Source organism: Geodermatophilus sp. SYSU D00758 (genome assembly GCF_054049955.1).
In genome coordinates this window covers 1-114,153 of record NZ_JBJGYK010000013.1, presented here as the reverse complement: position 1 = coordinate 114,153, position 114,153 = coordinate 1, and the positions used below count along the sequence as shown (strand labels likewise).

The window sequence follows — 114,153 nt, the reverse complement described above, 5'->3', positions numbered from 1 at the left end:
GCAGCACCGCCGGCGGGTAGCCCCACCCCTCCGCCCCGGTGTGCAGCCGCAGGTACCCCCACCCGGCGGTGCGCCACAGCGGCGTCACCGGCTGCTCGGCGCGGTCGGCCCAGCACAGCGCGGCGCCGTGCCGCTCGAGCAGGTCACGGACCTCGTCGGTCCACCAGGTGTCGTGCCGGGGCTCCACGGCCACCCGGAGGCCGGGCGGGAACTGCTGCAGGCAGTCGCGCAGCAGCCCGGCGTCGGCCTTCAGCGTCGGCGGCAGCTGCAGCAGGACGGCGGCCAACCGGTCGCCCAGCCCGGCGGCGCGCTCCACCAGCCGGGCCACCGGCTCGGCCGGGTCGCGCAGCCGGCGCACGTGCGTGAGGAACCGGCTGGCCTTGACCGCCCACCGGTAGTCCGGGGGTGTGCGTGCCCGCCAGCGCTCGAAGGTGGCCCGCTCCGGGAGGCGGTAGAAGGCCGCGTTGCTCTCCACCGTGGCGAAGTGCGCCGCGTGGTGCTCGAGCTCCAGCCGCTGCGGCAGGCCGGGCGGGTAGAAGCGGCCGCGCCAGTCCCGGTACTGCCACCCCGACGTCCCCACCACCACCGCCATGCCGTGCCGCTACCCGCACACCGCGCGGTGCAGCCCCACGAGCCGCGGCAGGTCCGGTCCGGGCGGCGAGTGACCGGCCGCCGGCCGGGGCACCGGGGACGGTGACCGCAGCCCGACCGCCGAGGGAGCGCCGTGACCGCCGTGACCGACCTGCCGCCCACCGTCTTCGTCCTGTTCGGCGCCACCGGGGACCTCTCCCGGCGCATGGTGCTCCCGGCCTTCTTCGACCTCGCCCGCCAGGATCTGCTGCCGGCGGACTGGCGGTTGATCGGCAGCGGCCGGGGCGAGCGGTCGGACGAGGAGTTCACCGACCTCGCCCGGGCCGCCCTGGAGGAGTTCGGGCCGCTGGGGGACGGCGACGGGGACGCCGAGCGCCTCTGGGCGGACTTCGCGGGCCGGCTGCGCTTCGCCGGCGGCGGGTTCTCCGATGACGACCCCGGCAGCCTGGGCGACGTCCTGGAGGGGGTCCGCAGTGACCTCGGCGGGGACGTGCAGCTGGTCCACTACCTCGCCGTCCCCCCCGAGGCCTTCGACGACCTCACCCGCGGCCTGCAGCGGCACGGCCTCGCCGAGGGTGCGCGGGTGGTCTACGAGAAGCCGTACGGGACCTCGGCGGAGACCTTCCGGGAGCTCGACGACCTGGTCCTCTCCGTGCTCGACGAGGAGCAGGTCTTCCGGATCGACCACTTCCTCGGCAAGGAGGGCACCCAGGACCTGCACGTGCTGCGGTTCGCCAACGGCATGTTCGAGCACCTGTGGAGCCGCGAGCACGTCGCGCAGGTGCAGATCGACGTACCCGAGGAACTCGACGTCGCCCAGCGCGCGGCCTTCTACGACGCCACCGGCGCGGCCCTGGACATGCTGGTCACCCATCTGTTCCAGCTGGCCGCCGAGGTGGCGATGGAGCCCCCGGCCAGCTTCGCCCCCGACGACCTGCGCCGGGCGCGCGAGGCCGTGCTGTCCTGCTTCCGGCCGCTCGACACCGGCGAGGTGGTGCTCGGCCAGTTCGACGGCTACACCGGCATCGACGGCGTGGCCGACGACTCGCGGACCGACACCTACGTCGCCGCCCGGCTGTGGGTGGACACCGACCGCTGGCGGGACGTGCCGTTCGTGCTGCGCACCGGCAAGCGCATGGCGGTCAGCGAGCAGCGGGTCAGCCTGCTGATGCGCGTCCCGGAGGGGCCGGTCACCGATCCGCCCGGCCACGGCAACGTGCTGTCGCTGTCGCTGTCCGGCTCCGGGGCGGTGGACCTGGCGCTGGTGGCCAAGGAGCCCGGCCCGGACCTCGCGCTGGCCCGGGCGACCGCGACGCTGCAGCTGGCCGACGTCCCGGGCGGGACGCCGCTGCCGCCCTACGCCTCGCTGCTGCACGACGTCCTGGTGGGCGACCGGTCGCTGTTCACCAGCAGCGACGGGCTCGCGCAGGCCTGGCGGGCGTTCGCCCCGCTGCAGCAGGACCCGCCCGCGGTGCACGGCTACGCCCCCGGCTCCTGGGGGCCGGCCGAGGCCGAGGCGCTGGCCGAGCCCTGCGGGTGGCTGCTCGGCGACGGGCGGCGGTGACGACCGTGGCCGCGCCCGCCCGGTTCAAGGACCTATGCCTCGACGCCCGGGACCACCAGGCGCTGGCCGACTGGTGGTGCGCCGCCCTGGGCTACGCGCGCCGGCACGCCGACCGGCCGGCAGCGGACCCGGTGGCGATCGAGGACCCCACGGGCGCCGGCCCCCCGATCTGGGTCAACCCGGTGCCGGAGCCGAAGTCGGTGAAGAACCGGGTGCACCTCGACGTCGTCGGCGACACCGCCACCCTGCTCGCCGCCGGTGCCACGCTGCTCCGGGCCCGGGACGACGAGGTCGGCTGGGACGTCCTCGCCGACCCGGAGGGCAACGAGTTCTGCTGCTTCGCCCCGGACTGACCCCGGGGACGCCACAGGGGCGGCCCGCGATGCGGACCGCCCCTGCGGTGACGTCCTGGGACCGCCCCGTCCCGGGCCCCGGCCCCGAGCTAGCGAGGGGCGGGGAGGACGGGGTCCTCCATCAGAAGTCCATGCCGCCCATGCCGCCGTCGCCACCGGGCATGGCCGGGGCGGCCTTCTCCGGCTTGTCGGCGATGACGGCCTCGGTGGTGAGGAACAGCGCCGCGATGGAGGCGGCGTTCTGCAGCGCCGAGCGGGTGACCTTGGCCGGGTCGATGATGCCGGCCTCGACCAGGTTCACGTACTCGCCGGACGCGGCGTTGAGGCCGTGGCCGGTGTCGAGCCCGCGGACCTTCTCCGCCACGACGCCGCCCTCGAGGCCGGCGTTGATGGCGATCTGCTTCAGCGGCGCCTCGAGCGCGACGCGCACGATGTTGGCGCCGGTGGCCTCGTCACCCTCGAGCTCGAGCTTCTCGAACGCGACGGTGGTGGCCTGCGCCAGGGCGACGCCGCCGCCGGCGACGATGCCCTCCTCGACGGCGGCCTTGGCGTTGCGCACCGCGTCCTCGATGCGGTGCTTGCGCTCCTTGAGCTCGACCTCGGTCGCGGCGCCGGCCTTGATGACGGCGACGCCACCGGCCAGCTTGGCCAGGCGCTCCTGCAGCTTCTCGCGGTCGTAGTCGGAGTCCGACTTGTCGATCTCGGCGCGGATCTGGTTGACCCGGCCCTGGATCTGGTCGGTGTCCCCGGCGCCCTCGACGATCGTCGTCTCGTCCTTGGTGACGACGACCTTGCGGGCCCGGCCGAGCAGCTCGAGACCGGCGTTCTCCAGCTTGAGGCCGACCTCCTCGCTGATGACCTGGCCACCGGTGAGGATGGCGATGTCGGTCAGCATGGCCTTGCGCCGGTCACCGAAGCCCGGGGCCTTGACGGCGACGGACTTGAAGGTGCCGCGGATCTTGTTCACGACCAGGGTCGCGAGGGCCTCGCCCTCGACGTCCTCGGCGATGATGGCCAGCGGCTTGCCCGACTGCATGACCTTCTCCAGCAGCGGGAGGAGGTCCTTGACCGAGCTGATCTTCGAGTTGACGACGAGCACGTACGGGTCGTCGAGGACGGCCTCCATGCGCTCGGCGTCGGTGACGAAGTAGGGCGAGATGTAGCCCTTGTCGAAGCGCATGCCCTCGGTGAGCTCGAGCTCGAGGCCGAAGGTGTTGCTCTCCTCGACGGTGATGACACCTTCCTTGCCGACCTTGTCCATCGCCTCGGCGATGAGCTCACCGATGGCGGCGTCGGCGGCGGAGATCGACGCGGTGGCGGCGATCTGCTCCTTGGTCTCGACGTCCTTCGCGGTCGAGAGGAGGTACTCGGTGACCGACTCGACGGCCTTCTCGATGCCCTTCTTCAGGGCCATCGGGTTGGCGCCGGCCGCGACGTTGCGCAGACCCTCGCGCACGAGCGCCTGGGCCAGCACGGTGGCGGTGGTGGTGCCGTCACCCGCGACGTCGTCGGTCTTCTTCGCGACCTCCTTGACCAGCTCGGCGCCGATCTTCTCCCAGGGGTCCTCGAGCTCGATCTCCTTGGCGATGCTCACACCGTCGTTGGTGATGGTGGGAGCGCCCCACTTCTTCTCGAGGACGACGTTGCGGCCCTTCGGACCGAGGGTCACCTTGACGGCGTCGGCGAGGGTGTTCATGCCCCGCTCGAGACCGCGGCGGGCCTCTTCCTCGAAGGCGATCATCTTGGCCATGTGGTGATGTCCTCCATGCATGGATCGCTGCACGGCCGGGACCGGCGCCCGCGACGGACGACACCGGCGCCGCGGACGCTCCGTCGGTCCGCACACCAGTGCCTCACCGTTCCGACCTGGTTGGCACTCGGCACTGTCGAGTGCCAATCGAGAGTCTGGCACTCGCACCTGCCGAGTGCAAGAACGGGGGGTGACCGGCGCCTGTTCCCGGCCGGCGTGACCGGGCTCGCACGGTTTCCGTCGGCGGCCTCCCGCCGGTCATGCCCCCGCGGAGGCGGACCAGCGGGTGCGCCGGCTCCGCTCAGCAGGGGGACGGCACCTGGCCGCGTGGGCGACCGACGAGCGGGGCCCGGAGGGTCCCCGAGGAGGGACGCGATCGCGGCGGCTCAACGCACACCGGGACGGCACCTGGCCGCGGGTGGAGGCCGGTAGGCCGACAATGTGCACGGCACCGAGGCCCGGCCCCCCTGGGGGACCGGGCCTCGGTGCGGACCTGGGTGGCTCAGGCGACGCGGACGGCGTCCGCCTGCGGCCCCTTCTCGCCCTGGACGACCTCGAAGGTGACCCGCTGGCCCTCGTCGAGGCTCTTGTAGCCGTCCATCTGGATGGCCGAGTAGTGGACGAAGACGTCCTGACCGCCGTCGACGGCGATGAAGCCGAAGCCCTTCTCGGCGTTGAACCACTTCACGGTGCCCTGTGCCACGTGCGCTCCTGCATTCGTGCGTGCGGACGAACCCCGCTGACCGGGGCCGGGTTACTCGCTCTCCCGCCCGTCGGACACGAACGTGGAACTCGAACCGCGCGAGACGGTACAGCACGGGAGCGCAGGTGAGAGAGACCTCACGCAGGAGTCACGCCGGAGGGTGGGCAGCACCCTTCCGGAACGGCTTCGACTGTACCAATCAGCCGATGAGCCCCGCCGACCGGACCGACCGCAGGGACGGCTCGACGCGGTGGGTGGGCCCGACGACCGGCTGCAGCGGGTCGAGGGTCTTGAGCCCCTCACCGGTGTTGAGGACGACGGTCTCCCGGCTCGGGTCCAGCCGGCCGTCCTCGACCAGCTGCCGCAGCACCGCCACGGTCACCCCGCCGGCGGTCTCGGCGAAGACGCCGGTGGTGCGCGCGAGGTCGCGGATGCCCTGGACGATCTCGGCGTCGCCCACCCGGCCGACCGAGCCGCCGGTGCGGCGGATGGCGTCGAGCGCGTACGGCCCGTCGGCGGGGTTGCCGATGTTGAGCGACTTCGCGATGCCGGTCGGCTTCACCGGCTTGACGACGTCCCACCCGTTGTCGAAGGCCGTCGCGATCGGGTCGCAGCCGGCCGACTGGGCGCCGAACACCCGCCACTCGGTGCCCTCGACGATGCCGGCCGCGGCCAGCTCGCGGAACGCCTTGTCCACCTTGGTCAGCAGTGAACCCGAGGCCATGGGGATGACGACCTGGGCCGGGATCCGCCAGCCGAGCTGCTCGGCGATCTCGTAGCCCATCGTCTTGGAGCCCTCGGCGTAGTAGGGCCGGACGTTCTGGTTGACGAACGCGGTGTCCTCGAACTCGTCGGTCTCGGCGAGCTCGCTGGTCAGCCGGTTGACGTCGTCGTAGGAGCCCTCGACGGCGACCAGCGTCTGCCCGTAGACGGCCGACTGGACGACCTTGCCCGGCTCCAGGTCGGCGGGGATGAAGACGTAGGAGGGCAGCCCGACCCGGGCGGCGTGCGCGGCCACGGAGTTGGCGAGGTTCCCCGTCGAGGCCGCGGCGATCTTGGTGTACCCCAGGCGGCGGGCAGCGGTGGCGGCCAGGGAGACCACGCGGTCCTTGAACGAGTGGGTGGGGTTGGCCGAGTCGTCCTTGACCCACAGCCCGCCGGTGAGGCCGAGCTCGGCGGCCAGCCGGTCCGCGCGCACCAGCGGCGTCATGCCCGGGTCGAGGGAGACGCGGTCGGCGGGGTCCTGCCCGACCGGCAGGAGGGCCGCGTAGCGCCAGATGTTCTGCGGGCCGGCCTCGATCTGCTCCCGCGTGACGGCCTTGAGCAGGTCGGGGTCGTAGTCGACCTCGAGCGGGCCGAAGCACTCGGCGCAGGCGTGCTCGGCGATCAGGCCGAAGGTCGCGCCGCAGTTGCGGCAGACCAGCCCGCGGGCCGGGCACGGGGGGACGGGGCCACCCGCGCTGGAGTCCGCCTGGAGAGCTGCGTCCGTCCTGGTGGAGCTGGGAGCGGTCAGGGTCATGCGACGACTACCTCCTCATCTTCCCCGCGCCGGGCCGTCGAGCCGGGCGGGACGGAATTGGCACCTTCCGCAGTGCGGCGGTTGCCGGGGCTTCGTCGGGCCGTGTCCCTCTGCCCCTCTGGATGAGTGGAACGGTGGGAGTCTACCCGGGCGGCCGGCGCCCCCGCGGATCCGGCCAGGATGGGCGGGTGAGCGCGCGCATCGTCTACACCGACCTCGACGGCACGATGGTCGGCCCGCGGGGGTCGTTCTGGCACACCGCCGGCCGGGACCTGACCGCCGACCCCGCGGCGGCGCTGCTCGACCTGCACCGGGCCGGCGTGGCCCTGGTGCTGGTCAGCGGGCGGACGTTCGAGCAGGTGGTCGAGGCCGGGCGCATCTTCGCGGCGGACGGCGCCATCGCCGAGCTGGGCTCGGTGGTCAGCTGGGACGCCGGGCGCGGGGTGCACCGGATGACCGGGGAGCTGCCCGCCGCGCACGCCGGCCGTACGCCGATGGAGGTGATGGCCGAGCTCGGCGTCGTCGAGGACCTGGTGGCCGCGCACCCCGGCCGGCTGGAGTGGCACGCGCCGTGGCACGCCACGCACACGACCGACGCGCTGCTGCGCGGCCGGGTGGACCCGCTGGCCGTGGACGCCGACCTGGCCGCCCGCGGGCTGGGCTGGCTGACCCTCAAGGACAACGGGGCGATCCCGGCGACGACCCGCATGACGCTGGCGCCGGACCCGGCCCCGCCGCGGGTCTACCACCTCATGCCGCGCGGCATCTCCAAGGGCTCCGCGATCGCGTGGGACCTCGCGCGGCGGGGGCTGGGCCCGGAGGACGCGGTGGCGATCGGCGACAGCGTCAGCGACCTGGAGATGGCACCCGCGGTCGGCCGGCTGTTCATCACCGCGAACGGGGCGGTCGTCGACGGGATGGCCGACCGGATCGCCGCCGTCCCCAACGCGACCGTGACCGGTGCGCCGATGGGCGAGGGCTGGGCCCAGGCCGTCCGCGCCAGCCTGTGAGCGGAGTGCCACGGGCGCGTTTCCCGCGCCGTGGCACTCCGCTCCTGCTACGACGTGACGTCGCGGCGGGCGAAGTGGCGGAACCCCAGCGCGGTGAAGACCGCCGCGTACACCAGCGACTGGACGACCCCGCGGAAGAGGTCGCCGGAGTCGACGGGGGTCTGCAGGAGGTCGGTCCAGGCGAACTCCTCCGCGGTGGGGAACCAGTCACGGATCGACCCCAGCTGCTCCACCTGGTCGAGGATGGCGAACACGAACATCGTGAACACCGCGCCGCCGACCGCCGCCAGCGGTGCGTCGGTGATCGTGGAGAGCCAGAAGGCCAGGGTGCCGACGACGAGCAGGTGGACGGCGAGGTAGCCGACCATCCCGGTCAGCCGGAGCAGCGCCTCGCCCTGGTCGAGGGTGAGCCCGACCGGTGTCCGCAGGTCGCCGAAGCCGAAGGCGATGCCGCCGGCCACCAGCGCCACGGCGACGAGGGTGACCAGCGCCCCCACCGAGAGCACCAGCGCGGCGTACCACTTCTGCCGCAGCAGGCGGGCCCTCGGGACGGGCGTGGCCAGCGCGTACCGCAGCGAGCCCCACTGCGCCTCGACGGCCACCGTGTCGCCGAAGAACAGCGCGTACACCACGACGAGGAAGAACGACGTCGTGGCGAACAGCACGAACAGCGTGAAGTTCAGGCCGCTGGCCGTGGCGACGTCGACCAGGTTGATCCGGCTGTTCTCCGCCGCCTCCTCGCTGCCGCCCAGCTGCAGGGCGCCGATGAGGATCAGCGGCAGGGCCACCATCAGCGCCAGGACGCCGAGGGTGCGCCGGCGCTTGAACTGGCGGCGCAGCTCCACCGACAGCCGCAGCGTGCGCCCGGGCCGGTACCCGGCGACCGCACCGGTCGCCTGGACCGCGCCTCGCTCGGTCGTCGCCATCAGGCCTCCTCCCCCACCAGCGCGAGGAACGCGTCCTCGAGCCGCCGCCGCGGCGTGAACGCCTCGACCTCGACGCCGGCCTCGACCAGGGCGTGCAGCGCCCGCGCCCGGCCGGTGCCGTCCAGCTCGGCGACCACGCCCTCGTCGGTCCGCTCGGCGGACACCCCGGGCAACCCCTCGAGGACCGCGACCGCCCGGTCGGCGTCACCGCCGTCGGCGAGCCCGACGAGCACCGCTCCCCCGGCGCCGACGATCTCCTCCACCGTGCCCTGCGCGATCTTCTGGCCCTTGGCCATGACGACCACGTGGCTGCAGGTCTGCTCGATCTCGCTGAGCAGGTGGCTGGAGACGATCACGGTGCGGCCGGTGGCGGCGTAGGAGCGCAGCACCTCGCGCATGGCGTGGATCTGCGGCGGGTCCAGCCCGTTGGTCGGCTCGTCGAGGACCAGGAGGTCGGGCAGGCCGAGCATCGCCTGGGCGATCGCCACCCGCTGCCGCATCCCCTGGCTGTAGCGGCGGACCGGCCGGTCGATGGCCGCGCCGAGGCCGGCGACCTCGATCGCCTCCTCCATGTGCGCGTCCTCGACCGGGCGGCCGGTCGCGGCCCAGTACAGCCGGAGGTTGTCCCGGCCGGAGAGGTGCGGCTGCAGGCCGGTGCCCTCGACGAAGGACCCGAGCCGGGAGAGCACGGGGGCGCCGGGCCCGGCCGCGTGCCCGAAGATGCTGATCCGCCCCTCGGTCGGCCGGATCAGGCCCATGAGCATGCGCAGCGACGTGGTCTTGCCCGCGCCGTTGGGGCCGAGCAGGCCGAGCACCTGGCCGCGGCGGACCTCGAAGGACAGGTCCCGGACGGCGACGAAGCCGTCCTTGTAGGCCTTGCTGACGCCGGTGAAGCGCAGCGGGACGTCCTCGCCGTCGGGCTCGACGTGCGAGACGACGCGCCGGCGCCGGCGCCCCCAGAGGACGGCGGCCAGCCAGCCGAGGAGGCCGAGCGCGACGAGGACGCCGAGCAGCACCCACCAGCGGGTGAGCCCGGCGGTGGCGCTGGTCTCGCCCGGTACCCGCGGGGCGGCGAGGACGGCGCCGTCCCCCACCGGCGCGATGCCGTAGACGGTGGGCTCGGCGGGGAGGGCGAAGGCCTGGTCGGTGGTCGACACGACGACGCGCATCGTGTGGCCGGGCTCGAACCGGTGCACGATGCCCGGCAGCGTGACCGTCACCGTCGTCGGGGCGGTGGGGTCGGCCGACAGCCCGGTGAGCGCCAGCGGTGCCACCAGGCCGGCGGGGAGGGTGGTCACCCCGTCCGGCCCCACGTCGTAGAGCTTGGCGAACAGCGTGGCCGTGCCCCCGGGCGCGGTCACCGCGAGGTCGACGGTGCTCGCGCCGACGACCTCGACGGCCTCGTCCAGCGGCGCGCTCTCGAAGGCGGCCGACTGGCCGGGGATCTCGATCGTCGTGCCGCCCAGGGCCGAGGTGAGCGCCCCGAGACCGGGGTAGGTGGTCAGCGCGGCCGGTGAGCCGCCGGCGGGGGCGCTGACCGGCTGCCCGCCCCCGGTCAGCGGGACGGCGGTGCGCTCGGCCGGCGCGGTGCCGTCCAGGCCGGGGTAGGCGTCGGCGGTGACGGTGCGGCTGCCGCCGCCCTGGACGGAGAGGCCGCTGGCGACGCCGGTGGGCGCGGGGAACTCGAAGGCCGGGCCGCCGTCACCGGCCCGGGCGGGGTCGTCGGGGTCCCGCAGGTACCGGTCGAACCAGCCGGCGACCCGCTCGCGCAGCCGTTCGGTGGTGCCGGCCGAGGCCGGGGCGTCGTGCCCGCCCTCGTACCAGACGACCGCGACCGGGGCGCCCGTGGCGGCGATGCCGCGGGCGTTGGCGTCGGCCTGGTCGAGGCCGAACAGCGAGTCCTGGGTGCCCTGCACGAGCAGGGTCGGCACGTCGACGCGGTCCAGCACGCCGGCGGGGCTGCTCCGGTCGAGCACGGCGGCGATCTCCGGCGTGAGCGTGCCCGTCGTCGCGGCGTCCTGGTAGGCGGCGCACACCTCGGGGCTGAAGCGGCCGCAGGTCAGCAGCTGCCCCACCGCCGCGGGGTCCAGGGACGCCGGGTCCACGGCCGGAGCCGTCCCGCCGGGGCCGTCGCCGCCGGGGCCGTCGCCACCGGGGCCGTCGCCACCGGGGCCGTCGCCGCCGGGCCCGCCGCCCAGCGCGTCGAGCAGGCCCCCGGTGGGGGCCCCGCCGATGCTGAAGAACAGCCCGGCCCACACCTGCTTGAAGACGCCCGTATCGCCGGTCGCGGGGGCGGCGGCCACCGTGGCGGGCTCGGGATCGCCCACCCGGGAGGGGAAGAAGGCGGTCGTCAGGGAGTTCCAGGTGATCTGCGGCGCGATCGCGTCCACGCGGTCGTCGTAGGCCGCCCCGAGCAGGGCCAGCGCGCCACCGTAGGAGCCGCCGGTGACGCCGACCCGGGGGTCGCCCGGCGCGTCGAGCAGCACGTCGTCGCGCTCGGCGAGGCGGTCGAGCAGCGTGGAGAGGTCGGCGACCTCGTACCGGGGGTCGTTGAGCCCGATCTGCCCGGTGCTGGCGCCGAACCCGCGCGCGGAGTAGGTGAGGACGACGTAGCCGCGGGCGGCCAGCGCGCGGGCGTCCTCGGCGACGGAGGCCTTGCTGCCCCCGAACCCGTGGGCGATGACGACGGCGGGCGCGGGGTCGGCCGGGGTCGCCGACTCGGGGACGAACAGCGTGGTGTCGAGCTCGACGGCGTCCGCCCCGCTGCCGGAGGGGACGCGGGCCTCCTCGGTGGCGATCGCGCCCCCCGACCCGTCCTCCGCCGCGGCCGCGGCCGGGGTGCCGGCGAGCAGGGCGGCGGTGAGGAGAGCGGTGAGCAGGGCCGCGAGCGTCGCGCGCGCGCCGGGGCGCGGGCGGGGACGCGCGGACCCGGGGACGGGACGCACGAAAGCGCCCAACGGGCGAGCCGCGTCCGGTGTTCCGGGGCGGCCGCTCGGGGCCGCCGGCCGTCCGGGGCGGCCGCTCAGGGCCGCCAGTCCCCCGCGGCGACGACGACGATGCCGGGGGCCGCGACGTCGGGCACCTCGAAGAAGCGGGTGGCGACGGTGGTGATCTGCGGGAAGTCCTGGGCCAGCTGCTCGGCGGCCTGCTGCTGGGTCGCGTCCCCGGGCGTGTAGTAGACGGTCGTCGCGGCGACGTCCCCGCCGGTGTAGGCGCCGACGCCCGGGGACTCCCAGCCCTTCGTGCCGAGGGCGGCGGCGATGTCGGCGGCCAGGCCGTTGATGCCGGTGGCGTTGAGCACGGTGACGGGGCTGCGCACGGGGCCGGCCGGGGCCTCCTCCTCCACCGGCGGCAGCGGCGCCACCGACAGCGACGGCAGCGCGCTGGGGACGGCGGGCGCGGATGCCACCGGGGTCGCCGTGGCGGGCGCGGCCTGGCTGCGCGCCGCCTCGCGGGCGTCGGGTGCGGTGAAGGAGTAGACGCCGAGGACGAGCAGGGCGACGACGGCGACCGCCAGCAGGCCGGTGGCGGCCCGCCGGACGCCCGAGGGCCGGCTCTCCGGGTCGGCGGCGCGCAGGGCCGAGGCGCTCACCCCGGCACGGCGGGCGGCCTTGCGGCGCTCGGCGTCCAGGGCCTGCCGCTCGGCGCGCAGCGCGGCGCGGCCGCCCACCACGCCGGTGGTGAAGCCGGTCGTGGGTCCGGTCACCGGTCCGGGGACGGCGGCCGGGCGGCGGCCGTCCCCGTCGTCGTGGTGGTCGTGGGCCCGGTGGTCGTGGTGGCGGTCGTCGCGGGAGTCGTCGTCGCGGGAGTCGTCGTCGCGGGAGTCGTCGTCGCGGCCGCGCGCCGGGGTGCGGTCGGGGATGGCCTCCGTGGCGGGCGCCGCCACCCGGCCGCGGGCCGGGGTGCGGTCGGGGATCGCCTCGGTGGCCGGGGCGACCGGGCGCTCGTCGCCGGAGGGGCTGGTCCAGTCCCGGTAGCCGGGCTGGTCGGGCGCGGGCTGCCCGGGCGTCGCGGCGGGCGCCCAGGCCGGCGCGGTGGCCGACGGCCGCTCCGGCGCGGCGGGGGGCTCGTCGTCCAGCGGGTCCTCGCCGTACCCGGGGGTGGGCACGGCCTGGAACGGCGCCACCGTGGTGCTCGGGCCGACGTGCACGGGCGCCGAGGCGGCCGGTGGTGCCGAGGACGGCGGGACGGGCAGGCGGGGGCGGGTCAGCGGCGCGGGCTCCGGCGTGCGCGCCGGCTCGCCCGCACGGGGGCGCGCGGGCTCGACGGTGCGGGGGCCCTGCGCGGCGGCGCCGGGCCGGGCCGGGACGGGCCGCAGCGGACCGCCCGAGCGGGCGGCGGCGGGCGGCACCGGGCGCGGCGGGGCCGGACGGCGGCGGCCCGGGTCCTCCGCCACCGGCAGCAGCCCCTCGCGGCGGCGGTCGGCGCGGCTGCGGCCGGGGGTGGTGGGCTGGTCGTCGAGGTCGGGCTCCACGGGCCGTCGGGGCAGGTCGGTACGGCGGCGGCCGTGCGGGAGAGGGGCGCTCCCGCGCTCCGATACGTCACTGCCTGACGCCGCGTGCCTGCCCACGGTGACCAAATCTAGCCCGCCGAACCCCCCTTGCCCAGGACCTGGGACGAGCGACGCTGTCCGCGGGCGGCGCGGACCCGGCGCAACCGGCGCACCAGCAGGGGGTCGGCCGCGAGGGCCGCGGGCTGGTCGACCAGGGCGTTGAGCACCTGGTAGTAGCGGGTCGGCGGGACGCCGAACCGGTCCCGGATCGCGGTCTCCTTGGCCCCGGGCCGGCGCCACCACTGCCGCTCGAAGAGGAGCATCTCGTGCTCGCGGCGGGACAGACCCGCGGGCGGCGGTGCGGGCTCGGTGGCGGGTGCCCGGGTGGCGGGCTCGGTGCGGGCGGGCTCGGTGGCGGCGGGCGGCGGGTTCCCCTCGCCCCCCGGCGGGGAGACCGCGGGAGCTGGGTCGAGCGACATCGGAGGTCCTTCCCTGGAGTGCCGTGCAACCCCGACGGTAGCCCCGGGGGACGACGGTCCGGGCGCGACGCTCACACCGGTGCGGGCGCCACCTCGGCGGCCCTCCGGCGGGCCCCGATCCGGGCCTGGCGGAGGCTGTCGGCGGTGAACACCGCGAGGGCCACCCAGACGATGACGAACCCGGCCAGCCGCGCCGGCGGCATGGGCTCGCGGTAGACGAAGACGCCGATCGCCAGCTGCATGAGCGGGGTGATGTACTGCAGCAGGCCGACCGTCGAGAGCGGCACCCGCCGGGTCGCCGCGGCGAAGAGCAGCAGCGGGATCGCCGTCGCCACGCCCGAGCCCATGAGCAGCAGCAGGTGCCCGGTGCCCGCGGTGCCCGCCGTCCCCTCGCCGCGCGCCTGCAGCACGGCCAGCACGACCACGGCCGGGACGACCACCAGGGCGGTCTCGACGAACAGCCCGGGGGCCGCCGTGACCCGCACCAGCTTCTTCATCAGGCCGTACAGGCCGAAGCTGGCGGCCAGCGCGAGCGCGATCCACGGCGGCCGGCCGTAGTCGACCGTGAGCACGGCGACCGCGACGGCGGCGATGCCGACGGCCACCCACTGCAAGGGCCGCAGCCGCTCGGCGAACACGACGACGCCGAGCAGCACGCTGACCAGCGGGTTGATGAAGTAGCCCAGCGAGGTCTCGACGACGTGGCCGGAGTTGACCGCGACCACGAAGACGAGCCAGTTGACGGCGATGAGCAGCGCCGCACCGAGCAGGACCAGCAGCGTGCGCCGGTCGGCGACCGCGGCGCGCACCGCGGCCCACGAGCGGGCGACGGTCAGCAGCAGGGTGACGAAGACCAGCGACCAGACCACCCGGTGGGCCACGATCTCGACCCCGCCCGCGGGCTCCAGCAGCGGGAAGTACAGGGGGAACAGGCCCCACATGCCGTAGGCGGCCAGTCCCGAGAGCACACCCAGCCGCCGCTCGTCCACGCGGGCACGGTACGCCCGGGTGCCGACGGGCCGGGGGCCGGTCTCAGCCGGTCTGGATGTAGTCCACCAACCGGGCGCGCTCCTCCTCGAGCTGGTCCAGCCGCGCCTTGACGACGTCCCCGATGGAGACGATGCCGACCAGGACGCCGTCGTCCACGACCGGCACGTGCCGGACCCGGTGGTCGGTCATCGTCCGCGCCAGCTCCTCGACCCCGGCCCCGGGGACGCACGTGCGCACCTCGGCGGTCATGACCGCCGAGACCGGCTGGTCGAGCACGCCCGTCCCGTGCTGGTGCAGGCCGTGCACGATGTCGCGCTCGGAGACGATGCCCTCGACCGTGCGCCCGTCGGGGGAGACGACGAGCGCGCCGATGCCGTGCTCGGCCAGGCGGTCGAGGGCCTCCCGGACGCTGGCGGAGGCGGCGATCGTGGTGACGGCCGAGCCCTTGCGGCGGAGCAGGGAGCGGATGTGCACGGCGGGTCTCCCCGGACGAGGCGGTGGCGCGCAGTCTGCTCCTCGCCGGTCCTCCGGGGCAATCCCCGTGCGGTGGGCGGGAGCCGTCCGGCGGCCTACCGTCGAGACGTGCCGTTCCGAACCCGTGGCGCCACCGCCGGCCGGACCGCCTCGTCGGCCCCCGACCGGCCCTCGCCGCTGCAGTGGCTGCGCTACGCGCTGGGCGGCGGGCTGCCGTCCCGGCTGTCCCCGTGGGTGCTCTCCGACACCACGCGCCCGGGCTGGGTGGGCCGCCACCTCACCCGCGCGCTGGTGCAGCTGGCGCCCGTGCTGGTCCTGTGCCTGGTCGCCGTCCCCGTGCCGCTGGTCTACCGGTTGTCCGCCGCGGCCGGTGGCGTGCTGATGGGGCTGGTCTTCTCCCTGGCGTTCATGGTGGAGACGACCGAGCACCGCGTGGCCAAGGCCGGCTACCCGGTCGGGACGGCCGCGCGGCTGCGGGAGCGGCGCATCGAGCGCGACCGCCTCGAGCGCTCCTCCCCTTACCGGCGGGACGGCGCGGGCAGCTTCGACTGAGCCGCCCGGCGCCGTCCCTGCGGTGTGCCGGTCAGTTGTCGCCGGCCTGCTCCTGCAGGACCTCGACCTCGTCGGCCGAGATGGCGATGGAGCCCTCCTCCTCCTCGAACCAGCCGTCGGCGTCCTGGAACAGCTCGTCGGCGGCGACCCCGAAGTCCTGCTCGAAGGTGTCGCGCTGGACCTGGACGACCGTGCCGGTCACCCGGACGACGTCGTTCTGCTCGAGCTCCACCGGCTGGTTGGCCGACACCACGGCGACCGGGTCGCCCTGCTCACCGGCGATGCGGAACGCGGAACCGATGTCCGTGGTGGTCACCAGCTCCGACACCTCGGCGCTGACGGTGACCTCCTGGCCGACGTAGCTCTGGCTGTCGCCGAAGAAGGCGTCGGTGTCGTCCTCTGCGCCGGCGCCGACCCCGGCGTCCACCCCCGCGTCGCCCCCGCCCTCCTCGAGCACGCCGACGCGCTCGTCGAGGCCGGCCACCTGGTCCTCGATCTCCTGGAGGTCCTCGGTCGTGACCTGGCCGGCCTCCGGGCCGGCGGAGTCGCTGCAGCCGGTGATCCCGGCCAGGCCCAGCCCGATCGCCACCACCGCCGCGGTGCCGCGGCCGGCCCGCCCACGAAGACCCGGGACCGCCTTGCTGCTGGTGCTCATCTCGTACCTCCTCGCACGGCGGGCCGCACGGCCCGCCTCGGTCTCTGGCACCACGAGCGGTGCCCCTGCCGACGGGCGGAACGCGGAACCGCGCGGTGTGTCACCGAGCTGCAATCGTCTGTCGCAGTCCCGTGACCACCGGCTCGGTGGCTGCTCGGCGCAGCCGCGCTGGTGGAGGAGCCGGATCGCCCCTCGGGGGCGCGGCCGGGGGACCGCAGCCACGCCGCCGAGCCGTCACCCGGGAGTCACGGAACTCCCAGGGAGGCAGGAGGAGAGCCGACGCGGGGACTCGAACCCCGAACCGCCCGATTACAAGTCGGGTGCGCTGCCAGTTGCGCCACGCCGGCGGGACATGGGGACAGGTCCCGGGACAAGGATAGGGACACCGCAGGGGGGAACTCCGCGGCCTCCACGACGCGGCGTCGGCCCCGGGTGACGGGACGGGCCGGCTCGCGGTGTCGCCCTGGTCCGGCGGACCATCAGGCAGCCGGCCGGGTGAACCGCGGGCGCAGCAGCAGCACCGGGACGACCAGCGCCGCGTTCACGGCGAACATGAGGGGCAGTCCGCGGGCCTCGGCGTAGCCGCCGAGCAGGGGGAGCCCGGCGATCGCGCCGAGGGCCAGGGCGCACAGGGCGGCGCTGAAGCCGGTGGCCGGTCGTTCCGGGAACACCTCGCCGGACCAGATCACCAGCAGTGCGGACAGGACCATGAAGCTCGAGCCGAAGAGCACCGCCGAGGCCGCCAGCAGCGTCCAGGACGGCGGGAGGACCAGCAGCGCGGAGGCCAGGCCGAGCGCGACCGAGGCGGCGACCAGCGTCCGCCGCAGCCCGCCGGTGGCCACCAGGTGACCGGTGGCGGTGCCCACGATCCCGCTGCCGCCGACGAGGACCCAGAACACCGGTGCCGCGGCGTCCGGCAGGTCCGGTGCACCCGCGACGCGGTCGACGGCATAGGTCCAGTACACGGTGCTGGTGAGACCGAACCCGGCGCTGCCGAGGAGGAGTGGCGCGCTACCGACGCGCCGCAGCCAGCGCCACCCCGAGGTGCCCGACGTGGTGCGCCCCGGATCGGGTCCACCGGGCAGCAGCAGCGCGTTCCAGACCGCCGAGCCCAGGGAGAGGACGGCGAAGCCGGCCCACGCCAGCCGCCAGGTGGACCCCTCGGCGGTCAGCCAGGCCACCGGGGCGGAGACGAGCACGCCGAACGTCGTCCCCGACGTGATCACCGACAGGGTGCGGTGTCGCCGGTCCCGGGGCACCCGCCTGGCGACGGCGTCGGAGAAGGGCGCCCAGCACCAACCCGGGCTCGTCGCGGCGACGCAGACCCCGACCGCGAGCACCACGGTGTTCGGCGACGCGGCGATCACGGCCGTCCCCAGGGTCGCCGCTGACGTGCCGACCAGGACGAGCAGGCGCGGCCCCGTCCGGCCGACCAGCACCCCGGTGGCCAGCAAGGCCAGCAGGTAGCCGGCATACCCGCCGGCGGCGAGCAGTCCCGCGGCCCCGGTGGACAGGCCGAAGGACTCGCGGAACTGCGGCAGGAAGAGCCCGTACCCGTACCGGGCGAAGGCGAAGGACACCGCGATCGCCGTGAGGCCCGCGACCGCCAGATGACCGGGTGACGCTGCGAACCGCACGTCCGGACTTCGGTTCACCATGTGGGTGGCGGTCCCCTCTGCTGGTCCACGGGCCGACGCGCCGCCCGGCGGACCCGTCCCCCGCCGCTCCGCACTCGAACGGGTGACCGACCGTCTGCCACGAGGTCTGACGACGCCACGACTCCTACCCCCCGGGCACGGGGCTGCCACCTCACCGGGCTGATCACCGGCGGACCGTCCGGCGGCCAGCCACCGCGACGACCGGGTGCCGCCTCCGTCGGGGGCCCGCCACCGCGTCGGCCACGGGCCGGCCCGGTGCGGGCGACGGCGTGCGCGGCCCGCCGGTCTGGCAGGGCTACGCGGCCGCGAGCACGGTCGCCGGTCGGCCTGCACCCGTCCGTCCGACCGCCCGGCCTGCGGTCTCCCGGACGAGGCGGGCGATCGTCGCCGGCCGGTCCGACTGCGGGGCGTGGCCGGCCATCAGGAGGGGGCTGAAGCGGGAGCCGGGGATCAACGGCAGGTAGCGCACGGTCTGGCCCGAGGCGATCCAGTCCGCTGCCCCCTGCACCAGCGTGACCGGGCAGTCGATGCGGTCCATACCGCGGGGGACGTCCAGCAGGAGGGCCCACAGGAGGGTGCGCCAGAAGTCACGGGACGCGGAGAAGCCCTCCCCGGCGCCGATGGCCTCCTCCCGCGAGGTGCTCCACGGCCGGGCCTTCAACGGCGCCAGCAGGGCGGCTCGGCCGAGCGCCGAGCGGGACACGTGCGGGAGGAGGGGGTCGAGGGTGCGCATGACGATGCGCGCCGTCCCCATGCCGATGCCCTGGTAGACCCGCTCCGGCGGCACGTTGAGCCCGGACGGCGCGATCGCGACCACCGACACGGCCCGGCCGCGCCGGGCCAGTTCCAGGGCGATCCGGGCGCCGAGGGAGTTGCCGAGCACGTGCACCCGGCCGACCCCCTCCTCGTCCAGGGTGCGCTCGACCGCGTCGGCGATGGCGGGCACGGTGGGCAGCGTCCCCAGGTGCGGCGACCTCCCGACGCCGGGCAGGTCGACGTTGAGCACGTCGAACCTCGCACGCAGTTCGGGCAGCACGGCGGAGAAGTCGCGCCGGGAACTGCCCATGCCGTGGAGGAGCAGCAGGGGTTCCCCCGATCCGGAGCGGGTGAGGGACAGCGAGGAGGTCACCGACCCGGACTACCCGGGGGCTCGGACCGCAGGCCATGACCTCGGCCACGCCGCTGCCGGCCGGCGCAGCGGGCCCGCCCCTGCCCGGCGGGCCGTTCGGTCAGGCGGGGTCGCCGTCGCGCAGGTGACCGGCCGGGTCGCTGCCCGGTAGCGGCGTGGCCGCCAGCCAGCGGGCGAAGCCGTCGGGGTCGCGGCGCTCCATCTCGTCGAGCGTCTCCTGCCGGCGGGCCACCAGGCGCTGCCGGGTCCCGACGTCCAGGTGCCCGGCCAGCGCAGCCGTCGTGCGCGTCCACTCGCGGCCGAGCTCCTCGGTCGGCAGGCCGGCCACCGGCGGCAGGGGACCGTCGAGGTGGCCGACCGCGGTCGGCCGTGCGGCCTCGAGGTCGGCCCGCCGCTCCCGCGCCAGCCACCAGCCCAGCCCGCCCAGCGCGGCGCCGCCGGCCACGAGCAGGCTGAGCACCGCACCGCCGAGCACCGAGGTGCCCGAGAGCACCAGCAGGGCGACGACGGCCACCGCCGCGCAGCGCCAGGCCGCGTCGGCGACCGCCCGGCGGTCCCCCCGGGCCGACTCGCGGGCCAGGCCGGCCCCCAGGCAGCCGGACACCAGCCCGGCGAGCACCACCGCGACGATCCCGCTGAGGGGCAGCGCCAGGCCGCCCACCACGCCCACCACGGCACCGAGGACGGCGAGGACCGCGAGCAGGGGCCGGACGAGGGGACCGTCGAAGGACACCTGCAGCCTCCAGGGACACGGGCCGGGACCGGGCGCGGGCGTGGCACCCGGTGTCGCACTACCCGGTGCACCCGGACGCACACGCCACGCCGGGGGCTTCCCGGGCCGGTCCGGACGGAGGACCCTGGGGGGGCACGGGGGGGACGACGAGTCCTTGCGGAGGTGTCCCGTGTCGATGACGACCCCACTCCAGCCCACCGCCGCCCCGCGGGGGGACGACGGACCCACGGCTCCGGTCGTGGTGGGCACCGACGGGTCGGAGTGCGCGCTGGAGGCGGTGCGCTGGGCGGCGGTGGAGGCCGCCCGCCGCGGGGCCCCGCTGCGCATCGTGCACGCGGCCTCCACCGCGGCGCACCGCGGCGTGGCGGGTGCGGCCCCTCCCGGCCTGCCCCGCGCCCGCGGGGTCACCGCGCAGGCCTTCACCGTGGCCCGGCACGCGGCCCCGTCGGTGACGGCGTCCACCGAGACGGTGGCCGGGGACCCGGTCAGCGCCCTGGTCCGCGCCGCCGGCGACGCCCAGCTGGTCGTGCTCGGCATCGCCACCACGGGAGCGCCCGACGAGATGGTGCTGGCCCCGGTGGCGCAGCGGGTCACCGCCCGCTCGCCGCGGCCGGTGGTCGTCGTCCCCCGGCAGCGGCACGCCGCGGTCGGCGGGTCCCGGCCGGTGGTCGCCGTCCTCGGGCTCGACCGCCCCCAGGACGACGAGCCGGTGGCCGACTTCGCCGCCGCGGCCGCCGCGCACCTGTCCCGGCCGCTGCTGGTGCTGCACGCCGAGCACGGCAGCCCCGCCTCGTGGACCGCGGACCCGGACGCCTGGACCGCCCGCCACCCCGACCTCGCCGCGACCCACGAGCCGCTGGCCCACCCCACCGGCGGCAGGGTGCTGGCCGCCGCCTGCCCGACGCCGCTCCTGGTGCTCGGCGCCGGCCACGGCGGGCTGCTGCACCGGTCGCAGGACTCCCTGCACCGCTGGCTCCTGCGGCACTGCACCTCCCCCATGGCGCTCGTCCCGCCGCCGGACCGGCGGACCGGGCTGGAGGCGCGGGAGGACGTGTACGCGCTGGGCTGAGGCACCGCGGGGCGCCCCCCGGGGTGCCCCACCGGCCCCTTCCGCGGGCCCGGGAGGATTGGCGCCCGTGGGGTCCTCCGTCGTCGACCCGGGACCGGGCCTCGCCGTCGCGCTCGTCCTGCTGGCGGTGCTCGCCGCCGTCGCGGGCCGCCTCTCCGGCCTGGGGCAGGAGCGACCGGTCCTGGTCGCCTCCGCACGGGCCACGCTGCAGCTGGGCGTGGTGTCCGCGGTCCTGCTCGCGGTGGTCGGGTCGCTGGCGCTCTCGGCCGCCTTCGTGCTGCTCATGGTCACCGTGGCGGCGGTCACGGCCGCGGGCCGGGCGACCGGGCTGGCGCTCCGCTCCCCCGGCGCTCCCCGGCGGGTGGCCGCGGCCGCGGTCGCGATCGGGGTCGGCGCGGCCCCGGTGGTCGCCCTCGTCCTGGCCAGCGGCACCGTGCCGCTGCGGGGCGAGGCCGTGATCCCGGTCGCCGGGATCCTCGTCGGCGGGGCCATGACGGCGACCTCCCTCGCCGGACGGCGGATGCGCGAGGAGCTGACCGACCGGCGCGGTGAGGTCGAGGCGGCCCTCGCCCTCGGCCTGCTGCGTCGGGAGGCCCTGCTGGAGATCGGCCGCCCCGCCGCGGCGACCGCGCTGGTGCCCCCGCTCGACCAGACCCGGACCGTGGGCCTGGTCACCCTGCCCGGCGCCTTCGTCGGGGTCCTGCTCGGCGGGGGCAGCCCGGTGGAGGCCGGCGCGGCGCAGCTCCTGGTGCTGGTGGGCCTGCTGGCGGCGGAGACGGTCGCGGTCTGGGTGGTCACCGAGCTGGTCGGCCGCGGCCGGCTCCTCACCGCGCTGCCCCGCTGAGCGAGGGCGTCCAGCCACCTCACAGGGAGCGGACAGCTGCGGGGCAGACCCAGGGGGGACAGTCGGTTCCGAGGACGGCGGACCGTTCGCCGCCCACGAGGAGGACCTGAGCACCTGTGACCGAGTACGGCACCCACCCCGGCGCCCCCGGCGCGCCGGGCACCCACGGCACCCCCGCCCCGACCGCGACGTCCACCTGGGCGCCGCCCGCGTGGCAGCCCGCACCGGGCCAGGTGCCCCCCGCCTTCCAGCCCCCCGCGCCGCCCCGCGAGCGCCGCGGCGGCCGCCTGCGCATCGGCGTGGCCGGCCTCGTCGCCGGCGCCCTGATCGGCGGTGGCGCCGGGGCGGGCGTGGTGGCGCTGTCCGACGGCGGCACCGGCGGGGGCACGGGCACCGTCGCCGCGCAGAACGTGACGATCACCAACCCCGAGACGGCCACCGCGGTGACCGCGGCGGCCGCGAAGGCCACCCCCAGCGTGGTGACCGTGTACGTCGCCTCCCCCTCCGGCTCGGGCTCCGGGTCGGGTGTGGTCCTGACCGACGACGGCTACGTGCTCACCAACAACCACGTGGTCGAGGCCGGCGGGCAGGGCGCGGTGTCGGTCCGCACCGCGGACGGCACCCTCTACGACGCGACGATCGTGGGCACCGAGCCGACCTACGACCTGGCCGTGCTCAAGCTCGACGGCGCCTCCGACCTGGTGGCCGCCGGATGGGCCGACTCCGACGAGGTCCAGGTCGGCGACCTGGCGGTGGCCATCGGCGCCCCGCTCGGTCTCACCGACACCGTCACCGACGGCATCATCAGCGCGACCGGCCGGGCCGTCGCCACCGGCTCCCCCGAGGGCGACGCCACGGTGATCGACGCCCTGCAGACGGACGCGGCGATCAACCCCGGCAACTCCGGTGGCGCCCTGGTCGACGGCGCCGGTCAGGTCATCGGGATCAACACCGCGATCGCCACCGTGGCCTCGGGGGCTCCCGGCGGCCAGGCGCAGAGCGGCAGCATCGGCGTCGGCTTCGCGATCCCGGGCAACGTCGCGCAGCGGATCGCTGCGGAGATCATCGAGGACGGGTCGGCGGACACCACCTACCTCGGCGTCAGCGCTCGCACCGCGGCCGCCGACGGCAACTCCGAGGTCGGCATCGGCGCCGAGGTGGTCCAGGTGCAGCCGGGGACGCCGGCCGCCGACGCGGGCCTGCAGCCCGGCGACGTCATCACCGCGGTCGGCGACCGGCTGGTCACCACCTCGACCGAGCTGACCGCCGCCGTCCGGAGCGTCAGCCCGGGTGACGACGTCACCCTGACCGTCGACCGCGCCGGCGGGACCGACGAGGTCCAGGTGACCCTGGGGGCCACCTCCGACTGACCGCTCGGGGGACCGGCGGGGTGCCTAGGCTCGGTCGGGTGTCGGTACCCCGCCCCCCCGCCCCCCTCGCCGGGGCGCTCGACGACCCCGGGCGGGCCCGCGACCTCGCCCGCATGAAGCGGCTGGCCACCGGGTTGTTCCTGGTGGCCGCCGCCGTCTTCCTGGGCTGCGTCCTCCTCGGCGAGGAGGCCGGGGCCTGGGTCGGCTACGTGCGCGCGACCGCGGAGGCCTCGATGGTCGGCGCGCTCGCCGACTGGTTCGCGGTGACCGCGCTGTTCCGGCACCCCCTGCGGCTGCCGATCCCGCACACCGCGATCATCCCGCGCAAGAAGGACCAGATCGGCGCCAGCCTCGGCACGTTCGTGCAGACCCAGTTCCTCACCCGCGAGGTCGTCCAGGACACGGTCACCGCCATGGACCTGCCCGGCCGGCTCGGGACCTTCCTCGCCGCCCCGGGGCGGGCCGAGCGGCTGGCCGGGGACGCCGGGGTGGCCCTCACGTCGCTCACCGACCTGCTGCGGGACGACGACGTCCAGGCGGCCGTGGCCGCGCTGGTCGACCGCAAGCTGCACGGGACCCCGGCGGCGCCGATCGTGGCGCGGGCCCTGGAGCTGGTCATCGAGGGGGACCGCCACCAGGAGGTGCTCTCCGCGGGGCTGCGCGGGCTGACCCGCTTCCTCGAGGAGAACCGCGTCGTCTTCCGCGCCCAGCTCGGCGACGCCTCGCCGGCCTGGGTGCCCGACTGGGTCGACGACCGGGTGTTCGACCGCATCTTCACGCTGCTGCTCGGGTTCCTCGACGAGGTCGGGGACGACCCGCGGCACGAGCTGCGCCGCAGCTACGACGTCCGGCTGCGGGCCTACGTGCACGCGCTGCGGACCGACCCCGACACCGCGGCCCGGGTCGAGGAGCTGAAGAAGGACCTCATCGAGCACCCCGCCGTCCGCACCTGGTCGGGGTCGCTGTGGGTCAACGCCAAGGCCGCCCTGCTCTCCGCCGCCGCCGACCCGGACTCCGAGCTGCGCGTCCGGGTGGCCGCGGCCGTCCGGGACCTGGCCGCGCGGCTGCGCGGCGACGAGGTGCTGCGCGAGCTGGTGCAGCGGCAGGGCGTGCGGGCGGCGGGGTACCTGGCCGAGCGGTTCTCCGGCGACCTGGCCCGGCTCGTCGGCAGCACCGTCGAGCGCTGGGACACCGAGGAGACCAGCCGTCGGCTGGAGCTGCAGGTGGGGCGGGACCTGCAGTGGATCCGCGTCAACGGCACCATCGTCGGCGGGCTCGCCGGGCTGGTGATCTACACGCTGGCCCAGCTGCTGGGCTGACGCTCGCCGGCGCCGCCGATCCGGGCGGGCGGGGGCGGGTCGACCGGGCCCGGGACGGCGCTATGGCCGCGGGAAGGTGAAGCCGTGCCCGCGTCCGGGGCGACCCGACAGTCCGGGGCGACCCGACACCGGTACGGCTTCCTCTTCCGCGGCCGGTCCCCGGGTCAGCCCGCCGCGTCCCGGAGGAGTGCGGCCTGGTACAGCGCGATGCCGGCGGCGACGCTGACGTTGAGCGACTCGGTGTCCCGGCCGATCGGGATCCGGACGACCAGGTCGCACCGCTCGCGCACCAGCCGCGACAGCCCGCTGCCCTCGGCGCCGACCACGAGCGCCACCGGGTCGGCGAGGACGTCGGCGTCCTGCAGGTCCACGTCACCGTCGCCGGCCAGCCCGACGGTGGTGAGCCCGGCGTCCTGGTAGGCCGCCAGCGCGCGGGCCAGGTTCACCGCCCGGGCCACCGGCAGGCGGGCGGCGGCGCCGGCGCTGGTGCGCCAGGCGGACGCGGTCATGCCGACCGAGCGCCGCTGCGGCACGACCACGCCGTGCGCGTCGAAGGCCGCGGCCGAGCGGACCACGGCGCCCAGGTTCCGCGGGTCGGTCACCCCGTCCATCGCGACGACGAGGGCCGGGCGACCGGAGTCCCGGGCGACGTCGAGCAGGTCGTCGGGGTGGGCGTACTCGTACGGCGGGACCTGCAGGCCGATGCCCTGGTGCAGGGCTCCGCCGGACATCCGGTCGAACTCGGCCCGGCCCACCTCGAGCAGCGGCAGCCCGCGGTCGTTGGCCAGGTGCAGCGCCTCGGTCACCCGCTCGTCGCTCGCGGTCCGGCTGTCACCGGTCACCACGTACAGCGCGGTCGCCGGGATCTGCGCGCGCAGCGCCTCGACGACCGGGTTGCGCCCGAGCAGCAGCTCCGGGGTCTCCTCGGCGCGCTGGCGGCTGCGGTCCCGCTCGGCTCGGCGCCGCGCGTCGGCCTGGGCCCGCCGCTGGGCGGGGTGCCCCGGTCGCATCTCGGCCGGCGGGGTGGCGCCGCGGCCGGCCAGCGCGCGGCGGCCCTTCCCCCCGGTGCCGGTGGTGGCGCCCTTCTTGCCGGCGCCGCTGCTGCGGCCCCGGCGCTGGCTGTTGCCGGCCATCAGCGGGTCAGCTCCCATCGCGTTCCCTGCGGGGTGTCCTCGACCTGGACGCCGAGCGCCGTGAGCTGGTCCCGGATCGCGTCGGCGGCCGCGTAGTCCTTGCGCGCCCGGGCGGCCTGCCGCTGGTCCAGCGCCAGGGCCACCAGCGCCCCGGTCACCTCGGCCAGCCGGTCACCGGGCCCACCCGCCGACCAGCGGGGGTCGAGCGGGTCCAAGCCCAGCACGTCGAGCATGGCACGCACGGCGCCGAGCGCCCCGGCCACCGCCGCGTCGTCGCCGCCGGCCAGGGCGGTGTTGCCCTCGCGGACCGCCTCGTGCACGGCGGCGACGGCGGCGGGCGTGCCGAGGTCGTCGTCCATGGCCGCGGTGAACGCCTCCGGCAGCGTCCGCTCCCCCGCGTCGGCGCCCACCCGCTCGGCCGCGCGGGTCACGAACGACTCCAGCCGCCGGTAGGCCGCCGCGGCCTCCGCGAGCGCGGCGTCGGTGAACTCGACGGTCGAGCGGTAGTGCGGGGCCAGCAGGTAGTACCGCAGCTCCACCGGCCGCACCCGCTGCACGACCTCGTCGACCAGCGCGGTGTTGCCCAGCGACTTGCTCATCTTCTCGCCGCCGAGGGTGACCCAGCCGTTGTGCAGCCAGTACCGGGCGAACCCGTCACCGGCCGCCTGCGACTGGGCCCGCTCGTTCTCGTGGTGCGGGAAGCGCAGGTCCAGCCCGCCGCCGTGCAGGTCGAACGCGGGCCCGAGGTAGCGCCCGGCCATCGCCGAGCACTCCAGGTGCCAGCCGGGCCGGCCGCGGCCCCACGGCGTCGCCCAGGCCGCGGTCTCCGGCTCGCCGTCCTTGTGCGCCTTCCAGAGCGCGAAGTCGCGGGGGTCGCGCTTGCGCTCGTCGCTGTCGGTGTCGGCCGCGGGGTCCAGGTTGTCGAGCTTCTGCCCGGTCAGCTCGCCGTACCCGGGGAAGGACCGGACGTCGAAGTACACGTCGCCGTCGACGGCGTAGGCGTGCCCGGCCTCGATCAGCCGCTCGATCAGGGCGACCATGTCGGGGACGTGTCCGGTGGCGCGCGGCTCGTACGTGGGCGGCAGCAGGCCGAGGACGTCGTAGGCCCGGGTGACGGCGAGCTCGTTGGTGTACGCCCACGCCCACCACGGCACCCCGGCGTCGGCGGCCTTGGCCAGGATCTTGTCGTCGATGTCGGTGACGTTCCGGACGTAGGTGACCTCGAACCCCCGGGCGGTCAGCCAGCGGCGCAGCACGTCGAACACCAGCGCGGAGCGCACGTGGCCGACGTGCGGGGGGCCCTGCACGGTGAGCCCGCAGACGTACATGGAGGCCTGCCCGGCACGCAGGGGCGTGAAGTCGCGGACCGCACGGGCGGCCGTGTCGTACAGGCGGAGGCTCACTGCGCGGAGTGTACGGAGCGCAGGATCAGCCCGGCGCGGGCTCCGTGGACGGCGGGAGGTCCGCGGTCCGGACCACCAGCGCGGTGGCCAGCGCCGCCCGCCCCTCGCCCCGGCCGGTGAGGCCGAGGCCGTCGGTGGTCGTGGCGGTCAGGCTGACGGGCGCGCCGAGCGCGGCGGACAGCACGGCCTCGGCCTCCGCCCGGCGCGGGCCGATCCTCGGGGTGTTCCCCACGAGCTGCACGGCGGCGTTGCCCACCCGCCAGCCGGCCGCGGCCAGCACCTCGCGCACGTGCTCCAGCACGGCGGCGCCGCGGGCGCCGGCCCAGCGCGGGTCGTCGGTGCCCAGCAGGCCGCCGATGTCGCCGAGGCCCGCGGCGGAGAGGACGGCGTCGGTCAGGGCGTGGGCCACGACGTCGCCGTCGGAGTGACCGGCGCAGCCGTCGACCGCGGGCCACTCGAGCCCGGCCAGCCAGCAGGGCCGGCCGGCCTCGACCGGGTGGACGTCGACACCGGTGCCGACCCGGGGCAGCGGCGCGGTCACCGGGCGACCAGCAGCTCGGCGAGCGCGAGGTCGTGCGCCACGGTCACCTTCGCGGCGCGCTCGTCGCCCTCGACGGTCGCCACCGGCACACCGGCCGCCCGCACCACGGCGGCGTCGTCGGTGAGCTCGGCGTCCTCGGGCAGGGCGGCGTACGCGGCGGCCAGGGGGCGGTGCGCGAAGCCCTGCGGGGTCTGCACCCGCCGCAGCTCAGGGCGCGGCAGCGTGCCGGTGACCAGCCCGGCGGCGTCGACGGCGACCGTCGTGTCGACGACGGGCAGGACCGGCACCACGGCCGGGGCGCCCGCGGCGAGGGCGGCCAGAACGCGGGCGACGACGTCCGGCGGGGTCAGCGGGCGGGCGGCGTCGTGCACCAGGACGGCGTCGGCGCCGGGGGGCACGACGGCCAGGGCGGCGCGCACCGAGGCGGTCCGTGTCGCCCCGCCGGCCACCACCCGGGTGCCGGCGGGCACCGCCGCGGTGACGGCCCCGTGCTCGGCGGCCGGTGCGGTCACCACGACCTCGTCGACGCCGCCGGCCAGCAGCGCCTCGACGGCCCAGCCGACGAGCGGGCGGCCGGCGAGCGGGACGAGGGCCTTCGGTCGGCCGACCCCCAGACGCAGACCACTCCCGGCCGCTGCGACGATGCCGACAGCGTGCACGGGAGTGGTCGGGTGGTGCGGGGTGGCCGGAGCCGGGCTCAGCTGGCGAGGACCTCGTCGAGGAGCACCTCGGCCTTGTCCTCGTTGGTGCCCTCGGCGAGAGCCAGCTCGCTGACCAGGATCTGACGGGCCTTGGAGAGCATGCGCTTCTCCCCGGCCGAGAGGCCGCGGTCCTTGTCGCGACGCCACAGGTCGCGGACGACCTCGGCGACCTTGTTCACGTCGCCGGAGGCGAGCTTCTCGAGGTTGGCCTTGTACCGGCGCGACCAGTTGGTCGGCTCCTCGGTGTGGGGGGCGCGCAGGACCTCGAAGACCCGGTTGAGCCCCTCCTGACCGACGACGTCGCGGACGCCGACGATCTCTGCGTTGTCGGCCGGCACCCGCACGGTCAGATCACCCTGGGCGACCTTGAGCACGAGGTAGGCCTTCTCTTCACCCTTGATGACCCGCTTCTCGATCGCCTCGATGAGCGCGGCACCGTGGTGCGGGTAGACAACGGTCTCGCCGACAGTGAAGCCCATGTGTGTGTGACCCCTTTCGCTCTCTAAAGACTACCACGGAACACTGACGAACGGACCGCCCTCTTTTCGTAAACTCGCAGGTCAGAGGGCCGACGGAGTACCGGGCAGGGGTTGACAGCAGCATGGTCGGTGTGCCTGGACAGGGCTCCCGGACGGGTCCGCCGCTGCGCGCCGTGGTGCTCGCCACGCACGCGGGGCCGACCGTCGCGGTCACCACCGTGGCGGGCCTGCTGGCCCTCGCGGCGGGTGTCCCGGCGGGCCGCGCGGCGCTGGTCACCGTCGCCGTCCTCGCAGGTCAGACGTCGATCGGGTGGAGCAACGACTGGCTCGACGCCGACCGCGACCGGGCGGTCGCCCGGGCCGACAAGCCGGTCGTGCAGGGCGCCGTCGCACCCTCGCTGCTGCGCGCCCTGGCGGCCGGTTCGGCCGCGCTCAGCGCCGTGCTGTCGCTGGCGCTCGGGCCCGTGCCCGGCCTCCTGCTGCTGGTGCTGGTCGCCAGCGGCTGGGCCTACAACGCCGGCCTCAAGGGGACGGCCGCCTCGGCGCTGCCCTACGTCACCGGGTTCGGGGCCCTTCCGGCCGGCGTGGTGGCCGCCGCGCCGGGCACCCCCCTGGCGCCGTGGTGGCTGGTGACCGCGGGGGCGGCGCTGGGCGCCGCGGCCCACCTGGCCAACGTCGCCCCGGACCTCGAGGAGGACCTCGCCACGGGGGTCCGCGGCCTGCCGCACCGGCTCGGGGCGCGGGTCTCCGCGGTCGCCTGCGCGGCGCTGCTCGGCGCGGCGTCCCTGGTCCTCGTGCTGGGTCCCGGGGGGCCGCCCGGCACCCCGGGGTGGGTGGGCCTGGCCCTTGCGGCGCCGGCGGTGGTGGTCGCCGCGCTGGCGGGGACGCCGCGGTTCCGCCGGGCCGCCTTCCCGGCGGTGATGCTGCTGACCGTGCTCGACGTGGTGCTCCTGCTGGCCGGCGGGGCCGCGGTCACCTGACGGGGGCCCGGGGGCACGCCGGGGGACCGCGGCCCGGGCGGCTACTTCTTCCCGTTCCCGTTCCCGCCGCCGTTGCCGCGGCCGCCGTCGCCGGTCGGGGCGGGCGCCGGGACGGCCTCGGCCGGCTCCGCGGTCCCCGCCTCGACGGGCTCGGGCTGCTCGACCGGCTCGTCCGCGGTCGGCGTGCCGGCGTCCCGGGCGGCTGCGCGGTCGGCCGCGCGGTCGGCGTTGCGCTGGTGGGCGGCGTCGCTGACGCGCTCGCCGGTGACCCAGCCGTTGCGCGCGCCCTCGCTGACCCAGCTGCCGAACCCCTGGCCGCCGACCGGCCCGCCGGCCCACTCCTCCTCGGTCAGCGCGGGGCCGGTGACCGGCTCCTCGGTGCGCGGCTCGTCGGTGACCGGCTCGTCGGTGACCGGCTCCTCGACGACCGGCTCCTCGGTGACCGGCTCCTCGACGACCGGCTCCTCGGCGGGCCCCTCCTCGACCGGGTCGTCCGCCGCGGGGCCCTCGGTGACGTCGTCCTCCGGCTCGGCCAGGTCGGCGTTGTCGCCGCTCTGGACGACCGCTGTGGTGTCGTCCTGACCGGGCAGGGCCCCGGCGGTGGCGGCGCCGGTCAGCGCGACGGCGACGGCACCGGCGCCGACGGCGGCCTTCGCGAGGACGCCCGCGGAGGCGATCTTGGTGACGAGTGCGGTGAGGAGCATGCGAGGCCTCTTCCGTGAGGTCCGGGCGGGTCGCCCGGCCGTCCCGGGGGACGGATCCGTGTGGGTGGTGAGGAGACCGGTCGCCAGCAGCTCGGCCAGCGCCGCGTTCGGCCGTCCCGGCTCGGTGGCGCAGCCCCGGACCGCGTCGGCGAACGCGGTCAGGGCGGCGCCCCCGGGCACCGGGCGGCCGGCGAGGGCCGCCTCGAAGGCGGCCTCGGCGGTGCGGTCGTCGGCTGGCACGGTCATCTCGTCCCTGTCATCGCGCGAGGGCCGCGGAGGGGTACGCCCGCGGGGTCACCCGTCGGGGTGGATCGCCGCCGAGCGCGGCCCGGAGGGTGCGCAGGCCCCGCCGCTGCAGCGCCTTGACGGCGCCGGGCGAGCGGCCCAGCACGTCGGCCACCTGCTCGACCGTGAGGTCCGCCAGCACCCGCAGCAGGAGCACGGTGCGCTGGTCGGCCGGCAGCGAGCCGCACAGCCGGTGGACGTCGGCGGCGCCGATGCGGGCCAGCGCGTCGTCCTCGGCGTCCCCGCCGGCCCGCTCGGCCAGGACGGCGTCGTCGTCGGTGACCTGCGGCCGGCACCCCCGCCGGCGCCAGTCGTCGACCAGCCTGCGGTGGGCGATGGTGAAGACCCAGGCACGCAGGGCCGCCTCGTCCCCGGAGAAGCCGTGCAGCCCGGTGAGGACACCGATGAAGGTCTCGCTGGCCAGGTCGTCGGGCTCGGCCGCGCCGTGCAGCCGCAGGTAGCCGGTGACCGCCGGGGAGAGGTCCCGGTAGAGGGTCTCCATCGCCCAGGGGGCGCCCGCCCGGGCCGCCGCGAGGACGTCGTCGAACGGCAGTCCCGTCGCCATCTGCCCTCCCGTGCCGGCCGTCGTCCCCTCCTCCATCGGCAGGGGCGGGTCGGCGCTGGACGGCGGTCACCCGGTAGGAGGACCACCGTTCCCCCCACGCCTCGCACGCTCGGCGCGGGACCATGGACGGTGGCCGCTCCAGCCCGTCACCAGCTCGGCGCGGGACCCTGGGCGGTGGCCGCTCCAGCCCGCCACCGGGCCGGCGGCGGGGCTCAGGGGGCGGCGGTGCCCCGGCGGCGCTCCTGGGCGACGACCTCCGGCAGGTCGCGCAGCCGGTCCAGCCCGGCCAGGGGACGGCGCATGCGCTGGTTGCCCGCCAGCCGGTCGCGGGTGCGGTCGAGGAACGCCCAGTAGCCGGCGGTGAAGGGGCAGGCGTCCTCGCCCAGGCGGCGCCGCGGGTCGTACCGGCAGCCGCCGCAGTAGTCGCTCATCCGGGCGATGTAGGCCCCGCCGGCCGCGTACGGCTTCGTCGCCAGCACCCCGCCGTCGGCGTGCTGGCTCATCCCGACGACGTTGGCCACCATCACCCAGTCGTAGCCGTCCAGGAAGCTGCGGTGGAACCAGTCGGCCATGGCCAGCGGGTCGACGCCGCGCTGGAGGGCGTAGTTGCCCAGCACCATGAGCCGCGGGATGTGGTGCACCCAGCCGTCCCGGCGCACGTCGGCGAGGACGCCCGACAGGCAGGCGGCGTCCACCGCCGCGTCGTCGAGGTCGGCCAGCCAGCCCGGCACCGGCTCGTGCGCGCCCAGGGCGTTGGCGTGCCGGTACCCGCGGCCGAGGTACCAGTACAGGTGCCAGACGTAGTCCCGCCAGCCCATGACCTGGCGGACGAAGCCCTCCACGCTGTTGAGCGGCAGCGGGTCCCCCTCGGCCAGCGACCTCCGGTAGCGCTCCTCGGCCGCGCGCACGACCTCGAGCGGGTCGAGCAGGCCGAGGTTGAGCGCCGGGGACAGCAGCGAGTGGGCCAGCCAGCGGTCGCCGGCGAGCATCGCGTCCTCGTGCGGGCCGAAGGCCCCCAGCCGGGTGTCGAGGAAGTCGTGCAGCCGGCGCAGCGCCTCGGCCCGCGTGACGGGGAACCGGCGCGGGCCGTCGTCCCCGACGAAGGAGACCTCGCCGGCCGCCTCCCAGCGGTCGAGGTCGGCGCGCACCTCCTCGTCGACGGCGTCCTCCTCGGGCCACCAGGGCTCGGGGACGCCGAGGTGCCCGTCGGCCGGTGGGGGCTCGCGGTTCTCCTCGTCGAGGTTCCAGCGGCCGCCGACCGGGCCGGCGCCGTCCATCAGCACCCCGTGCTGCCGCCGGCTGTCGCGGTAGAAGTCCTCCATGAGCAGCCGGCGCCTCCCCCGGCCCTCGGCCCAGCCGGCGAACTCCTCGTGGGTGGCGACGAAGCCGCGGGCGGCGAGCACGGTCAGCCCGGGACGGCGCAGCACCAGGTCCCGGCTGCCCCAGGTCGTCGGCGCGCACACCGACAGCGGCTCGTCGTACCGGTCGAGCGCCTCGGCGTAGGTGCGCACCCGGTGCAGGTCGGCGCGGTCGCCGAGCTCGGCGGCCCGGTGGCGCAGCGCGGAGAGCACGAGGTGGGCCTTCTGCCGGTGGAACCGCCGCCGGGCGAGGACCTCCCTCGACTCGACCAGCAGGACGGGCTGGTCCGGCGCGTCGAGGAAGTGCGGGCCGAGCTGGTCGGCGAAGCACCAGCGGCGGGTTCCCGGGGCGCGCTCGGGGAACGACGCGAGGGCCGGGTCGTGCCCCGGGGACGACGACGGACCGTGCGCCACCCGCCTCACCTCCCGGCGGCCATCCTGCGCCGCGGGATACGCTCGGGCGACCCGGGCCATCGACGTGCGGTGGCCGGCACGCCCCTGGAGGTCCACCGCTGTGAACCGCGCACTGCGCGCCGCCACGATGGGTGCACTGCTGATCGGCCCCGTCGCGCTGACCGCCTGCAGCGCCGGGCAGGTGACCCAGACCGCGACCCAGGACCGGGACAAGGTCGGCCCCTCGGAGCAGGTCGGCGACATCCTGCTGCGCCAGGTCCTGCTCGAGTACCCCGAGGAGGGTGCGTACGAGGAGGGCGAGGACGCCTCGCTCGTCATGGCGATCGTCAACACCGGCCAGGCCGAGGACACGCTGCTCTCCATCGAGGGCGAGGGCTTCGACGAGGCCGTCCTCACCGCTGAGCCCACCCCGGTCCCGCCCGCGCCCGACTCGCCGGCACCGGACGGCACCACCACGCCGTCGCCCGGGGCCACCGCGACCACCTCCCCCGAGGGCACGGCGACGACCTCCCCCGAGAACACGGCCACGCCGGGCACGCCGACGACGACCGCGCCGGCCACCGGCACCGGGTCGGCCGGCGTCGAGATCCCCATCCCGGGCAACTCGACGGTGTTCCTGGGCCCGGACGACACCGCCGTCGAACTGGTCGGCCTGTCCGAGCCCCTGACCCCGGGCCAGGGCATCGAGCTCACCCTGACCTTCGCCGAGGCCGGCGAGGTCACCGTCACCGCCCGGGTGAACACCCCTGGCGAGGCGCTGGAGCGCGGCGAGCCGTTCGACTTCCACCACGAGGAGCAGGAGACCGGCTCCGACAGCCGCGAGGCGGCCTCGGGAGCCGGCCAGGGCGAGTGACCGGTCCCCGCCCCGGTGGCGCGGTCCTGTCGGTACCCGTGGCTACCGTCCGGGCGTGCCTGCCTCCGGAGTGAAGTCCCGTCCCGCTCACCGCTGCACCGAGTGCGGCTACGGCGCCGCCAAGTGGGTCGGCCGCTGCCCGGAGTGCCAGGCGTGGGGGACGCTGCAGGAGGTCGGTGTCCCGGCCTCCCCGCTGCGCGCGGTCGCGGCGGGGCCGGTCAGCGCCCCGGCCCGCCCCATCGCGCAGGTGGAGCTCACCGGGGCCCGCGCCGTCCCCACCGGCATCGCCGAGTTCGACCGCGTGCTCGGCGGCGGCCTGGTGCCCGGGGCCGTGCTCCTGGTCGCGGGCGAGCCCGGGGTGGGCAAGTCCACGCTGCTGCTCGAGGTCGCCCACCGGGTGGCCGAGGTCAACGGGCCCGCGCTCGTCGTCTCCGGCGAGGAGTCCGCGGCCCAGGTGCGGCTGCGCGCCGAGCGCATCGGAGCCCTGCACGACGATCTCTTCCTCGCCGCCGAGACCGAGCTGTCCGCCGTGCTCGCGCACGTCGAGCAGGTCGCCCCCTCGCTGCTGGTCCTCGACAGCGTGCAGACGGTCCGCTCCCCCGCCGTCGACGGCACCGACGGCGGTGCCACCCAGGTCCGGGCCGTCGCCGGCGCCCTCACCGCGGTCGCCAAGGCCCGCGGGATGACCACGATCCTCGTCGGTCACGTCACCAAGGACGGCGCCATCGCCGGCCCCCGTGCGCTCGAGCACCTGGTCGACGTCGTGGTCTCGTTCGACGGCGAGCGGCACTCCACGCTCCGGCTCGTGCGGGCCACCAAGAACCGGTTCGGGCCGGCCGACGAGATCGGCTGCTTCGAGATCGGGGACGGCGGGGTCGTCGGCGTCCCCGATCCGTCGCACCTGTTCGTCTCGCGGCGGTCCGCCCCCGTGGCCGGCAGCTGCGTCACCGTCACGATGGAGGGCAGCCGGCCGCTGCTGGCCGAGGTGCAGGCCCTGGTCGCCTCCTCCTCGGGCGGCGGCTCACCGCGCCGGGCGGTGAGCGGGCTCGACTCGCAGCGGGTGGCCATGGTCAACGCGGTCGTCGAGCGGCGCGGCGGGGTCCGGCTGGCCGACGCCGACGTCTTCGCCGCCTCGGTGGGCGGGGTGCGCATCGTCGAGCCCGCCGCCGATCTCGCCCTCGCCCTCGCCATCGCCTCGGCAGCCCGGGACACCCCGCTGCCACCGGGCATGGTGGCGCTGGGCGAAGTGGGCCTCTCCGGCGAGATCCGCCGGGTGGGGGGCACGGGTCGCCGGCTGGCCGAGGCGGCCCGCCAGGGCTACCGGGTCGCCCTCGTGCCCGAGGACGCCGGTCCCGCGCCACGGGGCATGCGGCTGGTCGAGGTGCCCGACCTCGCCGGTGCCTTCGCCCGGCTGTCCCGGGACGGGTGAGTCCACTCACCGGCACCCGCCAGTACCGTGGGGGCACGTACACTCAGCCGCCACCACACCAGACGTCAGGAGCGCTCGTGCCGCCCGTTGTGGACCCCGAGGTCGCGCTCCGCGATCTGCTCGGTCGCATCGCACCGGGGACGCCCCTGCGCGACGGTCTGGAGCGCATCCTGGCCGGCCGCACCGGGGCGCTGATCGTGCTCGGGTACGACCGCGTGGTCGAGTCCATCTGCACCGGCGGGTTCGCCCTCGACGTGGCGCTGTCGGCGACCCGGCTGCGCGAGCTGGCCAAGATGGACGGCGCGGTCATCGTCTCCTACGACGGCAGCCGGATCGTGCGCGCCGGCGTGCACCTGATGCCCGACCCGACCGTGCCGACCGAGGAGTCGGGCACCCGGCACCGCACCGCCGAGCGGGTCGCCGTCCAGACCGGCTTCCCGGTGATCTCGGTCAGCCAGTCGATGCACATCATCAGCGTGTACGTGGCCGGGCGCCGCTACACGCTCGAGCACCCGACGACCATCCTGGCCCGCGCCAACCAGGCCCTGGCCGCGCTCGAGCGCTACAAGCTGCGGCTCGACGAGGTGGCCAGCACGCTCTCGGCCCTGGAGATCGAGGACCTCGTCACCGTCCGCGACGCGATGAGCGTCAGCCAGCGGCTGGAGATGGTCCGGCGGATCGCCGACGAGATCGAGGGCTTCGTCGTCGAGCTCGGCACCGACGGCCGCCTGCTGGCCCTCCAGCTGGACGAGATGCTCGCCGGCGTCGAGGAGGACCGCGGCCTGCTGGTCCGCGACTACCTGCCCGGCGGGGCCCGCCGCCCCCGGACGATCGAGCAGGTGCTCACCGACCTGCGCGCGCTCTCGGCCACCGAGCTGCTCGACCTGTCGGCGGTCGCCCGCTGCTACGGCCTGCCGACCTCCGCCGAGGCCCTCGACTCCCCCGTCAGCCCGCGCGGGTACCGGCTGCTGGCCCGTGTGCCCCGGCTGCCCGCCGGCATCATCGACCGGCTCGTCGACCACTTCGGCGGCCTGCAGAAGCTGCTGGCCGCCACCATCGAGGACCTCCTGGCCGTGGAGGGTGTCGGCGAGGCCCGCGCACGCGGCATCCGCGAGGGCCTGTCCCGCCTGGCCGAGACCTCGATCCTCGACCGCTACAGCTGAACAGGAGCTCCTGCCCCCCGGGGAGGACCTCGTCCCCCTCTCCCCTCGCAGGCTCGGGCGAGCCTCCGGACGGGGGTGTTCGCGCCGGCGGCGGGACCCTGCAGGGGTCCGGCTCGGCGCGGGTCCTTCACCCGGTGACCGTGAACGGGGCGTCCGGGCTGGTCGCGGTGTCCAGCCGGCCGCGCAGCGCGTAGTCCCCGGGGGCGAGCGGTAGCCGCTCCGCGCCGCAGCCCGGTTCGCTCGACCGGCCACCCCACACGAGGGGGAAGGCCGCGGACTCCCCCGGGGCGAGGGTCCGGGTGTCCTCGCCGGCCTCCGGGAGGCAGTCGTTGCTCCCCCACACCCGGTTGCCCGCGCCGTCGAGCAGCACGATCTCCTGCAGGCCCTTGTCGAGGGCGCGGACGCACGGCACCGACGAGACGTTGGTGACCACCAGCTCGAAGGTCGCCCGCTCACCCGAGGGCGCACTGCCGGGGCTGCGCACCTCCAGCCCGATCATCTGGTCGCTGCACGGGTCCCCGGGCTGCGGGGCGGCCGGCTCCGGCGGCGGCGGAGGCGCGGGCACCGACGGCTCCGTGGGCGGCTGGACGCCGGTCAGGGAGGGGACGACCCGCTCCAGCGCGGGCGGGTCCGAGGGCGCGGCGGCGGTCTCGGCCGCCTCCACGGTGCCGGTGCCCTCGTCGTCCCCCGTCGCGGCCGCCACGGTGAGCCAGCCGCCCCCGCCGAGCAACGCCACCATGAGCGTGAGCACCAGCGACCGGCGGCGCCAGTAGACGCCGGCGGGCAGTGGTCCGACCGGGTGGAGCACGCGTCGACGGTAGTCGGGGGCGCCGAACGCCCTCACGGCGGCACGCCGTCCCCCCGGGCGGCACACTGGGGTCCCGTGGAGAGCGCCACCGCCCCCCGTCCGGCGTCCGACGTCGGGGACACCCTGGTCGACTGGTTCGCCGGCGCCGCCCGGGACCTGCCGTGGCGCCGACCCGGCGTCGACGCGTGGGCGGTGCTGGTCAGCGAGGTGATGCTGCAGCAGACGCCGGTCGCGCGCGTCGAGCCGGTGTGGCGGGAGTGGGTGGCGCGCTGGCCGACCCCCGCCGCGCTCGCGGCGGCCAGCCCCGCCGAGGTGATCCGCGCGTGGGGCAAGCTCGGCTACCCCCGGCGGGCGCTGCGGCTGCGCGAGGCCGCCGTGGCGCTCGTCGAGCGCCACGGGGGCGCCGTCCCCGCCGACGTGGCCGCCCTGGAGGCCCTGCCGGGCGTGGGGACCTACACCGCCCGTGCCGTCGCCTGCTTCGGCCACGGCACGCCCCAGCCGGTCGTGGACACCAACGTGCGGCGGGTCGTGGCCCGCCTCGTGCACGGCCGCGCCGAGGCCGGTTCCGCCCGGGCCTCGGACCTCGGCGACATCGCGGCCCTGGCCCCGGCCGACCCCGGGCGGGCGGTGCGCTTCTCCGTGGCGGTGATGGAGCTCGGCGCTCTCGTCTGCGTCGCGGGGACCCCGCGCTGCACCGCCTGCCCCGTGGCCGGTGCCTGCGCCTGGGTGCGGGCCGGGCGCCCGCCCCACGAGGGCCCGCCCCGCCGGGTCCAGCGGTTCGCCGGCACCGACCGGCAGGTGCGCGGGCGGCTGCTCGACGTGCTCCGGGCCGCCGACGGCCCGGTCGAGGCCGCCCGGCTGGACGGGGCCTGGGACGACGCGGCGCAGCGGTCCCGCTGCCTGGACTCCCTGCTGGTGGACGGGCTGCTCGAGCAGCTGCCCGACGGACGCTTCACCCTGCCTGCCTAGGAACGCCTGCCCGCCTGGCGACGCCGCCGCGGCGTGAGGTCGCGGGAGGTCATCAGCCCGCCCGGCCGGCGCCCCCACGGCGCGCGGGACCAGCAGGAGGGCGCGGACGGCGCCCGGCAGGCCGGCGCCGGCCACCACGACCGACGGCGCGCCGACCACGGCGCCCGCGACCACGGCCCGCCGTGGACCGGCGTCCGCCTCACCCCGAGCCACGGCCCCTCCGGACGCGGCGAGGGCCGCCCCCGCGGTGCGGGAAGCGGCCCTCGTCGGTCGTGCTAGCGGGTCACTCGGCCTTCTTCAGGCTGGTGGGCCCGTTGCCGTCCTCGTCGTCGCCGACGGCCAGCGCCACGGGCGGGCTGTCGGGCAGGTCGATCGGCTTGGCCTCGCCCCGGAAGACGAACCGCTGGTCGGCGCCCTCGCCCTCCACGTCCACCACGATGATCTGACCGGCGGTCAGCTCGCCGTAGAGGATCTTCTCCGACAGCGCGTCCTCGATCTCGCGCTGGATCGTCCGGCGCAGCGGCCGGGCGCCCAGCACCGGGTCGAACCCGCGGGCCGCCAGCAGCTTCTTGGCGTCCTGCGTGATCTCCAGCGACATGTCCTTGTTGGCCAGCTGGCTCTCCACGCGGGCGACCATGAGGTCGACGATCTGGATGATCTCGTCCTCGGTCAGCTGGTGGAACACGACGATGTCGTCGATGCGGTTAAGGAACTCCGGCCGGAAGTGCTGCTTGAGCTCCTCGTTGACCTTGTTCTTCATCCGCTCGTAGTTCGACTGGCTGTCGTTGCCGACCTGGAAGCCCAGCCCCACGGCCTTGGAGATGTCCCGCGTCCCGAGGTTGGTCGTGAGGATCAGGATCGTGTTCTTGAAGTCCACGATCCGGCCCTGACCGTCGGTGAGCCGGCCGTCCTCCAGCACCTGCAGCAGCGTGTTGAACACGTCCGCGTGCGCCTTCTCGATCTCGTCGAAGAGGACCACCGAGAACGGCTTGCGCCGCACCTTCTCGGTCAGCTGGCCGCCCTCGTCGTAGCCGACGTAGCCGGGAGGGGCACCGACGAGCCGCGACACGGTGAACCGGTCGTGGAACTCGCCCATGTCGATCTGGATGAGGGCGTCGTCCTCGCCGAAGAGGAACTGGGCCAGCGCCTTGGCCAGCTCCGTCTTACCGACACCCGAGGGGCCGGCGAAGATGAAGGAGCCGCCGGGACGGCGCGGGTCCTTGAGGCCCGCCCGCGTCCGCCGGATCGCCTGGCTGACGCTCTTGATGGCCTCTTCCTGGCCGATGATGCGCTTGTGGAGCTCCTCCTCCATGCGCAGCAGCCGGGTGGTCTCCTCCTCGGTCAGCTTGAAGACCGGGATGCCCGTCCAGTTGGCGAGGACCTCGGCGATCTGCTCGTCGTCGACCTCGGCGACGACGTCCATGTCGCCGGCCTTCCACTGCTTCTCGCGCTCGGCCTTCTCGGCCAGGAGGGTCTTCTCCTTGTCGCGCAGCGACGCGGCCTTCTCGAAGTCCTGGGCGTCGATGGCCGACTCCTTCTCGCGGCGGATGCCGGCGATCCGGTCGTCGAACTCGCGCAGGTCCGGCGGGGCGGTCATCCGCTTGATCCGCATCCGGGCGCCGGCCTCGTCGATCAGGTCGATCGCCTTGTCCGGCAGGAAGCGGTCGGAGATGTACCGGTCGGCCAGCGTGGCGGCGGCGACCAGCGCGCCGTCGGTGATGCTGATCCGGTGGTGCGCCTCGTACCGGTCCCGCAGCCCCTTGAGGATCTCGATCGTGTGGGTGAGCGTCGGCTCGCCCACCTGGATCGGCTGGAAGCGCCGCTCGAGCGCGGCGTCCTTCTCCAGGTGCTTGCGGTACTCGTCGAGCGTGGTGGCGCCGATGGTCTGCAGCTCACCGCGGGCCAGCATCGGCTTGAGGATGCTGGCGGCGTCGATCGCGCCCTCCGCGGCACCGGCCCCGACGAGGGTGTGGATCTCGTCGATGAACAGGATGATGTCGCCGCGGGTGCGGATCTCCTTGAGGACCTTCTTCAGCCGCTCCTCGAAGTCACCGCGGTAGCGGGAACCGGCGACGAGCGCGCCGAGGTCCAGCGTGTAGAGCTGCTTGTCCTTCAGCGTCTCGGGGACCTCGCCCTTGACGATGGCCTGGGCCAGGCCCTCGACGACGGCGGTCTTGCCGACGCCGGGCTCGCCGATGAGGACGGGGTTGTTCTTGGTCCGCCGCGACAGGACCTGCATGACCCGCTCGATCTCCTTGGCCCGCCCGATGACCGGGTCGAGCTTGGAGTCGCGCGCGGCCTGGGTCAGGTTGCGGCCGAACTGGTCGAGCACCAGCGAGGTCGACGGGGTGCCCTCGGCGGGGCCGCCGGCCGCGGCCGGCTCCTTGCCCTGGTAGCCGGAGAGCAGCTGGATGACCTGCTGGCGGACGCGGTTGAGATCGGCGCCCAGCTTCACGAGGACCTGGGCGGCGACGCCCTCGCCCTCGCGGATCAGGCCGAGCAGGATGTGCTCGGTGCCGATGTAGTTGTGGCCGAGCTGCAGCGCCTCGCGCAGGGACAGCTCGAGCACCTTCTTGGCCCGCGGGGTGAAGGGGATGTGCCCGGACGGGGCCTGCTGGCCCTGGCCGATGATCTCCTCCACCTGCTGGCGGACACCCTCCAGCGAGATGCCGAGGGACTCGAGAGCCTTGGCGGCGACGCCCTCACCCTCGTGGATCAGGCCCAGGAGGATGTGCTCGGTGCCGATGTAGTTGTGGTTGAGCATCCGGGCCTCTTCCTGGGCCAGGACGACCACGCGGCGGGCTCGGTCGGTGAACCGTTCGAACATCTGCTGCTTCTCCTCTGACCGGCTGGTCCGGCGCTGCCCTCCCCGTGGCGGGGAGGGGCACCCGACATCCGTCGGCGCGCGGGGGCACCGGTCTTTCCACTGTAGTCGCGGACTCCGACTCCCCGTCGGCGCACGGCCGGGGTGGGGAGGAGGAGCTGTCCGGTCCAACTGATGCTGACGGGACGGTGTTCCGGCCGGGTTACGCCGTCAGCGGACAGCGGCGTCGGTCAGCGGGTGAGGGCGAGGCAGATCCAGCACAGCGGCCACTCCTCGTCGGCGTCGTCCGGCCAGGTCCAGTCGACCGGGTCGAGGAGCACGACCGGGGCGAGGCAGACGGCCCGGCCCTCGACGAGCCCGTCGTCGCTGACCGCGTGCAGCCGGCCGCCGGGCATGTCCACCGACTCCCCCGACCAGGACCGGGGCTGCACCTCGTCGGCCCCGACGGTCCACGGCCCCTGCCGGGTGTGGTCGCAGGCGGCGCTCATGCCGGCCGCACCTCCAGCCGCACGCCCTCGGCCGCGAGCCGCTCGGCCAGACCGGCGAGCAGCCGGCTCGCCTCGGCGTCGACCGTGGCCGCGGGCATCAGCCGGACGGTGACCTGCCGGTGGCCCAGCCGCTGCAGGGCGACCACGCCCCCGCGCAGCAGGTCGGCGGTCACCGCGTCCAGGTGCCCGCGCACCCGTATCGCGCCGGACCCCTGGTCGAGGGTCGCGGTGAAGCCCGGCGACTGGGGCCGGACGTCGGCGAACCGGTCGCCGAGAGCAGGGGTGCGGGCCGCTTCATGGCTCATGCCCGAAGCGTTACTCGATCGTCCGGAATGCCCCAGGGACCTTCGCCCCTGCACGTGCCGGCCGCGACCGGGAACGGCGACGGCCCGGCCCCTCGGTGAGGGGCCGGGCCGTCGCCCGCGCGCCTGGGATCAGTGAGCGGCCTCGTAGGCCTCCACGACGCTGGCCGGGATGCGGCCGCGGTCGCTCACGTTGTGCCCGTTCTTGCGGGCCCACTCGCGGATCGCGCCGGCCTGCTCGCGGTCCATGCGGCCCCCACCACCGGTCGCCCGCGACCGGCCACCACCGGAGGCGCGGCCGCCCCCGCGGCCCACCTTGCGGGCGGCCTGCACGTACCGGGAGAACGCATCCCGCATCTCCTCGGCGTTCTTCTCCGAGAGGTCGATCTCGTAGTTCGTGCCGTCGAGAGAGAAGCTCACGGTCTCATCGGCCGGCAGGTCCTCGTCGAGGTCGTCGCTCAGGATCACCTGGACCTTGCGAGCCATTCGGTCTCCGTTTCCACACGGCCCCATTCGGGGCGTCATCGCCACCCGGTCGGGATGGCCTCCCCATTCTTACCCTAATGGCGCGCGGAGAACAGCAGGAAAATGGCGACACACCCCAACTGGTGACGGACGGAACTGTTCCGGTCCAGGGGGTGCCCGGGTTCTCGAACTGTTCCGGTCCTCAACCGGAAATCGGCCGCACCAACGGGAAGAGGATGGTCTCGCGGATACCGAGCCCGGTCAGGGTCATCATCAGGCGGTCCATGCCCATGCCCACGCCGCCGGTGGGCGGCATGCCGTACTCGAGCGCCTCGAGGAAGTCCTCGTCGAGGACCATGGCCTCCGGGTCGCCGGCCGCGGCCAGCAGCGCCTGCTGGGTGAACCGCTCCCGCTGCGCCACGGGGTCGACCAGCTCCGAGTAACCGGTGCCGCGCTCGATGCCGCCGATGTAGAGGTCCCACTTCTCGGCCACGCCCGGGGTCGACCGGTGCGCCCGGGTGAGCGGGGAGGTGTCCACCGGGTAGTCGAGCACGAACGTGGGCTCCTGCAGCGAGTCCTGGACCAGGGCCTCGAACAGCTCCTCGACCACCTTGCCGGGCAGCCAGGCGGGGTCGACGCCGACGTCGTGCCGCTCGGCGAGCGCCCGCAGCCGCTCGACCGGCGTCCCGGGGGTGACCTCCTCGCCGACCGCGTCGCTGACGAGGTCGAAGAGCCGGACCTGCCGCCACTCCCCCGACAGGTCCACCTCGGTGCCGTCGTGGTGGCGCGCGACGTGGTCGCCGAACAGCGCCGCGCAGCACTCCTGGACCAGCTCCCGGGTGATGGTCGCCACGTCCTGGTAATCGAGGTAGGCGGCGTAGAACTCCAGCATCGCGAACTCCGGCGAGTGCGAGCTGTCGGCACCCTCGTTGCGGAAGTTGCGGTTGATCTCGAAGACCCGGTCCAGCCCCCCGACTATGCAGCGCTTGAGGAACAGTTCCGGCGCGATCCGCAGGTACAGGTCGAGGTCGAAGGCGTTCATGTGCGTCCGGAACGGCCGGGCCGCGGCCCCGCCGTGCACCGTCTGAAGCATCGGGGTCTCGACCTCGAGGAAGTCCCGGGAGGTGAGCCCCGCGCGCAGGGCGGCCGTCACCGCGGCCCGCTGGCGCACGGTGCGGCGGGCCTCGTCGCGCACGATGAGGTCGACGTAGCGGCGGCGCACCCGCAGCTCCTCGCTCATCGGCTTGTGCGCCACCGGCAGCGGCCGCAGCGCCTTGGCGGTCAGCTGCCAGGAGTCGGCGAACACCGAGAGCTCACCGCGGCGCGACGTGCCGACCTCGCCCTCGACGAAGACGTGGTCGCCGAGGTCGACGTCGGACTTCCAGGCGTCGAGCGCCGCCTCGCCCACCCGGTCGCGGGAGAGCATCACCTGCAGCTCGGCGTCCCCCTCGCGCAGCGTCGCGAAGCAGAGCTTGCCGGTGTTGCGGGAGAAGATGACCCGCCCGGTGACGCCGACCCGCTCGCCGGTCGTCGTGTCCGGCGCGAGGTCGGGGTGGCGCGCGCGGACCCCGGCCAGGGAGGTCGTCCGCGGCACCGAGACCGGGAAGGGGTCGACGCCCGCCTCCCGGAGCCGGTCGAGCTTGGCCCGGCGGACCCGGAGCTGCTCGGGGAGTTCGTCGTCCGGCTGGCCAGGGGGGAGCTCGCTCACGGGGCCCGAGCCTACGAGGCGCCGCCCCGGGGCCGACCGGGGCCGCGGGGGCGGCCGCCTGCGGGCGGTGCGGCGGGGCGGGCGCCCCCGGCGGCGGCCTGGTGGCGCTCGAAGGCCAGCCGCAGGCCGTGCACGGTGAGGTCCGGCTCCCGCTCGGTGATCGACCGGCAGCTGTCGGCCACCAGGGGCGCCAGCCCGCCGGTGCCGACGACGACCGGGGCGGCACCGAACTGGGCGACCAGCTCCCCCGCGATCCGGGTGACCAGGCCGTCGACCAGCCCGGCGAAGCCGAGGACCAGCCCCGACTGCAGCGCCGCCACGGTGTTCTTGCCGATGGCGTGCGGTGGCACGGTGAGCTCCACCGACCGCAGCTGCGCGGCCCGGGTGGCCAGCGCCTCGAGGCTGACCTCCACCCCGGGGGCCAGCGCGCCGCCGAGGAACTGCCCCTCCGGGCCCACGGCGTCGACGTTGGTCGAGGTGCCGAAGTCGACGACCACCACGGGGCGGCCGGAGCCGTCGGGTGCGCGGCCGAACAGCTCGTGCGCGGCGAGGGCGGTCACGACGCGGTCGGCACCGACCTCCCGGGGGTTGTCCACGTGCAGGGGGACGCCGGTCCGCACGCCGGGGCCGATGAGGACCACGGGCACCTCGAGGGAGTCCAGCAGCTGGCGCAGCGCGGGCAGCAGGGCCGGCACGGTGGAGCACGCCGAGACCCCGGTGACCACCGCGTCCCGGAGCAGGCCCCGCCACAGCATGTGCAGCTCGTCGGAGGTAGCCCGCGGCGCGGTGGTCACCCGCCAGCAGCCGACCCGCCGGTCCCCGTCGAAGGTGGCCAGGACCGTCTGGCTGTTGCCGACGTCGACGGTCAGCAGCACGGCCGCCGCCCCCGCGAGCTGTGCACGGTCGGGGCCATCAGGGCCTCGCCGGGCCCGGGTGGGCCGATCCGGCGCCCTCCACCCGCAGGTCGAGGGCCACGTCCAGGGCGGGCGCAGAGTGCGTCAGCGCGCCGACCGACAGGTAGTCCACCCCGGTCGCGGCCACCTCCCGCGCGACCTCCAGGGTCAGCCCCCCGGTGGCCTCCAGCTCCGCGCGCCCGCCGACCAGCGCGACGACCTCGCGGAGCACCGCCGGCGGCATGTTGTCGCAGAGCAGGAAGTCCGCGCCGGCCTCCACCGCCTCCACCGCCTGCGCCGGCTCGTCGACCTCCACCTGCACCGTCACCCGCGGCGCGCGCTCCCGCACCGCGGCGACGGCGGCGGCGACCGACCCGGCGGCCGCGACGTGGTTGTCCTTGACCATCGCCACGTCGTAGAGGCCCATCCGCTTGTTCGACCCCCCGCCGCAGCGGACGGCGTACTTCTCCAGCGGGCGCAGCCCCGGGGTGGTCTTGCGGGTGTCCAGGACGACGGCGCCGGTGCCCTCGACGGCGTCCACCCACCGCCGGGTGAGCGTGGCGATGCCGCTGGCCCGGCCGGCGATGTTCAGCGCGCTGCGCTCGGCGGCCAGCAGCGCGCGCACCGGCCCGCGGACGGTGAGCAGCACGTCCCCGCGGCGCACGCGGTCGCCGTCGGAGGCGCCGGCGGTGAGCGCGGCGCCCGGGGCCAGCCGGGTGAAGACGCGGGCGGCGACGGGCAGGCCGGCGACCACCCCGTCGGCGCGGGCCACGAGGTCGGCGGTGCCGAGCCGACCGGCCGGGACGGTGGCGGCGCTGGTGACGTCGTGGGTGACCGCGAGGTCCGGGGCGCTGGGCAGCGGTGCGCCGCCGGTGAGGTCCTCGGCGAGGGTGCGCTCGACCAGCTCGGCCACCCAGGCCTCGGCCAGCCCGGTCCGGGAGAGGTCCCGGGGGTCGTTCACCACGGCCGCACCACCGGCGTCCCCACCGGGCGGCGGGTCACGGTCAGGGTGCCGTCGCGGCCGAGCCGGAGGTCCAGGTGGACCCGCCAGGCCTCGTCGGTGTCGGGGTGGTCCTCCCGCCAGTGGCAGCCGCGGGTCTCCTCCCGCGCGGCGGCCGCCGTCGCCAGCGCGGCGGCCACGGTGAGCAGGTCGGTGGCCTCCCAGCCGGCCACGCCCGGGGCCACGTCGGGGCCGAGGCCGGCGGCCAGCGCGGCCAGCCGCCCGGTGGCCTCGGCCAGGCCGGCGCCGCTGCGCAGCGCGCCGACCCGGGCCGACATCGTGTCGGTGACCTCGCGGCGGCCGGCCGGGTCGAGCAGCCCGGAGGGCACCGCCGGGGCGACGACGGCGGGCATCGCCGGCGGCAGCGCGCGGGCCAGCTCGGCGCCGATGCGGGCGGCGAAGACCAGCCCCTCCAGCAGCGAGTTGGAGGCCAGCCGGTTGGCCCCGTGCACGCCGGTGCAGGCCACCTCGCCGCAGGCGTAGAGGCCGGGGACCGTCGTCCGCCCGGCGAGGTCGGTGACCAGGCCGCCGGAGGCGTAGTGCGCGGCCGGGGTGACCGGGACCAGCTCGGTGGCCGGGTCGATGCCCGCCGACCGGCAGCTCGCCGTGATCGTCGGGAAGCGCTCGGCCACCCGGGGCACCTCCCGGGCGTCGAGCCACACGTGCGGGACGCCGTCGCGCAGCTGCACCGCGGTGATCGCCTTGGCGACGACGTCGCGGGGGGCGAGCTCGGCCATCGGGTGGACGCCGAGCATGAACCGCTCCCCCGCGCCGTCGCGCAGCACCGCCCCCTCGCCGCGCAGCGCCTCGCTGACCAGCGGCTGCTGCCCGCGGACGCCGGGGCCCAGCCACAGCGAGGTCGGGTGGAACTGCACGAACTCCAGGTCGGTGGCCACCGCGCCGGCGCGCAGGCCGAGGGCGACGCCGTCCCCCGTGGAGACCGAGGGGTTGGTGGTCGCCGCGTAGACCTGCCCCATGCCGCCGGTGGCGAGCACGACCGCGCGGGCGCGCACCGCGCCGACGCCGTCCGCGCTGCCCTCGCCGAGCACGTGCAGGGTGACGCCGGCGGCGCGGCCGTCGGCGTCGGTGAGCAGGTCCAGCACCATCGCGTGCTCGACGAGGGTGACGCCGGGGTCGGCGCGGACGGCGTCCTGCAGGGCGCGCTGCACCTCCGAGCCGGTGGCGTCGCCGCCGGCGTGCACGATGCGGTCGGCGGAGTGGCCGCCCTCGCGGGTGAGCAGCAGCCGGCCGGACGGGTCGCGGTCGAAGGCCGCGCCCCACTCGATCAGCTGGCGCAGCCGGCCCGGACCCTCGTGCACCAGCACGTCGACCGCCGCGGTCTCGCACAGCCCGACGCCGGCGACCTCGGTGTCGCGGGCGTGCGCCGCCGGGGTGTCGGCGGGGTCGAGGACCGCCGCGATGCCCCCCTGCGCCCAGCGGGTGGAGCCGGCGTCGGCGCGGACCTTGGTGACGACGGCGACCGACAGCCCGGCCGCCCGCGCGTGCAGGGCAACGCAGAGGCCCGCGACGCCGGAGCCGACCACGCAGACGTCGGCGGCCAGCTCCCACCCGGGCTCGGGGGCCGACAGGCGCAGCGGCAGCCCGGTGACCGGGTCGGCCGCGACGGTGGTCACCGGACCGGCACACCCAGGTCGCTGCGCGCCTGGTCCGCTGCACCCGGCACGGGGGCCGAGGGGTCGGCGCCGAGGTCGACGACGCGGTTGGCGGCGTCGACGTGCACGACCTTCGGCAGGTAGGACTTGGCCTCGGTCTCGTCCATGACGCCGTAGCTGATCAGGATGACCAGGTCGCCGGGGTGGACCAGGTGGGCGGCGGCACCGTTGATGCCGATCACCCCGCTGCCGCGCTCGCCGGGGATCACGTAGGTCTCCAGCCGGGCGCCGTTGGTGATGTCGACGATGGCCACCTGCTCGCCGGGCAGCAGGTCCGCGGCGTCGAGGAGGTCCTCGTCGACGGTCACCGAGCCCACGTAGTGCAGGTCGGCCTGGGTGACCGTCGCCCGGTGGATCTTGGACTTGAGCATCGTGCGCATCATCGGGTCTCTCCGAGTTCCACGGGCAGGTTGTCGATGAGTCGGGTGCTGCCGGCGCGCGCGGCGACCAGCAGGCGGGCCGGCCCGGCGGTGGGGGCCGGGCCGAGGTCGGGGTCGGTGAGCTCGAGGTAGTCGGGCACCAGGTCGGGGGCGCCGGCCAGCACCTCCCGCGCGGCGGCGAGCACGGCGCCACGGCCCCCGGGGCCGGCCGCGACACCGGCCCGCAGTGCCCTGCTCAACGCCACCGCGGTGGCCCGCAGTTCCGGCGAGAGGTAGCGGTTGCGGGAGGACAGCGCCAGCCCGTCGTCCTCGCGGACGGTGGGGACGCCGGCCACGTCGACACCGAGGGCCAGCTCGCGGGCCATCGCGCGGATGAGCACCAGCTGCTGGTAGTCCTTCTCCCCGAACAGCGCGAGGTCGGGCCGGACCAGCCCGAACAGCTTCGCCACCACGGTGAGGACGCCGGCGAAGTGGCCGGGCCGCACGGCGCCCTCCAGCACCGACCCGAGCGGGCCGGGGTGCACGGTCACCCCCGCCGCGCCGGGCGGGTAGACCTCCTCGACCGGCGGGTGGAAGACGGCGTCGGCGCCCTCCTCGGCCAGCGCGGCCAGGTCGGCGTCCCAGGTGCGCGGGTAGCGGTCGAAGTCCTCCCCCGGACCGAACTGGGTGGGGTTGACGAACACCGACACGACGACGCTGCCGGCCCGCTCGCGAGCGGCCCGGACCAGCGTGCGGTGGCCCTCGTGCAGCGCGCCCATCGTCGGCACGAGCGCGACCGGGGCGGGCAGCCGGGCCCGCAGCGCGCGGAGGTCCGCGGTGGTCTCGGCCACCGCGGGCGCGGTGGCGGTGCTCACCGGGAGCCCGCCGCGTCGCCGGCCTGCGCGGCCTCCAGCAGCTCCAGCAGCGGGGCCCCCTCGTGCCGCTTGAGCCGGCCGGCGACCAGGGCGCGCTCGGTGGTGCGCCGCGCCATCGCCACGTACCCGGCGACCGCGTCCGGCGCCCGCTCGGTCAGGGTCTCCAGGTGGTCGGCCACGGTGCCGACGTCCCCCCGGCTGACCGGGCCGGTGAGCCCGCGGTCGCCGCGGCGCAGCCCGTTGTCCAGGGCGGCGGTCAGCAGCGGCGCGAGCACCCGCGCGGGGCTGTCCACCCCGGCGGCCCGGAGCAGGTCGGCCGCCTCGGCGACGAGGGTGACCAGGTGGTTGGCCCCGGTGACCAGGGCCGCGTGGTACAGCCGCCGGTCGTCCTCGGCGACGGCGAACGGCTCGCCGCCCATCTCGAGGACCAGCGTCTGGGCGACCGGCAGGTGCTCCGGGGCGCTGGTGACGGCGAACGGGGCACCGGCCAGGCGGTCGACGTCCTCCGGGGCGCCGGTGAACGTCATCGCCGGGTGCAGGGCCAGCGGCAGGACGCCGGCCGCCGCGGCGGGGGCCAGCACGGCCAGGCCGTGGGCGCCGGAGGTGTGGAAGGCGAGCTGGCCCGGTCGCCAGATCCCGGTCTCGGCGAGCCCGGCGACCAGGCCGGGCAGCGTGTCGTCGGGGACGGCGAGGACCACGAGGTCCGCGGCGGCGACCACCTCGTCGGTGGGCACCAGCGGGACGCCGGGCAGCAGGCGGGCGGCGCGCTCGGCGGAGGCCGAGGAGACGCCGGCGGCGGCGACCACCTCGTGGCCGGCGGCGGTGAGCGCCGCACCCAGGACGGCGCCGACGCGGCCGGCGCCGACGACGCCCACGCGGAGGCGGGCGGGGGCGGAGTCCGCCGGCGGCAGGCCGGCGGGGCGGGTCCTGCGGGCAGCAGGCATCGGTGCACCTCTCGTTCCAGTCCCTGCCGGGTACCGGACTCGCAGGTCGCGGACCGCCTCGTCGCGGCCCGCCGGGTGTCGCGGGTGGTGCCGGCGCCCGGGCCGCTGCGACCGGGTGTGCCACGCGGGGGACGCCGAAGGCGAGTCTGTGACCGCCGCGGGGCGGGTGCAACGCCTGCACCCTGTGGGCTGCCTCACTCGGGGAGGCGCCTACGGTGTCCGGCGGCAGACCGACCGACGGCAGGAGGACGAGTGGGCACGATGGAGGGGCGCACCGCGCTGGTGACCGGCGCCAGCCGGGGCATCGGGCTGGGGATCGCGCGGAGCCTGGTCGACCGCGGGGCGCGCGTCGTCCTCACGGCCCGCAAGCAGGAGGCCCTGGCCGAGGCGGTCACCGCGCTGGGCGGCCCGGACGTCGCGGTCGGCGTGGCCGGCAACGCCGGGGACGCCGCGCACCGGGCCGAGGCCGTGCGCACCGCCGTCGACACCTTCGGCGGCCTGGACATGCTGGTCGGCAACGTCGGCATCAACCCCGTGTACGGCCCCATGGTCGACCTCGAGCTGGACAGCTTCCGCAAGATCCTCGACACCAACGTCGTCTCCACGCTCGGCCTGGTGCAGGAGGCCTGGCGGGCGTGGATGCGCGAGCGCGGCGGCTCGGTCCTGGTCGTCGCCTCGGTCGCGGGGCTGAAGTCCTCGCCGATGATCGGCGGCTACGGGGTGAGCAAGGCCGCGCTCATCAACCTGGTCACGCAGCTGTCCGTCGAGCTGGGGCCGACGGTGCGGGTCAACGCCGTCGCACCTGCGGTGGTGAAGACCCGCTTCGCCGGCGCCCTGTACGAGGGGCGCGAGGCCGAGGCCGCCGCGCAGTACCCGGTGGGCCGGCTCGGCGAGCCCGAGGACGTCGGGGAGGCCGCGGCCTACCTGCTCGGCGACGGCGCCGGCTGGGTCACCGGCCAGACGCTCGTGCTGGACGGCGGGGCGCTCTCGCGCGGCCCGGCCTAGAAGGACCCCGTCCTGCTCACCGCTCGCACGCTCCCGGCGAGCCGCTGGACGGGGCCGGGGGGTGCTCAGCTGCGGCCGAGCACCCGGGCGAGGACGTCGTCGCCCTCGCCGTCCTCGCGGTAGCGGCGCCGCCGCCGGCCGCCGGCGGGGGCGACCCCGTTCTGCGCGAGGATCTCCGCCAGCCGGGCGGAGCCGGGGTCCCCGGTCGCCGCCCGCGGCACCGGCGGGCGCACCTGCTGGGCCACCGGCCGGTCCCCGCGCGGCGCGGGCACCGGCTCCGCGGCCTGCTCCCCGGCCACGACCGCCGGACGCTCGACGGTCAGCACCGGGTCCGCCGGCGGGGCGTCGGCGTCCGTGCGGCGCCGGCGCGGCTCCTCCGACGGCGCCGGGGGCCGGCCGACGGTGAACTCGTGCCGCGGCCAGCGGCTGCCGGTGAGGGCCTCGACGGTGAGGGCGGGGGCCGGCGGGGCCAGCTCGCGGGGGGCGGGGACGGCGGCCGTCGGTGCGGGCTCCGCCGCCCGCACCGGCTCCGGCGGGACGACGGGGTCGGCCACGACCGCCGGTGACTCCACCGTGGCCGGCCCGGTGCGCAGGGACTGCGTCCGGAGCGTGACCCGCTCGACCAGCATCTCCCCCGAGGTCCGCTCCCCCAGCTCGCTGCGCAGCCGCCCGACGTCGGTGCGCAGGTCGGCCAGGGCGGCGAGGTCCGCGCGCAGCCCGGCCAGGTCGGCGAGACCGCCGCGCAGGCCGCCGAGCGCGACGATCTCCCGGCGCAGGCCCTCGACGTCCGCGCGCAGCCCGGCCAGCCCGTCGAGGTCGCCGCGCAGGGCGGCGACCCGGTCGAGGTCGGCGCGCAGCACCGGCAGCTGCCCCAGGTCCGACCGCAGGCCCGCGGGACCGGTCAGCTCGCGCCCGAGGCGGGCCGCCTCCGCGAGGTCCGGGGCCAGACCGGAGATCCGGCCGAGGTCGCCGCGCAGCGCCTCGAGGTCGCCGCGCAGCGCCGCCAGGTCCTCCCGTAGCGCCGTGTCGGCCTCCCGGCGCCCCTCGGCCTGCGTCCGCTGCTCGCGGCGGACGGCGACGTCCCGCTCGTGCGCCAGCCACTGCACGACCTCGCGGTCGGCGCCGGCACCGCTCCCGCGGCGCGTGGCGACGAGGGCGGCGAGCACGAAGGCCCAGGCGGCGGCCAGGGCGGCCAGGCGCACGACCCGGACGTCGTCGGCGAGCAGGACCACCACGGTGGCGGCCGCGGCGAGCACGGCCCCGGCCACCAGTCCGAGCGTCCGCGGGCCCGACCGGACCGGCGACGGCACCGCGCTCCCGTCCGTCGACATGGCGCTCAGCGTAACGCTCCGCGAGCCTGCGGCCACGTTCCGGACAGGGGACACGGCGGGGGCGCCGGGGCGACCCCCGGCGCCCCGGCGCGGTGGTGCGGTGGTGCGGTGGTGGCTCAGCCCTGCGCGAGCGCCCCGTCCGAGCTGAACACCAGGCCGATGGAGACCTCGCCCTGCTGGATCGCGCTCTTGGTCAGCGGGCCACCGGCGTCCAGCTCCCGGAAGTCGGCGAACTGCAGGCCGTAGGTCTCCTCCAGGCCGGGCTGGCACTGCGGCCGCTCCGGGCACTCGGCCGGCCCGCCGAGCACCAGCGACCCGTCCCCGCAGGCGTCGGCGAGCTCGGAGAGCGTCGAGACGCCCACCTGGTCGGCGAAGGCCTCGGTGACCGCGAACGCGTTCTGGTCGGCGGCCTCGCTCGGCTCGCCGAACACCAGACCGGCCTGCTCGGCGAGGGGCTGGAGGGCGGTGACCGTCTCCTGGACGTCCCCGCTGGCCACGCCCTCGGCGTCGGCGCCGTTGACCTGGCGGTTGAGGAAGTCGGTGACCGTGGCGAGGTACTCGGGGAAGACCTGGATGTCGGCACCGGACTGCAGCGCCGGCAGGTACAGCTCCCGGTTGCCGACCTCGGCGACCGAGGCGTCGAAGCCCGCGGCCTGGAGCACGTCGGCGTAGACGTGGGCCAGGATCGTCGACTCGGTGAAGTTGGCGCCGCCGACGACGATCCGTCCGCTGCCCTGCTCGAGGCCGCTGGTGTCCACGTTGGCCTCGACCCACTCGGCGGCGACCTCCTCGGCGCTGCGCCGCTCGAGGTCCACCGCGGCGTTCATGTCGATGAGGTCCTCGGTGGTGAGCGCCGCGGACACCGCGTCCAGGGCCGGCAGCAGCGCCGGGTTGGCCGCGGCGGTGGCGGCGTTGACCGCCGGGACGACGTTGTCGGCGTTCTGCAGCTGCTGGTCGTCCTCGAGGACGACGAGCTGGTCGCCGGCGACCGGGGCGCAGGCGTCGCCGGAGGCCGTGCCGCCGCCACCCCCGCCACCGGTGCCCGACGAACCCGACTCACCGCACGCGGTGACCAGCACCGCCGCCAGGGCGAGCGGGGGGATGACCCGGGAGATCCTGCGCATGAGTCCCGCCTTCTGTGTCCCGTGCGGCAGGCGGCCGCGACGCGTGTCTGGCGGGAGGTGCCCCGCGCCGCACATGCAACCCCCCGCGTCCGCCCGCGGCCAACCCGGATCCGCAGGTGTTGCCCGGTTGTTACGGAAGGTCCCGGGGTCGGGAGGAGCAGCTCAGGAGGGGACGCCGACCGCGGTGGCCTCCGGCTCACCGGCCTGCGTGCGGGCTCGGCGCCGGGGCGGGAAGGGCAGCCGGCGCCGGCCGGGTGTCACGGCCCACGAGACCAGCACGAGCACCGCCTCGGTGGCCAGGGCGAGCAGCGCCACCAGCAGCGCCCCGGCGATCATCTGGCCGTAGTCCTGCTGGCCGAAGCCGAGCGTGATGATCTGCCCGAGCCCGCCACCGGCGACCAGGGCGGCCAGCCCGGCGGTGGCCACGACCTGGACCGCGGCCGTCCGGATGCCCGTCATCACCAGGGGCAGGGCGAGCGGGAGGTCGACCCGGCGGATGACCTGCCCCCGGCTGAGGCCCATGCCCCGGGCCGCCTCGCGGACGTCGGGGTCCACCCCGCGGAAGCCGACGAAGGTGTTGGTGAGGATCGGCGGGACGGCGAAGACCGCCAGCGCGATGGTGGTGGCGCGGGGGCCGAAGCCGATGGGCGTGACGGCGAAGACGGTGAGCAGCGCCAGCGTCGGGATCGCCCGGCTCACGTTCGACACCACGACGACGACGCCGCTGCCCCGGTCCGTGGTCGCGATGAGGACGCCGAGGGGAACGGCGAGGACCGCGGCCGCCAGGACGGCGACCACCGAGATGGTCAGGTGCTCGACGAGCAGGTCGAGGATGCCCCGGGGCCGGGTCCAGTTGAACGGGTCGTTGAGGTAGACGAACGCGTCGCGGACATCGCTCACGTCCGCACCGCCCGGGTCCACGGGGTGAGCAGGCGCTCGGCCCCGGCGAGCAGCAGGTCCGCGGTGAGCGCCAGCAGCACGCAGCCCAGCGCACCGGTGACGATCTCCGCCCGGTAGAAGTTGCTGTTGAAGCCGCCGATGATCAGCTGACCGAGGCCGCCGTTGCCGGTGATGACACCGACGGTGACCAGGGCGACGGTGGAGACGGTCGCGATCCGCAGGCCGGCCATGAAGGCGGGCAGGGCCAGCGGCAGGTCGACCTGGAGGAACAGCCGCGCCGGCCCGTAGCCCATCCCCCGGGCGGCCTCCCGGACGTCGGGGGGCACCGCCTGCAGCCCGGCGAGGAAGTTCCGCACGAGGATGACCAGGGTGTAGAGGGTCAGGCCGACGAGCACCGTGGTGGCCGACAGCGGGCCGGTGTACGGGGCCAGGAACGCGAACATGGCCAGCGAGGGGATCGTGTAGACGATCGTCGAGAAGCCGAGGACCGGCCCGGACAGCCACCGGGTGCGGCGGGCGAGCAGGGCCAGCGGGAGCGCGATCAGGGCCCCGAGCAGCACCGCCCCGATCGTGAGCCTGACGTGCTGGCCGGCGTAGCCCACAATGGTGGACCAGTTGGCGGTCACGTAGGACGGGTCGAACCAGGGGTTGGGCACCTCCTCCGCCGCGACCACCACCGAGGCGCTCGTCGCGTCCAGCAGAGGGCGCGCTCCCAGGAAGGCCACGTCGTGGACGCTACTGCCGCCGCCCCCTCGCTGACCAAGCCGAGACCCGCGGGCGGCGGGGCCGAGGAGATCCGGCTGGAGGGCGTGAGCAAGACCTACGCCGACGGGACGGTCGGGGTGGCGGAGCTCGACCTGACCTTCGCCGCGGGCGAGCTGTCGGTGCTGGTCGGCCCGTCCGGCTGCGGCAAGACCACCACGATGAAGATGATCAACCGGATCATCGAGCCGACGACCGGCCGGATCCTCCTCGGCGGCGAGGACGTCACCCGGGTCGACCCCGACAAGCTGCGCCGGCGCATCGGCTACGTCATCCAGAACGTGGGCCTGTTCCCCCACCAGACCGTGCGCACCAACGTCGGCACGGTCCCGCGGCTGCTCGGCTGGGACCGGGCGCGGACCCGGGCGCGGGTCGACGAGCTGCTGGCGACCGTGGGCCTCGACCCGGCCGTGCACGGCGACCGATACCCGGCCCAGCTCTCCGGTGGTCAGCGCCAGCGCGCCGGGGTGGCCCGGGCGCTGGCCGCCGATCCCGCCGTCCTGCTGATGGACGAGCCGTTCTCCGCGGTCGACCCGGTGGTGCGGGAACGACTGCAGGCGGAGTTCCTGCGCCTGCAGCAGACGGTGCGCAAGACGATCGTGTTCGTGACCCACGACATCGAGGAGGCGGTGCGGCTCGGCGACCGCATCGCGGTGATGAGCCACGGGGGCCACGTGGAGCAGTTCGCCCCTCCGGCGGAGGTCCTGGGCTCGCCGGCCAGCCCGTTCGTGGCCGACTTCGTCGGTGCCGACCGCGGGCTCAAGCGGCTGGCGGTGACGCCGATCGACCCCACCGACCTCGAGCGCCCCCCGGTGGTGCAGGTGACCGACGGGCTCGCCGACGCCCGTGCGGCGCTCGACCGGGCCGGCGCCCGGTGGGCGGTCGTGCTCGACGACCGCGGCGCGCTGCACGGCTGGCTGTCCGCCGAGCGGGCCACGGGCCCGGGGACCGTGGACACCGTGGCCCGGCGGATGGACGCGTGGGTGCCGGCCGATGCCTCGCTCAAGGACGCCTTCGCCACCATGCTGCAGCTGGAGGCGGGCTGGGTGGCGGTGCTGGACGGCGACCGGTTCCTCGGCGTCCTCACCCCGGAGTCGCTGCACGCCGCGCTGCGCCGCTCGGTGGCCGGCGCCACCCCGGAGACCGCGGGCACCTCCCTCAGCTGAGCCCGGGGGGTCGTGACCCGGCGTCCTCCCTCAGCGGCCCTCCTCGTCCCCCGTCCGGGGCGGGACGCGGCAGGCCGACTCCAGCCACAGCGCGGCGGCCACCAGCGCGGCGGCGCAGACGACGCCGACCACGGCGGCCACGGTGTCGCCGCGGGCGGCCACCAGCCGGGAGACCGCGGGGGCCACGTGGGCCAGCACGCCGAGCCAGATGCCGAGGAAGACCGCGCCGACGTAGGCGCTGGCCTGGGCCAGGACGGCCAGCCGGGCGACGAGCATCGGCTCCACGGGCCGCAGCGGGGGTGCGGTGCGCTCACCGGGCGGGCGGCGGTCCCGCTGGGCGGCCAGCCGGGCGCGCAGCGCGCGCGTGCCCAGCACCTCGGCCACCGCGAGGACGCCGAGCGGCACGGCCATCCACCAGCGCAGCGGCGGCAGGCTCCCGTAGCTGCTGCGGACCACCAGCCAGGTCGCCAGCGCCAGCCCGGCGGCGAGGACGGCGAGGTCCCGCCGCGGCACCGGCCTCACCGGCGGTCCCCGCTCACTGCAGGTGCTCCCAGCGCACGACCGCCTCGACCTCCTCGGGCGGCAGGGCGGCCACCAGGTCGGCGACCCGGCCGGAGCCGGGCAGCACCGCGGTGGGGTCGAGGGCCAGCCAGGGCACGAGCACGAACGCGCGCTCGGCGGCGCGCGGGTGCGGCAGCGTCAGCGCCGGGTCGGCGGAGACCACCGGGCTGCCGTCGTCCGCGGTCACGGTGACCACGTCGACGTCCAGCGTGCGCGCCCCCCAGCGCACCTCCCGGGTGCGCCCGGCCGCCAGCTCCAGCTCGTGCGCCCGGGCCAGCCAGCCCGCGGCGTCCCGCTCGCCGCGGACCACCGCGACCGCGTTGAGGTACGGCGGCTGCTCGACCGGGCCCCAGGGCGGGGTCTCGTACAGCGTGGAGCGCGCCACCAGCACCCCCTCGTCGTGCAGGGCGCTGATCGCCACGCGCAGCGCGGCGGCGCGGTCGCCGAGGTTGGCCCCGAGCGACAGGACGGCCCGGCTCATGCCGGGCGTTCCCGGCGGATGGCGACGGTGACGTCGTCGAAGGGCACGCCCAGCTCGGCGTCGGGCTTGTGCACGGTGATCTCCGCGGCGTCGACCAGCGGGTCGGCGAGGCAGACGTCGGCCAGCCGCTGGGCGAGGGTCTCCAGCAGGTCGACCGGGTCCCCGGTGAGGACGCCGTGCAGCCGCTGCGCCAGCTCGGCGTAGTTGACCGTCCGCGCCAGGTCGTCGCCGGCCGCGGCGGGGGCGGTGTCGAGCTCCAGGACGGCGTCGACGCGGAAGGCCTGCCCCCGCTCGCGCTCCCAGTCGTAGACGCCGTGGTGGGCGTGCGCGGTGATCCCCCGCACGGTGATGCGGTCCGGGGTGCGCCGGGTGGGCTGCTCAGCCACGGGGGCTCCTCTCACGGCGGGCGGCCTGCACCGCCGCCACGGTGCGGACGGCGTCGACCGAGGCGGCCGCGTCGTGCACCCGCACCCCCCAGGCGCCGGCCTCGGCGGCCAGGACGGTGGTGGCCAGGGTCGCGGCGTCGCGCTCCTCGGCCGGGCGCGGGGGGCCGTCGGGGTCGGCGAGCAGGCGGCCGAGGAAGGTCTTGCGGGAGGCCCCGACGAGCACCGGCAGGCCCAGCGACACCAGCCGGTCGAGGCCGGCCAGCAGCGCCCAGTTGTGCTCGGCGCGCTTGGCGAAGCCCAGCCCGGGGTCGAGGACGAGCTGGGCGGGGTCCACCCCGGCGGCGACGACGTCCTCGACGCGGGCGGTGAGCTCGGCGCCGACCTCGGTGACGACGTCGCCGTAGCGCGCCGCGGCGTACATCTCGCGGCTGTGCCCCCGCCAGTGCATGAGCACCCACGGGACGCCGGCGTCGGCGACCAGCGCGGCCATGCCGGCGTCGGCCAGCCCGCCGCTGACGTCGTTGACCAGCACCGCGCCCGCCGCCAGGGCCGCCGCGGCGACCTCGGCTCGGGTGGTGTCGACGCTGACCCGCACACCGGCGGCGGCGAGCTCCCGGACGACGGGCAGCACCCGCCGGCACTCCTCGTCGGCGTCCACCCGGTCGGCGCCGGGCCGGGTCGACTCCCCGCCCACGTCGACGTAGTCGGCCCCGGCGGCGTGCATGGCCAGCCCGTGCGCGACCGCCGAGGGCGCGTCGGCGAAGCAGCCGCCGTCGGAGAACGAGTCCGGGGTGACGTTCAGGACCCCCATGACGACGCAGCGGCCGGGGCGCGGGAGCTGCGGGTGGACCGTCACCGGCCCAGCACGAGGCCCATCGCCTCGGCGCGGGTGGCCGCGTTGTCGCGGAAGATGCCGCGGACGGCGCTGGTGACCGTCGAGGACCCGGGCTTGCGGATCCCGCGCATCGCCATGCACAGGTGCTCGGCCTGGATGACGACCAGCACGCCCCGCGGCTTGAGCACCTCGGCGAGGGCGTCGGCGATCTGGCTGGTCATCCGCTCCTGCACCTGCGGGCGCCGGGCGTAGACCTCGACCAGCCGCGCCAGCTTGGACAGCCCGGTGACCCGGCCGTCGTCCCCGGGGATGTAGCCGATGTGGGCCACCCCGTGGAAGGGCACCAGGTGGTGCTCGCAGGTCGAGTACATCGGGATGTCCTTGACCAGGACCATCTCGTCGTGGTCCTCGTCGAAGGTGGTCGCGAGGACGTCGGCGGGGTCCTGCCACAGCCCGGCGAAGGTCTCCGCGTAGGCCCGCGCCACGCGGCCCGGGGTGTCGCGCAGGCCGGGGCGGTCGGGGTCCTCCCCCACCGCGAGCAGCAGCTCCCGCACCGCCGCGGCCGCGCGCGCGTGGTCGACGCCGGGCCGCGGCGGGGGGAGCAGCAGGTCGTCGGGCTCGGCCGGCACCTCGCTCACGAGCCCTCCTCGCCGGCCCGGGACGGACGCGGTCGCGGTGCGGTGCCCACCGGCAGGGCGGCGGGCCCGCTCACCTCTGCACCGGCGCGCCGACGTCCCCCACCGGCGCGGCGTCGTCCCCCTTGATCAGGCTCCTGCCGTTCTGCGCGGCCCGCTCGGCCGGCGTCAGCACCGGCGGCTGGTCCGACGGGGTCCGCTTGCCGAAGCCGTTGTACGGCGCCAGCGACGGCCGCTTGGTGACCGGTGCGCAGATGCGGTCCATGTCCTCCTTGGACAGGGTCTCCTTCTCGATCAGCTCGAGCACGAGCTGGTCGAGGACGCCCCGGTACTCCACCAGGATCTCCCACGCCTCGTCGTGCGCGGCCTCGATGAGCGCGCGGATCTCCGCGTCGATGTCGGCGGCCACGGCGTCGGAGTAGTCCGGCCGGGTGTGCATGTCCCGCCCCATGAAGGGCTCGGAGTCCCCGCTGCCGTACTTCACCGCGCCCAGCTTGGCGCTCATGCCGTACTGGGTCACCATCGCGCGGGCCATCGCGGTGGCCTTCTCGATGTCGTTGCCGGCACCGGTGGTCGGCTCGTGGAACACCAGCTCCTCGGCCGCCCGACCGCCCAGCGCGTAGGCCAGGGTGTCGATCATCTCCGACCGGGTCTGGGTGTACTTGTCCTCGGTGGGGAGGACGAGCGTGTGCCCGAGCGAGCGGCCGCGCGGCAGGATCGTCACCTTGTGCACCGGGTCCAGGTTGGGCAGCGCGTGCGCCACGAGAGCGTGCCCGCCCTCGTGGTAGGCGGTGACCTTCTTCTCCTTCTCGCTCATCGCCCGCGTCTTGCGCTCCGGGCCGGCGATGACGCGGTCGATCGCCTCCTCGAGCACCTCGTCGGTGATGAGCGACTCGCTGCGGCGGGCGGTGAGCAGCGCGCCCTCGTTCAGCACGTTGGCGAGGTCGGCGCCGGTGAACCCGGGGGTGCGGCGGGCGACGGTCTCCAGGTCGACGTCGGGCGCGAGCGGCTTGCCCTTGGCGTGCACCTCGAGGATCTTCTTGCGGCCGCCGAGGTCGGGCCGGTCGACGGCGATCTGCCGGTCGAAGCGGCCCGGGCGCAGCAGCGCCGGGTCGAGGATGTCCGGCCGGTTCGTGGCGGCGATGAGGATGACGCCGCCCTTCACGTCGAAGCCGTCCATCTCGACGAGCATCTGGTTGAGCGTCTGCTCGCGCTCGTCGTGGCCGCCGCCCATGCCCGCGCCGCGGTGCCGGCCGACGGCGTCGATCTCGTCGATGAAGATGATCGCCGGGGCGTTCTCCTTGGCCTGGTTGAACAGGTCCCGGACCCGGCTGGCGCCGACGCCGACGAACATCTCGACGAAGTCCGACCCGGAGATCGAGTAGAAGGGCACGCCGGCCTCACCGGCCACGGCCCGGGCGAGCAGGGTCTTGCCGGTCCCGGGCGGGCCGAACAGCAGCACGCCCTTGGGGATCTTCGCCCCCACGGCCTGGAACTTGACCGGGTTGGCGAGGAAGTCCTTGATCTCGTGCAGCTCCTCGATCGCCTCGTCGGCGCCCGCGACGTCGGCGAACGTGGTCTTCGGCATGTCCTTGCTGACCGTCTTGGCCTTGGACTTGCCGAAGGCCATGACTCCGCGGCCGCCGCCCTGCATCGAGTTGAACAGCCAGAACAGCAGCAGCAGGAGGATCACGAACGGCAGGAAGCTGATCAGGATGCTGACCAGCACGCTCTCCTGCGTGACGTTGGTGTCGTAGTCGACGGCCTCGCCGTCGCCGTCCAGGCCCGAGACGAGGTCGAAGACGTCGTCGGCCGCGCCGATCGGGTAGGAGGCGGTGATGCGCTCGCTGCCCTCGACCGGGTCCACCAGGTCGAGGTCGAGCGTCTGCTCCTTGTCGTTGATCGTCACCGAGTCGACGTTGCCGCTGGTGATCTGCTCGAGCGCCGTCGCGGTGGAGACCTGCGTGTACTCGCGGCCGCCACCGAAGAGCGACGAGACCCCGAGGGCGACCAGGACGACGAGGACGACCCAGAACCACACGGAGCGGAAGATCTTCTTACGTTCCATACACCGATGCCGGGCTGCCGGGAGACCGGTCGCCCGTCGACCCTCCTGATCGTCCGGGGGACGCTCCCTGCGACCCGGGCGGGCACCCCGGCGCCGGCGCAGCGTCGTTGCGATCGACGGTACACCGGGGCTGCTGTCAGGACCCTGTGCGCGGACCCGACGACACCTGGGAGGAGGGCGGGTCCCCCCTACCGGGGGAGATCCGCGGTGATCACGGGGTCACGTCGAGTAGACCTCGGGCTTGAGCGTCGCGATGTAGGGCAGGTCGCGGTAGCGCTCGGCGTAGTCCAGGCCGTAGCCGACGACGAACTCGTTGGGGATGTCGAAGCCGACGTAGCGCACCGGGACGTCGACCTTGACCGCCTCGGGCTTGCGCAGCAGGGCGCAGACCTCCAGCGAGGCCGGCCGCCGGCTGCCCAGGTTCTTGAGCAGCCACGACAGGGTCAGACCCGAGTCGATGATGTCCTCGATGACCAGCACGTGCCGGTCGCTGATGTCCCGGTCGAGGTCCTTGAGGATGCGGACGACGCCGGAGGAGCTGGTCGCCGACCCGTAGGAGGAGACGGCCATGAACTCCATCTGGGTGGGCAGCTGCAGCGCGCGGGCGAAGTCGCTCATGAACAGCACCGCGCCCTTGAGGACGCCGACCAGCAGCACCTCGCGACCCTCGTAGTCGGCGGCGACCTGCCCCGCCAGCTCGCCGATCTTGGCCTGGATCTGCTCCTCGCCGAGCAGCACGTGGTCGATGTCGGGGCCGTAACCGTGGTGGTCGCCGAGCTCGCCGGACTCAGTCACGCCTGGGACGCTCCTCGGGGATGTCGGGGGTGCCCCCGGGTCGGGGGCCGCCGTGGCCGCGGGCCAGCAGCTCCAGACTGCCAGACGCCCGGCGGACCCCGGCACCGCCCGGCAGGTGGACCGCGCCCTGCCCCCGCCAACCGCTGACCAGGGCGTCGACGGCGGCGAGGTGCACCGCCTGCAGGTCGGGCACCCCCGCCGTCCGCAGCCAGCCGCGCAGCACCCGGCGGCGCAGCGCGGCGGGCAGCGCGGCGAGGGCGACGGCGGGCAGCGGGCCGCCCGCGGGCCCGGGCGCCAGCCGGTCCAGCTCGGCGGCGGCCAGCGCGTCGAGGGCGTCGAGGTCCTCGCGCAGCATCGCCGCGGTCCGGGCCAGCGCGGGCGCCACCCCCCCGCCGAGCACCTCTTCGAGCAGGGGCAGGGCCTCGCCGCGCACGCGGGCGCGGGCGAGGGCGGGGTCGGTGTTCCACGGGTCGTCCCAGACCGGCAGCCCCTGGTCCGCGCAGGCCGCGCGGGTGGTGCGGCGCCGGACGCCGAGCAGGGGCCGCCACCAGGTGACGCCGCGGTCCACCCGCGCGGCGACCATCCCGGCGACGCTGCGCGGGCCCGAGCCGCGCCCGAGTCCCAGCAGCACCGTCTCGGCCTGGTCGTCGAGGGTGTGCCCCAGCGCCACCCGGGCGCCGAGCTCGGCCGCCGCCGCGGCCAGGGCGGCGGAGCGGGCCGCGCGGGCCGCGCCCTCGGGGCCGCCCGTCGCGGGCACGGCCACCGTCAGCACCCGCACCGGGTCCAGGCCCAGCCCGCGCAGCAGGGCGGCGGTGGCCGCGGCGCGCTCGGCCGAGCCGGGCTGCAGGCCGTGGTCGACGGTCACCCCGCCCACGCGGACCCCCGCCGTCCGGGACTCGAAGGCCAGCGCGGCGGCGAGGGCGACCGAGTCCGGGCCGCCGCTGCAGGCGGCCAGCACCGGCGCGGGGGAACCCCGCAGGCCGGCCCGGACGGCGGACCGCAGGTCCGCGACCGCGCGCGGCGGGCCGGCCACGGGCGGGCCCCCGGGCTCAGGCGGTGATGGCCGGGCGGCCGTGCACCCGCTCCACCCAGCGCGCGGGCTCGGTCAGCTCCTCGATCCGCGGCAGGTTCGCCGGCCCCTCCCAGACGCGGTTGAGGCCCTCCATGCCGACGAGGTCGACGACGCCGCCGACGAAGTGCCGGCCGTCGGCGTACTGCTTCATCTTCTGCTCCAGGCCCAGGAGCCGGCGCAGCACGCGGTCCAGCGGGCCGCGGCCCTTGCGGCGCTGGGCGAACCGCTTGCGCAGCGTCCGCACCGACGGGACGACGTCCGGGCCGACGCCGTCCATGACGTACTCGGCGTGCCCCTCGACGAGGCTCATCACCGCGGTGACCCGGTCCAGGACCTCCCGCTGGCGCGGGTCCTGCACCAGCGCCATGAGGCCGGCGTCGTCGCCGCCCTCACCGCCGCGGATGGCGTCGGTGACGCCGCGCAGCACGTCGCGCAGCCGTTCCCGCAGCACGTCCGGGGTCAGGTCGGTGGCCTCGACGAACTCGCCGACCTGCGCCTCGAGGTGCTCGCGCAGCCAGGGGACGGCGGTGAACTGCAGCTGGTGGGTGACCTCGTGCAGGCAGACCCACAGCCGGAAGTCGGAGGGGTCGACGCCGAGCTTGCGCTCCGCGTCGACGATGTTGGGGGCGACCAGCAGGAGCCGGCCGCCGGTGCCGAAGACCTCGTACTGGCCGAGGACCCGGGAGCTGAGGAAGGCGAGCACGCCGCCGGCCTGGACGCCGGTGGCCCGGGACCCGATGGCGGTGGCCAGCGGGCCGGGCCGGGTCTCCTGCCGGGCGGCGAGGGCGTCGACCAGCGGGTCGAGCAGGGCCTGCATCCCCGCGGTGTTGGCGTCCACCCAGGCCGGCCGGTCGACCACGGCGACCTGGGGCACCGGGCCCCCGGGCACCGGGGACAGCCCGGTCAGCCCCTCGACGTGGGCCACCGCGACCGCGGCCTTCTCGTGCAGCTCGCGGACGACGGCGGTGGCTTCCTCCCGCGTCGTCTCGGGGCCGGGGCCGACGAGGCGGCGGGCGGTGCGTCCGGCGAGCTCCCAGTCGACCATGGCGGAGGCGCTGCTCATCGCCTCACCGTACGCGGGGCGAGGACCCCCCGCCCCCACCCGAGGAAGGACCCCGTCCCCCTCACCCGCTCGCACGCTCGCGGCGAGCCCCTGGACGGGGCCGTCAGCAGCCGCAGGCGGCCAGCGCGGCCGCGACCGCGTCGAGGGCGGCCTCGGCGGCGAGCGGGTCACCGGGCGCGCCGTCGGCGACGACGGCGAACACCAGCGGCCGCCCGTCGGCGGTGACGACCGTGCCGGCCAGGCCGTGCACCCCGAGCAGCGTGCCGGTCTTCGCCCGGACGGCACCCGGCGCGGTGGCCGGGTCGGCGTCCCCCCGGTCGGCCAGCGTGCCGTCGTAGCCGGCGACCGCCAGCCCGGACAGCAGCGCGGACAGCCCCGGCGCCGAGCCGTCGGCGGCGGCGGTGAGGAGGTCGGCGAGCAGCGAGGCCGGCACCCGGTCGCTCGCGGCCAACCCGCTGCCGTCGGCCAGCCCGACCCCGGTGATGTCGAAGCCGGCGTCCTCGAGCGCGTCGGTCACGCCCTGGGCGGCGCCCTGGAAGGTGGCCGGCAGGCGGCGCGCCAGGGCCACGTGCCGCGCGAGCGCCTCGGCGAGCACGTTGTCCGACAGGGAGAGCGACTGCTCGACCAGCCGGGCGACCGGCGCGGACTCCACCGTGGCGAGCGTGTCGCCCTCCGCGGGTGCCTCGCCGAGCACGACCGTGGCGCCGGGGACGCCGAGCGCCTCGGCCAGGGCGGCACCGGCGTCGAGCCCGGGCTGCCCGCTGCGGGCCGTCTCGCCGGGCCGGACCCGGGCGCCGTCGACCGCGGTGGCGGTGATCGGCGCCGCGTAGCTCGACGGCGCGTCGTCCGGGCCCCAGCCGGGGGCGGTCAGCGGGCCCTCGAACAGGGAGCTGTCGACGACGACGCGGGTCACCGCCGTCCCCGGGGGCAGGGCCTCCCGCACCTGGGCGGCGAGGTCGGCGACGGTGGGCGCGCCGGGGTAGGTCAGGGAGGGGTCGGTGCGCGAGAGGGTGGGGTCGCCGCCGCCGACGAGCACCACCTCCCCGGGCGCGGCGCCGGCCACCACCCTGGTCTCCAGGGTGGCGTCGGGGCCGAGGGTGGTGAGCGCGGCCGCGGCGGTCAGCAGCTTCGCGGTGGAGGCCGGGGTGGCCGGGTCGGTGGCGTCGAGGTCGAGCAGCACCTCACCGGTGAGGACGTCGACGACGGCGGCCGACACGCCGGGGCCGAGCGCCGGCGCCGACAGCAGCGGGGCGAGCGCGGCCTCCAGCGCGGCCGGGTCGGGGGCCGGCGCCTCCTGCGTCAGGCCCGCGAGCACCGGGTCGGCCCCGGGCACCTCCGGCAGCTCGGGGACGGCGACCGCGGGACCGGCGTCACCGCCGTCCGCGGTGCCCCACGGGACCACCAGGAACACCGCCAGGGCGACCACGGCGAGCACCGCCACACCCCCCAGCGCGACCCGGCGGCGGAACCTCGAGTACCGCGGCGTGACGGTCGCCGGCCCGCTCGGCGCGATGGTGCCCACCCCCCAGGAGTGACTCCGCCGGGGAGGGCGCAGCCACGGTGGGCCACACTACGTGCCGTGCAGTTCGACGTGACGATCGAGATCCCGAAGGGCCAGCGGAACAAGTACGAGCTGGACCACGCCACCGGACGCATCCGCCTGGACCGGATGCTGTTCACCTCCACCCGCTACCCGGCGGACTACGGCTACATCGAGAACACCCTGGGCATGGACGGCGACCCGCTCGATGCCCTGGTGCTGCTCGAGGAGCCGACCTTCCCCGGGTGCCTGATCACCTGTCGGGCCATCGGCATGTTCCGGATGACCGACGAGAAGGGCGGTGACGACAAGGTCCTCTGCGTGCCGGCGACCGACCCGCGGATGGCCCACCTCACCGACATCGGCGACGTGTCGGAGTTCGACCGGCTCGAGATCCAGCACTTCTTCGAGACCTACAAGGACCTCGAGCCCGGCAAGTCGGTCGAGGGGGCCGAGTGGGTCGGCCGCGCCGACGCCGAGGCCGAGATCGAGGCCTCCCTCGCCCGCGCCCAGGAAGGCGCCGCCCACCACTGAGAAGGGCCCGCCCTTCCCCACGCCTCGCAGGCTCGGCGCGGGCCCCTGAAGGGTGGCCACATCGGCCGGCTCCCCTCGAGCGGCAGCCGAGTGCACGACGGACGCCGACGGCGGTGTCCCCGGTCCCCGGGGGCACCGCCGTCGGCGTCTCAGCCCCGCACGTCGTGCAGCACGGCGGTGAGGAACCCGAGCTCACCCCGGTAGCCGGCCAGCCACTGCCGCCGGTGCTCCCGCGCGGCCCGCAGCGCCTGCTCCCGGTCCGCCCCGGCGGCCCCGGTGAGCGCCCACTCCGCCAGGGCGCCGGTCCAGCACCACTCGTACTCGTCCCACTCGGCGGGCGTGGACAGGTGCCCGTAGCCGGGCTCGAACCCGTGCCTGGCCACCTCGTCGAGGAGAGCCGCCAGGTCGGGCAGCTCCCCCGGCCCGGCGCCGAGGCCGGCCAGCGCGGCCGCGCTGGGCCCCGCCTCCCAGAACCCGTCGCCGAGCAGCACCCGGCCGCCGGGGCGCAGGTGCCCGCGGACGGCGTCGAGCGTCCCGCCCGGGCCGCCGAGGGCGTGGGTGGCGCCGATGCAGAGGACCGCGTCGTAGCCGGTGCCGGGGTGCGCCGCGGCGTCCCCCCGTTCCCAGGTGACCCGGTCGGCCAGCCCCCGCCGCGAGGCCCGGTCCGCGGCCTCGGCGAGGGCCGGCGCCGAGGTGTCGACGCCGACGCCGCGTGCGTGCGGCGTCCGGGCGAGGACGGTGAGCAGCCACTCGCCGGCGCCGCAGCCGAGGTCGAGCACCCGGCCGCCGTCGGGGACGGCGAGCCGGCGGACCAGCCGGCGGGCCGACGCGCCGGAGACGGGGGCGGCGATCGGGTGCCAGCGGTGCGCGATCGCGCTGAGCTCGGCTCGGTCCACCGGCGCATCCTGCGGTGGACCGGCCGGCCGGGCCAGCGGTTTCCCGGTCAGCCGGTCGTCAGCGAGGCGGTGTCCACCCGGCCGAGGACGTCGACGACCACGTCGTCCACCCGGGTCGAGTGCACCGACTGCGTCACCTGGAAGAACAGCGGGACGACCGGCATGTCCTCCAGGAGCACGTCCTCCGCCCGGTTGTAGAACGCGATGGCCTCCCCGGCCGTCGGCGCGGCGTCGCCCTGCGCCACGAGCGCGTCGAACACCGGGTTGCTGTAGGACGTGGCGTTCGCGCCCGCGCCGGTGGCGTACAGCGGCTCCAGGTAGTTCTGCGGGCTCGGGTAGTCCATGGACCAGCCCAAGCGGAACGGGCCGGTCATCCCCCGGCCGTCCACCAGCGGGCCGTACTCGGCGGGAGCCAGGTCGCCGCGGAGCACGAACTCCACACCCAGGTGCCGGCGCAGCTGGTTGCCGACCGCCTCCATCCAGGCGTCGTTGCCGGCGCCGGCGTTGAACCACAGCTCGACCGGCTCGGCCCGGTCGAACCCGGCCTCGTCCAGCAGGTCGTTGGCGCGCTCGACGTCGAGCACGCAGGCCTGGCAGGCCCCCGGGCGGTACCCCTCCACGACCGGGGCGACGACGGAGTCCGCGGGGCGGCGCGACCCGGCGAAGAAGGCCGCGGCGATCGCCTCCCGGTCGATGGCCAGGGAGATCGCCCGCCGCACCCGGGGGTCGACGTAGCGCTCCTGGTACAGCGGGAGAGCGAGGTAGGTGAACCCGGAGGCCGCCGTCTCGAGGTACCGGTCGCCGAAGTCCTGCCGCGCCGTCCCGCCGGCCTCCGGGGGCACGGTGGGGACGACGTCGAGGGCGTCGCCGAGCGCGTCGGTGTACGCGGTGGCGGTCTCGCCGTAGACTCGGTACTCGAGGGCGTCGACGGAGGCCGGCCGCTCGCCCGCGTAGTCGTCGTAGCGCAGCAGGGTCACGCCGGCGCCCGGGACGTACTCGTCCCGGACCCGGAACCGGCCGTTGCCGACCGGGTGGCGCCCGAAGCCCTCGGGGTCCGCGAAGAACACCTCGGGCAGCGGGAGGAACGGGTTGTGGCCGAGGGTCACCGGGAACTGGGCGAAGGGCGCGGTGAGGGTCACGGTGAAGGTCAGGTCGTCGACCACGCGCAGCCCGCTCATCTCCGTGGCGGCGGGGTCGCCGGTCGGCTCCCCGGCGTCGTCGGTCGGGGCCTGGAGGTCCTCGTAGCCCTCGACGTCGGCGAAGAAGGAGGACCCGCTCTGGGCGTTCGGGCTGTAGGCGGTGTGGTTCCAGGCGTCGACGAAGGACCGTGCGGTGACCGGCGTGCCGTCGTGGAAGGTCCAGCCGTCGCGCAGCCGGATGGTCCAGGTGGTGTTGTCCGGGGAGTCGACGGACTCCGCCACGCCGGTGTACCCGACCGCGCCGTCGGCGCCGTACTCCACCAGCCCGGTCCACAGCGACCCGACGACCTGGGAGCCGTACTCCTCCACCGTGTCGCCGGGGACGAGCGGGCGCACCGGTTCCCCGATCGCGATGCTCACCGCCTCGGGCGGGACGGGCCCCGCGGGGTCCGCGCCCCCGCAGGCGCTGAGCAGGAGGAGGCCGGCGGCCACGGTGGCGACCAGGCCGCGGGAGGACGTGGGGGACGACATGGGGCGGGGCTCTCCGGTCCGCAGGCGCCTCTCGGCGGGAGGGTGGGTTCTCCCCCGCACATCGGCACGCCGGCCCGCGACCTGGAGCCCCCTCTCCCCCGGAGGGGTGGTCCGGCGCCCCGGGACGGCAGCGGCCCGACGGCTGCCCGGACACCGAGGTGACGACGGGGCGGGTCACCGACGCCCGTGGGTCCTCACTGCCCGATGACGGCCGACACGTCGTACAGCTCGAGCCGGCCGACCGTCCTGCCCTCAGCGCTGAAGACCAACCGCCCCTCGTCGATGATCTCCATGAGCTCCTCGTCGACAGGGCTGTACCCCTGTTCGACCAGTTCGCTGACGACGAGCACGTACTGAGCGCGGAACTCACGGGTCTCCGCCCCCGTCTCCAACCGGATGACCCGCGTCTCGTCCAGGACGAACTGCGTGGTCTCGTCGGTGGCGACCACCCGTGCACCGGGAGGCAGCTCCTCCTCGGCCCAGGCCAGGAACCGGGCATACGCGTCGTCCGGCACGGCGTGCAGCCGCCACCACACGACCCCGTCGACGACCAGGGCGAGGGCGAGACCCACCAGGAAGGCCCCGGCGAGAGTCCGCGGGGACCGCCCGCGCAGCCCGGGCGGGCAGGTCGGCCCCCCACCCGCCACGAGCAGCCGGGCGACCACGCACACCACAGGGACCGCCGTGACGACGAGCAGGTAGAACATCTGCTCCTCCAGCGTGCCGATCGTCACCGCGTAGCTGAGGTGCAGCTGCGCGCACACGGCCCACACCACCACGAGGACCAGCACGGAGCGGTCGGCACCCGGGACCTCGGTCTGCCGCCTGAGCAGGACCACGAGCCAGACGACGGCCAGGACCCCGAGGCCGATCAGCGCGTACGTGACGGCGAAGTTGACCAGGTTGACCAGGATCCGGTCCACCAGCCCGGCGGAGTGGCTGTCGGAGTTGAAGCCGGTGATCTGCGACAACCCGAGCAAGCGGCGCACGCCGCTGGTCTTGTCCTCGAACCAGTCGCCTAGTTCCCCGTTGAGTCCCAGCACGACCACGTAGAGGGAGTAGGCGACGACCACGGCGGCGAGCACGACCCCGGACGTCCGACGCCGCAGCACCAGCCCGGTGCACAACAGCACGAGGACGGGGAGGACGGCGACCGAGGCGTAGGTCTCCTTGGTCAGGAGGGACCCGGCGAGGACCAGGCCGACCAGGACCGGCTGCCACTGCCGGCTCCGCCTCCTGCGCTCCCGCTCGCGCAGCCAGACCAGACCGAGCAGTCCCACCGTCGCGAGGCACATCGCCTGGGCCTCGAGGAGCACGCGGCTGTCGAACCGGATCAGGAAGGGCTCCATGGCGAGGAGCGCGCCGGCAGCGGCCGCGGCACCCCACGAGCCCGACGCCCGGCGGACCAGCAGCGCGATCAGGACCGGCGTGATGCTGCCGAAGAGCGCCGGCACCGGCCGGAGCGTGTAGGTCAGCTCCCCCAGGTCCCCGGTGTCGAGCCCGAGGACGCCGATCACACCGGCCAGCGTCAGGAACAGCCCGGGTGGGTGCAGGTGGAACGGCTCCCCGTGCAGCCGGACACCGTCCCCCGCCGCCACGCTGCGGGCGATGTCGGTGTAGGTGACCTCGTCGATGAACAACTCGTAGGCGTGGCCGATCCCGACCAGGCGGGCTGCGACGGCCAGGGCGAAGACCGCGGTGAGGACGAGCAGCGCTGCCCGTCCCCGAGCGGGAGGACGACGATGACGCGGTCCGACGCCCCGCCCCGGCGGGGGGGCGACCTCCGTCGCCGTCCCCCCGTTGGCTGTCCCGCGCGTCACGACCTCCCCGATCGGGCCCGATCACCCGACCGGGGCATCAACTGTGGCAGCGCCGTGCCGATGTTCCCACTGGTGAGGCGCCTCGTGCCTCTCCGGACCGGGGAGCACCCCCTACCCGCCAGCGGACGCCGGCTCCCTCCCGGGGGTGCGGGACCGGCCGCTGCCGTGACACCCGGTCCCCGTCCCGTCGCCGGAGGCCCTGTTCCATGCCCTTCAACGACCGCCGTCCACGCCGCCGTCCGACCGTCCCGGGGCTCGTCGTCGTGCTCGTCTTCGCGGCGCTGTCGCTGGCGGTCCCGGCCGTCCCGGCCGGCGCCGAGCCGGGTCCCGTCCGGCTGTACGGAACGCTCCAGAGTTCCCCCTCCAGGCTGGCCACCACCGCGGCGGCGGGTGTGGACCTGGTGACCCTCGACGTCTCCTGGAAGCGTTTCGAGCCGACGGAGGGGCGGGTCGACCGCACGTATCTCGATGAGGTCCGCACCACCCTCGCCCGCTATCGGGCCGCCGGCATGCAGGTGGTGTTGAACACCGGCGTCCACCACACGCCGACCTGGGTCTTCGCCCTGCCGAACAGCCGGTACGTGAACCAGTACGGGGACGCCTATGCCCCTTCGGACACCGGCAAGAAGGTCGCCAACATGGTGTTCAACCAGCAGGTGCGGGACAAGCAGCAGAACTACCTCGGGCGTCTGTTCGGCGCGCTGGGCACCGACTTCCACGGGGTCCGGCTCGGTGGTGGCTGGTACGGGGAGCTGAACTACCCCGACGCCACGTACAGCGGGCGCACCAACGCCTACTGGGGCTTCGACGCCGTGGCGCGAGGGGTGGCAGCCGGCCTGCCGAGCGGGATGATGCCGAATCCCGTGCCCGGGTGGGTCCCGGGGACCCCCTCCGCCGACCATGACGCGGCGCGGCGGTTCGCGGACTGGTACCTGGACAGTCTCGGCAACTACCACGACTGGCAGATCGAGACCGTGCGCCACTGGTACCCGGGCCGGCTGCTCATGCTGTACCCGTCCTGGGGGATCCGCCCAGGCCAGCTCGATGCGGCCGTGTCCGCCGACCTGGCCGGGAGCACGAGCGCCGAGCGCAACGGTGAGGTGCAGCGCGGCTTCGACTTCGCGCGGTACATCCGTGGCATCACCGACCCGGGGGTCGTCGTCTACACCACCTGGCTCAACGCCGATGCCTCCGCCGACGGGCGCGCAGACCCCCGCTACTGGAGCCCGGTCAAGTACTTGGCATCGCTGGCCACCGACCGCCCCCAGCCGCTCGCCGTGATGGGGGAGAACACCGGACGGGACTCCGTCGCCGACATGCGCCTGACCTTCGAACAGGCGCGCAGGTACCAGCTGCAGGCCGTCGTGTGGGCCTTCGAGCCGGAGCTGTACGGCGGCGTCTACGCGAGCATCGGCGACTACGCGGCGGCGATCCGGGAGGACCGATCGGCATGACGCCCCGGGGCGGGGTCGCCGGTCACGCGGCGACCTCGCCTTTCGGCCCGTCGAGCAGCTCGGCGTAGAGCTCGCGGTAGCCGGCCAGCATGAGGTCGGAGGAGAACCCCCGCTGCACGAGCGCGCGACCGGAGGCCGCCAGCGCCTCCCACCGCGCCGGCTCGTCCAGCAGGCGGGCGACCGCACCGGCGAGCGCCGGGACGTCCCCTACCGGGACCCGGGTGGCCTGTTCACCGAGGGCCTGCATCTGCGGCAGGTCGGTCACCACGACCGGCCGCCCTGCCGCCATGGCCTCCAGCACGGTCAGGGGGACGTCGGCCTTCCCGCCGAGGTCCCGCGCCGGGAGCAGCAACAGGTCGATCCCGGCGAGCATGCCGGGCATGTCCCGCGTGCGCCCGTGCACCCGCACGTCGACCAGCCCGACCTCACGGCAGCGGCGGACCAGCTCCGCCGCCTGCCTCGCCTCGTCCTGCCCCGGCCGAGGCCTCATGAGGAAGACCGCGCGGACGTCCCGGCCCCTGCGGACCAGGTCGCCGAGGGCGACCACGGACTCCCACAGCCCGCCCTCGGGGTCGTAGTGCCCGGCGAAGCCGACCACCGGCGCCTCGCCCGGACCATGCGCCCTCGGCCGGACCGGCCACCGGGACAGGTCGATGCCCGGCGGGATCAGGCGGACGTCCGGGAAGCCGGCGTCGACGAGGGTCTGCTGGGTACTGCGCGAGAGGACCACGGTCGTGCCCAGCGCCGGTGTCCCCCGCAGCCCCGTGACGTCCGCGACGGCGGGGACCGTGTGGACGGCGGGACGGCCCCCGGCGGCGGCGCGGAGCCGTTCCCGCAGCCGGACGAAGCGGGCGAAGTGCGGCCCGATGGTGACCACCGCGTGGACCAGGTCGACCCGCCGATCCAGGAGCAGCGCCAGGCCTGCGGCCTGAGCCCGCTCCAGCCGCCCCGGCATCCCGGTGGCCGAGAGCAGCGGCAGCCGGCGTCCGGTGCTCAGCGGCTCACGCGACCTGGCCCCCATCCGGCCGAACCAGGTGAAGTCGACCTCCGGCATCCCCGACGCGATGGTGTACGCCAACTCCTTGTCCGCGCCGTCCCGGGCGTCCAGGGGATGGCTGGTGACCATGAGCACCCGCCGCCCCGAGAGGTCGCCGTCCTGCGGTCGGTCTCCCCGCATGCCCCGTCTCCTCCTGTGGTCCGGCCTTCTTGCCCCGCCGTGGGACCCGTCGTCGCGACGGGGGTCAATCCTGACGCCGAAGGGCGCGGATCTGCACGGCGTAGTCCTGGAGCGAGGCGTTGCCGTCCTCGCCGAGATCCTCGGCGCCCATCCAGAAGAGCCCCTGTAGTCCGAGCTCCTGCACCAACCGGACACAGCGGCGGAGATCCCCGGTGTCGTTGCCGCCGGTGTTCTCCCCCCACACCCCGAGCCCGTGACGCCCGGCCAGGCCGGCGAGGTAGCGGCCGGGACCGATGTCGCCCAGGCTGTTGCCCTGGTCCTCGGCATCGAGCCACGTTGTGCACACGTCCGCACCCGGGACGGCGGCCGCGTCCAGCACCTGCTGCTCCCACGCGAGGCCCTCGGTGAGGGTGCCGCGCCGCTCGCCGGTGGTCGTCCCGTCCAGGCCCGCCGCCACCGCGACCTCCACCTCCCCCGGGCGGATCCCCCACGACGGCATGAGCACCAGCAACCTCGGGCCGTCCCCGAACAGCTCCCGTGCCGTGGTCATCTGCCACCGGCCGTACTCGCGTAGCGCGCCCAGGTACCAGGCCAGGAAGACCGCGGCGTCCTCCCTGGACCCCTCCCCCGGGCGGTACCAGGGCACGGGGCACTGCGCGCGGGCCGCCACGCCGTAGGCCCAGTAGGTGTTGCGGACGGCCGACCGGTCCACCGGCGGGTAGTGCAGCTCCCCGCGTGCCAGGCCGCCGATGCGCACCCCGGCCACGCGCCACTCCGACGCGTGTTCCGCGAGCAGGCGGAGGTACTCGCCCTGCGCCTCGCGGACCTCCGGGTTGAAGACCGCGTCGACGACGTCGTCCCCCGCGGGTCCACGCCAGGTCCTGCCGTGCTGGTCCACGAAGCGGGCACCCGGAAGGTCCTCCACCCAGCCGGGCGGATACTGCAGGCCCGGGCTGAGCGCCAGTTCCAGCCCGGAGCCGCGCGCGACGCGCTGCACCTCGTCGATCCGCCGCAGGAAGTCCTCGTCGAGGTCGCCGGGGCGCGGCTGGGCGCGGCTCCACGGCACCGAGAGGGTCACCGCCCCCACTCCTGCCGCGTCCAGGTCGGGGTAGACGTCCGGCTCGGCCTGGAGCATCCCGAAGACGGGGCCGGTCAGCGTCGCCGGGTCCCAGGGGCCCCCCGGCGGCGGGCCGTACAGCTCCCGGCCGACGAGGACGGTCAGGGCTCCGACCCCGAGGACGGCGCCGGCCCCCTGCAGGAGCCGGCGGCGGGTCACGCCGCGCCCCCACTCCTCAGCGGTCATCCGGGGTCCGCTCCGCGTCCAGGGCCCGGAGGTAGAACGCCTCCTGACGCGCGGCGACGTCGTCCCAGTCGTACTGCCGGGCGACCTCCCGCCCCCGCGCGCCCATGACCTCGACCTGATCGAGGTCGTTGGCCAGGTGCACCAACGCCCGGCCGAAGGCGGCGGTGTCGAAGGCCGGCACCAGCACGCCGGTGCCCGGGACGACCACCTCGCGCAGCGAGGGGATCTCGAAGGCCACGACCGGGGTGCCGCACGCAAGCGCCTCGGCGGCGACGATGCCGAACGTCTCGTACCGGGACGGCATCGCCACCACCCGCGCCCCGGCCAAGAGGCGCAACTTCTCCTCCCCGTCGACCCGGCCGAGGAAGTGCACGCGGTCGGCGACGCCCAGGCTCGCCGCCCGGGCCTCCAGGGCCCGGCGGTCGGGTCCGTCTCCGGCCAGGACCAGCCGACCGGGGAGCTCGTCGGTCACCTGGGCGAACGCCTCGAGCAGGACGTCCAGCCCCTTCTGGGCGATCTCCAGGCGTCCCAGGAACACCACGTCGGCCCCCCGCGGGGCACGGACGGCGAAGGCCTCCGCCGCGACACCGTTCGGGATGACCTCGACCTCGGCGCTCGGATTGCGGCTGCGCAGCACATCGGCGAGGTCCTCGGACATCGCGACGAACCGGTCGTGCCGGCGCACCCCTCGCCACTGCACCCGCTGGACCGGCACCCGGTACTGGCGGGCCTTGCCCTCCGCATCCAGCCACTGGACGACCGCGACGTGCGGACCGGTCCTCCACAGCTGCGGGAGCACGCTGCCGATCGGGGCCGCGAAGTCCTCGACGACCAGGTCCGCCCGGTACCGCCTCAGCACGAACGGCAGCGCGAGGAAGTAGGAGAGGATGCCGCCCCAGTAACCGAGCGGGAGGCCGACGGGCACCCAGCGCACGCCGTTCTCCACCCGTTCCCGCGCACCGCGGTATCTCGTGACGAGCACGGTGACCTCGTGGGTCCGCGCGAGGCGCTCGTCCACCTCGCGGGTCCGGACCGCTCCCCCGCCGCTGCCCGGCTTGCGCCAGTCCTCGAAGCCGAGGTGCAGGATGCGCAACCGCCGGACAGCGTCCGGGCCTGGCGGCAGGGACTCGGCGTCGGTGCCGGGCCTCGGGTCCCGACCGGCGCGCCGGGCCGCCCACGCGCCGGCCGCGGCGGCGACGACGAGCCAGGCCACGGGGTGGGGACGCAGCAGCGCCAGCACGCCGCCGAGCAGCGTGCAGCCGAGGAGGAGCCCCGGCCTCGGCAGCAGGACGGGCCGCCACTGCCCCGGCGCAGCCGCGAGGAGGAGGACGGCGCAGGTGGCGCTGCCCACCACGGCGCCGACCGCGAGGCCGAGCACACCGCCCCAGACGTGGCCGAGGACCAGTGCCACGACGTGGACGGCGAGGCCGGCGGCCTGGGCGCGGATGGTGACGAGGTAACGCCCTCGCGCCTGGGAGAACGTGGTGAGGAGGTTCACCGCCCCGATGAGCAGCCCGGCCGCCGCCGTCAACGGCAGGAGCCGGGTCATGTCGGCGTAGTCGTCGGGGAAGAGGAGGTCCAGGAGGGGCGCCGGGACCGTGGCGAGCGCCACCACGAACGGGAGGACCAGGGTGAGGTACATCCGGACGGCCGTGCCCACGGGTGCCCGGCCACTGCCTCCCGTGCGGGCCAAGAGGGGGAAGACCGAGGCGCTCACCGCCCCGGCCAGGAACAGCGGCACGCGGGAGAGGATCATGCTCGCCTGGTAGGTGGCCGCGGAAGCCGCCTCCACCGTGAGCACGGCGACCAGCACCAGGTCGACGGTCACGAGCACCGACACCAGGCCCTGGATGCCGGCCACCCCGGCCGCCGAGACCCACATCGACCGCAACCGCAGCGCACCGGGGGTAGGCCGGATGTCCCGGCCGGCGAGGACCACGGTGGCCCCGATCAGCAGCAGCGACCCGGCGGCGAAACCCGAAAGAGCTCCGGCGGCGCCGGCGCCCAGCACCACGAGGACCACGCCGACGACGATCTTGAGCAGTGCGTCGGCGGTCCGTAGCGCGCCCAGCAGGCCGAAGCGCTCCTCCCCCTGGAGCAGCCCCACGGTCGTGGACGACAGGAAGACCAGGCAGGTCGCCGCGCCGACGACGACCGCCACCGGCAGCGGCGCGAAGCGCCCCGCGAGCAGGGTGACGACGCCTCCCGCGAGCAGGCCGAGGGCACCGTTCGTGACGACGGCGAACCAGACGGCCTGGCGCCGCTCGATCGTGGTCCGGGCGCGGACCAGGGCCTTGGCGAGGATCCAGGGAACGGAGGTCGACGACACCGTGCCGGCCGACAGCAGCAACGCCTGACCGGCCGCGAAGACCGCGAAGTCGCCGACGTCGAGGACGTGGGTCAGCCCCAGCGAGTACAGGTAGTTGAGGAGGCCGACCGCGACGGTGGCCACGGTGAGCAGGCGCGCTCCTCTGACGAGCGCGCGCCGGGAAGCCGGGTCGACGACCTCCCGGCCCACCTCGGGCGTGGTCGCAGCGGTCAAGCCGCCCCGATCAGGAGGTCGTTGCTCGTGGCCAGGCTGAGGCGCCGCACGTCCTCGACCCCGATCCGGCGCAGAACGACCTCGGCGCCCGCCTCGTCGCAACCGTGCAGCAGCAGGGAGAGGTCCCGACCCTTCACGACCCACTGGTCCGATCGCCGGATGCGTCCGTGGAACACCTCATCGGCGTCCACGACCTCCTCGACCCGCGCGTCGAGACGGATACCCAGGTCAGAAGGAATCCGCCGACTCCGGGGTAGACGCCGCACGCGGTCGATCTCCCCGGCCACGATCCCGGCCAGCCGCTGTGCGGACGAGTCCCAGGAGAAGCGACTCGCCCAGGCCCGGCACCGCTCGGTGAACCCGTCCGCGACGACCGGGTCCTCGAGCGCCTCCAGGGCCTCGGCCAGCCCGGAGGCCAGCGATCGGTCCGGCGGCAGCAGCCAGCCGGTCTCGCCGTGGACCACGGAGTCGCGCAGGCCGGCGACGTCGAAGGCCACGCCGGGGACACCGGCAGCGTTCGCCTCGATCATCGTCAACCCCCAGCCCTCGGCCTGCGAGGGGCTGACGGTGAGCCACGCCTCACGGAGCAGCCGGTCCCGGGTACAGGTGTCGACCCGACCGTGGAACCGGACGACGTCTCGCAGGCCCGCCGCCGCAGCCCGGCGCTCCAGTGCTGGGCGCTCCGGGCCGTCACCGGCGACGTCGACCCGCAGTCCGGGCCACCGCGGGATCAGGTCGGGAACGGCGTCCACCAGGAGGTCGAACCGCTTGTGGCTCACCAATCGGCTCACCACCGTGATCCGCGGCTCGGTCGAGCGCACCCGGTCGGCCGCCTCCTCGACCGCCACCATGCCGTTCGGGACGACGTGGATCGGGCCGCGCAGGCGCAAGCGACGGCGGATGTCACGACGGGTCGAGGGGGACACGGCGACCAGCGGCCGACGCTGGTAGACCCTCCGGCTGACGGGGCCCTCCAGAAGCTGACCCACACGGCTGACCGGCCAGGGGAAGTGCAGGGCGAACTGCTCCTGGTGCACGTGGTGGATGACGCAGACCACGGCCGTCCGCGACCCGGCGAACAGCGGGGCGAAGAACGGTATCCCGTTCTGGAAGTCGACCACCGCGTCGTAGGGGCGGCGACGCCGCCGCAGGTGCTGCGCGGCCCGCAGGTAGACCCCGAAGGTCCCCCCGCACCGCAGCACGTCGACACCGCCGCGCATCTCGGCGAGCGGCGCCCCCGGGAAGTCCGAGGTGAAGAGCGTGACCTCGGCGCCCGCGGCAGCGAAACGCTCCCCGATCTCCTGGCAGTAGACCTCTGCGCCCCCCGCCCGGGGATGCCGGAGGTCGCGCCAGTTGAGCAGCAGGATCCGTCGTCCTGCCAGAGAGGTCAGGCCTCGACTCATCAACCCACCAGTTCCACGTCCGCAGGCTCCGCCGGGACCACCCGGCGGATCGTCTCGAGGTCGATGATGGGTGCCACCTGCACGTTCCGCCTCCCGGACAGGAGCCGGCGGACGCGGACGGTGTCGGTGAAGGAACGCAACCCGTGGCGGACGGGGTTGAAGGTGGACCCCGCCATGTCGGTCCAGGTCACCGGGACCTCGACGATCGCGTGGCCGGCCCGCTGCAGACGACCGAGGAGCTCCACGTCGAAGCTGAACCCGCTCACGCGGCAGTCGGTGATCGCGCGACGGACGACCTGGCCGGAGAAGAACTTGAAGCCGCACTGGCTGTCGGTCACACCGGGCAGGACGGTCCGGGAGGCGGCACGGAAGGCCTCGCCACCCGCCCGACGGACGACCCCCTGCGGGACGGCGCGGATGGCACCGGGTGCGTTGCGGGAACCGATCACCGTGGTGACCCCGGAGCGCAGCAGGGGCACGACGCGGTCGAGGGTCTCGATCGGCGTCGCCAGGTCGGCGTCCATGAACCCCACGAAGCGGGAGCGGCCCGTGACGAGCCCGCGGCGCACCGCACTACCCTTGCCGGGCGCGGCGCACCCGACCAGGTGCACCGGGACCTGCGAGCGACGCATGACCTCACGCACCACGTCCGCGGTCCGGTCCACGCTGCCGTTGTCCACCACCACCACTGCACTGCTGTAGTCCTGGCGGGCGAGGTACTCGACGGTCCGTGCCAGCGTCGCAGGCAGCCGGCGCTCCTCGTTGAGTGCGGGGATGACGACCTCGAGCTCGACGAACGGACGCTCCCGCCACCCCGTGGCGTGCGTGTGCCCCACGCTCGCCACGTCAGCGCCGGCGGCGGGGGGGAGCGGGTGCGGAGCGACGGACGTCAGCATGCATGGCCTCCGAGCGGAGCGACGAATACGGGGGATGTGACCGGGCTCTCGCAGCGGTGCACTCGCCGGTCCCGCTCGATGCCGATATGGGCCGAGCCCAACCTTGTTGACGGCGATCGAACTGGTTGAAGTTTCTCTCACCCCGAGGGGGGACGTCAACCCCCGTTTCCCTCACGTTCACCGGTGATGCCGGTCACGGTTCACCCCGACCGGTGAGGTGCGGCCTCTCCGGTCGTCACAGCCGGTGCTGCGGTGATCGAGCGCCCTTCGGCATCGCCACGACAGCGGCGCCGCTCCTGGATCCCGCTGGCGGGGGGACCGAGAAACCCCACGGGAACGGCAGCGGCCCCACCCTCGGCGAGGGTGGGGCCGCTGCCGTGGTGAGCCGCCTGTCGGAATCGAACCGACGACCTTCTCATTACGAGTGAGATGCTCTACCGACTGAGCTAAGGCGGCGGGCGTGCGGGCAACAGCCTACGGCACGGGCGCCACCGACCCGCGCCACCCCGCACCGTTCAGGTGGGCAGCCGCAGCGCCACCGTCAGCGCCTCCACCGCCACCTGCGGCTTGACGTTCTGGGCCAGCGCCGTCCGGCAGTCGAGGACGGCGTCGATCCGGCGCAGCGCCCCCTCCGGCCCGATGCGGGCGGCGAGCACCTCGGCGTCGGCGCGCCGGTCGGGGTGGGCCAGCGTCGGCGGCTCCCCGCCCTCGGCGCGGACGACGGCGAGCACGAGCGCGTCGCGGTAGAGCGCCGCGAGGTCGACCAGCGCGCGGTCCAGGGAGTCCCGGCCGAGCCGGGTCGCGCGGCTCTTCTGCCGCTTCTCCAGCTCCTTGAGCTGGCCGGCCCCGCGGCTGGCCGCGGCCACGCCCGGCCCGCGGGCCCCCACGCCCAGGGAGGCCTTCACGGCCTCGGTCTCGGCGCCGTCGAGCTCGGCGACGGCCCGGTCGGACTCCTCCTTGGCGGCGCTGACCAGGTCGTCGGCGGCGTTCAGGCAGGCGGCCAGGGACACCAGGGACAGCGGGACGTCGAGCACGGCCTTGCGGGCCAGCCGCGCGGCCTCGTCGCGGGCGAGGTGCCGGGCCCGGCCGACGTGCCCGCCGGCGGCCGCGGCCGACCAGGCGGCCAGCGCGGGGTCGACGCCGTCCCGGCGGACCAGGACGTCGGCGACCGCGTCCACCGGCGGCTGGCGCAGGCCCACCACGCGGCACCGCGAGCGGATGGTGACCGGGACGTCCTCGGGGTGCAGGCTCGGGGCGCAGAGCAGGAAGACGGTGCGCGGGGGTGGCTCCTCCAGCATCTTCAGCACGGTGTTGTACGCCTGCTCGGTCATGCGGTCGGCGTCCTCGACCAGCACGATCTGCCAGCGCCCCAGGGACGGCGCCCGCCCGGCGATGCGCACCAGCTCGCGCACCTCCGCCACGCCCAGCGAGAGGCCCTCGGGGACGACGGTCTGGACGTCGGCGTGGGTGCCGGCGAGCACCGTCCGGCAGGAGTGGCAGGCGCCCGGGTCGGCGTGCAGGCCGCCGTCCGGGCACTGCAGCGCGGCGGCGAAGGCCCGCGCGGCGACCGACCGGCCGGAGCCGGGCGGGCCGGTGAACAGCCACGCGTGGGTCATCGCGGCCGGCTGGGCCACCGCGGCCCGGAGCTCGGCGACCACCGCCGGCTGCCCGATGACCTGCGCCCAGACCCCGTCGCTCACGCGCGCACCCCCAGCAGCTCCCCCACCCGACCGCGGACGGCCGCGGCCAGCTCCTCCGCCGGTCGGGCCGCGTCGAGGACCAGGTAGCGCCCCGGCGCGGCGTCGGCCAGCGCGCGGAAGGTCTCCCGGACCCGCCGGTGGAAGGCCAGCGACTCCGACTCCAGCCGGTCGGCCACCGCCCGCCCGCGGGCCCGGGCCAGCCCCGCCTCCGGGGGCAGGTCGAGCAGCACGGTGAGGTCGGGGACCAGGCCGCCGGTGGCCCACGCCGACAGCGCGCGGACCTCCTCCACCGGGATGGTCCGCCCCGCCCCCTGGTAGGCCAGCGAGCTGTCGACGTACCGGTCGGTGACCACGACCTCCCCGGCCGCCAGCGCCGGCCGGAGAACGGCGTGCGCGTGCTGCGCCCGGTCGGCGGCGTAGAGCAGCGCCTCGGCGCGGGGCGCCAGGCCGGTGTGCGCCCGGTCGAGCACGATGGCCCGCACGGCGGCGCCGGCGGGTGTGCCGCCGGGTTCCCGCGTCGCCCGGGCGGGCCGCCCCTGCCCGGTCAGCCACTCGACGAGCAGCCGCACCTGGGTGGACTTGCCCGCGCCCTCGCCGCCCTCGAAGGCGACGAACAGCCCCGGCCGGGTCGAGGGGTCGGCGGCCCGGCCGGCGGTCTCGACGGGCGGGACGGGGCGGCCGTCGTCGGACTCGGGAATCGCTGGGCTCCTCGGCGGTGGGGTGCGACCGCCCGCCACGCTACCGGCCGGCACCGACGATCCCGGCCGCGCGGGCCTACGGTCGGCGCGTGGACCGCTCCGGCGCCTGGGACCCCTCCGGCTACCTGCGCTTCGCCGGGGAGCGGGCCCGTCCCTTCGCCGACCTGCTGGCCCGGGTCGGCGCCCGGGCCCCCGCGGTCGTCGTCGACCTCGGGTGCGGGGAGGGTGCGCTGACCGCCGCCCTGGCCGACCGCTGGCCGGGCGCGGTGGTGACCGGCGTCGACTCCTCGGCGGAGATGCTGGCCGCGGCGGCCGCGCACGCCCGGCCCGGCCGGGTGGGCTACCTGCGGGCCGACGTGCGCGACTGGCGCCCGGACGAGCCGGTCGACGTCCTGGTGACCAACGCCGTCCTGCACTGGGTGCCGGGGCACCCGGCGCTGCTGCGCCGGTGGGCCGCGGACCTCGCCCCTGGCGGATGGCTGGCCCTGCAGGTGCCCGGCAACCAGGCCGCGCCGACGCACGCCCTCCTGGCCGGGCTGTGCCGGGCGCCGCGGTGGGCCGGCCGGCTGGCCGACGCCGCGCCTGCCGCCGACGCGGTGCTCGACCCGGCCGGCTACCTGGGCGTGCTGGAGGCGGCCGGGCTGGCCGCCGAGGCCTGGGAGACGACCTACCTGCACGTGCTCACGGGCGAGGACCCGGTGCTGGCCTGGGTGCGCAGCACCGTGCTGCGTCCGGTCCTCGCCCGGCTGGCCGACGACGAGGCCGCGGAGCTGACCGCCGCCTACGCCGCCCTCCTGCGGGAGGCCTACCCCCGCCGGCCGGACGGGACGACCGTGCTGCCGTTCCGCCGGGTGTTCGCCGTCGGTCAGGCGGGGACGAGCCGGTAGGCGTCGGTGCGGTGGGGCAGCTCCAGCTGCGCCCGCCCCCGGGTGCCGGGGTGGCCGGCCAGCACGGCGGCCACCCGGTCCAGGAAGGCCGCGCGGCGCTCGGCGTCCATGGTGGCGACGTAGCTGCGGGTGCCGATGCCGGCGACCACCTGGTCCGGCGTCACCCGCTGGACGAACCGGGATCGGGTGTGGGTCGCGGTGGCGCTCAGCTGGCGGGCGAACGCGGCCACGACGCGCTGGTCGGCCTCGTGGTCGCGGGCCTCGGCGGCCAGCACCTCGCCCAGCGCCCGCACCCACGGCACGGTCTCGTCGCGGGTGTTCCACACCAGGCCCACCACCCCGCCGGGGCCCAGCACCCGGCGCATCTCCGCGGCGGCCGGAACGGGGTCGAACCAGTGCGCGGCCTGCCCCGCGACGACGGCGTCCACGGCGCCGTCCGCGAGGGGGACGTGCTCGGCGCCGCCGACGAGCGTGCGGGTGCCCGGGTGCCGGACCCGCAGCTCGGCGAGCATCTCCCCGGCCGGGTCGACGGCGACGACCTCGTGCCCGGCGGCCAGGAGCGCGCCGGTCAGCAGCCCGGTGCCGGCGCCCAGGTCGAGGACCCGGAGCGGCCGGTCTCCGAGGAGCGCCGCGACCGCCTCGGGCGGGTAACCCGGGCGCAACGCGGCGTACGCGGCGGCGACGGAGCCGAAGGAGCTCCGCCGCCGCTGCCAGTCCTCGGCGCCGAGGTCGCCCGTGGGCACCGGCCTCAGCCGGCCGGGACGGCGTCGGTCCCCGTGGCCGCCGCGGTGCCCTTGGTCGCCTTCTTCGTCGCCGTGCTCTTCGTCGCAGTGCTCTTCGTCGTCGTGGCCTTCTCGGCGGTGGCCTTCTCCGCCGCTGTCGTCTTCTTCGCCGTGGTCTTCTTCGCCGTGGTCTTCTTCGCCGCGGTGGCCTTCTTCCGCGTGGCCTTCTTGGTGCTCGGCCGCGCCCGGCGGTCGGCGAGGAGCTCGGCGGCCCGGTCGAGGCCGATCGTCTCGACGTCGTCGCCCTTGCGCAGGCTGGCGTTGGTCTCGCCGTCGGTCACGTACGGCCCGAACCGGCCCTCCCGCACGGTCACCTGCCCCTGGCTGACCGGGTCCACCCCGAGCTCCTTGAGCGGGGCGGCCGCGGCCCGGCGGCCCCGCTGCTTCGGCTGGGCGAACAGCGCCAGCGCCTCGTCGAGGGTGACCGTGAACAGCTTGGCCTCGCTGTCGAGGGACCGGGAGTCGCTGCCCTTCTTCAGGTAGGGCCCGTACCGCCCGTTGAGCGCCTGCACCTCCTCGCCGTCCGGCGCGGTGCCCACGGTGCGCGGCAGCGTCAGCAGCTGGAGGGCCTCCTCGAGGGTGACCGTCTCCGGTGACATGGAGGAGAACAGGCTCGCCGTCCGCGGGGCCTCCTTGCTGCCCTCGGGGACGACCGTGGTCACGTAGGGCCCGTAGCGGCCGGCCCTCACCTCGACCGGGAAGCCCGACTCCGGGTCGGTCCCCAGCTCGCGGTCACCGGAGGGTGCGGCCAGCAGCTCGGCGACCTTCTCCTGGGTCAGCTCGTCGGGCGGGAGGTCCTCGGGCAGGCTCACGCGGGAGCCGTCCTCGCCGCCCACCTGCAGGTAGGGGCCGTAGCGGCCGACCCGGACGACGACCGCCTCGCCGCCCGGCCCGGTGGCGCGCAGCGGGATGGAGTTGACGCCCCGGGCGTCGATCTCCTCCAGCTGCTGGCCGATGACCTGCTTGAGCCCCCCGGAGGCGGCGATCCCGCCGGCGTGCCGGCCGGCGCCACCGAAGTAGAACTCGGTCAGCCAGTCGACCCGGCCCAGCTCCCCGCTGGCGATCTCGTCGAGCTCGTTCTCGAGGGATGCGGTGAAGTCGTAGTCGACCAGCGCGGCGAAGTGCTGCTCGAGCAGGTTCACCACGGCGAAGGCGACGAAGGAGGGCACCAGCGCCGAGCCCTTCTTCCACACGTACCCGCGGTCCTGGATCGTCTGCATGATCGAGGCGTAGGTCGAGGGCCGGCCGATGCCGAGCTCCTCGAGCCGGGCCACCAGGCTCGGCTCGGTGTAGCGGGACGGCGGCGTCGTGCTGTGCCCCTTGGGCTCCAGCTCGCGGGTGTCCAGCTGCTCGCCGCGCGACAGGCGGGGCAGCCGGCGCTCGGCGTCGTCGCTGCCGTGGTCGTCGTCGCCGGTGGCGCCCTCGTCCCGGGACTCGACGTAGGCCCGCAGGAAGCCGGGGAAGGTGATCGTGCGGCCGCTGGCGGTGAACTCGACGGCCTCGTCGGTGCTGCTGCGCCCGGCCAGCCGGATGCTGACGGTCTGCCCGACGGCGTCGGCCATCTGCGAGGCCACGGTGCGCTGCCAGATCAGCTCGTAGAGCCGGAACTCGTCGCGGGCCAGCTGCGCCGCGAGCTGGCCCGGCGTCCGGAAGCTGTCGCCGGCCGGGCGGATCGCCTCGTGCGCCTCCTGGGCGCCCTTGGCCTTCTTGGCGTAGCGGCGCGGCTCGGCGGGGACGAAGGCGTCACCGTAGAGCTGGCGGGCCTGCGTGCGCGCGGCGTTGATCGCCTCGTCGGACAGGTTGGTCGAGTCGGTCCGCATGTAGGTGATGTGGCCGTTCTCGTACAGCCGCTGGGCCACGCGCATCACCTGCGCCGACGACCAGCCCAGCTTGCGCCCGGCCTCCATCTGCAGCGTCGAGGTGGTGAAGGGGGCGTACGGCCGGCGGCGGTAGGGCTTCTCGTCGACCCGGCTGACCGTGACCTGCCGGCCCTCCAGCCGGGCGGCGAGCCCGCGCGCCCCGGCCTCGTCGAGGTGCACGACCTCACCGGTCACCCGACCGGTGGCCGGGTCGAAGTCCCGCCCGGTGGCCACCCGGCTCTCGTCGACGCTCACCAGCCGGGCCCGCAGCGTGGCCGGCTCCCCCTCGTCGGTGGCCGCCCGGTCGCCGGTGACGGCGAAGGTGCCCTCGAGGGACCAGTAGTCGGCCGAGACGAACGCCATCCGCTCCCGCTCGCGCTCCACCACGATGCGGGTCGCCACCGACTGCACGCGCCCGGCCGACAGCTTGGGCAGGACCTTCTTCCACAGCACGGGGCTGACCTCGTAGCCGTAGAGCCGGTCGAGGATGCGGCGGGTCTCCTGCGCGTCGACCAGCGCGGTGTCCAGCTCCCGGGGGTTGGCCACCGCACGCGCGATGGCCTCGGGGGTGATCTCGTGGAACACCATCCGGCGCACCGGCACCCGGGGCTTGAGCGTGTCGACCAGGTGCCAGGCGATGGCCTCGCCCTCGCGGTCCTCATCGGTGGCGAGGTAGACCTCGCTGGCCTGCTTGACGAGCTGCTTGAGCCGGGTGACCTGCTGCTTGCGGTCGGGGCTGACGACGTACAGCGGCTCGAAGGAGTTGTCGACGTCCACGCCGAGCCGCGCCCACGACGCGCCCTTGTGCTCGGCCGGGACGTCGGCGGCGTTGCGCGGCAGGTCGCGGATGTGCCCGACGCTGGCCTCGACGACGTAGCCGCCGCCCAGGTACCCGGCGATCTTGTTGGCCTTGGTGGGTGACTCCACGATGACCAGCGGCCGCCCTCCGGCGGCCGCCGTGCGCGAGCGGGCGGGCGTGCACGTGCCGCCCGAGGTGCTCGGGGCGGTCTCGCTGCCGGTCTTCGCGGTCTTCGTGGGGGCCACGGTGCTCCTGTCGGTAACGCTGGCTGCGGGCGCCGGTTCCGGCGCCAGGGCGGACGCCATCGCTGCGCGTACACCCTCGGCGACGCCACGGTAGGCCACGATCGGAACGTCGGTCCGGGCGGCGACCCCTCGCCGGTGTGCCGCCGGTGCGCCGTCCCCCGCTCCAAGGGGTGGGCGGCGCCGGGTGTTCCCGGGCGTCGACCTCGCTGTCCGGGGCCTCGGCCGGGTCGGCGCTCTTCGGATCCGCGCTGTTCGGGTCGGCGCTGTTCGGGTCGGCGCTGTTCGGGTCGGCGCTGTCCGGGTCGGCGCTGTCCGGGTCGGCGCTGCCCGGGTCAGCGCTGCCCTGCGACCACCTCACCGACGGCCGGGAGGGTGCGCCCGTCGGGATCCAGGTACCCGGTGTGCCCCGTCGTCCACCCGGTCGGCAGTGGTTCGGCACCCACGCGCGGGTTGTCGGTCTCGGTGCCGAACCAGTCCGCCAGCCAGGTGATCGGGTCGGCGGGCGAGGAGGACTCGTACACCTCCGGCGCCTCCAGCCCCGCGGCGTCGTTGTCCACCCCCGGGCTGCCGAGCAGCACGACGGCGTCAGCGGCCAGGAGACCCGGCTCGTCGGCGGCCCGGTCCACCACCACCGTGCCGTAGCTGTGCGCGACGACGGTGACCCTGCCGGGGCGGTCCGGCCGGGTGGCGGCCAGCCCGTCGAGCGCGGCGTCGAGCCCCCGCCCGCCGTGCCAGGACGCCCCGGGCAGCGGTGCACCGAGCACCGACGGCGGCCGGTAGCCCAGCCAGGCGACCGTCGCGACGGCGAGGCCGGGGGCCGCGGCGAGGGCGGCGTCCCCGATCGCCGCGGCGTCTCGGGCGAGCTCGCCGAGGTCCCCCGCCGGGTCGTTGCCGACGCCGGGCACCAGCACGCCCACCACGTCGGCGGTGTCGAGGTCGCCGAGCCCCAGCGCGACCAGCTCCTCGGCGGGCCGGAACTGCCACAGCTGCACCTGCTGGCCGGCGTCCTCCCGCGCGGCGACCTCCCGCGCGACCGCCGAGGCGACGGCGTGCCCGGGGGCGGCGGGATCGGCGAGGACGGAGTCCAGGAGCCTGCGGTTGGCCTCGTCCCGTGCCCAGGCGGGCACGCCGTCGAGCGACCCGACGAGCACCGGCGTGCGCTGGATCGCCCGCTCCCGCTGGGTGGTGGACAGGCCGGCCCACCAGGCGGCGACCTGCCCGGGCGGCGCGCCGAGCAGCAGGGTCGGGTGCGGCGCGGGCGGCGCACCGACCAGCCCGCTCAGCGCCGGGAAGCCGACGGGCCCGCCGGACGGGCCCACACCCGTGGCGGCGAGGGCGTCGGCGGCCGCCGCGGCGGCCAGGACCGCGCGCGCCGCCGCCTCGAGGGCCTCCTCGGCCAGCTGCTGGGCGCGCAGCGCCGTGGTGGTGTCCTCGACGTCGAGCCCGGGCACCAACGGGTCGGCGCCCGCCCCACCACCGATCGCACCGGCCGCCGGGCCCAGGTCGACCAGCCGGCCGGCGTCGTCGAGCCGCACCGGTACCGACGCCGCCGTCGCCAGCGCCCGGGCGGCCAGGTCCTGCGCCGTCGTGGCCGCCGCCAGCAGCGCCCGGGCCTGGTCCAGCGAGCCGGTCAGCGCGCCGGTCACCGCCATCAGCACGGTCGACACCTCGGTCAGCGCCGCCCCTGCCGCGGTGCCGGCCGGCCCGTACCAGCAGTCCGTGTCCCCGAGCGCCCGGCCGACCGCCTCCGTGCGACCCCGCCAGGCGGGGAGCCGGTCGGCGACCGCCGACAGCGTCCACACCGCCCCGCGCACAAGCGGGACGTCCCAGCCCGCCACCTCGGTCAGCGGCGCGCTCACGGCGCCCCCGCCCCGGCCCGCCGGGCCAGCGCCCGGTCGGACAGCGCCGCGTCGAGCTGCCGGTAGGAGGCCACCGCGTCGCGCAGGGTCCCGGCCAGCGCGCCGGTGTGCCCGGCGACGAGGCCGAGCAGCAGCGCCCACGCCTGCGCCGCCTCGGCCGCCGGCCCGCCGGCGGCCGCACCCAGCGCGGCGCCCAGCGACCCCGCGGTCGAGCGGCACAGGCCCGCGTCGTCGTCCAGGTCGCGAGCGAGGGCGGCCAGGTCGTCGGCCAGCGCCTCGATGGCCTCGAACTGGGCGGCGATCGTCGTGGACACGCAGGGCACCTCCGGCTCCGGCCGGCCACTCCCGGCCGGCGCGGGGCGGACGCTAGGCCGCGACCGGGACGACCCCGTCCGCTGCGTCCACAGGTCTCGGACCGGTCCACAGGTGCGGCCGGCGGCCTCCGCCCGGCGCGGGCCGGGCGGAGGCTGCCGGGTGTGCGATCAGGGGGCCGAGGTGGTCAGCTCGTCGTCGGTGTGCGCCGGTGCGCCGCCGACGACGACCGACCGCCGCTTGGAGACGACCACCGCGGCGACGATCACGGCCACGGAGACCAGCGCGATGGCCACCCGCAGGCCGGTGTTCTGGTCGTCCCCCACCGACATGCCCACCACCGCCGGGGCGATGAGCAGCGCCACCAGGTTCATCACCTTGATCAGCGGGTTGATGGCCGGGCCGGCGGTGTCCTTGAACGGGTCTCCGACGGTGTCGCCGATGACGGTCGCCGCGTGCGCCTCGCTGCCCTTCCCGCCGAAGGCGCCGTCCTCGACCATCTTCTTGGCGTTGTCCCAGGCGCCGCCGGAGTTGGCGAGGAAGACCGCCATCAGCGTGCCGGCCGCGATGGCCCCCACCAGGTAGGCGGCCAGCGGGCCGAAGCCGAGACCGAAGCCGACCGCGACGGGGGCGAGGACGGCGAGCAGGCCGGGGGTGGCCAGCTCGCGCAGCGAGTCCTTGGTGCAGATGTCGACGACCCGGCTGTAGTCCGGCCGCTCGCTGAAGTCCATGATCCCCGGGCGGGTGCGGAACTGCTCGCGCACCTCGAACACCACGCGGCCGGCCGCCCGGGAGACGGCGTTGATGGCCAGCCCGGAGAAGAAGAACACGACGGCCGCGCCGATCACCGCGCCCACGATGTTGTTCGGGTTCACCAGGCTGAAGGCGTCGTCGAGGGTGGTGCCGGCCTCCTCGAGGGCCACCGCGATCTGCGCGTTGTAGGAACCGAAGAGCGCCGTGGCCGCCAGGACCGCCGTGGCGATGGCGATGCCCTTGGTGATCGCCTTGGTGGTGTTGCCGACCGCGTCGAGGTCGGTGAGCACCCGCGCGCCGTCCTCGTCGAGGTCACCGGACATCTCGGCGATGCCCTGGGCGTTGTCGCTGACCGGGCCGAAGGTGTCCATGGAGACGATGACCCCGGCGGTGGTGAGCAGACCGCAGCCGGCCAGCGCCACGGCGTACAGGGCGGCGCCCCCGCCGATGAGGAAGGCACCGTAGACGGCGGCGCCGATGAGCAGGGCCGCGTAGACAGCCGACTCCAGGCCCAGCGAGATGCCGGAGAGGATGACGGTGGCCGGGCCGGTCAGCGAGCTGCGCCCCACGTCCTGCACCGGCTTGCGGCTGGTCTCGGTGAAGTAGCCGGTGAGCTGCTGGATCGCCGCGGCGAGCACGATGCCGACCAGCACGGCCACGAACCCGAGCACCTGAGGGCTGACCACCGAGTCGGGGACGTCGGCGACGCTGGGCAGCACGGTGAACGAGGCCGCCGCGACCAGCACCAGGGAGACCACCGCGGACGTGAAGAAGCCGCGGTTGATCGGCGCCAGCCCGCTGGAGTCGTTCTTGCCCGGGTTGCTGGCCAGGATGCCGACCACCGAGGCGATGATCCCGATGGCCGCGACGGTCAGCGGGAAGACCATGCCCACCGCGCCGAAGAAGACCTGGCCCAGGATCAGCGCCGCCACCAGCGTCACGGCGTAGGACTCGAAGAGGTCGGCGGCCATGCCCGCGCAGTCGCCCACGTTGTCCCCGACGTTGTCGGCGATGGTGGCGGCGTTGCGCGGGTCGTCCTCGGGGATCCCGGCCTCGACCTTCCCGACGAGGTCGGCGCCCACGTCGGCGGCCTTGGTGAAGATGCCGCCGCCGACGCGCATGAACATCGCCAGCAGGGCGCCGCCGAAGCCGAAGCCCTCCAGGACGACGGGCGCCGTCTCGTCGAACAGCAGCAGGGCCAGCGCGGCACCGAACAGGCCGAGGCCGACGGTGATCATCCCGCAGACGCCACCGGTCCGGTACGCGATGCGGAAGGCGGGCCGGTAGCCGCCGGTCCGGGCGGCCGCGGCCACCCGCACGTTGCCGCGCGTGGCAAGGGTCATGCCGATGAAGCCGACCAGGGCGGAGAACAGCGCCCCGACCAGGAAGAACAGCGCCCGGCCGATGCGGGTCCCCCACCCGCCGTCGGCCACCGGGAGCACGAGCAGCAGGAGGAACACGATGACGGCGAAGACGCCGAGGGTCCGGAACTGGCGGCGCAGGTACGCGGCCGCACCCTCCTGCACCGCCCGCGCGATGTCGCGCATCGTCGGCGTCCCCTGGTCCGCGGCCATGACCGCGCGCACCAGGTAGGCGGCGAAGGCGAGGGCGGCGATCGAGATGGCGAGGACGATCGTCACCAGGACGATGTCCCCGCCGGAGAGTGCGCTGTCCGGCATGTGTTCCCTCCAAGTGGGTCGGCAGCCCCCGGGGCACACGCGCTCCGGTCGGCGGAGGTCGGCGTCCAGCCGCCCGGGGAGGCTTCCCGAGCGCCTGGGTGCCGCGTGAGTGTAAGGGAGATCACACCGTGTGTCGTCGTTCCGCGGACGTCCCGTGGCCGCGGACCGCACGCACGCACGGGGTTGCCCCGCGGTGTGACAGTGGTGGGGTGACCACGCTCCACCCGGTCCGCTCGGCTCCCCCCGGCGCGGACCCCCTTCCCCCGGGTGGGCCCCTCCCGACGGGTCCCGCGCTGCCCGGCGCGGACCTGCTCGCCGACGTCCTCGCCGGCACACCCGAGGAGGAGCACCCGGTCACCCACGTCCACCGCGTCCGCGCCCGGCCCAGCCGCACGGCCCCCTGGCCGGAGTGGGTGCCCCCAGCGCTGCGCGAGCGGCTCGCCGCCGCCGGGGTCGGCAGCCCGTGGCGCCACCAGGTCGAGGCGGCCCGGCTGGCCCGCGACGGCCGGCACGTGGTGGTGGCGACGGGCACCGCCTCGGGGAAGTCGCTGGCCTACCAGGTCCCCGCCCTGACCCGGCTGGCCGAGGATCCGCGCGCCTGCGTCCTCTACCTCGCCCCCACCAAGGCCCTCGCCCGTGACCAGCTCGCCTCGGTGGCCGCCCTGGCCGACCCCTCGGTGCGGCCCGCGGCGTACGACGGCGACACCCCGGCCGAGGAGCGGGACTGGGTGCGCCGGCACTCGCGGTGGATCGTCACCAACCCGGACATGCTGCACCGCGGCGTGCTCCCCGCCCACCAGCGCTGGTCGAGCACGCTGCGCCGGGTCACCTACGTCGTCGTCGACGAGTGCCACGCCTACCGCGGCGTGTTCGGCTCGCACGTGGGGCACGTGCTGCGCCGGCTGCGGCGGATCTGCCGCCGCTACGGCGCCGACCCCGTGTTCCTGCTGGCGTCGGCGACCGTGGCCGAGCCGGCGGAGGCCGCCAGCCGCCTGGTGGGTGAACCCGTGGTGGCCGTGACCGACGACGGCTCGCCCCGGCCCGGCGCCACCTTCGCCCTGTGGGAGCCGCCGCTGACCGAGCGCACCGGTGAGCACGGCGCCCCGCTGCGCCGCTCGGCCGCCGCGGACGCCGCCACCCTGCTGGCCGACCTGGTCGAGCGGGGTGCGCGGACGCTGGCCTTCGTCCGCTCGCGGCGCAGCGCGGAGTCCGTGGCCGACCAGGCGCGGCGGGTGCTCCTCGACCGCGGCCGCGGCGACCTGGCCCGCCGGGTGGACAGCTACCGCGGCGGTTACCTGCCCGAGGAGCGGCGGGAGCTCGAGCGGGCCCTCTCCGCCGGCGAGCTGCTCGGGGTGGCCACCACCAACGCCCTCGAGCTTGGCATCGACATCGCCGGCCTGGACGCCGTCGTCCTCGCCGGCTACCCCGGCACGCTGGCCTCGCTCTGGCAGCAGGCGGGCCGGGCCGGCCGGGCGCAGCGCGAGTCGCTCGTGGTCTTCGTCGCCCGCGACGACCCGCTGGACCACTACCTCGCCCACCACCCGCGGGCGGTCTTCGGCCGGCCCGTCGAGGCCACGGTCACCGACCCGGCCAACCCGCACGTGCTCGGCCCGCAGCTGTGCTGCGCCGCCGCGGAGCTCCCGCTCGTCCCGGCCGACCTCCCCGACTTCGGCGGGCCGGCGGCCGAGGCCCGGCTGGCGGAGCTGGTCGCCGAGGGCCTGCTCCGCCGCCGCCCGGCGGGCTGGTACTGGGCCGGCCGGGGCCGCCCCGACGTGGACATCCGCGGCAGCGGCCTGGAGCCGGTCTCCATCATCGAGGGGGGCACCGGCCGCCTCCTGGGGACCGTCGACGGGGGCGCGGCGCACGCCACGGTCCACACCGGCGCCCTCTACGTCCACCGCGGCGAGACCTACGTCGTCGACGAGTTCTGCGTCGAGGACGCCTGCGCCGTCGTGCACGCCGACAGCCCGGAGTGGACGACGGTGGCCCGGGACGTCACCGACCTTGCGATCGTCGGCACCGACCGGTCCCGGCGGCTCGGCGCCGTCACCGCGCACACCGGCACCGTCGACGTCACCAACCAGGTGGTGGCCTACCAGCGGCGGCGGCAGGGCACCGGCGAGGTGCTGGCCGAGTTCCCCCTCGACCTGCCCCCGCGGCAGCTGCGCACCCGTGCGGTGTGGCTGACCCTCGACGGCCGGGCGGTCGAGCGCGCCGAGGTCGACGACGCCGCGCTGCCGGGGGCCCTGCACGCGGCCGAGCACGCGGCGATCGGGATCCTGCCGCTGCTGGCGACCTGCGACCGCTGGGACCTCGGCGGGCTGTCGACGGCGCTGCACCCCGACACCGGTACCGCGGCGGTGTTCGTCTACGACGGCCACCCCGGGGGCGCCGGCTTCGCCGACCGCGGGTTCGACGCCCTCCGCCGCTGGCTGCAGGCCACCCGGGCGACCGTGGCCAGCTGCGAGTGCGAGAGCGGCTGCCCCTCCTGCGTGCAGTCCCCGAAGTGCGGCAACGGCAACGACCCGCTGGACAAGGACGGCGCGGTCCGGGTGCTCGACGTCGTCCTCGACGAGCTCGCCACCGCGGAGGAGCGGGCACCGGAGGACGAGGACCAGGCCGAGGCGCGGGAGACGGAGGACGACGACCTCGCGGAGGAGGGGGAGTCGGGGGACGACGACCTCGCGGAGGAGGGGGAGTCGGGGGACGACGACGCCGCGGCCGCACCTCCCGAGGTCCGCACCGCGCCCCGGCCCCACGGAAGCGCGCCTCCCGACCGGTCGCGCCCGGCCGACGGGCCCGCCGACCACGAGGTACCGCCCGACCCGGACGAGGACGACCTGGTGTTCTGAGCCGTGCGGTCTCAGCCCTCGACGTCGAAGGCCACCGCGCGGACCGGGGCGCCGTCGGCACCGGTCAGGCGCAGCGGCAGCACGCTGACGACCGGATCGGAGCCGGCGAGGGCGTCCAGCCCCCGCAGGTTCTCGACGATGACCCCGCCGGCGCCCAGCACCGCCAGGTGGGCGGCGAACCCGTCCGCCGGCTCCCCGCCGACCACGGTCTCGTCCAGGCTCAGCGCGTCCAGCCCCACGGTCCGCACCCCGGCGGCCACGAGGCGCTCGGCCGCGTCCCCGGTCAGGAAGGGGTGCTCGAGGTAGGCGTCTGTGCCCCAGTACCGGTCCCAGCCGGTCCGCAGCAGGAGCATGCGGCCAGGGCCCACGCGGTCGGCGTACGGCGCGAGGTCGGCCCACCCGATGCGGCCGTGCGGCGGCTTCCCGCGGACGTCGGCGACGACGGCCGGCCCCAGGAACAGCTCCAGCGGCAGCTCGTCGATGCGGGCGCCGTGCTCGAGGAAGTGGTACGGGGCGTCGACGTGGGTGCCGGTCTGGGAGCCCATCTGCACGTGCAGCAGGTTGTAGCCCTCCGCCGCCAGGGTCGCGGCCGGGCGGAGGCGGGCGACCGGGTCCCCCGGGTGGACGGGGGTGTCGTCGTCCAGCGGGTGGGAGAGGTCGACGACCCGCCCGATGCGCGGCCCGGTCACGGGGCGGGGGTGAGGGCCCACAGGACCTGGCACCGCTCGGTGTCCGACGGGTTGACCCACGTGTGCGGGCTGGCTCCAGGCATCCGGATGACCTGCAGCTCGCGCTGGGTGCCCGCCGTGAGCAGCACCCCCCGGAGCCCCTGCCGGCCGAGGTGGATCGGCGGCGCATCGGCGGCATGCACCAGCGAGGTCTCCGGCGGCTGGAACAGCTGCTCCACCCCGATGCCGGGGACGCCGCACACCGTGACCAGCGAGGCGACCGACGGCGAGACCTCGTTGGCCTCGAGCCGGCTGAGGAAGCCCCTGGTCAGGCCGGCCTGCGCCGCGACCGCCGCGAGCGTGAGCCCGGCCGCCTGCGGCGCCGCCCGCAGCCGGGCCCCGACCAACGCCTCCGCGGGGTCGTGCGGCCGCGCCAGCCGCCGGACCTCCCCGGCCATCCCCCGCCCCTCGCCCGTCGTGCCGTACCGGCTTCAGCATGCCGGTGCCACTGCGGAACTCCTGGTACCCGTCAGGTAACCACCCTCCAGCCTCGGCGCGCCCCGGTGGTGTCCACCGCCTCATCCCCCGGAGGAGCGCATGCGTGCGAGCGGGGGGCGCTGGCTGGCCGTTCACGAGCACCTCCCACCCGACCCCGGCGCGGCCGCGTAGCCGCCGCTCACGGTGGCACGGGCCCGGCGCGCGCCCGTGCCACCGCAGGCCGCACCCCGAGCGGCCCCAGCCGGACGGCGACCTCCACCGCCACGTCGACGACGGCGTCGTCGGTCACCGTGCAGGAGCGCATCCGGGCCCCGTTGGCGCCGGCCACCGCGGTGGCGGCGGCGCACGCGCCGGGGTCGCCGCGCACGGCCCGGACCGCGGCGGCCAGGGCCGCCAGGTCGGCGGCCGCTCCCGCCCGGTGCCGCGCCGTCGCGGCCGCACCCACCAGGACGAGGGCCAGCGTCAATGCCGCCAGCACACCGGCCAGCGCCACCACCCACACGGTCGCCGACCCGCGCTCCGGGTGCCGGTGCGTCACCCGCCGGGCTCCCGTACCGCCACGGCCTCCGCCGCGACGGGCACCCGGAGCGGCGCCGGCCCCAGCGGTGCGACCTCCACGGCCACCCGCACCACGACCTCGCTCGCCCCGGACCCGACGGTGACCACCGCACCGCCGGGTGCGGCCCGCTCGGCCAGCGCCACGACGACCGCCGCGTCCTCACCCCGCGCGGCGGCCCGGGCCCCCTCCCGCGCCGCGTCGACGCAGCGCAGCTGCGCTGCCAGGACCGTCACCGCCGCCACGGCACCGGCCAGGACCACCAGCAGCACGGGCAGCACGACGGCGGTCTCCGCGGTGACCATCCCCGCCTCCTGGCGCCGCCGGCACCGCGGCGCCCCCCGACCGGCCACGGTCAGGACAGCGTGGCCAGCGCGTCGGCCACCAGGGCGCCGAGCGCGTCGACGACGGACCCGCCGGTGACCACCCGGTAGAGCACCGCGGCGAAGGCGCACGCGGCGACGGTGCCCACCGCGTACTCGGCCGTGCTCATCCCGGCCTCCCCGGCCGCCCGGAGCCGGGCCCACCGGCCCGCCGGCCGGGAGGTCGACCGGCCGGCCCCGGGCGCCGGCGGTGGGGCCGTGCCGGTCGCCGGGGCCGGCCGGGGCTGCTCGTCCTGCTGGTGGCTCACGGGTCCTCCTCGGTCGCGGCCCGCCGTCGGGGCCGTCGCGGGAGAGCCTGGGGCGGCGGGGAACCGCGCGGGGCCCACCGCCCGCGGCTGTGGAGGACGTCCTGGGTTGTGGACGGCCTCAGCCCAGGACGTCCCCGGCGATGCCGATGACGAGCGGCACCACGCCCAGGCAGAGGAAGGCGGGCAGGAAGCAGACCCCGAGGGGGGCCAGGACCCACACCCCGGCCCGCCGGACGGCGGCGTCGGCCCGGCTGCGCTCCCCCGCCCGCACGTCCGCGGCCAGGGCGCGCAGGGCCGGCACCACCGTGGACCCGGACTCCCCGGCCCGCACGACGGCACGGCGCAGCCCGGCGAGGTCGTCCGGCACGGCCTCCCACGCCTGCCGCGGGGGTGCGCCCAGGCGCTGCAGCGCGGCGACGGCGCCCAGCTCGCGACCCACCGGACCGGGCAGCGCGGTGGCGACCGCGGCGAGGGCGCCGGGCACGGCCAGGCCGGACTCGAGGCACACGGCGAGCAGGTCGCAGACCACCGGGAGGTCCCGGCGCAGCGCGGCGGCGTCCCCCGCTCCCCGGCCGTCCCGCGCCCGCAGCAGGCGCTCGGCCGTCCCGGTCCCGACGGCGGCCACCACGAGGCCCGGCACACCTCCGACCAGCGCCCCGGCCGCGAGGCCCGCCGCGGCGGCGAGCAGCCACCGCCCGCGGGGCCCGGTGACCGCGGCCCCCCGGCGCCGCGGGGGCGAGGGCCCCGGCCCGGCCAGTGCGCGCAGCCGGGCCCGGACCCCCGGTGCCCCGGACGGCCAGACCGCCACCGCCGCGGCCAGGCAGAGCAGCAGCGGCGCCGTGCCGCTCACCGCAGCGCCCGCCGGACCAGCCGCGCGGTCCAGGTCAGACCGACCGCCTCCAGACCGGCCCCGGCGACCAGCAGCACCTGGCCCGTGACCGTGCCCGTCAGCACCCCCCACGGATCGGCGCCGACGCCGGACCCCATCGCCAGCCCGAGCAGCGGGAGACCCGCGAGCACCGCGGTGCTCGCACGGGCACCCGCCGTCGCGGCCCGGAGCTCACCGGTCAGGCGCCGGCGGGCCCGCAGGTCGTCCTCGACCGCGGCGAGCACCGCGGCCAGCGAGCACCCGGTCCGCACGCTGAGCGCGACGGCGGCGGCGATGCGCTCGAGCGCGGCCCGCAGGGGCCCCTCGTCCGCCGCGGGGTCGGTGGCCCGCGGTGCCGCGCCCCCCGGGGGACCGAGCACGCCTCCCGGGGGACCGACCGCACCTCCCGGGGGACCGACCGCACCTCCCGGGGGACCGACCACGGCTCCCGGGGAGCGGACCGCGGTCGCCAGGGCCCGGCCGCTCGCGGCGTCGGCGCAGAGGGCCACGGCCGTCGCGGTCGCGGCCTCCAGCGGGCGCCCGGCCCGGAGCTCCGCGGACAGCGCACCCAGCGCCTCGGCGAGCGCGGCCAGCCGGCGCTCGGCCGCCAGGTCGGCTCGCCGGCGGCGCAAGGCCCGGGCAGCACCCCCCGCTCCGGCCCCGGCCAGTACCGCCACGACCGGCGGGGCGACCAGCGCCACGGCCGCGGTGACCAGCGCGACCGCCGCCACCGGCCGGGGCGGCCGCCGCGGGCGCGTCCGGTGCCGGTCCCGGGGACGCTGCGCCGGGGAGCCGGTCAGCCGGTCGGCCGCCGCGGTTGCCCGGGGCCAGGCCGCCACGGCGGCGGCGAGGACGAGCAGCGCCGCGGTCACCCCGGCCGACCCACCAGGGCCCGCAGCCGCCCGGCCTCCGGGCAGGGGCCGCCGTCGGCCCGCCAACCCGGCTCGACGGTGACCAGCGGACCGACCCGGCTGACCACGCCCAGCTCCTCGACCCGGCGGCCGGTCGCCGTCCGCCGCAGGTGGACGACCACGGCGAGCGCGGCCGCCGCCTGGCTGTGCACCGCCGCCCGTTCGAGCCCGGCGGCCACACCGAGGGCCTCCAACCGGGCGGGCACCTCCGCGGCCCGGTTGGCGTGCAGGGTGCCGCAGCCGCCGTCGTGCCCGGTGTTGAGCGCGGCCAGCAGGTCGGTGACCTCCGCACCCCGCACCTCACCGACGACGAGCCGGTCCGGCCGCATCCGCAGGGCCTGGCGGACGAGGTCGCGCAGGGTGACCTCGCCGACCCCCTCGACGTTGGGCGGCCGGGTGGCCAGCCGCACCACGTGCGGGTGGGCGGGGGCCAGCTCCGGGGCGTCCTCGCAGAGGACCAGGCGCTCGGTCGCCGGCACCTGCCCCAGGAGGGCGGCGAGCAGCGTCGTCTTCCCCGAGCCGGTGCCGCCGGAGACCAGGAAGGCCAGCCGGGCCCCCAGCACCGCGCGCAGCAGGTCGCCCGACTCCCCCGGCAGCGTGCCGCGGCGGTCGAGGTCGTCCAGGCCGAGCGCGGCCCGGCGCAGCACCTGCAGCGACAGGCACGTGCCCGTGGCCGCCACCGGGGGCAGCACGGCGTGCAGACGCGTGCCGTCGGGGAGGCCGACGTCCACCCACGGCGCCGCGTCGTCGAGCCGCCGGCCGGCCGCCGCAGCGAGCCGGACGGCCAGCCGGCGGACCGCGTCCTCGTCCGGGAAGCGCACCGGCGCGCGCTCGAGGCCGGCGCCGCGGTCCACCCAGACCTCCTCCGGCCCGTTCACCAGCACGTCGGTCACGCCGGGAGCGCGCAGCAGGGGCTCCAGCGGACCGGCGCCGGCCAGCTCGTCCACCGCGGCGCGCACCGCCTGCAGCACCTCGTCGTCGCCGAGCAGGCCACCGGCCTCCTCGCGCACCAGCGCCGCGACCGCGGCCCGCGTCGGCGGCCCCGGGTCGGCGGCCAGCCGCACGCGCACCCGCTCGACCAGCGCCGGCCCCGTCACGCCGCCTCCCCCGGTGCGGCCAGCTCCGCGCAGAGCCGGCGGGCCAACCGGCCCACCGGTGAGCGGGCCCCCGGGGCCGGCGGCAGGCCGCGTTCCCCGCGGTCGGCGGCACCGCGGTCGTGCCCCAGCTCGGCGAACACCGGCCGGCCGACCGCGGCGGCGACCTCCGCCGCGCCCAGGCCACCGGGGACCCGGCGCAGGACCACCCGCGCCGGCGCCCAGGCCGGTGGAGCGCCCGGGCCGGCACCGGCACCCAGCAGCACGCGGGCCGCCGTGGCGGAGCGGACCCGGCCGGCCACGAGCAGCACGGCCAGGTCGGCCTCGGCGAGCACGCGGTCCTCCACGTCGCGGCCGGCCGCGCGGTGCAGGTCGACGACCACGGGGCAGCCCGCGGACCGGGCCGCGTCGACGGCCGCCGCCACCGCCCCCGGGTCGACCGGCTGCACGGTGCCCCGGGAGCAGGCGAGCACGCCGACCCCGCCGGCCTCCGGCAGCGCCGCCAGCAGGGCCTCCCCGCCCACCCGGCCGCGCAGCCCGGACAGCTCGGGCCAGCGCGGCCCCTCGCACCCCTCGGCGCCCAGCACGAGGTCCAGCCCGCCACCCCCGGCGTCGGTGTCGACCAGCAGGGCCCGCCCCGCGGCGCCGGCGAGGACCGCGGCCGCGGCGGCGGCCAACGTGCTCGCGCCGGCACCCCCGCTGCTGGCCCCCACCACGAGCAGCGGCCCCCGCTCCACCGGCCCGCGCCCGGCCGCCGCGGCTCGGGCGAGCAGCCACTCCTCGTCGTCCGGGAGGACGGCGACCCGCTCCGCGCCCCGCTCGACGGCGGCGGCCCAGCACCGGGCCGGCAGCTCCGACCGGGCCACGACGACCAGGCCGGGCCGCCGGGGCAGCGCGCGCACCGCCGCCGCCGTGAGCAGGTCGGCGCCCAGCAGCACCAGGGGCGCCTCCCGGTGCGCGCGGCGCAGCGCCGGGCCGCCGGTGGCCAGCTCCGGCTCGGCGCCGGCGGCGGCGAGGACGCGCAGCAGGTCGTCGAGCAGGTCCTCGTCGGCGCTGACGACGAGCGGGCGCAGCGGTGTGGTGCGGGCGGTGGTCACCGGGGAAGCCCACCCGCCGGTGGCGGCGCCCGGCCAGGGCCGCGGCCGGTCTGTGGATGACCCGTTGGGGTGTGGAGCCGCTGCGATCCCCGTCACCCCGGCGGAGTCCACCTACAGTCGTGAACCGTGACCCGCGCGGCGGCGTTCTTCGACCTGGACAAGACGGTCATCGCCAAGTCCAGCACCCTGGCCTTCGGCCGGCCGTTCTTCCAGGGCGGGTTGATCAACCGGCGCGCGGTGCTGAAGGGGGCCTACGCGCAGTTCGTGTTCTCCCTCTCGGGCGCCGACGCCCAGCAGATGGAGCGGATGCGCGAGCAGATCACCCGGATGTGCACCGGGTGGGACGTCGCCACCGTGCACGACATCGTCCAGGAGACGCTGCACGACATCGTCGACCCGCTGGTCTACGCCGAGGCGGCCGACCTGATCGAGGAGCACCGGGCCGCCGGCCGCGAGATCGTCATCGTCTCCAGCAGCGGCGCCGAGATGGTCGAGCCGATCGGCGAGATGCTCGGGGTGGACCGGGTGGTGGCCACCCGCATGGTGACCGTCGACGGCCGCTACACCGGGGAGATCGACTTCTACGCCTACGGCGAGCACAAGGCCGAGGCGATGCGCGAGGTCGCCGCCGAGATGGGCTACGACCTCGCCGACTGCTACGCCTACAGCGACTCGGTCACCGACCTGCCGATGCTCACGGCGGTCGGCCACCCGACCGCGGTCAACCCCGACCGGGGCCTGCGCCGCGCGGCAACCGAGCAGGGCTGGCCGGTGCTGGAGTTCACCCGCCCGGTCTCGATGCGCTCGCGCTTCCCGGCTCCTCCCGGGCCGGTCGTGACCGGCGCGGCGGTGGGGGTCGGCGCCGCCGTCGTCGGCCTGGCCTGGTACGCCCGCCGGCGGGCGCTGCGGGAGACCGCGGGCAGCCCGCCGGCCCCCGTGCCCGGACGACGCCGCCACCGCGGCGCCTGAGCACGCCGAGGGCCGGGCTCCTCCTCGCCGGCGCCGGCGCCCCTGCCTCGGTGATCACGGGGATCCGGCAGGGGACACGGCGGGACACGCCGCCGTGGCCGGCACGATCCCCATGATCACCGCGGCGGGCGGCACCGCGGCGGGACGGCAGGTCACCGGGCCAGGCGCTCGCGGGCACCGTCGATGCGCTCGCGCACCCCGTCCGCCAGCGTCCGGACCGCCGACACCGGGCGGAACGCACGGGCCGCCCCGGTCAGCGCCGCCACCTCGTCGGCCGCCAGGTCCAGCTCCCCGGCGGCGGCGTTGGCCTCGACCTGGGCCACGCTCGAGGCGCCAGGGATCACCACGACCCGCGGCAGCGACACCAGCCAGGCCAGGGCCACCTGCGCCGGCTGCACGCCGTGCCCGGCGGCCACCTCGCGGAGCGTGTCGAGCAGCGGCTGCGCCCGGCGGAGGTTCTCGGTGCCGAACAGCGGGTTGACCGCCCGGACGCCGCCGGGCCGGTTCGCCGCCGAGTACCGGCCGCCGAGCAGCCCCTGGGCCAGGGGGCTGTAGGCGATCACCAACCGGCCCTCCCGCTCGGCGAAGGGCACGAGGTCGTCGAGCGGGCCGGGGTGGGCCAGGGAGAACTGAACCTGGTTGCTGATCACCGGCCGGCCGAGGGCGGCGTCTGCCGCGCGCCAGCGGTCCAGGGAGTAGTTGGAGACACCGACCGCGCCGATCCGGCCGGCGTCGAGCAGGTCGCGCATGGCCGGCATGGGCACCGAGTCGGGGACGACGGGGTTGGGCTGGTGGATCTGGTAGAGCGGCACCCGCTGCAGGCCCAGGCGCCGCGCGCTGCCGGCCAGCCGGTGGCGGACCAGCTTCGGGAAGGGCGCGACCGGGAAGATCTTGGTGGCGACGACGGCGTCCGCCCGCTCGTCGCCCAGCGCCTCACCGAGGATCCGCTCGCTGCGGCCGAGGCCGTACACCTCCGCCGTGTCGAACAGCGTGATGCCGAGCTCGCGGGCCCGGCGCACGATGTCGCGCGCGGCGCCGGAGGCGTAGTCCTCGCCGTAGCCCCACTCCCGCGAGCCGAACTGCCAGGTGCCCAGGCCGATCCGGCTGACCGGCCCGAGGCCGTCGACGTCCAGGACTCGCATGCCCGCCAGTCTCGCCGCCGCCGGCCCGGCGCGCAGGCCCGCGTGCCGGTCAGCCCCGGAGCAGGCTCTCGCAGACCGCGAGCCCCTCCTGCGCCCCGTGCGCGGTGGCCCGGCAGCAGCGGACCAGCCAGGCGGCGACCCCCTCGGGCCGGCCGGACGCGTAGCCGGCCAGCGCGTCCCGGTAGGCGTCGCGGCCCAGCTCGGCGAAGCCGACCTCGGGGACCGACACCGCCTTGGGGTCCAGGCCCCGTGCGATGACGGTCAGCCGGGACGCCGCCCGGGCGACGATGCCGTCGGCGGAGCCAAACGGGGCCAGCGCGGCGAGCTCGCCGTGCACCACCGCCGCCTGCACCACCGCGGGCACCGCCGTCCCCCCGGTCAGCAGGCCGAAGAGCCCGGCCAGCCGCGGGCCGGCCGGGTCCGCGGGGCGCCCCAGCCGCTCCCGGTCGACCAGGTCGGCGGCGGCGAGCACGTGCAGCCGGGCCAGCACCTGCCCCGGCGCCCGCGACCAGGTCTCCACCAGGCCGCCGAGCGCGCCGGAGGTCCGCAGCGCGCCCTGGACGACGGGGTCGTCGACCTCGCCGGCGCGCAGCTCGGCCAGCGGGACGTCGACCCCCTCCAGGGCCGCCGACGCGCGCGCCCCCCGCAGCGCCGACTCCGCGCTGACCCGGCTGGACTCCCGCCGCAGCACCCGGTGCCCGAGCAGGCGGTCGACGGCCGCGCGGGCCTCGTCGGCGGCCCCGCGGACGCCGGGGAGCTCCAGCAGCGGGGCGAGGGGGTCCGGGGCGGACGGGCGGGTCGCCGCGGGACCGGGGCGGCCGGCACCGGGGCGCACGGGGATGGTCACGACGACGACGGTACGAGGGTCGCCGGCCGGCCCTCCGCGCGGCCGGGACGCCGGGAGCCCCGCCGCGCCCGCGACCTGCCCGGTTACGCTCCCGGTCACCATGTCCGCCCCCCTCACCCTGCTGTTGGTCCGCCACGGCCAGAGCGAGTGGAACGCCGCGGGGCTCATGCAGGGGCAGACCGACGGGATCCCGCTGACCGGGCTGGGGCACGCGCAGGCCGCCCGCGCCGCCGAGGAGCTGGCCGCGCTGCGCCCGGGGGCGCTCGTGTCCAGCGACCTGCACCGGGCCGTGCAGACCGCCGAGCACTGCGCCCGCGCCACCGGGCTGCCGGTGACCACGACACCGGCGCTGCGCGAGCAGGCCTACGGCGTCCTCGAGGGCCGGCCCTCGCGGGAGCTGTGGGACGTCGTGGACTGGACCGATCCGCACTGGGCCGCCGAGGGCGGGGAGAGCCTGGCCGAGCTGCACGGCCGGGTCGCGGCCTACCTCGCCGCCCTGTGCGCCGACCCGCCCGCCGCGGTGATCGGGCTGGTGACCCACGGGGACACCATCCGGGCCGCCCAGGCCGTCGTCGCCGGGCTCGGACCGGACGCGCTGCCGGCGGTCACCCCGCCCAACGGGTCGGTGACCCGGCTCGAGGTGGTGCCGTGAGCCGGGTGCTCGTGCTGGGCGGGTCGCGCTCGGGCAAGTCGGCGCACGCGGAGGCCCTGGTCGCCGGCCGGGATCCGGTGACGTACCTGGCCGCCTCCCTTCCCGCCGACCCGGCGGACGCGGAGTGGGCCACCCGCGTCGCCGCGCACCGGGCCCGCCGGCCGCGGACCTGGCGCACCGTGGAGAGCACCGCCCCCGGCGACCTGCACCGCACCGGCACGGTCCTGGTCGACAGCGTGACCACCTGGGTGGCCGCCCTGCTCGACGCCTCCGGGGTCTGGGACGACGCCCCGGGCGCGCCGGACCGGCTCGCCGCCGCCTGCCACGACCTGGTGGGGGCCTTCGCCACCACGCCCGCGCACGTGGTCGCCGTCTCCGACGAGGTCGGGCTCGGCGTGGTGCCCGAGACCCGCTCCGGACGGCTGTTCCGGGACACGCTGGGAGCCGTGAACCAGCGGCTGGCGGCCACCGCCGACGAGGTCTGGTTCGTCGTCGCCGGGCTGCCGCAGCGGCTGCGGTGAGCGGGCGCCCGAGGTGGGCGGGGCCGCTGGAGTCCGTCGCGCTGCTCACCGTGCTCCCGGTGCCGGCGCGGGCGGCGGCGGGGACGGCGGGCGTGCTGCCGTGGGCACCGCTGGTCGGGCTGGTGCTGGGCGCCGCCGCGACGGGAGTGGGGGTGGCCGCGGCGGCCGCGGTCTCACCCCTGGCCGGCGCGGTGCTGGCCGTGACCACCCTGGCCGTGCTCACGCGGGGCCTGCACCTCGACGGCCTGGCCGACACCGCGGACGGGCTCGGACCGCTGCGCGGCCGGGACCGGGCCCTGCAGGTCATGCGCCAGGGGGACGTCGGCCCCTTCGGGGTGACGGCCCTGCTGCTCGTCGTCCTGCTGCAGGTGGCCTGCCTGGCGGAGCTGCTCGCGGCCGACGGCGGGTGGCCGGCGCTGGGCGCGGCGGTGGTCACCGCGCGACTGGCGATGGCCCGCGCGGGCCTGCCCGGCGTCCCCGCGGCGGAGGGCTCGACCCTGGGCCGGGCGGTCGCCGGGACGGTGCGTCGGTCCTGGCTGGCCGGCTGGTGCGCCGCCGTCGCCGCGCTGCTGGTCGTCGCCGCCGCCGGGGACTGGGGCCGCGCCGGTCAGCTGGCCGCCAGCGCCGCGGCCGGCCTGGTGGCGGCCGAGTGGGTGTACCGGCGCGCCCGGGCCCGCCTGGGCGGGGTCACCGGGGACGTCATGGGGGCGATGGGAGAGACCGCGGCCGCGGCCACCCTGCTGGTGGCCGCGGCCGTCGTGCCCTGAGGCGGTGTCCCGTTGCGCGAGCCCCCTGCAGGGGCCCGCCGAGGCCCTCTGCAGGGGCCCCGCCGCGGCCCCGTCCCGGGGCCCGCCCTGAGCTCGGGAAGGGTGGGGAGGACGGGGTCCTTCAACGGTGGGGGGCAGGGGGTCCTTTCAGCAGCGGCGCAGGAGCCCCGAGACTCAGTAGCGGCGCAGGAGCCCCGAGACCATCCGGCCGAGGCCACCACCCGATGCGGGCACCCCGGCCCGACCCCTGGTCCCCATGCCGCGGGTGCCCATACCCCGCCCGGTCGCCGGGCGGCCCATGCCACGCGTCGGGCGTGCGGCGGTCCGACCGCCGCGGGCCGCACCCCGCGCGGCCCCCCGCGTCGCCGACTCCGCCGTGCCCATCAGTCGTCCGAGGATGCTCATGGCGGCCGGATACCCCGCCTCGGACGGGACATGACGAACGGATGACGGCTCCCGGCGCGTCGAGACTCTGCGCACACGACCGTGCGCATCGCACTCAGGAGCGGGCGCCCTCCTGGGCCGCGGTCTCCCCGCCCTCCAGGTCGCCCTCGGTGTCCAGGTACGCCTGCTGCAGCTCGGCGAGCAGCCGCGGGTCCGGCTCGGCCCACATCCCCCGGTCCACCGCCTCGAGCAGCCGCTCGGCGATGCCGTGCAGCGCCCACGGGTTCGACCGCTCCATGAACTCCCGGTTCTCCGGGTCGAGGACGTAGGTCTCGGCGAGCTTCTCGTACATCCAGTCGGCCACCACTCCGGTCGTCGCGTCGTAACCGAACAGGTAGTCGACGGTCGCGGCCAGCTCGAAGGCGCCCTTGTAGCCGTGCCGGCGCATGGCCGCCAGCCACTTCGGGTTCACCACGCGTGCGCGGAAGACCCGGGCGGTCTCCTCCCCCAGCGACCGGGTGCGCACCGACTCCGGCCGGGTCGAGTCGCCGACGTACGCCGCGGGCGACGAGCCGGTCAGCGCACGGACCGTGGCCACCATCCCGCCGTGGTACTGGAAGTAGTCGTCGGAGTCGGCGATGTCGTGCTCCCGGGTGTCGACGTTCTTCGCCGCCACCGCGATCCGCCGGTAGGCCGCCTCCATGTCCGGCCGCGCCTCCACCCCGTCGAGGTCGCGGCCGTAGGCGTAGCCACCCCACACCGCGTACACCTCGGCGAGGTCGGCGTCGCCGCGCCAGTCGCGGGAGTCGATCAGCGGCAGCAGCCCGGCCCCGTAGGCGCCCGGCTTGGAGCCGAACACCCGGGTGGTGGCCCGGCGACGGTCGCCGTGGCCGGCCAGGTCGGCGTCGACGTGCGCCCGCACGAAGTTCTGCTCCGCGGGCTCCTCCAGGCCGGCGACCAGGGAGACCGCGTCGTCGAGCATGGTCACCACGTGCGGGAAGGCGTCGCGGAAGAACCCGGAGATGCGGACGGTGACGTCGATCCGCGGCCGCCCGAGCTCCTCCAGCGGCACCGGCTCCAGGGCGGTCACCCGCCGCGAGGCGTCGTCCCACACCGGGCGGACGCCGAGCAGCGCGAGCACCTCGGCGACGTCGTCGCCGGAGGTCCGCATCGCCGAGGTGCCCCAGACCGACAGGCCCACCGACGCCGGGTAGGACCCCGTGTCGGCCAGGTACCGCTCGACCAGCGAGTCGGCCATCGCCTGCCCGGTCTCCCAGGCCAGCCGGGAGGGCACCGCGCGGGGGTCGACCGAGTAGAAGTTGCGCCCGGTCGGCAGCACGTTGACCAGGCCGCGCAGCGGCGAGCCCGACGGCCCGGCCGGCACGTATCCGCCCTCCAGGGCGTGCAGGGTCGCGTCCAGCTCGTCGGTGGTGCGCTCCAGCCGCGGCACCACCTCGTCGACGGCGAACCGCAGCACCGCGGCGACGTCCTCCGACGGGCCGCCCAGCACCTCCTGCACGACCTCGGGGACGGCGGACGCCGTCCACCCGCGGGTCTCCATGCCGCCGACCAGCGCGGCGGCGAGCTCCTCGACCCGGTCGGTCGCGCGCAGCCCGGCCGAGCCGTCCTCGGCCAGGCCGAGGGCCTCGCGCAGCCCGGGCAGCGCGACCTGACCGCCCCAGATCTGCCGGGCGCGCAGCATCGCCAGGACCAGGTCGACGCGGTCCTGCCCGGACGGCGGCGTGCCGAGCACGTGCAGGCCGTCGCGGATCTGCGAGTCCTTGATCTCGCACAGCCACCCGTCGACGTGCAGGATCATCTCGTCGAAGTGCTCGTCGGCCGGGCGCTCGTTCAACCCGAGGTCGGCGTCGAGCTTGGCCGCCTGCAGCAGCGTCCAGATCTGGGCGCGGACCGCGGGCAGCTTCGCCGGGTCCATCGCCGCGACGTTGGCGTGCTCGTCGAGCAGCTGCTCGAGCCGGGCGATGTCGCCGTAGGAGTCCGCCCGCGCCATCGGCGGCACCATGTGGTCGACGAGCGTGGCGTGCGCGCGGCGCTTGGCCTGGCTGCCCTCGCCCGGGTCGTTGACCAGGAACGGGTAGACCAGCGGCACGTCCCCGATCGCGGCGTCCGGCCCGCACGAGGCGGACATGCCCACCGTCTTGCCGGGCAGCCACTCCATGTTGCCGTGCTTGCCGACGTGCACGATCGCGTGCGCGCCGAAGCTCTCCCGCAGCCACCGGTAGGCGGCCAGGTAGTGGTGCGACGGCGGCAGGTCGGGATCGTGGTAGATCGCGATGGGGTTCTCCCCGAAGCCGCGCGGCGGCTGCACCATCACCACGACGTTGCCGGCGCGCAGCGCCGCGAAGACGATGTCGCCCCCGTCCACGAACAGCGAACCGGGCGCCTCGCCCCAGTGCGACACCACCGCCTCGCGCAGGTCCTCGGGCAGGGTCTCGAAGGAGGCGCGGTACTCGGCGGCGGGGATGCGCACCGGGTTGCCCGACAGCTGCTCCTCGGTGAGCCAGTTCTCGTCCTGCCCGCCGGCGGCGATCAGCGCGTGGAAGAGCTTGTCGCCGTCGAGGTCCGCGACACCGGGCAGCGCGCCGGGCCCGTCGAACGGGCCGATGTCGTAGCCGGCGCCGTGCATGGCGGCCAGCAGCCGCACCACCGACGCCGGGGTGTCCAGCCCGACGGCGTTGCCGATGCGGGCGTGCTTCGTCGGGTAGGCCGACAGCATGACCACGATCCGCCGCTCGGCGGGTGGGGTGTGCCGCAGCCGGGCGTGCGCGACGGCGGTGCCGGCCACGCGGGCGGCCCGCTCGGGGTCGGGCACGTAGGAGGTGAGCCCGTCCTCGTCGGTCTCCTTGAACGAGAACGGCACGCTGATCAGCCGGCCGTCGAACTCCGGGATCGCCACCTGGTTGCCGACGTCGAGCGGCGAGAGCCCGTCGTCGTCGGCCAGCCACTCCTCCCGCGACCGGGTCAGGCACAGCCCCTGGACCACCGGCACGTCGAGCTCGGCGAGCGCGCCGACGTCCCAGGCGCCGTCGTCCCCGCCGGCCTGCGCGGTGGCCGGCCGCGAGCCGCCGGCGGCCAGCACGGTGACCACCAGGGCGTCGGCGGTGCGCAGGGTCCCCAGCAGCTGCGGGTCCACCGAGCGCAGGGACGAGGTGAAGACCGGCAGCGCCTGCCCGCCGGCGTCCTCGACCGCGCCGCACAGGGCCTCGACGAACGCGGTGTTCCCCGCCAGGTGGTGCGCCCGGTAGTAGAGGACGGCGACGACCGGCCCCTCGGTCCGCCGCGGGGGGCGCTCCAGCAGGCCCCAGTCGGGCGCGACCGACGGCGGCGCGAACCCCTCGCCGGTGAGCAGCACGGTGTCGGAGAGGAACCGGTGCAGCTGCACCAGGTTGTCCGGCCCGCCCTGCGCCAGGTACCCGTGCGCCTCGGTGGCCACGCCCATGGGGACGGTCGACAGCTCCATCAGCTCCGCGTCGGGCAGCTGCTCCCCGCCCAGGACGACGACCGGCAGGCCCAGCGCCAGCAGCGGGCGCAGCTGCTCCTCGTACTGCCGGCGCACGCCGAGGATGCGCACCACCACCAGCTCGGTGCCGGCGGCCAACCCGGCCGTGCCCTCGGGGGTGAGCCGGGCGGGGTTGCCCAGGCGCCACCCGGCCCCGCTGGCGCGTGCCGAGAGCAGGTCGGTGTCGCTGGTGGAGAGCAGGGTGAACACGCGTGCCGCGCCTCCTCCGGGGTCCGCACCCCGCGTCGTCGAGCACGGCAGGCCGGGCTCCCCGCCGCCGGGGTCGCGGTGGCCGGACCCGGCGGGCCCGCACCGCGGGCCGCCGCCCCGCCGGCCGTGGACGGCACCGGGACAGCCGACCGCGGACGACGGTGGTGTCGCACTGCCGTGGATGACCGGACGCTACCGGGTCCCCGCCGTCCCCGGACCGCGCCCGCCGGCGGCCGCGACACGCCGGGAGGTGGCCGGCAGAGGGAGCGCGCGGCAGGGCCGGGAGGGCCGGGAAGCGCCTGGCAGGACCGGCGTCCCGGACCCCGGACGGGCCGCTGACCTGCACGAAGGCAAGCCTCAGTTTGCTGGCGGGCACCTGGTGGCGATGCCATCCTCGGGGCCATGACGTCGCTCCAGGAACTGCCCCAGGTCCAGAACTGCTCGGTGAGCAGCTGTTCCTACAACGCCGACTCGGCGTGCCACGCCGGCGCGATCACCATCGGCGGCGACCACGCGCACTGCGGCACGTTCGTCGAGATCTCCTTCCGCGGCGGCCTCGACCGCAACGGCATGGTCGGCGCCTGCCACCGCTCGGACTGCAAGCACAACGACAAGCTCGAGTGCACCGCCCCGGGCGTGCGGGTCGGCCCCGGCGCGGACGCCGCCGACTGCCTGACCTACGAGGCCAGGTAGTCCAGGTCGGCCACGGGCTCGGGGCGGACGCCGCCCGAGGGGTCGGCGCGCAGCGCCCCGTCGGCCACCGAGAGCGCGGCCACCGGGTCGGCGTCGTCGACGAGGACGGCCCGGCCCGGGGCGGCCATGCCCCGCACCGCGTCGAGGACGGCCCGCCGCTCGGCGGCCGGCAGCCCGTCGGTCACCCGCTCGACCAGCACGATGGACGCCGGGCCCCGCCCGGCCGTCTCCAGCGCCGCGAGCCGCTCCGCCACGCCCGCACCCGCCGCCGCGGTGAGCCGCTCCACGGGCACCGACCCGTGGCCGGTCGCGCAGCGGCCGGTGGTGTCGTCCAGCGCCGCCATGACCGCACGGCGGGCGCCGTCCGGTCCGAGCAGCACCGTCACGCCGCCCAGCGCCAACCGCAGCCCCATCTGCCCTCCCTCGACCGAGTAAGGGAAGGCTAACCTCCCGCGGACGCGCGCGTCCAGGGCCGCCGGTCCCCCGCCCCGCACCCGCACCCGCACCCGCGGGTCATCACCTCGCCGTGCTGCCGACGCGGCCGGACCCCGCTAGCGTGCCCGCAACGACCGCCGGCGACAGGGGCCAGCCCATGTCCAGTTCGATCGTCGTGGGACTCGACGGCAGCGAGTCCAGCACGCGCGCCGCGCAGGCGGCGGCCGATGCCGCGCGCCGGCACGGGCTGAGGCTCGTCCTCGCCTACGTCGTCCCCTGGTCGCCGTTCGAGATCCACACCGCCGAGGAGAACGAGCGGCGCGCCATCGACAAGCGCCGCGAGATCGCCACCGCGCAGGAGAAGGTCCTCGACCCGGTGCTGCAGCAGCTCTCCGGCGACGGCGACCTGCAGGTGGAGAGCGTGGTGCGGCACGGCCACGCCGCCGAGACGCTGGTGACCCTGGCCCGCGAGCACGACGCGGCGTGGATCACCGTCGGCCGGGTGGGCCAGAGCCGGGTCCGCACCCTGCTCTTCGGCTCCACCCCGAGCAGCCTCATCCAACTGTCCCCCGTCCCTGTGCTGGTGGTCCCGTGAACGAGTCGTCCGACCTGCTGGCCGCCACCTTCGACGAGAGCGTCAACGCGTTCTTCGAGCCCATCTCGACCGCCATCTCGACGGTCGTCTTCTACGCCGTCCCGCTGGACTTCCTCGGCGAGGGCGTGGAGCTGCCGCTCATCGTGGTGTGGCTCGTCATCGCCGGGGCGTTCTTCACCGTCTACCTGCGCGGCTTCCAGTTCCGCGCGTTCGGCCAGGCGATCCGGCTCATCCGGGGCCGGTACGACGACCCGCGGGACGCCGGTGAGGTGACGCACTTCCAGGCGCTGGCCACGGCGGTCTCGGGCACCGTCGGCCTGGGCAACATCGCCGGGGTCGCGGTGGCCATCTCCCTCGGCGGGCCCGGCGCCACCTTCTGGATGATCGTCGCCGGGCTGCTCGGCATGTGCACCAAGGGCGTGGAGTGCACGCTCGGGGTGAAGTACCGCAACGAGTACCCGGACGGCCGGGTCTCCGGCGGCCCCATGTACTACCTGACCAAGGGGCTGCGGGAGAAGAGCCCGCGGCTGGGCACCCTCGGCAAGGTCCTCGCCGTCCTGTTCTGCATCTTCACCCTGGGCGGCGCCGTCGGCGGCGGGAACATGTTCCAGGCCAACCAGGCCTTCAGCCAGGCGCAGTCGGTCACCGGCGGGGCCGACGGGCCGCTCGGGTTCGGGGCCGCGGGTGCGGTGTTCGGCCTGGTGCTGGCGCTGCTCGTCGGCGCGGTGATCATCGGCGGGATCCGCAGCATCGCCCGGGTCACCGACAAGCTGGTGCCGTTCATGGCCGTCTTCTACGTGGTCGCCTGCCTGACGGTGCTGTTCGTGAACGCCGGCCAGATCCCCGAGGCCCTCGCCAGCATCGTCACCGGGGCGTTCAGCCCGGAGGCCGGCTACGGCGGGCTCGTCGGCGTGCTCATCCAGGGCTTCCGCCGGGCGGCGTTCAGCAACGAGGCGGGACTGGGCTCCGCGGCCATCGCGCACTCCGCGGTCAAGACCAACGAGCCGGCCACCGAGGGCCACGTCGCCGTCCTCGAGCCGTTCATCGACACCGTCGTCATCTGCACGATGACCGCCCTGGCCATCGTCATCACCGGCACCTACGCCGACGAGGCCAGCGCCCCCGGGGTGGAGACCACGTCGGCGGCCTTCGAGACCGTCGTCGGCTGGTTCCCGGTCGTGCTGGCGATCGCGGTGATCCTGTTCGCCTACTCGACCATGCTGGCCTGGAGCTACTACGGGCTGAAGGCCGCGACCTACCTCTTCGGCGAGTCGATGGTCGTCGACCGCACGTGGAAGCTCGTCTTCTGCCTGTTCGTGATCATCGGCGCGTCCTCGACGCTCGACTCGGTGATCGGCTTCTCGGACAGCATGATCTTCCTGATGGCCCTGCCGAACATCATCGGGCTGTACATCCTCGCCCGGGTGGTGAAGCGGGAGATCAACGGCTACCGCGAGCGGCTGGCCAGCGGCGAGATCCTCCCGGTGGCCGAACGCCGCTGAGCCGCGCGGCGCCGCGGGATCCCGAGCCGATTCGTCCCGTCGCGGGGCACTCCTCCCCCGGGTCCTTCGTTGAAGGGGTGCAGCCATCCCGACGAGGGTCCCGACCACGCGACGGAGGGCGGCCCCATGGCGCGGAGGAGCGATCGCCAGCGCGCGACCACCACGGCCCGGTCACCGGCCGGGCGGGAGCGGGCCGGGAACCGGGTGAACCTCGTGCACCGCGCCGGCGCCGTCCTCATCGGCGTCGTCCTGCTGGTCTTCGCGGTGCTCGGGTTCGCCCGCGGCCTGGCGTTCTTCTCGACGAGCGGGCAGACGGTCCTCGGCCTGTCCACCAACGGCCTGCTGTCGACGATCTCGGTGGTCGTCGGCCTGGTCCTGATCGGGGCCGCTCTGCTCGGGGGCCCGCGGACCGCCTCGACGGTGATGATCGTCGTCGGGGTCCTGTTCCTGCTGTCGGCGCTGGTCAACCTGTTCGTGCTGCTCCTGGACGAGGACTGGAACATCCTCGCCTTCGAGTTCAACAACGTGGTGTTCTCGGTCGTCGTCGGCCTCGTGCTGCTGCTCCTCGGCGCCTACGGCCGGATCAGCGGCAACCTGCCGGACGAGAGCCCCTACCGGAAGCCCGCGGACGCCGGCGGGGCCGGCAGCCGGCCGCTGGCCGAGGACCTGCCCCACAGCGAGCAGGAGGTCGCGGCGGACGCGGCGATGAGGGAGGCCGAACGCGCGGTCGCCCAGGGCACTGCCACCGCCGAGCAGCGCCGCCGGGTGGAGGCCATGTCGCACGTGAGCCGGCCGCAGGACCGCCGCCGGGTCTGGATGGAGTCCGGCGGGCCGCCCCGCTGATCCTCCCCGCGCCGCCCGGTCAGTCCGCCCCGAGCGCGTCGGCCATGCGGTGGTGCGGGACCGCCTCACCGGCCCGGCTCTGCCGCTCCAGCGTGCGGGCCAGGGCCCGGCGCGCCCAGCCGTTGGACGGCGCGAGCTCGACCAGCCGTCCCAGGGCCTCCTCGGCCCGGCCGAGCTGCGCCGAGCCGTAGTAGGCGCGAGCGAGGGCCTCGAGCGCCGCCTCGTTCGCCGGCTCGGCCTCGACCAGCGGCTCGAGCACCCGGGCCGCCTCGATGGGCTGGCCCACGGCGAGGAAGAGGTCGGCGCGCAGGAACTCCGAGTGCAGGTCGTGGCCGGGGGGCTGGGTCATGCCCGCGTCAACGCCACGCGGCCGTGGTGACTTCCACGATCGCAGCGGAACAAGATGGCGCACGACTTTCTTGCCCGCGCCTGCATCCGGGAGGAGGACCCGGGGGAAGAACGGGGTGTCACCGACCTCACACGAGGGAGCACCCCCATGGCCCTGCGTCCCCACTCCCGCCCTCGGACGGCGAGCAGGCCGACCGCCCCGGACCGCCCCGCCGCGACCCCACCCGCGCCCCGGGACGACGCCACCCCTGCCCCGCGCGCCGGCGCCGACAGCGGGGCCACCCCGCTCGGGGCCCGAGTCCCGGTGGTGCACCGCATCGGGGCGGTGGTGGTGGGCCTGGTCATCGCCACGTTCGGCGTGCTCGGCTTCGCCGGGGGCCTGGACTTCTTCTCCACCGAGGGTGAACGCGTCCTCGGCCTGTCCTCGAACGGCCTGCTCTCGACCATCTCGGTCGTCACCGCGCTCGTCCTCTTCGCCGCCGCGGCGGCGGGCGCCCGCGTCGCCTCGACCGTGATGATGGTCGTGGGTTCGCTGTTCCTCGTCTCGGCGCTGGCGAACCTGGCGGTGCTGCGGACCGACTTCAACTTCCTGGCCTTCGAGTTCCGCAACGTGGTGTTCTCCGTCTGCGCGGGGCTGGTCCTGCTCCTCCTCGGCGCCTACGGCCGGGTCAGCGGTCACCTGCCGGCCGACAGCCCCTACGCCACGGCCGCTGCCGACGACGTGGCGGAGGAGGACCCGGGCGCGGAGTTCCCCTCGACGCCCGCCGAGTTCGCCGCGGAGCGGGCCATGCGCGAGGCCGAGGTCGCCGTGGTCCAGCACCGGGCCACCGCCGAGCAGCAGCGCCGCGTGGCGGCCATGGCCGAGGTGCACAGCCGCGCCGACCGCCGGCGGGTGTGGATGTCCTTCGACGAGACCCCCGGGCACGCGCCCGGGTGACGGGGGGGGGGGGGGGGGGGGGGGGGGGGGGGGGGGGGGGGGGGGGGGGGGGGGGGGCGGGGGGCCGGGGCGCCGGGGGGGGGGGGGGGGGTGATTATATTACAAAAACACAAACAAATTTTTAT

The 114,153-nt window shown here is 76.1% G+C and carries 105 protein-coding genes, 2 tRNA genes and 1 riboswitch (1 of these 108 only partly in view); of the genes, 28 read left to right on the top strand and 79 right to left on the bottom strand.

Annotated elements, in window-relative coordinates; genetic code table 11:
• Positions 1-592: the 5' portion of a DUF72 domain-containing protein gene (locus ACI8AC_RS11795; RefSeq protein ID WP_456897955.1), read on the bottom strand. 179 nt of this gene lie to the left of the window's left edge; 592 of the gene's 771 nt are visible here — the first part of the coding sequence; it begins with the start codon at positions 590-592; its stop codon lies beyond the left edge, outside the window.
• 132 nt (positions 593-724) lie between these two features.
• On the opposite strand from ACI8AC_RS11795, the gene ACI8AC_RS11790 reads away from it, so the two are divergent.
• Both ACI8AC_RS11790 and ACI8AC_RS11785 read left to right on the top strand, forming a co-directional pair.
• On the top strand, positions 725-2,155 hold the full coding sequence (locus tag ACI8AC_RS11790) for a glucose-6-phosphate dehydrogenase (protein ID WP_456897954.1): 1,431 nt from the start codon (positions 725-727) through the stop codon (positions 2,153-2,155).
• A complete protein-coding gene (locus ACI8AC_RS11785) occupies positions 2,152-2,508 on the top strand; it encodes a VOC family protein (RefSeq protein ID WP_456897953.1) in 357 nt (118 codons plus the stop codon). The genes ACI8AC_RS11790 and ACI8AC_RS11785 overlap by 4 nt, the downstream gene beginning before the upstream one ends.
• 121 nt (positions 2,509-2,629) lie before the next feature.
• Here the strand turns inward: ACI8AC_RS11785 and groL are convergent, their stop codons facing one another.
• From groL to thrC, 3 genes are all read right to left on the bottom strand, one after another.
• Positions 2,630-4,258, bottom strand: coding sequence for a chaperonin GroEL (gene groL, locus ACI8AC_RS11780; RefSeq protein ID WP_456897952.1), 1,629 nt, complete (start codon positions 4,256-4,258; stop codon positions 2,630-2,632).
• Between the two features lie 502 nt (positions 4,259-4,760).
• Entirely contained in the window at positions 4,761-4,961 is a 201-nt protein-coding gene (locus tag ACI8AC_RS11775; RefSeq protein WP_091218572.1) for a cold-shock protein, read from the bottom strand.
• A 199-nt stretch (positions 4,962-5,160) separates the two neighbouring features.
• Positions 5,161-6,480 (bottom strand): threonine synthase, encoded by a 1,320-nt coding sequence (gene thrC / locus ACI8AC_RS11770; protein ID WP_456897951.1) that lies wholly within the window; start codon positions 6,478-6,480, stop codon positions 5,161-5,163.
• A 12-nt stretch (positions 6,481-6,492) separates the two neighbouring features.
• A riboswitch (SAM riboswitch) is annotated at positions 6,493-6,609 on the bottom strand.
• 59 nt (positions 6,610-6,668) lie between these two features.
• Here thrC and ACI8AC_RS11765 point away from each other — a divergent pair.
• On the top strand, positions 6,669-7,490 hold the full coding sequence (locus ACI8AC_RS11765; protein ID WP_456897950.1) for an HAD family hydrolase: 822 nt from the start codon (positions 6,669-6,671) through the stop codon (positions 7,488-7,490).
• A 47-nt stretch (positions 7,491-7,537) separates the two neighbouring features.
• On the opposite strand, the gene ACI8AC_RS11760 is transcribed toward ACI8AC_RS11765, so the two are convergent.
• The 6 genes from ACI8AC_RS11760 to ACI8AC_RS11735 all read right to left on the bottom strand — a co-directional run bounded on the left by ACI8AC_RS11760 (position 7,538) and on the right by ACI8AC_RS11735 (position 14,851).
• Positions 7,538-8,416, bottom strand: coding sequence for an ABC transporter permease (locus tag ACI8AC_RS11760; RefSeq protein ID WP_456897949.1), 879 nt, complete (start codon positions 8,414-8,416; stop codon positions 7,538-7,540).
• Entirely contained in the window at positions 8,416-11,361 is a 2,946-nt protein-coding gene (locus tag ACI8AC_RS11755) for an alpha/beta fold hydrolase (protein WP_456897948.1), read from the bottom strand. Before ACI8AC_RS11755 ends, ACI8AC_RS11760 begins: the two co-directional genes overlap by 1 nt.
• 77 nt (positions 11,362-11,438) lie before the next feature.
• A complete protein-coding gene (locus tag ACI8AC_RS11750) occupies positions 11,439-12,890 on the bottom strand; it encodes a LytR C-terminal domain-containing protein (RefSeq protein ID WP_456897947.1) in 1,452 nt (483 codons plus the stop codon).
• Between the two features lie 107 nt (positions 12,891-12,997).
• Positions 12,998-13,387 carry a DUF3263 domain-containing protein gene (locus tag ACI8AC_RS11745; RefSeq protein WP_456897946.1) on the bottom strand — a complete coding sequence of 130 codons (390 nt, stop codon included), beginning with the start codon at positions 13,385-13,387 and terminating at the stop codon, positions 12,998-13,000.
• A gap of 71 nt (positions 13,388-13,458) precedes the next feature.
• Positions 13,459-14,376 (bottom strand): EamA family transporter RarD, encoded by a 918-nt coding sequence (rarD, locus tag ACI8AC_RS11740; RefSeq protein ID WP_456897945.1) that lies wholly within the window; start codon positions 14,374-14,376, stop codon positions 13,459-13,461.
• 43 nt (positions 14,377-14,419) lie between these two features.
• Positions 14,420-14,851, bottom strand: coding sequence for a CBS domain-containing protein (locus tag ACI8AC_RS11735; protein ID WP_456897944.1), 432 nt, complete (start codon positions 14,849-14,851; stop codon positions 14,420-14,422).
• A 108-nt stretch (positions 14,852-14,959) separates the two neighbouring features.
• Between ACI8AC_RS11735 and ACI8AC_RS11730 the strand changes: the two genes are divergently transcribed.
• Complete coding sequence (locus ACI8AC_RS11730; RefSeq protein WP_456897943.1) at positions 14,960-15,403, top strand: DUF5313 family protein; 444 nt, start codon at positions 14,960-14,962, stop codon at positions 15,401-15,403.
• 31 nt (positions 15,404-15,434) lie between these two features.
• On the opposite strand, the gene ACI8AC_RS11725 is transcribed toward ACI8AC_RS11730, so the two are convergent.
• From ACI8AC_RS11725 to ACI8AC_RS11705, 5 genes are all read right to left on the bottom strand, one after another.
• Positions 15,435-16,058: a hypothetical protein gene (locus tag ACI8AC_RS11725; protein ID WP_456897942.1), complete on the bottom strand. Its 624-nt coding sequence runs from the start codon at positions 16,056-16,058 to the stop codon at positions 15,435-15,437.
• Positions 16,059-16,332: 274 nt separating this feature from the next.
• Positions 16,333-16,405, bottom strand: a tRNA-Thr gene (locus tag ACI8AC_RS11720).
• A 132-nt stretch (positions 16,406-16,537) separates the two neighbouring features.
• On the bottom strand, positions 16,538-17,638 hold the full coding sequence (locus ACI8AC_RS11715; RefSeq protein WP_456897941.1) for an MFS transporter: 1,101 nt from the start codon (positions 17,636-17,638) through the stop codon (positions 16,538-16,540).
• Positions 17,639-18,011: 373 nt separating this feature from the next.
• A complete protein-coding gene (locus ACI8AC_RS11710) occupies positions 18,012-18,845 on the bottom strand; it encodes an alpha/beta fold hydrolase (RefSeq protein ID WP_456897940.1) in 834 nt (277 codons plus the stop codon).
• Between the two features lie 100 nt (positions 18,846-18,945).
• Complete coding sequence (locus tag ACI8AC_RS11705) at positions 18,946-19,578, bottom strand: hypothetical protein (RefSeq protein WP_456897939.1); 633 nt, start codon at positions 19,576-19,578, stop codon at positions 18,946-18,948.
• Between the two features lie 175 nt (positions 19,579-19,753).
• Here ACI8AC_RS11705 and ACI8AC_RS11700 point away from each other — a divergent pair, with 175 nt between their 5' ends.
• The 4 genes from ACI8AC_RS11700 to ACI8AC_RS11685 all read left to right on the top strand — a co-directional run bounded on the left by ACI8AC_RS11700 (position 19,754) and on the right by ACI8AC_RS11685 (position 24,180).
• Positions 19,754-20,647 carry a universal stress protein gene (locus ACI8AC_RS11700; RefSeq protein WP_456897938.1) on the top strand — a complete coding sequence of 298 codons (894 nt, stop codon included), beginning with the start codon at positions 19,754-19,756 and terminating at the stop codon, positions 20,645-20,647.
• Between the two features lie 67 nt (positions 20,648-20,714).
• Entirely contained in the window at positions 20,715-21,491 is a 777-nt protein-coding gene (locus ACI8AC_RS11695; protein WP_456897937.1) for an ABC transporter permease, read from the top strand.
• Positions 21,492-21,607: 116 nt separating this feature from the next.
• Positions 21,608-22,861, top strand: a complete 1,254-nt coding sequence (locus ACI8AC_RS11690) for a S1C family serine protease (protein WP_456897936.1) — start codon at positions 21,608-21,610, stop codon at positions 22,859-22,861.
• A 38-nt stretch (positions 22,862-22,899) separates the two neighbouring features.
• The gene (locus tag ACI8AC_RS11685; RefSeq protein WP_456897935.1) at positions 22,900-24,180 is read left to right on the top strand and encodes a DUF445 domain-containing protein; all 1,281 of its coding nucleotides are present in this window, start codon (positions 22,900-22,902) and stop codon (positions 24,178-24,180) included.
• Positions 24,181-24,344: 164 nt separating this feature from the next.
• Here the strand turns inward: ACI8AC_RS11685 and rlmB are convergent, their stop codons facing one another.
• The 5 genes from rlmB to ACI8AC_RS11660 are packed head-to-tail and all read right to left on the bottom strand — an operon-like array spanning position 24,345 to position 28,437.
• Positions 24,345-25,331: a 23S rRNA (guanosine(2251)-2'-O)-methyltransferase RlmB gene (gene rlmB / locus ACI8AC_RS11680; RefSeq protein WP_456897934.1), complete on the bottom strand. Its 987-nt coding sequence runs from the start codon at positions 25,329-25,331 to the stop codon at positions 24,345-24,347.
• The gene (gene cysS, locus ACI8AC_RS11675; protein WP_456897933.1) at positions 25,313-26,716 is read right to left on the bottom strand and encodes a cysteine--tRNA ligase; all 1,404 of its coding nucleotides are present in this window, start codon (positions 26,714-26,716) and stop codon (positions 25,313-25,315) included. The genes rlmB and cysS overlap by 19 nt, the downstream gene beginning before the upstream one ends.
• Positions 26,717-26,741: 25 nt before the next feature.
• Positions 26,742-27,257, bottom strand: coding sequence for a 2-C-methyl-D-erythritol 2,4-cyclodiphosphate synthase (gene ispF / locus ACI8AC_RS11670; protein WP_456897932.1), 516 nt, complete (start codon positions 27,255-27,257; stop codon positions 26,742-26,744).
• A complete protein-coding gene (gene ispD, locus ACI8AC_RS11665; protein WP_456897931.1) occupies positions 27,254-27,916 on the bottom strand; it encodes a 2-C-methyl-D-erythritol 4-phosphate cytidylyltransferase in 663 nt (220 codons plus the stop codon). The genes ispF and ispD overlap by 4 nt, the downstream gene beginning before the upstream one ends.
• Before the next feature lie 38 nt (positions 27,917-27,954).
• Positions 27,955-28,437, bottom strand: coding sequence for a CarD family transcriptional regulator (locus ACI8AC_RS11660; RefSeq protein WP_097206868.1), 483 nt, complete (start codon positions 28,435-28,437; stop codon positions 27,955-27,957).
• 122 nt (positions 28,438-28,559) lie between these two features.
• Here ACI8AC_RS11660 and ACI8AC_RS11655 point away from each other — a divergent pair, with 122 nt between their 5' ends.
• Positions 28,560-29,417 carry a UbiA family prenyltransferase gene (locus tag ACI8AC_RS11655; protein WP_456897930.1) on the top strand — a complete coding sequence of 286 codons (858 nt, stop codon included), beginning with the start codon at positions 28,560-28,562 and terminating at the stop codon, positions 29,415-29,417.
• A gap of 41 nt (positions 29,418-29,458) precedes the next feature.
• Here the strand turns inward: ACI8AC_RS11655 and ACI8AC_RS11650 are convergent, their stop codons facing one another.
• The 3 genes from ACI8AC_RS11650 to ACI8AC_RS11640 form a co-directional block, all read right to left on the bottom strand.
• Positions 29,459-30,361, bottom strand: a complete 903-nt coding sequence (locus tag ACI8AC_RS11650; RefSeq protein ID WP_456897929.1) for a hypothetical protein — start codon at positions 30,359-30,361, stop codon at positions 29,459-29,461.
• A gap of 16 nt (positions 30,362-30,377) precedes the next feature.
• Positions 30,378-30,971 (bottom strand): RNA polymerase sigma factor, encoded by a 594-nt coding sequence (locus tag ACI8AC_RS11645; RefSeq protein WP_456897928.1) that lies wholly within the window; start codon positions 30,969-30,971, stop codon positions 30,378-30,380.
• Positions 30,972-31,183: 212 nt separating this feature from the next.
• Positions 31,184-32,743, bottom strand: coding sequence for a cryptochrome/photolyase family protein (locus ACI8AC_RS11640; RefSeq protein ID WP_456897927.1), 1,560 nt, complete (start codon positions 32,741-32,743; stop codon positions 31,184-31,186).
• A gap of 100 nt (positions 32,744-32,843) precedes the next feature.
• On the opposite strand from ACI8AC_RS11640, the gene ACI8AC_RS11635 reads away from it, so the two are divergent.
• The 3 genes from ACI8AC_RS11635 (at position 32,844) to disA (ending at position 36,188) form a co-directional block, all read left to right on the top strand.
• The gene (locus tag ACI8AC_RS11635; RefSeq protein WP_456897926.1) at positions 32,844-33,596 is read left to right on the top strand and encodes a hypothetical protein; all 753 of its coding nucleotides are present in this window, start codon (positions 32,844-32,846) and stop codon (positions 33,594-33,596) included.
• 55 nt (positions 33,597-33,651) lie between these two features.
• Complete coding sequence (gene radA, locus ACI8AC_RS11630) at positions 33,652-35,025, top strand: DNA repair protein RadA (protein ID WP_456897925.1); 1,374 nt, start codon at positions 33,652-33,654, stop codon at positions 35,023-35,025.
• Positions 35,026-35,102: 77 nt separating this feature from the next.
• Positions 35,103-36,188 (top strand): DNA integrity scanning diadenylate cyclase DisA, encoded by a 1,086-nt coding sequence (gene disA / locus ACI8AC_RS11625; protein WP_456897924.1) that lies wholly within the window; start codon positions 35,103-35,105, stop codon positions 36,186-36,188.
• Positions 36,189-36,315: 127 nt separating this feature from the next.
• Here the strand turns inward: disA and ACI8AC_RS11620 are convergent, their stop codons facing one another.
• Positions 36,316-36,996 carry a MucR family transcriptional regulator gene (locus ACI8AC_RS11620; RefSeq protein WP_456897923.1) on the bottom strand — a complete coding sequence of 227 codons (681 nt, stop codon included), beginning with the start codon at positions 36,994-36,996 and terminating at the stop codon, positions 36,316-36,318.
• 75 nt (positions 36,997-37,071) lie between these two features.
• Between ACI8AC_RS11620 and ACI8AC_RS11615 the strand changes: the two genes are divergently transcribed.
• Positions 37,072-37,965, top strand: a complete 894-nt coding sequence (locus tag ACI8AC_RS11615) for an A/G-specific adenine glycosylase (RefSeq protein WP_456897922.1) — start codon at positions 37,072-37,074, stop codon at positions 37,963-37,965.
• Between the two features lie 283 nt (positions 37,966-38,248).
• Here ACI8AC_RS11615 and ACI8AC_RS11610 read toward each other — a convergent pair whose 3' ends face one another.
• From ACI8AC_RS11610 to ACI8AC_RS11560, 11 genes are all read right to left on the bottom strand, one after another.
• Positions 38,249-40,792 (bottom strand): ATP-dependent Clp protease ATP-binding subunit, encoded by a 2,544-nt coding sequence (locus ACI8AC_RS11610; RefSeq protein WP_456897921.1) that lies wholly within the window; start codon positions 40,790-40,792, stop codon positions 38,249-38,251.
• A gap of 227 nt (positions 40,793-41,019) precedes the next feature.
• On the bottom strand, positions 41,020-41,277 hold the full coding sequence (locus tag ACI8AC_RS11605; RefSeq protein ID WP_456897920.1) for a hypothetical protein: 258 nt from the start codon (positions 41,275-41,277) through the stop codon (positions 41,020-41,022).
• Positions 41,274-41,582: a hypothetical protein gene (locus tag ACI8AC_RS11600; protein ID WP_456897919.1), complete on the bottom strand. Its 309-nt coding sequence runs from the start codon at positions 41,580-41,582 to the stop codon at positions 41,274-41,276. Before ACI8AC_RS11600 ends, ACI8AC_RS11605 begins: the two co-directional genes overlap by 4 nt.
• A gap of 129 nt (positions 41,583-41,711) precedes the next feature.
• A complete protein-coding gene (locus ACI8AC_RS11595) occupies positions 41,712-42,065 on the bottom strand; it encodes a histone-like nucleoid-structuring protein Lsr2 (RefSeq protein WP_456897918.1) in 354 nt (117 codons plus the stop codon).
• A 181-nt stretch (positions 42,066-42,246) separates the two neighbouring features.
• Positions 42,247-43,752 (bottom strand): lysine--tRNA ligase, encoded by a 1,506-nt coding sequence (gene lysS, locus ACI8AC_RS11590; RefSeq protein WP_456897917.1) that lies wholly within the window; start codon positions 43,750-43,752, stop codon positions 42,247-42,249.
• A gap of 11 nt (positions 43,753-43,763) precedes the next feature.
• On the bottom strand, positions 43,764-44,627 hold the full coding sequence (locus ACI8AC_RS11585) for a type III pantothenate kinase (RefSeq protein ID WP_456897916.1): 864 nt from the start codon (positions 44,625-44,627) through the stop codon (positions 43,764-43,766).
• A 37-nt stretch (positions 44,628-44,664) separates the two neighbouring features.
• Positions 44,665-45,606: a carboxylating nicotinate-nucleotide diphosphorylase gene (gene nadC, locus ACI8AC_RS11580; RefSeq protein ID WP_456897915.1), complete on the bottom strand. Its 942-nt coding sequence runs from the start codon at positions 45,604-45,606 to the stop codon at positions 44,665-44,667.
• Positions 45,603-47,279 carry an L-aspartate oxidase gene (locus tag ACI8AC_RS11575; protein WP_456897914.1) on the bottom strand — a complete coding sequence of 559 codons (1,677 nt, stop codon included), beginning with the start codon at positions 47,277-47,279 and terminating at the stop codon, positions 45,603-45,605. The genes nadC and ACI8AC_RS11575 overlap by 4 nt, the downstream gene beginning before the upstream one ends.
• Positions 47,276-47,701 (bottom strand): aspartate 1-decarboxylase, encoded by a 426-nt coding sequence (gene panD, locus ACI8AC_RS11570; RefSeq protein ID WP_456897913.1) that lies wholly within the window; start codon positions 47,699-47,701, stop codon positions 47,276-47,278. The genes ACI8AC_RS11575 and panD overlap by 4 nt, the downstream gene beginning before the upstream one ends.
• Positions 47,698-48,552 carry a pantoate--beta-alanine ligase gene (gene panC, locus ACI8AC_RS11565; RefSeq protein ID WP_456897912.1) on the bottom strand — a complete coding sequence of 285 codons (855 nt, stop codon included), beginning with the start codon at positions 48,550-48,552 and terminating at the stop codon, positions 47,698-47,700. Before panC ends, panD begins: the two co-directional genes overlap by 4 nt.
• Positions 48,549-49,496 carry a Rossmann-like and DUF2520 domain-containing protein gene (locus ACI8AC_RS11560; RefSeq protein WP_456897911.1) on the bottom strand — a complete coding sequence of 316 codons (948 nt, stop codon included), beginning with the start codon at positions 49,494-49,496 and terminating at the stop codon, positions 48,549-48,551. Before ACI8AC_RS11560 ends, panC begins: the two co-directional genes overlap by 4 nt.
• A 261-nt stretch (positions 49,497-49,757) precedes the next feature.
• Here ACI8AC_RS11560 and ACI8AC_RS11555 point away from each other — a divergent pair, with 261 nt between their 5' ends.
• Positions 49,758-50,501: an SDR family oxidoreductase gene (locus ACI8AC_RS11555; protein ID WP_456897983.1), complete on the top strand. Its 744-nt coding sequence runs from the start codon at positions 49,758-49,760 to the stop codon at positions 50,499-50,501.
• Between the two features lie 65 nt (positions 50,502-50,566).
• Here the strand turns inward: ACI8AC_RS11555 and ACI8AC_RS11550 are convergent, their stop codons facing one another.
• The 4 genes from ACI8AC_RS11550 to ACI8AC_RS11535 all read right to left on the bottom strand — a co-directional run bounded on the left by ACI8AC_RS11550 (position 50,567) and on the right by ACI8AC_RS11535 (position 54,581).
• A complete protein-coding gene (locus ACI8AC_RS11550; RefSeq protein WP_456897910.1) occupies positions 50,567-51,832 on the bottom strand; it encodes a DUF6779 domain-containing protein in 1,266 nt (421 codons plus the stop codon).
• Positions 51,833-51,948: 116 nt separating this feature from the next.
• Entirely contained in the window at positions 51,949-52,956 is a 1,008-nt protein-coding gene (locus tag ACI8AC_RS11545; RefSeq protein WP_456897909.1) for a glycine betaine ABC transporter substrate-binding protein, read from the bottom strand.
• 162 nt (positions 52,957-53,118) lie between these two features.
• Positions 53,119-53,856, bottom strand: a complete 738-nt coding sequence (locus ACI8AC_RS11540) for an ABC transporter permease (protein WP_456897908.1) — start codon at positions 53,854-53,856, stop codon at positions 53,119-53,121.
• A complete protein-coding gene (locus ACI8AC_RS11535) occupies positions 53,853-54,581 on the bottom strand; it encodes an ABC transporter permease (protein ID WP_456897907.1) in 729 nt (242 codons plus the stop codon). Before ACI8AC_RS11535 ends, ACI8AC_RS11540 begins: the two co-directional genes overlap by 4 nt.
• A 3-nt stretch (positions 54,582-54,584) precedes the next feature.
• Between ACI8AC_RS11535 and ACI8AC_RS11530 the strand changes: the two genes are divergently transcribed.
• Positions 54,585-55,784 carry an ABC transporter ATP-binding protein gene (locus ACI8AC_RS11530; protein WP_456897906.1) on the top strand — a complete coding sequence of 400 codons (1,200 nt, stop codon included), beginning with the start codon at positions 54,585-54,587 and terminating at the stop codon, positions 55,782-55,784.
• Between the two features lie 30 nt (positions 55,785-55,814).
• On the opposite strand, the gene ACI8AC_RS11525 is transcribed toward ACI8AC_RS11530, so the two are convergent.
• The 10 genes from ACI8AC_RS11525 to dacB form a co-directional block, all read right to left on the bottom strand.
• Positions 55,815-56,306, bottom strand: coding sequence for a DUF3180 domain-containing protein (locus tag ACI8AC_RS11525; RefSeq protein WP_456897905.1), 492 nt, complete (start codon positions 56,304-56,306; stop codon positions 55,815-55,817).
• Between the two features lie 13 nt (positions 56,307-56,319).
• Positions 56,320-56,826, bottom strand: a complete 507-nt coding sequence (gene folK / locus ACI8AC_RS11520; protein ID WP_456897904.1) for a 2-amino-4-hydroxy-6-hydroxymethyldihydropteridine diphosphokinase — start codon at positions 56,824-56,826, stop codon at positions 56,320-56,322.
• Complete coding sequence (folB, locus tag ACI8AC_RS11515) at positions 56,823-57,212, bottom strand: dihydroneopterin aldolase (RefSeq protein ID WP_456897903.1); 390 nt, start codon at positions 57,210-57,212, stop codon at positions 56,823-56,825. The genes folK and folB overlap by 4 nt, the downstream gene beginning before the upstream one ends.
• Complete coding sequence (gene folP, locus ACI8AC_RS11510) at positions 57,205-58,068, bottom strand: dihydropteroate synthase (protein WP_456897902.1); 864 nt, start codon at positions 58,066-58,068, stop codon at positions 57,205-57,207. Before folP ends, folB begins: the two co-directional genes overlap by 8 nt.
• Positions 58,065-58,685 (bottom strand): GTP cyclohydrolase I FolE, encoded by a 621-nt coding sequence (gene folE, locus ACI8AC_RS11505; protein ID WP_456897901.1) that lies wholly within the window; start codon positions 58,683-58,685, stop codon positions 58,065-58,067. The genes folP and folE overlap by 4 nt, the downstream gene beginning before the upstream one ends.
• A 70-nt stretch (positions 58,686-58,755) precedes the next feature.
• Entirely contained in the window at positions 58,756-60,750 is a 1,995-nt protein-coding gene (ftsH, locus tag ACI8AC_RS11500; RefSeq protein ID WP_456897900.1) for an ATP-dependent zinc metalloprotease FtsH, read from the bottom strand.
• Positions 60,751-60,969: 219 nt separating this feature from the next.
• Entirely contained in the window at positions 60,970-61,545 is a 576-nt protein-coding gene (hpt, locus tag ACI8AC_RS11495) for a hypoxanthine phosphoribosyltransferase (RefSeq protein ID WP_456897899.1), read from the bottom strand.
• Entirely contained in the window at positions 61,538-62,578 is a 1,041-nt protein-coding gene (gene tilS, locus ACI8AC_RS11490) for a tRNA lysidine(34) synthetase TilS (RefSeq protein WP_456897898.1), read from the bottom strand. The genes hpt and tilS overlap by 8 nt, the downstream gene beginning before the upstream one ends.
• A 16-nt stretch (positions 62,579-62,594) precedes the next feature.
• Positions 62,595-63,680 (bottom strand): zinc-dependent metalloprotease, encoded by a 1,086-nt coding sequence (locus ACI8AC_RS11485; RefSeq protein WP_456897897.1) that lies wholly within the window; start codon positions 63,678-63,680, stop codon positions 62,595-62,597.
• Positions 63,681-63,783: 103 nt separating this feature from the next.
• Positions 63,784-65,202 (bottom strand): D-alanyl-D-alanine carboxypeptidase/D-alanyl-D-alanine endopeptidase, encoded by a 1,419-nt coding sequence (gene dacB / locus ACI8AC_RS11480; protein ID WP_456897896.1) that lies wholly within the window; start codon positions 65,200-65,202, stop codon positions 63,784-63,786.
• 57 nt (positions 65,203-65,259) lie between these two features.
• Here dacB and ACI8AC_RS11475 point away from each other — a divergent pair, with 57 nt between their 5' ends.
• Positions 65,260-65,754, top strand: coding sequence for an inorganic diphosphatase (locus tag ACI8AC_RS11475; RefSeq protein ID WP_117376461.1), 495 nt, complete (start codon positions 65,260-65,262; stop codon positions 65,752-65,754).
• Positions 65,755-65,903: 149 nt separating this feature from the next.
• On the opposite strand, the gene ACI8AC_RS11470 is transcribed toward ACI8AC_RS11475, so the two are convergent.
• The 3 genes from ACI8AC_RS11470 to ACI8AC_RS11460 all read right to left on the bottom strand — a co-directional run bounded on the left by ACI8AC_RS11470 (position 65,904) and on the right by ACI8AC_RS11460 (position 70,140).
• On the bottom strand, positions 65,904-66,650 hold the full coding sequence (locus ACI8AC_RS11470) for an SAM-dependent methyltransferase (RefSeq protein ID WP_456897895.1): 747 nt from the start codon (positions 66,648-66,650) through the stop codon (positions 65,904-65,906).
• Between the two features lie 47 nt (positions 66,651-66,697).
• Positions 66,698-68,320, bottom strand: coding sequence for a peptide ABC transporter substrate-binding protein (locus ACI8AC_RS11465; protein ID WP_456897894.1), 1,623 nt, complete (start codon positions 68,318-68,320; stop codon positions 66,698-66,700).
• 194 nt (positions 68,321-68,514) lie between these two features.
• Positions 68,515-70,140 (bottom strand): phospholipid carrier-dependent glycosyltransferase, encoded by a 1,626-nt coding sequence (locus ACI8AC_RS11460; RefSeq protein ID WP_456897893.1) that lies wholly within the window; start codon positions 70,138-70,140, stop codon positions 68,515-68,517.
• 206 nt (positions 70,141-70,346) lie between these two features.
• Between ACI8AC_RS11460 and ACI8AC_RS11455 the strand changes: the two genes are divergently transcribed.
• Positions 70,347-71,594: a beta-galactosidase gene (locus ACI8AC_RS11455; protein ID WP_456897892.1), complete on the top strand. Its 1,248-nt coding sequence runs from the start codon at positions 70,347-70,349 to the stop codon at positions 71,592-71,594.
• Between the two features lie 22 nt (positions 71,595-71,616).
• Here the strand turns inward: ACI8AC_RS11455 and ACI8AC_RS11450 are convergent, their stop codons facing one another.
• The 8 genes from ACI8AC_RS11450 to tmk all read right to left on the bottom strand — a co-directional run bounded on the left by ACI8AC_RS11450 (position 71,617) and on the right by tmk (position 81,367).
• Positions 71,617-72,771 (bottom strand): glycosyltransferase family 4 protein, encoded by a 1,155-nt coding sequence (locus ACI8AC_RS11450; protein ID WP_456897891.1) that lies wholly within the window; start codon positions 72,769-72,771, stop codon positions 71,617-71,619.
• Between the two features lie 64 nt (positions 72,772-72,835).
• Positions 72,836-74,074: a hypothetical protein gene (locus ACI8AC_RS11445; RefSeq protein WP_456897890.1), complete on the bottom strand. Its 1,239-nt coding sequence runs from the start codon at positions 74,072-74,074 to the stop codon at positions 72,836-72,838.
• A complete protein-coding gene (locus tag ACI8AC_RS11440) occupies positions 74,064-76,616 on the bottom strand; it encodes a glycosyltransferase (RefSeq protein WP_456897889.1) in 2,553 nt (850 codons plus the stop codon). The genes ACI8AC_RS11445 and ACI8AC_RS11440 overlap by 11 nt, the downstream gene beginning before the upstream one ends.
• Positions 76,613-78,019 carry a glycosyltransferase family 4 protein gene (locus ACI8AC_RS11435; protein ID WP_456897888.1) on the bottom strand — a complete coding sequence of 469 codons (1,407 nt, stop codon included), beginning with the start codon at positions 78,017-78,019 and terminating at the stop codon, positions 76,613-76,615. The genes ACI8AC_RS11440 and ACI8AC_RS11435 overlap by 4 nt, the downstream gene beginning before the upstream one ends.
• Positions 78,019-78,855, bottom strand: a complete 837-nt coding sequence (locus ACI8AC_RS11430; RefSeq protein WP_456897887.1) for a glycosyltransferase — start codon at positions 78,853-78,855, stop codon at positions 78,019-78,021. Before ACI8AC_RS11430 ends, ACI8AC_RS11435 begins: the two co-directional genes overlap by 1 nt.
• Before the next feature lie 443 nt (positions 78,856-79,298).
• A tRNA-Thr gene (locus ACI8AC_RS11425) sits at positions 79,299-79,371 on the bottom strand.
• A gap of 59 nt (positions 79,372-79,430) precedes the next feature.
• Positions 79,431-80,615: a DNA polymerase III subunit delta' gene (locus ACI8AC_RS11420; protein ID WP_456897886.1), complete on the bottom strand. Its 1,185-nt coding sequence runs from the start codon at positions 80,613-80,615 to the stop codon at positions 79,431-79,433.
• Complete coding sequence (gene tmk, locus ACI8AC_RS11415) at positions 80,612-81,367, bottom strand: dTMP kinase (RefSeq protein WP_456897885.1); 756 nt, start codon at positions 81,365-81,367, stop codon at positions 80,612-80,614. The genes ACI8AC_RS11420 and tmk overlap by 4 nt, the downstream gene beginning before the upstream one ends.
• Positions 81,368-81,402: 35 nt before the next feature.
• Between tmk and ACI8AC_RS11410 the strand changes: the two genes are divergently transcribed.
• On the top strand, positions 81,403-82,200 hold the full coding sequence (locus ACI8AC_RS11410; RefSeq protein ID WP_456897884.1) for a trans-aconitate 2-methyltransferase: 798 nt from the start codon (positions 81,403-81,405) through the stop codon (positions 82,198-82,200).
• Here ACI8AC_RS11410 and ACI8AC_RS11405 read toward each other — a convergent pair.
• The 5 genes from ACI8AC_RS11405 to ACI8AC_RS11385 all read right to left on the bottom strand — a co-directional run bounded on the left by ACI8AC_RS11405 (position 82,179) and on the right by ACI8AC_RS11385 (position 90,488).
• Positions 82,179-82,943 carry a class I SAM-dependent methyltransferase gene (locus ACI8AC_RS11405; RefSeq protein ID WP_456897883.1) on the bottom strand — a complete coding sequence of 255 codons (765 nt, stop codon included), beginning with the start codon at positions 82,941-82,943 and terminating at the stop codon, positions 82,179-82,181. The two genes, ACI8AC_RS11410 and ACI8AC_RS11405, sit on opposite strands and share 22 nt — an antisense overlap.
• 5 nt (positions 82,944-82,948) lie before the next feature.
• Positions 82,949-85,885 (bottom strand): type I DNA topoisomerase, encoded by a 2,937-nt coding sequence (gene topA / locus ACI8AC_RS11400; RefSeq protein ID WP_456897882.1) that lies wholly within the window; start codon positions 85,883-85,885, stop codon positions 82,949-82,951.
• A gap of 332 nt (positions 85,886-86,217) precedes the next feature.
• Positions 86,218-87,744, bottom strand: coding sequence for an alpha/beta hydrolase (locus tag ACI8AC_RS11395; RefSeq protein WP_456897881.1), 1,527 nt, complete (start codon positions 87,742-87,744; stop codon positions 86,218-86,220).
• Positions 87,741-88,058: a hypothetical protein gene (locus tag ACI8AC_RS11390; protein ID WP_456897880.1), complete on the bottom strand. Its 318-nt coding sequence runs from the start codon at positions 88,056-88,058 to the stop codon at positions 87,741-87,743. Before ACI8AC_RS11390 ends, ACI8AC_RS11395 begins: the two co-directional genes overlap by 4 nt.
• 168 nt (positions 88,059-88,226) lie before the next feature.
• Complete coding sequence (locus tag ACI8AC_RS11385; protein WP_456897879.1) at positions 88,227-90,488, bottom strand: sodium-translocating pyrophosphatase; 2,262 nt, start codon at positions 90,486-90,488, stop codon at positions 88,227-88,229.
• Between the two features lie 209 nt (positions 90,489-90,697).
• Between ACI8AC_RS11385 and ACI8AC_RS11380 the strand changes: the two genes are divergently transcribed.
• Positions 90,698-93,340, top strand: a complete 2,643-nt coding sequence (locus tag ACI8AC_RS11380) for a DEAD/DEAH box helicase (protein WP_456897878.1) — start codon at positions 90,698-90,700, stop codon at positions 93,338-93,340.
• A gap of 11 nt (positions 93,341-93,351) precedes the next feature.
• Here the strand turns inward: ACI8AC_RS11380 and ACI8AC_RS11375 are convergent, their stop codons facing one another.
• The 9 genes from ACI8AC_RS11375 to ssd form a co-directional block, all read right to left on the bottom strand.
• A complete protein-coding gene (locus ACI8AC_RS11375; RefSeq protein WP_456897877.1) occupies positions 93,352-94,029 on the bottom strand; it encodes a cyclase family protein in 678 nt (225 codons plus the stop codon).
• Positions 94,026-94,466: a helix-turn-helix domain-containing protein gene (locus ACI8AC_RS11370; RefSeq protein WP_456897876.1), complete on the bottom strand. Its 441-nt coding sequence runs from the start codon at positions 94,464-94,466 to the stop codon at positions 94,026-94,028. The genes ACI8AC_RS11375 and ACI8AC_RS11370 overlap by 4 nt, the downstream gene beginning before the upstream one ends.
• A gap of 218 nt (positions 94,467-94,684) precedes the next feature.
• Positions 94,685-95,044 carry an Rv3654c family TadE-like protein gene (locus ACI8AC_RS11365; protein WP_456897875.1) on the bottom strand — a complete coding sequence of 120 codons (360 nt, stop codon included), beginning with the start codon at positions 95,042-95,044 and terminating at the stop codon, positions 94,685-94,687.
• On the bottom strand, positions 95,041-95,367 hold the full coding sequence (locus ACI8AC_RS11360; RefSeq protein ID WP_456897874.1) for a TadE family type IV pilus minor pilin: 327 nt from the start codon (positions 95,365-95,367) through the stop codon (positions 95,041-95,043). The genes ACI8AC_RS11365 and ACI8AC_RS11360 overlap by 4 nt, the downstream gene beginning before the upstream one ends.
• 50 nt (positions 95,368-95,417) lie before the next feature.
• Positions 95,418-95,693 carry a DUF4244 domain-containing protein gene (locus tag ACI8AC_RS11355; RefSeq protein WP_456897873.1) on the bottom strand — a complete coding sequence of 92 codons (276 nt, stop codon included), beginning with the start codon at positions 95,691-95,693 and terminating at the stop codon, positions 95,418-95,420.
• Positions 95,694-95,811: 118 nt separating this feature from the next.
• Positions 95,812-96,543, bottom strand: a complete 732-nt coding sequence (locus tag ACI8AC_RS11350) for a type II secretion system F family protein (protein ID WP_456897872.1) — start codon at positions 96,541-96,543, stop codon at positions 95,812-95,814.
• Positions 96,540-97,433, bottom strand: coding sequence for a type II secretion system F family protein (locus ACI8AC_RS11345; protein WP_456897871.1), 894 nt, complete (start codon positions 97,431-97,433; stop codon positions 96,540-96,542). The genes ACI8AC_RS11350 and ACI8AC_RS11345 overlap by 4 nt, the downstream gene beginning before the upstream one ends.
• A complete protein-coding gene (locus ACI8AC_RS11340; protein WP_456897870.1) occupies positions 97,430-98,569 on the bottom strand; it encodes a TadA family conjugal transfer-associated ATPase in 1,140 nt (379 codons plus the stop codon). Before ACI8AC_RS11340 ends, ACI8AC_RS11345 begins: the two co-directional genes overlap by 4 nt.
• On the bottom strand, positions 98,566-99,663 hold the full coding sequence (gene ssd, locus ACI8AC_RS11335) for a septum site-determining protein Ssd (protein ID WP_456897869.1): 1,098 nt from the start codon (positions 99,661-99,663) through the stop codon (positions 98,566-98,568). Before ssd ends, ACI8AC_RS11340 begins: the two co-directional genes overlap by 4 nt.
• Positions 99,664-99,789: 126 nt before the next feature.
• Here ssd and ACI8AC_RS11330 point away from each other — a divergent pair, with 126 nt between their 5' ends.
• Positions 99,790-100,632: an HAD family hydrolase gene (locus ACI8AC_RS11330; protein WP_456897868.1), complete on the top strand. Its 843-nt coding sequence runs from the start codon at positions 99,790-99,792 to the stop codon at positions 100,630-100,632.
• A gap of 152 nt (positions 100,633-100,784) precedes the next feature.
• On the opposite strand, the gene ACI8AC_RS11325 is transcribed toward ACI8AC_RS11330, so the two are convergent.
• Both ACI8AC_RS11325 and ACI8AC_RS11320 read right to left on the bottom strand, forming a co-directional pair.
• The gene (locus ACI8AC_RS11325; protein WP_456897867.1) at positions 100,785-101,774 is read right to left on the bottom strand and encodes an aldo/keto reductase; all 990 of its coding nucleotides are present in this window, start codon (positions 101,772-101,774) and stop codon (positions 100,785-100,787) included.
• A gap of 49 nt (positions 101,775-101,823) precedes the next feature.
• The gene (locus ACI8AC_RS11320) at positions 101,824-102,621 is read right to left on the bottom strand and encodes an oxidoreductase (protein ID WP_456897866.1); all 798 of its coding nucleotides are present in this window, start codon (positions 102,619-102,621) and stop codon (positions 101,824-101,826) included.
• Positions 102,622-102,721: 100 nt separating this feature from the next.
• On the opposite strand from ACI8AC_RS11320, the gene ACI8AC_RS11315 reads away from it, so the two are divergent.
• Genes ACI8AC_RS11315 through ACI8AC_RS11305 form a run of 3 tightly spaced genes read left to right on the top strand, consistent with a single transcriptional unit; the run spans position 102,722 to position 104,561 of the window.
• The gene (locus ACI8AC_RS11315) at positions 102,722-103,273 is read left to right on the top strand and encodes a histidine phosphatase family protein (RefSeq protein ID WP_456897865.1); all 552 of its coding nucleotides are present in this window, start codon (positions 102,722-102,724) and stop codon (positions 103,271-103,273) included.
• Positions 103,270-103,794 (top strand): bifunctional adenosylcobinamide kinase/adenosylcobinamide-phosphate guanylyltransferase, encoded by a 525-nt coding sequence (gene cobU, locus ACI8AC_RS11310; protein ID WP_456897864.1) that lies wholly within the window; start codon positions 103,270-103,272, stop codon positions 103,792-103,794. The genes ACI8AC_RS11315 and cobU overlap by 4 nt, the downstream gene beginning before the upstream one ends.
• The gene (locus tag ACI8AC_RS11305) at positions 103,791-104,561 is read left to right on the top strand and encodes an adenosylcobinamide-GDP ribazoletransferase (RefSeq protein WP_456897863.1); all 771 of its coding nucleotides are present in this window, start codon (positions 103,791-103,793) and stop codon (positions 104,559-104,561) included. Before cobU ends, ACI8AC_RS11305 begins: the two co-directional genes overlap by 4 nt.
• Positions 104,562-105,060: 499 nt before the next feature.
• Here the strand turns inward: ACI8AC_RS11305 and cobN are convergent, their stop codons facing one another.
• Complete coding sequence (cobN, locus tag ACI8AC_RS11300) at positions 105,061-108,675, bottom strand: cobaltochelatase subunit CobN (protein ID WP_456897862.1); 3,615 nt, start codon at positions 108,673-108,675, stop codon at positions 105,061-105,063.
• A 402-nt stretch (positions 108,676-109,077) separates the two neighbouring features.
• Between cobN and ACI8AC_RS11295 the strand changes: the two genes are divergently transcribed.
• Positions 109,078-109,368, top strand: a complete 291-nt coding sequence (locus ACI8AC_RS11295; protein WP_456897861.1) for a DUF1540 domain-containing protein — start codon at positions 109,078-109,080, stop codon at positions 109,366-109,368.
• On the opposite strand, the gene ACI8AC_RS11290 is transcribed toward ACI8AC_RS11295, so the two are convergent.
• On the bottom strand, positions 109,353-109,781 hold the full coding sequence (locus ACI8AC_RS11290) for a hypothetical protein (RefSeq protein WP_456897860.1): 429 nt from the start codon (positions 109,779-109,781) through the stop codon (positions 109,353-109,355). The genes ACI8AC_RS11295 and ACI8AC_RS11290 overlap by 16 nt on opposite strands.
• Positions 109,782-109,960: 179 nt before the next feature.
• Between ACI8AC_RS11290 and ACI8AC_RS11285 the strand changes: the two genes are divergently transcribed.
• The 3 genes from ACI8AC_RS11285 to ACI8AC_RS11275 all read left to right on the top strand — a co-directional run bounded on the left by ACI8AC_RS11285 (position 109,961) and on the right by ACI8AC_RS11275 (position 112,743).
• Positions 109,961-110,398: a universal stress protein gene (locus ACI8AC_RS11285; protein ID WP_456897859.1), complete on the top strand. Its 438-nt coding sequence runs from the start codon at positions 109,961-109,963 to the stop codon at positions 110,396-110,398.
• Positions 110,395-111,900 carry an alanine/glycine:cation symporter family protein gene (locus ACI8AC_RS11280; protein ID WP_456897858.1) on the top strand — a complete coding sequence of 502 codons (1,506 nt, stop codon included), beginning with the start codon at positions 110,395-110,397 and terminating at the stop codon, positions 111,898-111,900. The genes ACI8AC_RS11285 and ACI8AC_RS11280 overlap by 4 nt, the downstream gene beginning before the upstream one ends.
• Positions 111,901-112,026: 126 nt before the next feature.
• Positions 112,027-112,743, top strand: a complete 717-nt coding sequence (locus ACI8AC_RS11275; protein WP_456897857.1) for a DUF4383 domain-containing protein — start codon at positions 112,027-112,029, stop codon at positions 112,741-112,743.
• A 19-nt stretch (positions 112,744-112,762) separates the two neighbouring features.
• Here the strand turns inward: ACI8AC_RS11275 and ACI8AC_RS11270 are convergent, their stop codons facing one another.
• Positions 112,763-113,092 (bottom strand): tetratricopeptide repeat protein, encoded by a 330-nt coding sequence (locus ACI8AC_RS11270; protein ID WP_456897856.1) that lies wholly within the window; start codon positions 113,090-113,092, stop codon positions 112,763-112,765.
• Positions 113,093-113,395: 303 nt separating this feature from the next.
• Here ACI8AC_RS11270 and ACI8AC_RS11265 point away from each other — a divergent pair, with 303 nt between their 5' ends.
• Positions 113,396-114,028 carry a DUF4383 domain-containing protein gene (locus tag ACI8AC_RS11265; RefSeq protein ID WP_456897855.1) on the top strand — a complete coding sequence of 211 codons (633 nt, stop codon included), beginning with the start codon at positions 113,396-113,398 and terminating at the stop codon, positions 114,026-114,028.
• Positions 114,029-114,153 lie beyond the last annotated feature (125 nt).

Bases quoted from the DNA above. Each gene is read 5' to 3' on its own strand.
- groL (WP_456897952.1), bottom strand. From the start codon at position 4,258: ATGGCCAAGATGATCGCCTTCGAGGAAGAGGCCCGCCGCGGTCTCGAG.
- thrC (WP_456897951.1), bottom strand. From the start codon at position 6,480: ATGACCCTGACCGCTCCCAGCTCCACCAGGACGGACGCAGCTCTCCAG.
- ACI8AC_RS11760 (WP_456897949.1), bottom strand. From the start codon at position 8,416: ATGGCGACGACCGAGCGAGGCGCGGTCCAGGCGACCGGTGCGGTCGCC.
- ACI8AC_RS11745 (WP_456897946.1), bottom strand. From the start codon at position 13,387: ATGTCGCTCGACCCAGCTCCCGCGGTCTCCCCGCCGGGGGGCGAGGGG.
- ACI8AC_RS11725 (WP_456897942.1), bottom strand. From the start codon at position 16,058: ATGAGCACCAGCAGCAAGGCGGTCCCGGGTCTTCGTGGGCGGGCCGGC.
- ACI8AC_RS11700 (WP_456897938.1), top strand. From the start codon at position 19,754: ATGACGACCCCACTCCAGCCCACCGCCGCCCCGCGGGGGGACGACGGA.
- rlmB (WP_456897934.1), bottom strand. From the start codon at position 25,331: ATGGGAGCTGACCCGCTGATGGCCGGCAACAGCCAGCGCCGGGGCCGC.
- ACI8AC_RS11660 (WP_097206868.1), bottom strand. From the start codon at position 28,437: ATGGGCTTCACTGTCGGCGAGACCGTTGTCTACCCGCACCACGGTGCC.
- ACI8AC_RS11655 (WP_456897930.1), top strand. From the start codon at position 28,560: ATGGTCGGTGTGCCTGGACAGGGCTCCCGGACGGGTCCGCCGCTGCGC.
- ACI8AC_RS11645 (WP_456897928.1), bottom strand. From the start codon at position 30,971: ATGGCGACGGGACTGCCGTTCGACGACGTCCTCGCGGCGGCCCGGGCG.
- ACI8AC_RS11610 (WP_456897921.1), bottom strand. From the start codon at position 40,792: ATGTTCGAACGGTTCACCGACCGAGCCCGCCGCGTGGTCGTCCTGGCC.
- ACI8AC_RS11605 (WP_456897920.1), bottom strand. From the start codon at position 41,277: ATGAGCGCCGCCTGCGACCACACCCGGCAGGGGCCGTGGACCGTCGGG.
- ACI8AC_RS11600 (WP_456897919.1), bottom strand. From the start codon at position 41,582: ATGAGCCATGAAGCGGCCCGCACCCCTGCTCTCGGCGACCGGTTCGCC.
- ACI8AC_RS11595 (WP_456897918.1), bottom strand. From the start codon at position 42,065: ATGGCTCGCAAGGTCCAGGTGATCCTGAGCGACGACCTCGACGAGGAC.
- panD (WP_456897913.1), bottom strand. From the start codon at position 47,701: ATGATGCGCACGATGCTCAAGTCCAAGATCCACCGGGCGACGGTCACC.
- ACI8AC_RS11560 (WP_456897911.1), bottom strand. From the start codon at position 49,496: ATGCCTGCTGCCCGCAGGACCCGCCCCGCCGGCCTGCCGCCGGCGGAC.
- ACI8AC_RS11555 (WP_456897983.1), top strand. From the start codon at position 49,758: ATGGAGGGGCGCACCGCGCTGGTGACCGGCGCCAGCCGGGGCATCGGG.
- ACI8AC_RS11550 (WP_456897910.1), bottom strand. From the start codon at position 51,832: ATGTCGACGGACGGGAGCGCGGTGCCGTCGCCGGTCCGGTCGGGCCCG.
- ACI8AC_RS11545 (WP_456897909.1), bottom strand. From the start codon at position 52,956: ATGCGCAGGATCTCCCGGGTCATCCCCCCGCTCGCCCTGGCGGCGGTG.
- folK (WP_456897904.1), bottom strand. From the start codon at position 56,826: ATGAGCCGGGCCGTCCTGTCGCTCGGGGCCAACCTCGGCGACCGCGCC.
- ftsH (WP_456897900.1), bottom strand. From the start codon at position 60,750: ATGGAACGTAAGAAGATCTTCCGCTCCGTGTGGTTCTGGGTCGTCCTC.
- ACI8AC_RS11485 (WP_456897897.1), bottom strand. From the start codon at position 63,680: ATGAGCAGCGCCTCCGCCATGGTCGACTGGGAGCTCGCCGGACGCACC.
- ACI8AC_RS11465 (WP_456897894.1), bottom strand. From the start codon at position 68,320: ATGTCGTCCCCCACGTCCTCCCGCGGCCTGGTCGCCACCGTGGCCGCC.
- ACI8AC_RS11455 (WP_456897892.1), top strand. From the start codon at position 70,347: ATGCCCTTCAACGACCGCCGTCCACGCCGCCGTCCGACCGTCCCGGGG.
- ACI8AC_RS11450 (WP_456897891.1), bottom strand. From the start codon at position 72,771: ATGCGGGGAGACCGACCGCAGGACGGCGACCTCTCGGGGCGGCGGGTG.
- ACI8AC_RS11445 (WP_456897890.1), bottom strand. From the start codon at position 74,074: ATGACCGCTGAGGAGTGGGGGCGCGGCGTGACCCGCCGCCGGCTCCTG.
- ACI8AC_RS11435 (WP_456897888.1), bottom strand. From the start codon at position 78,019: ATGAGTCGAGGCCTGACCTCTCTGGCAGGACGACGGATCCTGCTGCTC.
- ACI8AC_RS11385 (WP_456897879.1), bottom strand. From the start codon at position 90,488: ATGCCGGACAGCGCACTCTCCGGCGGGGACATCGTCCTGGTGACGATC.
- ACI8AC_RS11370 (WP_456897876.1), bottom strand. From the start codon at position 94,466: ATGGCCGGGGAGGTCCGGCGGCTGGCGCGGCCGCACGACCCCGCGGAG.
- ACI8AC_RS11360 (WP_456897874.1), bottom strand. From the start codon at position 95,367: ATGGTCACCGCGGAGACCGCCGTCGTGCTGCCCGTGCTGCTGGTGGTC.
- ACI8AC_RS11325 (WP_456897867.1), bottom strand. From the start codon at position 101,774: ATGCGAGTCCTGGACGTCGACGGCCTCGGGCCGGTCAGCCGGATCGGC.
- ACI8AC_RS11315 (WP_456897865.1), top strand. From the start codon at position 102,722: ATGTCCGCCCCCCTCACCCTGCTGTTGGTCCGCCACGGCCAGAGCGAG.
- ACI8AC_RS11295 (WP_456897861.1), top strand. From the start codon at position 109,078: ATGACGTCGCTCCAGGAACTGCCCCAGGTCCAGAACTGCTCGGTGAGC.
- ACI8AC_RS11290 (WP_456897860.1), bottom strand. From the start codon at position 109,781: ATGGGGCTGCGGTTGGCGCTGGGCGGCGTGACGGTGCTGCTCGGACCG.
- ACI8AC_RS11285 (WP_456897859.1), top strand. From the start codon at position 109,961: ATGTCCAGTTCGATCGTCGTGGGACTCGACGGCAGCGAGTCCAGCACG.
- ACI8AC_RS11275 (WP_456897857.1), top strand. From the start codon at position 112,027: ATGGCGCGGAGGAGCGATCGCCAGCGCGCGACCACCACGGCCCGGTCA.
- ACI8AC_RS11270 (WP_456897856.1), bottom strand. From the start codon at position 113,092: ATGACCCAGCCCCCCGGCCACGACCTGCACTCGGAGTTCCTGCGCGCC.